97 protein-coding genes and 1 other RNA gene (2 of these 98 only partly in view) are annotated in these 115,343 nt (G+C 50.2%); 51 read left to right on the forward strand and 47 right to left on the reverse strand.

Annotated elements, in window-relative coordinates; genetic code table 11:
- The 6 genes from parE to ACJJJB_RS17090 form a co-directional block, all read right to left on the reverse strand.
- Nucleotides 1–1,072 carry the 5' portion of a DNA topoisomerase IV subunit B gene (gene parE / locus ACJJJB_RS17065; protein WP_445365218.1) on the reverse strand. 815 nt of this gene lie to the left of the window's left edge, so the window shows 1,072 of its 1,887 coding nt (coding positions 1–1,072); its start codon is at nt 1,070–1,072; its stop codon lies beyond the left edge, outside the window.
- Between the two features lie 11 nt (nt 1,073–1,083).
- Complete coding sequence (locus ACJJJB_RS17070; RefSeq protein ID WP_026305199.1) at nt 1,084–1,707, reverse strand: YqiA/YcfP family alpha/beta fold hydrolase; 624 nt, start codon at nt 1,705–1,707, stop codon at nt 1,084–1,086.
- Nucleotides 1,708–1,783: 76 nt separating this feature from the next.
- Nucleotides 1,784–2,461: a hypothetical protein gene (locus tag ACJJJB_RS17075; RefSeq protein WP_020414309.1), complete on the reverse strand. Its 678-nt coding sequence runs from the start codon at nt 2,459–2,461 to the stop codon at nt 1,784–1,786.
- 298 nt (nt 2,462–2,759) lie between these two features.
- Nucleotides 2,760–3,584, reverse strand: a complete 825-nt coding sequence (gene cpdA, locus ACJJJB_RS17080; protein ID WP_245556712.1) for a 3',5'-cyclic-AMP phosphodiesterase — start codon at nt 3,582–3,584, stop codon at nt 2,760–2,762.
- A gap of 41 nt (nt 3,585–3,625) precedes the next feature.
- Nucleotides 3,626–4,147, reverse strand: a complete 522-nt coding sequence (locus tag ACJJJB_RS17085; RefSeq protein ID WP_020414307.1) for a DUF1249 domain-containing protein — start codon at nt 4,145–4,147, stop codon at nt 3,626–3,628.
- A gap of 87 nt (nt 4,148–4,234) precedes the next feature.
- Entirely contained in the window at nt 4,235–4,897 is a 663-nt protein-coding gene (locus ACJJJB_RS17090) for an NUDIX domain-containing protein (RefSeq protein ID WP_020414306.1), read from the reverse strand.
- A 157-nt stretch (nt 4,898–5,054) separates the two neighbouring features.
- Between ACJJJB_RS17090 and ACJJJB_RS17095 the strand changes: the two genes are divergently transcribed.
- Nucleotides 5,055–6,095, forward strand: coding sequence for a glycosyltransferase family protein (locus ACJJJB_RS17095; protein WP_444946048.1), 1,041 nt, complete (start codon nt 5,055–5,057; stop codon nt 6,093–6,095).
- A gap of 39 nt (nt 6,096–6,134) precedes the next feature.
- Nucleotides 6,135–7,190 (forward strand): glycosyltransferase, encoded by a 1,056-nt coding sequence (locus ACJJJB_RS17100; RefSeq protein WP_353375556.1) that lies wholly within the window; start codon nt 6,135–6,137, stop codon nt 7,188–7,190.
- A 64-nt stretch (nt 7,191–7,254) separates the two neighbouring features.
- Here ACJJJB_RS17100 and ACJJJB_RS17105 read toward each other — a convergent pair whose 3' ends face one another.
- The 4 genes from ACJJJB_RS17105 to ACJJJB_RS17120 are packed head-to-tail and all read right to left on the reverse strand — an operon-like array spanning nt 7,255 to nt 11,542.
- Nucleotides 7,255–7,806 carry a DUF4136 domain-containing protein gene (locus ACJJJB_RS17105; RefSeq protein ID WP_444902540.1) on the reverse strand — a complete coding sequence of 184 codons (552 nt, stop codon included), beginning with the start codon at nt 7,804–7,806 and terminating at the stop codon, nt 7,255–7,257.
- 22 nt (nt 7,807–7,828) lie between these two features.
- Nucleotides 7,829–10,216, reverse strand: a complete 2,388-nt coding sequence (locus ACJJJB_RS17110) for a PqiB family protein (RefSeq protein WP_444946047.1) — start codon at nt 10,214–10,216, stop codon at nt 7,829–7,831.
- Entirely contained in the window at nt 10,209–10,895 is a 687-nt protein-coding gene (locus tag ACJJJB_RS17115) for a paraquat-inducible protein A (RefSeq protein ID WP_445365219.1), read from the reverse strand. The genes ACJJJB_RS17110 and ACJJJB_RS17115 overlap by 8 nt, the downstream gene beginning before the upstream one ends.
- Nucleotides 10,892–11,542, reverse strand: coding sequence for a paraquat-inducible protein A (locus tag ACJJJB_RS17120; protein WP_020414300.1), 651 nt, complete (start codon nt 11,540–11,542; stop codon nt 10,892–10,894). Before ACJJJB_RS17120 ends, ACJJJB_RS17115 begins: the two co-directional genes overlap by 4 nt.
- A 356-nt stretch (nt 11,543–11,898) precedes the next feature.
- Between ACJJJB_RS17120 and ACJJJB_RS17125 the strand changes: the two genes are divergently transcribed.
- The gene (locus ACJJJB_RS17125; protein ID WP_020414299.1) at nt 11,899–13,398 is read left to right on the forward strand and encodes a TolC family outer membrane protein; all 1,500 of its coding nucleotides are present in this window, start codon (nt 11,899–11,901) and stop codon (nt 13,396–13,398) included.
- A 44-nt stretch (nt 13,399–13,442) separates the two neighbouring features.
- Here ACJJJB_RS17125 and waaA read toward each other — a convergent pair whose 3' ends face one another.
- Together waaA and ACJJJB_RS17135 are read right to left on the reverse strand one after the other, a co-directional pair.
- Nucleotides 13,443–14,741 (reverse strand): lipid IV(A) 3-deoxy-D-manno-octulosonic acid transferase, encoded by a 1,299-nt coding sequence (gene waaA / locus ACJJJB_RS17130; protein WP_445365220.1) that lies wholly within the window; start codon nt 14,739–14,741, stop codon nt 13,443–13,445.
- A 103-nt stretch (nt 14,742–14,844) separates the two neighbouring features.
- Entirely contained in the window at nt 14,845–15,765 is a 921-nt protein-coding gene (locus ACJJJB_RS17135) for a glycosyltransferase family 2 protein (RefSeq protein ID WP_444946045.1), read from the reverse strand.
- Nucleotides 15,766–15,954: 189 nt separating this feature from the next.
- On the opposite strand from ACJJJB_RS17135, the gene ACJJJB_RS17140 reads away from it, so the two are divergent.
- The gene (locus ACJJJB_RS17140) at nt 15,955–17,073 is read left to right on the forward strand and encodes a glycosyltransferase family 4 protein (RefSeq protein WP_445365221.1); all 1,119 of its coding nucleotides are present in this window, start codon (nt 15,955–15,957) and stop codon (nt 17,071–17,073) included.
- Between the two features lie 4 nt (nt 17,074–17,077).
- Nucleotides 17,078–17,743 carry a YrbL family protein gene (locus ACJJJB_RS17145; protein ID WP_282952269.1) on the forward strand — a complete coding sequence of 222 codons (666 nt, stop codon included), beginning with the start codon at nt 17,078–17,080 and terminating at the stop codon, nt 17,741–17,743.
- Here ACJJJB_RS17145 and ACJJJB_RS17150 read toward each other — a convergent pair.
- Complete coding sequence (locus ACJJJB_RS17150; RefSeq protein WP_445365222.1) at nt 17,740–18,630, reverse strand: ELM1/GtrOC1 family putative glycosyltransferase; 891 nt, start codon at nt 18,628–18,630, stop codon at nt 17,740–17,742. The two genes, ACJJJB_RS17145 and ACJJJB_RS17150, sit on opposite strands and share 4 nt — an antisense overlap.
- Before the next feature lie 294 nt (nt 18,631–18,924).
- Here ACJJJB_RS17150 and ACJJJB_RS17155 point away from each other — a divergent pair, with 294 nt between their 5' ends.
- Nucleotides 18,925–20,265: an O-antigen ligase family protein gene (locus ACJJJB_RS17155; protein ID WP_445365223.1), complete on the forward strand. Its 1,341-nt coding sequence runs from the start codon at nt 18,925–18,927 to the stop codon at nt 20,263–20,265.
- Nucleotides 20,265–21,608, forward strand: a complete 1,344-nt coding sequence (locus tag ACJJJB_RS17160; protein ID WP_353375549.1) for a UDP-glucose dehydrogenase family protein — start codon at nt 20,265–20,267, stop codon at nt 21,606–21,608. Before ACJJJB_RS17155 ends, ACJJJB_RS17160 begins: the two co-directional genes overlap by 1 nt.
- 79 nt (nt 21,609–21,687) lie before the next feature.
- Here ACJJJB_RS17160 and ACJJJB_RS17165 read toward each other — a convergent pair whose 3' ends face one another.
- The 3 genes from ACJJJB_RS17165 to tfpB form a co-directional block, all read right to left on the reverse strand.
- Complete coding sequence (locus tag ACJJJB_RS17165) at nt 21,688–22,641, reverse strand: branched-chain amino acid transaminase (RefSeq protein WP_020414291.1); 954 nt, start codon at nt 22,639–22,641, stop codon at nt 21,688–21,690.
- Nucleotides 22,642–22,700: 59 nt separating this feature from the next.
- Nucleotides 22,701–25,544 (reverse strand): bifunctional [glutamate--ammonia ligase]-adenylyl-L-tyrosine phosphorylase/[glutamate--ammonia-ligase] adenylyltransferase, encoded by a 2,844-nt coding sequence (gene glnE / locus ACJJJB_RS17170; protein ID WP_445365224.1) that lies wholly within the window; start codon nt 25,542–25,544, stop codon nt 22,701–22,703.
- Nucleotides 25,545–25,694: 150 nt separating this feature from the next.
- Nucleotides 25,695–27,470 carry a type IV pilus assembly ATPase TfpB gene (gene tfpB, locus ACJJJB_RS17175; protein ID WP_353375546.1) on the reverse strand — a complete coding sequence of 592 codons (1,776 nt, stop codon included), beginning with the start codon at nt 27,468–27,470 and terminating at the stop codon, nt 25,695–25,697.
- 148 nt (nt 27,471–27,618) lie between these two features.
- On the opposite strand from tfpB, the gene ACJJJB_RS17180 reads away from it, so the two are divergent.
- From ACJJJB_RS17180 to ilvD, 7 genes are all read left to right on the forward strand, one after another.
- Nucleotides 27,619–28,296: a TIGR00153 family protein gene (locus tag ACJJJB_RS17180; RefSeq protein WP_020414288.1), complete on the forward strand. Its 678-nt coding sequence runs from the start codon at nt 27,619–27,621 to the stop codon at nt 28,294–28,296.
- Between the two features lie 10 nt (nt 28,297–28,306).
- Nucleotides 28,307–29,581, forward strand: coding sequence for an inorganic phosphate transporter (locus ACJJJB_RS17185; RefSeq protein ID WP_020414287.1), 1,275 nt, complete (start codon nt 28,307–28,309; stop codon nt 29,579–29,581).
- Between the two features lie 181 nt (nt 29,582–29,762).
- Entirely contained in the window at nt 29,763–31,463 is a 1,701-nt protein-coding gene (locus ACJJJB_RS17190; protein WP_445365225.1) for a thiamine pyrophosphate-binding protein, read from the forward strand.
- 182 nt (nt 31,464–31,645) lie between these two features.
- Nucleotides 31,646–32,524: a DMT family transporter gene (locus ACJJJB_RS17195; RefSeq protein ID WP_020414285.1), complete on the forward strand. Its 879-nt coding sequence runs from the start codon at nt 31,646–31,648 to the stop codon at nt 32,522–32,524.
- The gene (argE, locus tag ACJJJB_RS17200; protein ID WP_444946039.1) at nt 32,502–33,665 is read left to right on the forward strand and encodes an acetylornithine deacetylase; all 1,164 of its coding nucleotides are present in this window, start codon (nt 32,502–32,504) and stop codon (nt 33,663–33,665) included. The genes ACJJJB_RS17195 and argE overlap by 23 nt, the downstream gene beginning before the upstream one ends.
- A gap of 115 nt (nt 33,666–33,780) precedes the next feature.
- The gene (gene argA, locus ACJJJB_RS17205) at nt 33,781–35,103 is read left to right on the forward strand and encodes an amino-acid N-acetyltransferase (RefSeq protein WP_020414283.1); all 1,323 of its coding nucleotides are present in this window, start codon (nt 33,781–33,783) and stop codon (nt 35,101–35,103) included.
- A 126-nt stretch (nt 35,104–35,229) separates the two neighbouring features.
- Complete coding sequence (ilvD, locus tag ACJJJB_RS17210; RefSeq protein WP_445365226.1) at nt 35,230–37,065, forward strand: dihydroxy-acid dehydratase; 1,836 nt, start codon at nt 35,230–35,232, stop codon at nt 37,063–37,065.
- 48 nt (nt 37,066–37,113) lie between these two features.
- On the opposite strand, the gene ACJJJB_RS17215 is transcribed toward ilvD, so the two are convergent.
- The 10 genes from ACJJJB_RS17215 to lgt form a co-directional block, all read right to left on the reverse strand.
- Complete coding sequence (locus tag ACJJJB_RS17215) at nt 37,114–37,764, reverse strand: energy transducer TonB (protein ID WP_020414281.1); 651 nt, start codon at nt 37,762–37,764, stop codon at nt 37,114–37,116.
- Nucleotides 37,765–37,985: 221 nt separating this feature from the next.
- Nucleotides 37,986–39,338, reverse strand: coding sequence for a tetratricopeptide repeat protein (locus ACJJJB_RS17220; RefSeq protein ID WP_353375543.1), 1,353 nt, complete (start codon nt 39,336–39,338; stop codon nt 37,986–37,988).
- Nucleotides 39,339–39,349: 11 nt separating this feature from the next.
- Complete coding sequence (locus tag ACJJJB_RS17225) at nt 39,350–39,967, reverse strand: energy transducer TonB (RefSeq protein WP_282952259.1); 618 nt, start codon at nt 39,965–39,967, stop codon at nt 39,350–39,352.
- Between the two features lie 5 nt (nt 39,968–39,972).
- On the reverse strand, nt 39,973–40,371 hold the full coding sequence (locus ACJJJB_RS17230; protein WP_445365227.1) for an ExbD/TolR family protein: 399 nt from the start codon (nt 40,369–40,371) through the stop codon (nt 39,973–39,975).
- Between the two features lie 115 nt (nt 40,372–40,486).
- On the reverse strand, nt 40,487–41,014 hold the full coding sequence (locus tag ACJJJB_RS17235; RefSeq protein WP_282952257.1) for a MotA/TolQ/ExbB proton channel family protein: 528 nt from the start codon (nt 41,012–41,014) through the stop codon (nt 40,487–40,489).
- Between the two features lie 14 nt (nt 41,015–41,028).
- Nucleotides 41,029–42,399 carry a MotA/TolQ/ExbB proton channel family protein gene (locus ACJJJB_RS17240; RefSeq protein WP_282952256.1) on the reverse strand — a complete coding sequence of 457 codons (1,371 nt, stop codon included), beginning with the start codon at nt 42,397–42,399 and terminating at the stop codon, nt 41,029–41,031.
- Nucleotides 42,396–43,178 carry a DUF3450 domain-containing protein gene (locus ACJJJB_RS17245; RefSeq protein WP_020414275.1) on the reverse strand — a complete coding sequence of 261 codons (783 nt, stop codon included), beginning with the start codon at nt 43,176–43,178 and terminating at the stop codon, nt 42,396–42,398. Before ACJJJB_RS17245 ends, ACJJJB_RS17240 begins: the two co-directional genes overlap by 4 nt.
- 287 nt (nt 43,179–43,465) lie before the next feature.
- Nucleotides 43,466–43,975, reverse strand: a complete 510-nt coding sequence (locus ACJJJB_RS17250) for a dihydrofolate reductase (RefSeq protein ID WP_444946037.1) — start codon at nt 43,973–43,975, stop codon at nt 43,466–43,468.
- Between the two features lie 10 nt (nt 43,976–43,985).
- Entirely contained in the window at nt 43,986–44,819 is an 834-nt protein-coding gene (locus tag ACJJJB_RS17255; protein ID WP_444902532.1) for a thymidylate synthase, read from the reverse strand.
- A 6-nt stretch (nt 44,820–44,825) separates the two neighbouring features.
- Nucleotides 44,826–45,677 (reverse strand): prolipoprotein diacylglyceryl transferase, encoded by an 852-nt coding sequence (gene lgt / locus ACJJJB_RS17260; RefSeq protein WP_444946036.1) that lies wholly within the window; start codon nt 45,675–45,677, stop codon nt 44,826–44,828.
- A gap of 17 nt (nt 45,678–45,694) precedes the next feature.
- On the opposite strand from lgt, the gene ACJJJB_RS17265 reads away from it, so the two are divergent.
- From ACJJJB_RS17265 to mepK, 5 genes are all read left to right on the forward strand, one after another.
- The gene (locus ACJJJB_RS17265) at nt 45,695–46,609 is read left to right on the forward strand and encodes an NRDE family protein (protein ID WP_445365228.1); all 915 of its coding nucleotides are present in this window, start codon (nt 45,695–45,697) and stop codon (nt 46,607–46,609) included.
- A 426-nt stretch (nt 46,610–47,035) separates the two neighbouring features.
- Nucleotides 47,036–49,003, forward strand: coding sequence for a L,D-transpeptidase family protein (locus ACJJJB_RS17270; protein WP_282952253.1), 1,968 nt, complete (start codon nt 47,036–47,038; stop codon nt 49,001–49,003).
- A 179-nt stretch (nt 49,004–49,182) separates the two neighbouring features.
- Nucleotides 49,183–50,439 carry a L,D-transpeptidase family protein gene (locus tag ACJJJB_RS17275; protein ID WP_445365229.1) on the forward strand — a complete coding sequence of 419 codons (1,257 nt, stop codon included), beginning with the start codon at nt 49,183–49,185 and terminating at the stop codon, nt 50,437–50,439.
- A gap of 27 nt (nt 50,440–50,466) precedes the next feature.
- A complete protein-coding gene (locus tag ACJJJB_RS17280; protein WP_020414268.1) occupies nt 50,467–51,645 on the forward strand; it encodes a L,D-transpeptidase family protein in 1,179 nt (392 codons plus the stop codon).
- Nucleotides 51,646–52,714: 1,069 nt separating this feature from the next.
- Nucleotides 52,715–53,248, forward strand: a complete 534-nt coding sequence (gene mepK, locus ACJJJB_RS17285; protein ID WP_020414267.1) for a peptidoglycan L,D-endopeptidase MepK — start codon at nt 52,715–52,717, stop codon at nt 53,246–53,248.
- A 56-nt stretch (nt 53,249–53,304) separates the two neighbouring features.
- Here mepK and ACJJJB_RS17290 read toward each other — a convergent pair whose 3' ends face one another.
- Nucleotides 53,305–54,483, reverse strand: coding sequence for an imelysin family protein (locus ACJJJB_RS17290; RefSeq protein WP_245556710.1), 1,179 nt, complete (start codon nt 54,481–54,483; stop codon nt 53,305–53,307).
- Between the two features lie 47 nt (nt 54,484–54,530).
- Nucleotides 54,531–55,196 carry a histidinol-phosphatase gene (locus ACJJJB_RS17295; RefSeq protein ID WP_020414265.1) on the reverse strand — a complete coding sequence of 222 codons (666 nt, stop codon included), beginning with the start codon at nt 55,194–55,196 and terminating at the stop codon, nt 54,531–54,533.
- 168 nt (nt 55,197–55,364) lie between these two features.
- On the opposite strand from ACJJJB_RS17295, the gene ACJJJB_RS17300 reads away from it, so the two are divergent.
- Nucleotides 55,365–56,042: an RNA pyrophosphohydrolase gene (locus ACJJJB_RS17300; RefSeq protein WP_020414264.1), complete on the forward strand. Its 678-nt coding sequence runs from the start codon at nt 55,365–55,367 to the stop codon at nt 56,040–56,042.
- A gap of 95 nt (nt 56,043–56,137) precedes the next feature.
- A complete protein-coding gene (gene ptsP, locus ACJJJB_RS17305) occupies nt 56,138–58,405 on the forward strand; it encodes a phosphoenolpyruvate--protein phosphotransferase (RefSeq protein WP_026305190.1) in 2,268 nt (755 codons plus the stop codon).
- 70 nt (nt 58,406–58,475) lie between these two features.
- On the opposite strand, the gene gcvH is transcribed toward ptsP, so the two are convergent.
- The 8 genes from gcvH to ACJJJB_RS17345 form a co-directional block, all read right to left on the reverse strand.
- On the reverse strand, nt 58,476–58,862 hold the full coding sequence (gene gcvH, locus ACJJJB_RS17310; protein WP_020414262.1) for a glycine cleavage system protein GcvH: 387 nt from the start codon (nt 58,860–58,862) through the stop codon (nt 58,476–58,478).
- A 66-nt stretch (nt 58,863–58,928) separates the two neighbouring features.
- A complete protein-coding gene (gene gcvT / locus ACJJJB_RS17315) occupies nt 58,929–60,017 on the reverse strand; it encodes a glycine cleavage system aminomethyltransferase GcvT (protein WP_282952249.1) in 1,089 nt (362 codons plus the stop codon).
- A 203-nt stretch (nt 60,018–60,220) separates the two neighbouring features.
- Nucleotides 60,221–61,336, reverse strand: a complete 1,116-nt coding sequence (locus ACJJJB_RS17320) for a CNNM domain-containing protein (RefSeq protein WP_444902530.1) — start codon at nt 61,334–61,336, stop codon at nt 60,221–60,223.
- Nucleotides 61,337–61,509: 173 nt separating this feature from the next.
- Nucleotides 61,510–62,472 (reverse strand): rhomboid family intramembrane serine protease, encoded by a 963-nt coding sequence (locus ACJJJB_RS17325; protein WP_051089523.1) that lies wholly within the window; start codon nt 62,470–62,472, stop codon nt 61,510–61,512.
- Between the two features lie 107 nt (nt 62,473–62,579).
- Entirely contained in the window at nt 62,580–63,815 is a 1,236-nt protein-coding gene (locus tag ACJJJB_RS17330; protein WP_020414258.1) for a UbiH/UbiF/VisC/COQ6 family ubiquinone biosynthesis hydroxylase, read from the reverse strand.
- Between the two features lie 41 nt (nt 63,816–63,856).
- Nucleotides 63,857–65,098 (reverse strand): FAD-dependent monooxygenase, encoded by a 1,242-nt coding sequence (locus ACJJJB_RS17335; RefSeq protein WP_444946029.1) that lies wholly within the window; start codon nt 65,096–65,098, stop codon nt 63,857–63,859.
- A 68-nt stretch (nt 65,099–65,166) separates the two neighbouring features.
- The gene (locus tag ACJJJB_RS17340) at nt 65,167–66,516 is read right to left on the reverse strand and encodes an aminopeptidase P N-terminal domain-containing protein (RefSeq protein ID WP_282952245.1); all 1,350 of its coding nucleotides are present in this window, start codon (nt 66,514–66,516) and stop codon (nt 65,167–65,169) included.
- Nucleotides 66,516–67,202 (reverse strand): UPF0149 family protein, encoded by a 687-nt coding sequence (locus ACJJJB_RS17345; protein WP_020414255.1) that lies wholly within the window; start codon nt 67,200–67,202, stop codon nt 66,516–66,518. The genes ACJJJB_RS17340 and ACJJJB_RS17345 overlap by 1 nt, the downstream gene beginning before the upstream one ends.
- A 74-nt stretch (nt 67,203–67,276) precedes the next feature.
- On the opposite strand from ACJJJB_RS17345, the gene ACJJJB_RS17350 reads away from it, so the two are divergent.
- From ACJJJB_RS17350 to ACJJJB_RS17365, 4 genes are all read left to right on the forward strand, one after another.
- Nucleotides 67,277–67,480, forward strand: a complete 204-nt coding sequence (locus ACJJJB_RS17350; protein WP_445365230.1) for a TIGR02449 family protein — start codon at nt 67,277–67,279, stop codon at nt 67,478–67,480.
- Entirely contained in the window at nt 67,480–67,818 is a 339-nt protein-coding gene (locus tag ACJJJB_RS17355) for a cell division protein ZapA (RefSeq protein ID WP_020414253.1), read from the forward strand. The genes ACJJJB_RS17350 and ACJJJB_RS17355 overlap by 1 nt, the downstream gene beginning before the upstream one ends.
- Nucleotides 67,819–67,903: 85 nt before the next feature.
- A non-coding RNA gene (gene ssrS / locus ACJJJB_RS17360) (6S RNA) lies at nt 67,904–68,084 on the forward strand.
- A gap of 27 nt (nt 68,085–68,111) precedes the next feature.
- Nucleotides 68,112–68,690 carry a 5-formyltetrahydrofolate cyclo-ligase gene (locus tag ACJJJB_RS17365; RefSeq protein ID WP_020414252.1) on the forward strand — a complete coding sequence of 193 codons (579 nt, stop codon included), beginning with the start codon at nt 68,112–68,114 and terminating at the stop codon, nt 68,688–68,690.
- An 87-nt stretch (nt 68,691–68,777) separates the two neighbouring features.
- On the opposite strand, the gene ACJJJB_RS17370 is transcribed toward ACJJJB_RS17365, so the two are convergent.
- A complete protein-coding gene (locus ACJJJB_RS17370) occupies nt 68,778–68,915 on the reverse strand; it encodes a hypothetical protein (RefSeq protein ID WP_157533578.1) in 138 nt (45 codons plus the stop codon).
- Between the two features lie 245 nt (nt 68,916–69,160).
- Complete coding sequence (ilvA, locus tag ACJJJB_RS17375) at nt 69,161–70,675, reverse strand: threonine ammonia-lyase, biosynthetic (RefSeq protein ID WP_445365231.1); 1,515 nt, start codon at nt 70,673–70,675, stop codon at nt 69,161–69,163.
- A 215-nt stretch (nt 70,676–70,890) separates the two neighbouring features.
- Here ilvA and rpiA point away from each other — a divergent pair, with 215 nt between their 5' ends.
- The 3 genes from rpiA (at nt 70,891) to ACJJJB_RS17390 (ending at nt 72,807) form a co-directional block, all read left to right on the forward strand.
- Nucleotides 70,891–71,562, forward strand: coding sequence for a ribose-5-phosphate isomerase RpiA (gene rpiA / locus ACJJJB_RS17380; RefSeq protein ID WP_020414249.1), 672 nt, complete (start codon nt 70,891–70,893; stop codon nt 71,560–71,562).
- A 15-nt stretch (nt 71,563–71,577) separates the two neighbouring features.
- Nucleotides 71,578–72,207: a transglycosylase SLT domain-containing protein gene (locus ACJJJB_RS17385; protein WP_445365232.1), complete on the forward strand. Its 630-nt coding sequence runs from the start codon at nt 71,578–71,580 to the stop codon at nt 72,205–72,207.
- A gap of 204 nt (nt 72,208–72,411) precedes the next feature.
- Nucleotides 72,412–72,807, forward strand: coding sequence for a DUF4168 domain-containing protein (locus ACJJJB_RS17390; RefSeq protein ID WP_020414247.1), 396 nt, complete (start codon nt 72,412–72,414; stop codon nt 72,805–72,807).
- Between the two features lie 32 nt (nt 72,808–72,839).
- Here ACJJJB_RS17390 and ACJJJB_RS17395 read toward each other — a convergent pair whose 3' ends face one another.
- On the reverse strand, nt 72,840–73,157 hold the full coding sequence (locus ACJJJB_RS17395; RefSeq protein WP_020414246.1) for a helix-turn-helix domain-containing protein: 318 nt from the start codon (nt 73,155–73,157) through the stop codon (nt 72,840–72,842).
- 398 nt (nt 73,158–73,555) lie between these two features.
- Between ACJJJB_RS17395 and ACJJJB_RS17400 the strand changes: the two genes are divergently transcribed.
- Nucleotides 73,556–74,590, forward strand: a complete 1,035-nt coding sequence (locus ACJJJB_RS17400; RefSeq protein WP_245556709.1) for an AraC family transcriptional regulator — start codon at nt 73,556–73,558, stop codon at nt 74,588–74,590.
- A gap of 130 nt (nt 74,591–74,720) precedes the next feature.
- Here ACJJJB_RS17400 and ACJJJB_RS17405 read toward each other — a convergent pair whose 3' ends face one another.
- Nucleotides 74,721–75,965, reverse strand: coding sequence for an OmpA family protein (locus ACJJJB_RS17405; RefSeq protein WP_444902524.1), 1,245 nt, complete (start codon nt 75,963–75,965; stop codon nt 74,721–74,723).
- Between the two features lie 384 nt (nt 75,966–76,349).
- Between ACJJJB_RS17405 and ACJJJB_RS17410 the strand changes: the two genes are divergently transcribed.
- The 5 genes from ACJJJB_RS17410 (at nt 76,350) to ACJJJB_RS17430 (ending at nt 83,341) form a co-directional block, all read left to right on the forward strand.
- Nucleotides 76,350–77,561, forward strand: coding sequence for an acetyl-CoA C-acetyltransferase (locus ACJJJB_RS17410; protein ID WP_445365233.1), 1,212 nt, complete (start codon nt 76,350–76,352; stop codon nt 77,559–77,561).
- A 13-nt stretch (nt 77,562–77,574) separates the two neighbouring features.
- On the forward strand, nt 77,575–79,731 hold the full coding sequence (locus ACJJJB_RS17415) for a 3-hydroxyacyl-CoA dehydrogenase NAD-binding domain-containing protein (RefSeq protein WP_353375532.1): 2,157 nt from the start codon (nt 77,575–77,577) through the stop codon (nt 79,729–79,731).
- Nucleotides 79,732–79,913: 182 nt separating this feature from the next.
- Entirely contained in the window at nt 79,914–81,062 is a 1,149-nt protein-coding gene (locus tag ACJJJB_RS17420; RefSeq protein WP_020414241.1) for an acyl-CoA dehydrogenase family protein, read from the forward strand.
- Between the two features lie 143 nt (nt 81,063–81,205).
- Complete coding sequence (locus ACJJJB_RS17425; protein WP_353375531.1) at nt 81,206–82,399, forward strand: CaiB/BaiF CoA transferase family protein; 1,194 nt, start codon at nt 81,206–81,208, stop codon at nt 82,397–82,399.
- Between the two features lie 315 nt (nt 82,400–82,714).
- Nucleotides 82,715–83,341 (forward strand): hypothetical protein, encoded by a 627-nt coding sequence (locus tag ACJJJB_RS17430; RefSeq protein ID WP_020414239.1) that lies wholly within the window; start codon nt 82,715–82,717, stop codon nt 83,339–83,341.
- A 70-nt stretch (nt 83,342–83,411) separates the two neighbouring features.
- Here the strand turns inward: ACJJJB_RS17430 and ACJJJB_RS17435 are convergent, their stop codons facing one another.
- Nucleotides 83,412–83,957: a carboxymuconolactone decarboxylase family protein gene (locus ACJJJB_RS17435; protein ID WP_020414238.1), complete on the reverse strand. Its 546-nt coding sequence runs from the start codon at nt 83,955–83,957 to the stop codon at nt 83,412–83,414.
- A gap of 725 nt (nt 83,958–84,682) precedes the next feature.
- On the opposite strand from ACJJJB_RS17435, the gene ACJJJB_RS17440 reads away from it, so the two are divergent.
- From ACJJJB_RS17440 to ACJJJB_RS17465, 6 genes are all read left to right on the forward strand, one after another.
- A complete protein-coding gene (locus ACJJJB_RS17440) occupies nt 84,683–85,012 on the forward strand; it encodes an ATP-binding cassette domain-containing protein (protein WP_445365234.1) in 330 nt (109 codons plus the stop codon).
- Nucleotides 85,013–85,056: 44 nt separating this feature from the next.
- A complete protein-coding gene (locus ACJJJB_RS17445) occupies nt 85,057–85,320 on the forward strand; it encodes a hypothetical protein (protein WP_282952239.1) in 264 nt (87 codons plus the stop codon).
- A 118-nt stretch (nt 85,321–85,438) separates the two neighbouring features.
- Nucleotides 85,439–85,906: an ATP-binding cassette domain-containing protein gene (locus ACJJJB_RS17450; protein ID WP_444902519.1), complete on the forward strand. Its 468-nt coding sequence runs from the start codon at nt 85,439–85,441 to the stop codon at nt 85,904–85,906.
- A gap of 93 nt (nt 85,907–85,999) precedes the next feature.
- Nucleotides 86,000–87,517, forward strand: a complete 1,518-nt coding sequence (locus tag ACJJJB_RS17455; protein ID WP_445366290.1) for a cryptochrome/photolyase family protein — start codon at nt 86,000–86,002, stop codon at nt 87,515–87,517.
- Nucleotides 87,518–87,902: 385 nt separating this feature from the next.
- On the forward strand, nt 87,903–89,216 hold the full coding sequence (locus ACJJJB_RS17460) for a hypothetical protein (protein WP_020414236.1): 1,314 nt from the start codon (nt 87,903–87,905) through the stop codon (nt 89,214–89,216).
- A gap of 11 nt (nt 89,217–89,227) precedes the next feature.
- Nucleotides 89,228–90,292 carry a hypothetical protein gene (locus tag ACJJJB_RS17465; RefSeq protein WP_445365235.1) on the forward strand — a complete coding sequence of 355 codons (1,065 nt, stop codon included), beginning with the start codon at nt 89,228–89,230 and terminating at the stop codon, nt 90,290–90,292.
- A gap of 971 nt (nt 90,293–91,263) precedes the next feature.
- Here the strand turns inward: ACJJJB_RS17465 and ACJJJB_RS17470 are convergent.
- A complete protein-coding gene (locus tag ACJJJB_RS17470; RefSeq protein WP_020414234.1) occupies nt 91,264–91,680 on the reverse strand; it encodes a VOC family protein in 417 nt (138 codons plus the stop codon).
- 873 nt (nt 91,681–92,553) lie between these two features.
- On the opposite strand from ACJJJB_RS17470, the gene ACJJJB_RS17475 reads away from it, so the two are divergent.
- From ACJJJB_RS17475 to ACJJJB_RS17510, 8 genes are all read left to right on the forward strand, one after another.
- Nucleotides 92,554–93,339, forward strand: coding sequence for an outer membrane protein OmpK (locus tag ACJJJB_RS17475; protein WP_020414233.1), 786 nt, complete (start codon nt 92,554–92,556; stop codon nt 93,337–93,339).
- Nucleotide 93,340: 1 nt separating this feature from the next.
- Nucleotides 93,341–94,690 (forward strand): NCS2 family permease, encoded by a 1,350-nt coding sequence (locus ACJJJB_RS17480; protein WP_020414232.1) that lies wholly within the window; start codon nt 93,341–93,343, stop codon nt 94,688–94,690.
- A gap of 11 nt (nt 94,691–94,701) precedes the next feature.
- A complete protein-coding gene (locus ACJJJB_RS17485) occupies nt 94,702–95,265 on the forward strand; it encodes a phosphoribosyltransferase (protein WP_020414231.1) in 564 nt (187 codons plus the stop codon).
- Between the two features lie 234 nt (nt 95,266–95,499).
- Nucleotides 95,500–96,840: an omega-aminotransferase AptA gene (aptA, locus tag ACJJJB_RS17490; protein WP_020414230.1), complete on the forward strand. Its 1,341-nt coding sequence runs from the start codon at nt 95,500–95,502 to the stop codon at nt 96,838–96,840.
- A gap of 223 nt (nt 96,841–97,063) precedes the next feature.
- Nucleotides 97,064–99,748 (forward strand): aminopeptidase N, encoded by a 2,685-nt coding sequence (gene pepN, locus ACJJJB_RS17495; protein WP_445365236.1) that lies wholly within the window; start codon nt 97,064–97,066, stop codon nt 99,746–99,748.
- Between the two features lie 155 nt (nt 99,749–99,903).
- Nucleotides 99,904–100,365, forward strand: coding sequence for a GNAT family N-acetyltransferase (locus ACJJJB_RS17500; protein ID WP_444946019.1), 462 nt, complete (start codon nt 99,904–99,906; stop codon nt 100,363–100,365).
- Nucleotides 100,366–100,414: 49 nt separating this feature from the next.
- Nucleotides 100,415–101,443: a Kelch repeat-containing protein gene (locus ACJJJB_RS17505; RefSeq protein ID WP_444946018.1), complete on the forward strand. Its 1,029-nt coding sequence runs from the start codon at nt 100,415–100,417 to the stop codon at nt 101,441–101,443.
- A 33-nt stretch (nt 101,444–101,476) separates the two neighbouring features.
- Nucleotides 101,477–101,851, forward strand: coding sequence for a RidA family protein (locus ACJJJB_RS17510; protein ID WP_020414226.1), 375 nt, complete (start codon nt 101,477–101,479; stop codon nt 101,849–101,851).
- A gap of 27 nt (nt 101,852–101,878) precedes the next feature.
- Here ACJJJB_RS17510 and ACJJJB_RS17515 read toward each other — a convergent pair whose 3' ends face one another.
- Entirely contained in the window at nt 101,879–104,074 is a 2,196-nt protein-coding gene (locus ACJJJB_RS17515; protein ID WP_444946017.1) for a transporter substrate-binding domain-containing protein, read from the reverse strand.
- 234 nt (nt 104,075–104,308) lie between these two features.
- Nucleotides 104,309–105,811: a hypothetical protein gene (locus tag ACJJJB_RS17520; RefSeq protein ID WP_445365237.1), complete on the reverse strand. Its 1,503-nt coding sequence runs from the start codon at nt 105,809–105,811 to the stop codon at nt 104,309–104,311.
- 327 nt (nt 105,812–106,138) lie between these two features.
- Here ACJJJB_RS17520 and ACJJJB_RS17525 point away from each other — a divergent pair, with 327 nt between their 5' ends.
- Nucleotides 106,139–107,689, forward strand: a complete 1,551-nt coding sequence (locus ACJJJB_RS17525) for a CocE/NonD family hydrolase (RefSeq protein ID WP_020414223.1) — start codon at nt 106,139–106,141, stop codon at nt 107,687–107,689.
- A 137-nt stretch (nt 107,690–107,826) separates the two neighbouring features.
- Nucleotides 107,827–110,559, forward strand: coding sequence for a M1 family metallopeptidase (locus ACJJJB_RS17530; RefSeq protein ID WP_445365238.1), 2,733 nt, complete (start codon nt 107,827–107,829; stop codon nt 110,557–110,559).
- Nucleotides 110,560–110,663: 104 nt separating this feature from the next.
- Here ACJJJB_RS17530 and ACJJJB_RS17535 read toward each other — a convergent pair whose 3' ends face one another.
- The 3 genes from ACJJJB_RS17535 to ACJJJB_RS17545 form a co-directional block, all read right to left on the reverse strand.
- Nucleotides 110,664–111,245 carry an HdeD family acid-resistance protein gene (locus ACJJJB_RS17535; RefSeq protein WP_020414221.1) on the reverse strand — a complete coding sequence of 194 codons (582 nt, stop codon included), beginning with the start codon at nt 111,243–111,245 and terminating at the stop codon, nt 110,664–110,666.
- 427 nt (nt 111,246–111,672) lie between these two features.
- A complete protein-coding gene (gene aptA, locus ACJJJB_RS17540) occupies nt 111,673–112,986 on the reverse strand; it encodes an omega-aminotransferase AptA (protein WP_020414220.1) in 1,314 nt (437 codons plus the stop codon).
- Nucleotides 112,987–113,116: 130 nt separating this feature from the next.
- Complete coding sequence (locus ACJJJB_RS17545; protein WP_020414219.1) at nt 113,117–114,562, reverse strand: NAD-dependent succinate-semialdehyde dehydrogenase; 1,446 nt, start codon at nt 114,560–114,562, stop codon at nt 113,117–113,119.
- Between the two features lie 204 nt (nt 114,563–114,766).
- On the opposite strand from ACJJJB_RS17545, the gene ACJJJB_RS17550 reads away from it, so the two are divergent.
- Nucleotides 114,767–115,343: the 5' portion of a LysR family transcriptional regulator gene (locus ACJJJB_RS17550; RefSeq protein ID WP_020414218.1), read on the forward strand. It continues 344 nt past the right edge of the window; 577 of the gene's 921 nt are visible here — the first part of the coding sequence; its start codon is at nt 114,767–114,769; its stop codon lies off the right edge, out of view.

Consider the following 115,343-nt stretch of genomic DNA (forward strand, 5'->3'; position numbering starts at 1 on the left):
TCAACCATAGGCTAAAGGCATCCTTAGCCACACCGGAGATAAACGCAGTAGCTTCGCGAGAGGACAGCCGCTCTTTGGTCTGACCTGAAAACTGAGGGTCAGCCAGCTTGGCAGAAAGTACGTAGGAACATTGGCCCCAAATATCCTCAGGACCCAACTTAATACCGCGAGGTAACAAGTTGCGGATTTCACAATACTCCCGCATGGCATCCAGTAAACCTGCTCGCAGCCCATTCACATGAGTGCCACCCTGAGCGGTGGGAATCAGGTTTACATAGGACTCTGCAGTAATTTCTCCACCTTCAGGTAACCACTGTACTGCCCAGTCAGCAGCTTCTGTAGATGCAGTAAAACTACCGACAAAAGGTTCTGCAGGCAGAATTTCCCATCCTTGGTTAGCCGCAGCAAGATAATCTTTTAGTCCATCTTCGTAGTACCATTCGTCCGACTCCCCGTCCTGCTCATTGATAAAGGTAACGGTGAGCCCAGGACAGAGCACAGCTTTGGCACGTAGCAGGTGGCGTAGGCGCACCACGGAAAATTTTGCGGAATCAAAATATTGCGGGTCTGGCAAAAAACGAACGCTGGTTCCGGTAGTACGCTTGGGGCAGTCACCGACCACTTCAAGATCAGAGGCTTTTTCTCCATCCTTGAAACCGATTCGATGTACTTTACCATCCCGCTGGATAGTCACTTCAAGCACCTTCGACAGGGCGTTGACCACGGACACACCCACACCATGCAAACCGCCAGAAAACTGGTAGTTTTTATTGGAAAACTTACCTCCAGCATGCAAGGTGGACAAAATTACTTCAACACCTGGACGCCCCTGCTCGGGGTGAATATCCACGGGCATGCCACGCCCGTTATCACTAACAGAGATCGATTGGTCTTTGTGTAAGACGATTTCGATTTTATTGGCATGACCTGCGAGGGCTTCATCGACACTATTATCGATGACTTCTTGGGCCAAGTGGTTGGGGCGGGTAGTATCTGTATACATACCGGGGCGTTTGCGCACCGGATCCAACCCTGTGAGAACCTCAATATCTTCGGCGGAATAATTGGCCATAATTTAATTAATTACTGCTGATTAAATAAAAATTCAACTATAGGATCGCAATATCGTGCGAACCCCTGAAAGCTGTGATCACCACCGTCTTCGATAGTTTGACGCTGGCCCCGATAAAAGTCCTCTGCATCACGGTAATCGAGTGTTTCATCACCTCGCTGGGCTAAAAGCCAATAGCGACTGCTCAAAGGGCTGGGCAGCTCAGCTTCCAAATGCTCCAAAGTATCTACGTCCCCCCTACCAAGGCGATAGTCTCGCTGTTCACCACTATAAGGCCGTAATACCTGCCCAATATAGGCGGGCATAAAGCGGGACGGTCGTACTGCAGGGTTGATAAGTGCTGCTGGCAGGTTAAAGCGCTCTCCCAGATAGGTGCACCAAAACCCTCCCATAGAACTTCCCACCAACCCAATAGGGCCACAATCAGCAGACTTCAGGAAACCCTTTAATAAGCTAACCAGGGATTGCTGTGCAATTGCCGGATAAGGAGAGATTTGTGGCGCACAGAAAATAATGCTCGGATGATCAGCACCGAGCTGTTCGCGCATCAACTGACACTTAAAAGATTGCGGGGACGATAGAAAGCCGTGCAAGTAAATCAGCAGCGGCCTTCCCTTGGAGTCTTGTGTTTGCATAGGCGGGGATTATAGCGCCCTTGAGAGCCTGTGGGAGCGTAAGCTCCATACCTACCCGCCGAATATTTCACATTATCTACAGTAGAGCCTTATCGAGGCTGGCAAAGGCCCGGCGCATATCTACACGCATATCAGACCAAAAAGTTACGCTTGTAAAGCGCTCAAGCCGCCCCCCCGGCCCGTTCGTACCAAAGTTTTCTCCAATATCCCGCCGGTCGCGAAAGCGCATCACCGCATTGCCATCGCGGTCGTAGAGAGTTCCTACCAGTACACCATAGGCACTCTGTTCAGTGTACACACGCCACGCCCAGGGTGAGGGGTCCAATGGAGCAGCCACTGAAAATTTTTCCAGTGACATTGCCAGGGTGTAATCGGCCTCTGACTGCTCAGAAACCAGCACACCATTGCGCGCACTAAGAAACTTATCCGAGAAAGTTTGTGCCAACAGGTTATTAAGGCGCTGCAGATCCCGTTGGTCCAGCTCATAGTCCTTCTCGCGATAATTACTGCGTGGCAAAGTGGAAAAACGCTTGCTGTATTCAATTTGTACAGGGCCGACATAAACCTTGGCGCCACTGAGATCCAAAGCAAAAGCTGCTGATACCTCATCCAAATGGCTGGGACGAGGCTCCAAACCATCCTGCTGTACCTGAACAGAGCTACCTTCAGCAGATGTAACCTGTATTGGTTGCTGGGTACAGGCTGTAACTATTAATGCTGTACCCAACATTGAGCTAAGTAATAATTTTTGCATTTCTAAACTCCTGACTTCCCGATGTTATCAACCCGGCGAATGGAGCTCGAACACAGCGATCAATTACCACACTTTTTAGGCTGCTCATTGCAGCGTCACACTTTTATAGCTCTGATTTTCGCCGATCAATCCCTATACCAATGATTGGACTTGCGCCCAATCCAGGGAATTTCATTGTACGGCGACCGGGGAGGAAAGATAGTAGTTAGTTCGTTAAGAATGGTTTTGTACTATTCAACAATCAAGAGACAGAAGACAGGCAACCCGCTACAGCTAATTGGTACCGGGTTGATGCAAATCAATAACCTGAAGAGGCAAGATCCACATAATATTTAGAGATGGCCACGCGCTCCACGCCAGTGGTGTAGGTGCCATCATTGTGCAGCTCAAACCAACGATAGCCAGGCATTTCGTCATCTACCGCGAAAGGGCCGCTGCCAGGGGTGAACTGTACCGAAGTAGACGGCGTTGCGTGCAAGCCGATCTGTCCTCGGTTGCTGTCAAATTGCTGGTGTACATGGCCCCACACCAAGGCTTTAACTTGAGGTGCTTGATCCACCATCTGTAAAAGTTGGTCACGCCCCGCACGAAGCATATGGCCATCAATCCATTTACTGCCCACAGGAACAGGCTGGTGGTGCATCATAATCATCACCGGATGCTCTCGAGTTTCCCATAGTAGCAGTTGAAGGCGTTCCAGTTGTGCCTCACCCAGTCCACCACATATCTGGCCCTCCACACTGGTATCCAGCAGTAATAATCGCCAATTACCCAGTGCGATCAAATCCGTGCTCCGATTGGGAGCCAACTGCCGCATACGTGCACTCACATCATGATTGCCGGGAAGCCAGTACCAGGGAATAGGAATGGTGCGAATTTTTTGCAAAAAGCGACAATAGGAGGCCTCCGAGCCGTTCGCACTGATATCACCGGTGGCAACCAGGGCTTGAGCACGGGGTTGTTTGGCGATAACTGTCGCCAAAACCTCGTCGAGTGTGTGGCCGGTATCCAGACCCAGCAATTGATAATCGGGCCTGCTGCCGATATGTGGATCTGTGATCTGGATCAAACGGTGCGATGTCGCCCCAGGGGGAGACTTCGACTTATTGTGTTCGCGAATCACTTGCTCACCTTGTGTTCACATCCATGTGCTCTACTGCAGAATCAAAATCTCCGGCCATCCAGCACCAGATCAAATTCTGCGCGACCATTTGCGAGACAGTACTCAAGCCATTCGCCGAGATAACGGTTCGCCTGAGGTCTCTCATCTGCGCGTTGCATACGGGGATTCGGGTAAGCGGTATCAACTCCTTTACCACCCACCGGCCCGCGACCATTGGCTGTGATTACCTCCGCCATGCACGCATCGTGATAAAGACGCACAGTTAAGTCCGGGGGTTCCAGCCAGCGGCACTTACTGAGGCTTACCTCCGCGCTCAGGGACACTTCCGTCGTGTACCTAGATCGCGCCTTCACTCCCAGTATCAGAGTGCCTCCGGGCAATTGATAGCGCCACAACTCCCTCTCTGAAAGCTGTGGCAGCAATTTGATCAGACGCAGGTAGTTTGCATCGCAGTCGGCATGATATGACGGCAGATCGACTCTATACACTGCACTTTCATTGCCATTTGGCGACAATTGTTGCCGTTTGCGCTGTCGCGCCTGTGCCTCGCCCAGTACAGCCATTATCAACACTCCGATTCTATTGCCGCCGTGACTCAGATCTCAGTTTGCCCTTACAGCAGGTAACAGAGTGCAAGGCATAATGACCGGTCAGGCAGTTAACGTCATCTTTACTAGTTTTTCCCGGTTTAACTCCAGCCATTGCATGCAAATGATAGTGGGTGCATTATCGATAGGGTTCTCCCCTGGAGCATAGTCCCCACCCAAAGTCCTAAGAATCAGATCCCGGGTAAACACCCTTAGGTGTATATCTTCATTCTCATCTTCCAGGCCAAAGTACCCCTCTGCAGAACTCAAGTCCACTAGCCCACAGTAAAGGTGTAATCGCTCTGAACTGCCCCCTACACTGGGCATATAGCTGTGGATAAAGTGCAATTCCTGCACTTTCAAACCGGCCTCTTCCTGCACCTCGCGTTGGGCCACATCCCGCAGATCTTCTCCCTCCTCAACCATTCCGGCGACCACCTCCAGACACCAGGGCCCAGCTGAACGCTCTAGAGCACCCGCGCGAAACTGTTCAGTTAATGCTACAAGGTCCCGTTCTGGATCATAAAGTAGTACTCCGACAGCAGGCCCACGGACAAACACCTCGCGTTGAAATGTGCTGCTCCAACCGCCGCGGAATAGCCGGTGGCGTAGCCTCAAGCGCAACATGGTGAAAAATCCCTTGAACACTGTTTCCTTGGAAAGGATTTCCACAGAATCCGCAGAAAACTCAGGATACAAATCGTTTTGACTACTTTTTCTTGGCATTGTTCGCCTTCCTCTTTGCGATACAGGTCTTTCGCACTCTGGGTAGTACAGGGCTATATGGACCCGAGCCAGCTGTTATACTCTGCGCCCACCGTAACAGCCTCTGAACCAAGCGGCCATACGAATTATCTCCCTGGATTTTAGAGAGTGCGCCACTATGAGAGTGCTCAATATCGCCTATCAGCAACTGCGTCGCTACGGCAAGACACGGGTCAGCTGGGCGCAGAAATTGACTTTTGGCCTGATCAAAAATGATCACAACACCCAAGTATTCAGCGATCGGGATGTAGCCGCATTTGAGGCCCCGTTTGGCATCCGCGACCTGGGTGTGAGCAAAGCCAACCGCCGTTTGTTAGAAACCGTAGAAGCATTTGAACCGGACTTGGTGATCGCAGGCCATTGCGACATGATCGGTAACGATACCCTGAGGGAAATTAAAAAGCAGCAGCCCAACTGCATGATTGCGCACTGTAATAATGACCCTCTGTTTGTCCCCAGTAATGTGGAGCGAATTAAATACCGCGCGGAAATCGCCGATGCAGTTTTCGTGTCCACTGGGCGCCGCGAACTGAAAATTTTTGAAGGCTTCGGCGCTCGGGTTTACCACATGCCAAACCCAGTAGAGACATCGATCGAAAACCTTAATAATGCTGAGCGCACAGATCTGCCCATCGACTTATTGTTTTGCAGTAACAGCAACAATTTTACCAAGCGCCTGCAGATGGTTAAGAACCTCAAGGATGCCTTGGGGGACTCATTGAATTTTAAAACCTATGGCAGTTTTGGTGAGCCGCCGGTCTGGGGAAGAGATTACGATCGTGCACTCTCCCAAACTAAAATGGGGCTGAACTTTAATCGTCAGGATACCCACTACTGGTATTCATCCGCACGCATGGCACAACTTGCCGGTAACGGCATACTGCAGTTCACCAGTGACAAATTGCACTTTGATGAGTTACTACCGCCAGAGAGCATCGTTTATTTTTCAGAAGAGCAAGATCTACTGGAAAAAATCCGAGAGTTTCAAAATGATGATGCCAAACGCCGTGCCTGGGCAGCAAAGGCCCGGGAATTTTTCCATACGGAAATGAACTCCAAGCTCTATGCGCAGTATATTGTCGAAGCCACAAGCTTGCAGCCATTTAGCCATGACTATGCCTGGGCACGCGATATCAACCTGGATGGCACCCTGAATTAACGGCACTGCCAAACCAATCACACTTAATATGTTGGATTTATGAGTAACAAGCCAATTCGAGTGGCACAAGTCCTCGCCGGCGCCGAACACGGTGGTGCGGAAAATTTTTTTGTACGCCTGGTAAGTGGATTAAACCCAAGAGGGGAAATTAACGAGAAGGCATTTATTCGTAACCACGACCATCGCGTACAGGCACTGCGTAACAATGGCGTTGAAACTGAAGGCTTCAAGTTTGGTGGCAAGCTGGATTTTCTCGGCCGCAGAATTTACCGGGAGGCCTTGGGCAACTGGCAGCCCGATATTGTGATGACCTGGATGGGGCGCGCCACGATTATCACCCCCAATTCAAAAAACTACTTACTGGTTAGTCGCCTAGGGCACTACTACAATCTTAAGTACTACCGCCATGCAGATTACTGGATTGGTATCAGTAAAGGCATCTGCCAGCATATGATTGATGGCGGTATCCCCAAAGACCGCATTTTTCATATCCCCAACTTTGCCGACGAGACTCCTGTAGAACCTCTACCACGCAACAGTTTTAATACTCCGGAAGACAAACCCCTGATTCTCGCTGCCGGACGTCTGCATATCAATAAAGGGTTCGATGTTCTGCTGCACTCCCTGGCACAGATTCCCAATGCGACACTGTGGCTAGCAGGTGCTGGGCCAGAGGAGGCCAAATTAAAGGCCCTGTGTCACAGGCTTGGCCTGGATCAGCGGGTACGCTTTCTGGGCTGGCGCAACGATGTCACCACCCTGATGCGCACTGCCGATCTATTTGTGTGCCCATCACGCCACGAGGGATTGGGCTCGATCGTAATGGAGTCCTGGGCGCACCGCTGCCCAATAGTAGCAACCAACTCCCAGGGGCCGGGTGAGGTAATTACTGACGGTAAGAGCGGCCTAATCACTCCGATCGATGATGCAGACGCACTAGCTAAAGCCATTAAATCAGTACTGGACAACCCTGAGTTGCGCCAGAGCCTGATTGAAAATGCGTCGGAGGTCTATGCAAATGGCTATTCGAAAAAGTTTATCGTGGACTCCTATATTGAGCTCTACGATAAACTAATGCACCGAGGGCGCCCTTAATGAACAAAAAAAGCCACCAATTTATGGTGGCTTTTTTCACATCAGGCCAAAATTTTGGCACCTACTACTGATAAGCCTCCGGTAAATCCTTCAATAAGGCGCTCACACCCCGGACAATGAGACGCTGGCGCTGCTCAATGCTATCTGGGCGAGTCAGTAGTTCACTGGCACTTCCACCCCAAATAATTTCCCCCCCTGGGCGACCAATCCCCACACTCATAATCACCAGAGGGGCATCAGTAAGCGGCGGTAACTCTACAACCTCTTGGGGCGCATTACTGTCAAACTGTTTATCCCAACTGGGGTCCCTAGTATCCCCGGAAAAAAACTCATCAACAACGGCAACCTGGTAGTCGACCACCATGTCGGCTTCCTGGTCCTGCCCCACCTGACGATAACCTCTTTGCTGCAACTGCGCCGCGACTGTGCCACGCATTTCTTCATCCAACTCCACCAATTGCGCCGGCGCATCGGGCGCATCCCCGAGCGGCGTTACTCCCCATTTGTAGGTGGAAAAAGCCACCGGCTGGGCTCCTGTATTTACTCGCTCCACCTGCATCTCCTGGCATCCTGCCATTAATAGCAATGTCACCAGACCCGTCATTATGTAACGCATAAATACTCCTTAACTTTCATACTTATTTAACCGGTTCAGAAAAATCATAGAGTTCTATTTTGGGACTCCACTTATACCATTCAGGTTCAGCTTTTGGGTACAAAGGATAGTGACTGCCGCTCTCCACCTCGAAACCCATGAAGGGCGCTTCCGGCGTCGCAAAGGCAACCCCCCCTTTTATCAAGGCTTGAGCGGATTCTGTATTGACATTAAGACCGCTCCTCAAACCAAAATTCACCTCTACACCACTGGCATTCCAAAACACAGTGTGCTCACGCACTAATGGCTGATACTGCGGCTCGATATGCACATAGATGTAAACTCGGTCAGCCAATTCTCCCAGGGAAAAACCTGTAACCTCACCCACCTGGACCTGCCGGTAATAAACGGGGCTCCCAGCTACCAGAGAGCCGCGCCTCGCGGCATCCAGTATCACAGCTAACCCCGGTCGGCTCATGGTATCGGCAAGATCCTCTTTAGGCGCTTGCAGCTCTGCATAAAACTCCGTTTGCATGGGCCCCAGGCCCGGCTCTAAAGCCAAATAGCGCCCGGTTATCAATGTATCCAGGTGGGCAACTTTACTTATGCCTATCTGTGGCGACACCACCCAAATACGTGTGCCTGCACGGGCAAAGCTTGCACCACGGTGATAAAGCTTGGCACGGGCATGGACCTCTCCGAGGCCTGCGCCAAGACGTAACCGAGTAATTTCCCCAATTTGCACACCTTTATAGCGCAGAGGGGCCCCAACTTTCAGCCCTTCCGCACTGGGAAGGTTGATTCGTATTTCAATCCCTTCTTCAAGTGCATCCTCACGACTGCTGTACAGAGGAAATTGATCACCATTTTGCACTGGTGCTGATTTCGCACGATCCTCACGCCGGATGCCAAAAGCAACGCCCCCACGCAACAATGACATCAAGGAGTCCGCCTGTACTTCAATCCCCTCACTAAGACTGGCACTGGCGCGCAGACCGCTGACATTCCAAAAACGAGTACCCTGGTGTACCAAGTGCGCATAGCGCGGCTCAATTACCACGTACACCTCAACCCCCTCACCATCTCTACGCAGCTCCATTCCCTGCACCTTACCCACTTCGATACGCCGGAAGTACACAGGAGCTCCTCGTTGAAGTGAACCTGGGTTGCGTGTGGTGAGACGCAGGTGTAAACCGGGTACGCGGGGATCTCTTGGCGGTGCCGAGGCACGTGCCGTAAAAATACGCTGGGATCGGTTTCCCCGGCGAAGATCTACTTCGATGCGATTGCCCTGAATCAGCTTGTTAAGGCCGCCAGTAAAGTCAAATGTGGGGGGGGCTAGCCAGAAACGAGTATTTTCACTGAGGAGGTCATCAGTTACTGGGTCCATCAACACTTTAACTTCTATGCCATCCATACGCTTGTTAGCTTTTGCCCTGCTGACTTCACCTACTTGAATCCCCTGGTAATACACTTTGGTGCTGCCAGGCGTAACATCTACACCGCGATCAAAATTTAAAGTGACAGAAATCCCTGCATCTGCAGCAGCAAAATTTTTATATAATTTAAATTCTGTGCCATTTACGGCTAAGGGGGATTGACGCTGAGATTCCGGGGTATAAAAGCTGACACCGCCGGCAAACAAGGCGGCAAGAGATTCCAAATTAATGCTAATTCCGCTGATGCCACCTTCAATTGAAATACCTGAACTGTTCCAAAAACGGCTGCCCCGGTGAATTAGATAGGCATATTCACGACGAATAAACAGCTCGATACTGACTTCATTACCATCCTCTTCAAGGCTGTAATCCGCTACCTGGCCCACCCTTAACTGGCGGTAATAAACAGGAGAGCCACGGCTCAATGAGCCCAAGCGGCGGGATTTGAGCACCACGCGCAGGCCATCTCCGCGAATAAATGCCGGGGGCTGGTCCAACGCAACAAACTCGCGCTTGCGTTTGCCGCTGCCAGATTCAACTGCAATATAGTTACCTGATAGTAATGTCTCTAAACCACTGATACCTGTGATGGAAAGCTCCGGTTTCACTACCCAGAATTCAGTCCCTTCAACTAGCAGATACTCTGCACTGCGATTGAGGCTGACCTCCGCCAACACTCCATCAGCACCATTTAACTCCTTAGCATTGGGTACCAGGCGTACATCCTGCACAAGGCCGATATCTACACCAGAATACTTCACGACGGTCTTCCCCTTCACCAAGCCATCGCCAGAGTGAAACAGGATGCTCGCCTTTACATCTCCCTCGGCCACGTCCTGGTATAGCAGCCAAACTGCTATCAGTCCCGCCACCAAAGGCAGAATCCAAACCAACGGTAATCCCTTACTCGCACGCACCACCCCCCGCTGGGCCCCACCGTTTAAACGTGCCCCTTCAACACCATTATTTTCAGGGGGCAAATTATCAGCCATTTTCTGCGGCACCCCGATGTGCCGTCTCCGGTGCTACATCCTTACTGTATAAGTCACCATCATAAGCATCCCAAATAAGTCGGGGATCAAAAGAACGTGCAGCCAACATAGTAACGATTACCACAGAGGCGAAAGCGGTGCTGCCAGGACCCGCCACCACCTGAGCAATAAATCCCATATCGACTAATGCCACCAAAATGGAAATCATAAAAAGATCCAGAAGAGACCATCGCCCAATACCGGCAACTACCCGATAGATTTTCATTGCCTGGGAAGGTACAAACGTTAAGCGCAGTTGCATCTGAACCAGCAATAAAGCCAAGCCCAACAACTTCATTACTGGCACAGCAATACTTGCCACAAAGACAATAAGCGCAATTCCCCACATCCCGCTGTTATATAGCTGCATAACGCCACTAATTATGGTGGTTGGGTCGCCGGCACCAAGGTAAACCACCGTCATAATCGGGAGAATATTTGCTGGTAACAATAATAGGGCCCCGGTAATTGTTAGTGCCCAGGTAAGCATCAAACTCCCCAAAATACGCCTGTGCACCCGTCCACCACAGCGAGGGCATCGGCAGTGCCCACCCGCAATTGGCAAAATAATTAATTGATGGCAGCTGAGACAGCTTGTCAGGCCCTCATGAATCCCTTTGCGAGGGAATTTCGAACTCATGTCAGTTTCTCCCGCTGAGCACGCCGAAGTGCCAGCCGGTGCCAAATGGCATTCTGGTCAAAACTGAGTGAAGAGAGATTCGCAACCAGCATCATGGCGCCAAAGCAATACAGCCCCGGTTCCACATCCATTTTTCCCAGATCCCTTAATTTAATCAGCGCTACAAGAATGCCGAGCATATATACATCCAGCATCCCCCACTCTTTGATATGTTGGTACCAGCGCACCGCAATAGAAACCCAGCGATCCAGCAGCCCCAAAAAACTGCCGCAACAAACAAATAACAGCAGCAGAAATTTTCCCAAAGGAGCCAGCACACTGCAGAATAAGACCAGTGACGCCAACCAGATATAGCCAGCTTTAAATAATGAATAAACACCATTCATCAGGGTATTCTCGGCACCAAAAGAGAATAACGAGAATTTAAGGAGCGGGAGACTCGCTGAGGGAATAAATAGCAGTAGCCCAGTCAAGCTTAAGGCAATGGTGTAGTAGACGCTGTGATTGGCATTGCGATGCAGAGTGCAACCACAGCGCGGGCAAGTCAGCTTTTGACCGGGCGGTGCCAACCCGCCAGTCAGCAATAGATCGCACTCATGGCAAGCATGCTGCCAACGTATCTGTTTATCATCACGCAGCTGTTCCATGTGCGAGAGGTCCTTGCCTTATCCTGCACAATTTTTGCCGCATCCAAATGCTTCGATGGCGCGTCTATTGCAATATAGGGCCATTGCCCTATTCAATGCTGCCCTGACATTGCCAGGCAGTTACCGGTAAACGCACATTCGCGTCGGTTTAACGAAGATATACCAAAAAGCCGAAAGCGTCGCCTCGACGCTCAGGCTGGCCGCGGGTACACTCTCGCGACTGCTGATTGGGGAGACTGGCAGCACAACCTAACTTTGCGAGCCAAAGGAATCCACCGAGTACCCAGAACTCGAGTGCCGCTCCAGATACTTTTTAGAAGCTTGAAGACCGCACCCGCCACAGGAAGTTGAAACAGATGAAAAGAAGTAACCGCACAGAGCCGCGAGGCCGCCAGTTGCGTCCACTGAAGAAACTACTCGCCGCCGCCCTACTCGGATTCGGTGCCATGCAGGCCCAGGCCGACACCCTGTGGGATATTTATACTCAGGCGCTAGATAACGATCAGCAACTTGCCGCCGATCGAGCCACCTACCATGCAGGTATCGAGGCAAAGAACCAGCTGCGAGCACCGCTATTGCCGCAGGTAAATGCCAGATTCGAGGCCTCCAGAGTCCATGAATTTAACATCTCAAACGGGGCACAAATTCTTGAAGATGGCCCCGTTGATGGTGATCTAGTTGACTTTAACCGAAGATCAACCGGGACCTATCAAAATAGGGTGTACAATGCCACACTGACCCAAGCAATTTTTGACGCCCCTGCTTGGTTTGATTACCAACGGGGTAAAAGATTAACCAAAGTTGCTACTGCAGAATTTAGTGCCAATCAGCAAGAAATGATGCTTCGAGTCGCCACAGCCTATTTCGATGTACTACGCGCCTATGACATCCTGGAATCCGCAGTGGCCGAGGAGAAAGCCCTAGCCAAGCAGTTGGAGCAAACTCAGCAGCGATTCGAAGTAGGCCTAACCGCAATTACTGATGTGTATGATTCCCAGGCGGCCTTCGACAGCTCTGTAGCCCGCCGCTTAACCGCTCAAGACGAGCTGCTCAGTAACTTCGATGCCCTATCAATCCTCACCGGTAGCTATCACGATGAGGTTGCTCCTCTCGTAGATACCTTCCAAGTCGCACCTCCGGTGCCGGCTGAACGTGCAGACTGGGTCGACTTCGCTTTGGCCAATAACTTCGACTTGAAAGCTGCACGACTGAATGCCGAGGCGGCCCGCTACAATGCCCGTTCTGCCGCCAGTGAGCACCTGCCCACTCTTACCGGCTCCCTCTCCTATAACAAGCTCACCTCAAACGGTACTGAACGTGTGAGATTCAGAGACGAGACTCGCCAATCAGATACTGAGTTTCCCAGGGACTTGGACGACCGTGATTCTGTAGCCGCAGTCACACTGAATATACCGATTTATACTGGTGGCCTTTTGAGCGCCAATCGACGTGAAGCGCGTAACTTATCCTTTCAAGCACAAGACCTGCGCAACCTGGCTGAACGCAATACTATCCAAAACACCCGCACCCTACATCGTGCAGTGGTAACAGATGTATCCCGTGTGGCAGCCCGACAACAGGCTGTGGTCTCCGCAAAGAGTGCATTGGATGCCACTCAAGCCGGCTACGAGGTGGGTACGCGCAATATCGTAGATGTGCTTTTAGCGCAAAACACCCTTTATTCAAATCAAACCGAATATGCCAACGCCCTCTACGACTACATCATCAACACCTTAAGCCTTAAGCAGGTAGCGGGTCTCCTTTCACCACAGGATCTACAAGAATTGGATGTTATGTTGAACCCGGCCAACAATGTTCACCGTGTAGCGGAAGCCGGCCCAAGCGGTTCCAAGTAGCTAACTCGACTCCAAAGAAATGTGAGCAGCTCCAAGAGAGCCGCTCACACTTTTCCTGAACTCGGCATCAGCCTGTCTATCTCTTCCAGCAGGCGCTGCAAAGCCCCACTATTTTGCTTCGCTACTGCCCTAGCTCGTTGACCTAAGACCTGTCGCTCCTTATCGTTCAGTAACCACTGCTTTATCTGATTACTCAGTGATACAGCATCCGCCGCAATTGCCAATCCGCCAGCATTCTTTAAAAGATCAGCCACGGTCGCGAAGTTATGCATGTATGGCCCGGAGATAGTCGGTATCCCCCAGGCCGCCGGCTCAATCATATTGTGCCCTCCCACAGGGACCAGGCTCCCCCCCACAAAAGCCACATCACAGGCACCATAGAAACGCAGTAGCTCACCCATGGTATCCCCTAAAAGAACCTGATCATCCGCTTTTGGAGCACCACCACTACTGCGCCTTGAAACCTGAAAGCCTCGCTCCTGACATAAACGGGCAACATCATCAAAACGCTGAGGGTGACGCGGTACCAAGACTAAAAGCAGATCTGAAAAGTCCTTAATCAGGGTAGAGAACGCATCCAGTATGATCTCATCCTCGCCGGCATGGGTGCTGGCTGCCAGCCAAACCTTACGATTTAAAGAGCCGCGCCATTGGTGGGATAGCGCCTGCGCTTCGCTGATGAGGCTCAGGTCAATATCCAGGTCAAACTTAATATTGCCGCTGGCCACTACTTTCTCTCGAGGCAGGCCCAGAGAAACAAAACGTTCAGCGTCTACTGGGTACTGGGCAACAACTTTATCCAAATTGCCCAACATTGAGCGGGTAAACCCAATAAATCGCCCATAACCCCGGGCAGATTTCTCACTCAAACGTGCATTGGCAAGCAATGCAGGGATCGCCCTCTTTCGACATAAACGCAGAAGGTTTGGCCACAATTCGGTCTCTACAATCACCAACATAGTGGGGTTGAGAGCTTCCAGAAATGGATTGAGGAACTCGGGTAAGTCATAAGGTAGGTAATAATGGAGCAGGCGGCCGCCCAAAATCGGGCTTAAGGACTTTGTAACCCGCTCGGAGCCTGTAGGGGTACTCGTTGTAACCAGCCAATGCCAATCAGGATAGCGAGCTGCTAATTGAGCAATAACGGGGATCGCAGCGAGGGTCTCCCCCACAGATACGGAGTGAACCCATATTAATGGAGCTTGACTATAGCGTTTTGGCACCCGTCCCAGCCGCTCCTCGAAACGCTGACGATAAGCTGGCTGGCTACGGCCGCGCCACCATAACCGAAAAAAAATAAATGGAATGGCTAAGCGAAAAAGCCAGTTGTAAAGGGTCTGCATATATCCAGCTGTCACCAGTTGGCAATTATTTGGAATCCGAGCCGAAGCTCCAGCCAGCTATCTTACAGGCAGAGAGTACAACTTGAACTTTTTATGTGACTTACTAGCAGTCCACAACCCGGTAAAAATCTGAGCGAGCCCCAAACACTCCACAGGCCATGCCTACAGAACGACATAGGCGCAACCAAGGCCGGGAACCCAGGCGGAGCCCTCCAAAAACCAAGCCAAACAAGCAGAGAACCCCTGCAACCATAAGTTGGAATATCGCTGAAAGTAAAATTCCTAGCCGACTGCGCCCAGATTGCAACTTTTGCTTTGCAAGCGTGATACCTGCTGAATATTTGCGACGGGAAAGCCAGCGTAAGTTCGCGCGGCTTATTGGTACAGGTTCGAATACTTTTGCTTCAGCGCAATGAATGATGTCTCCACCCTTGGTATGCAGCTCAGAAAAGAACAACACATCCTCACCACCTCCAAAGGGATCCCGCTCATCAAAGGACAAGCTAAACTCACGAATTATTTTCATTGGAATCAGGACATTATTGGTGGCACAGTAGGTGAGGTGATCACCTGTTTGCCTCTTCCTTCGAGAGAAATATCTTGAGTAATAAGCCGGCACTGAGTCTGGCAATTCCCGTATCACACTACCATTTACTACCGTGTTGCCACCAAGCTCTTGAGCAAATCGAAACAACTTGACCAGCCAGTCTCGAGCCACCCATTCATCATCATCAATAAAAATAAGGTAATCCGCATTTTTGCCCTGTGCCTCTTGAATACAGCGATTGCGAGCAATGGGAATTCCACGGCGTTCTTCAAGGACGTAAAGAATTGGGAGGGACGAATCTGTTGCGAAGGACTCCACTACCGCCTTCCCCCCCTGCTCCTCAGGGTCATTATCCACTACTGTCACACTTACATCTGCATCTGCAGGTAAATCAAGCTCGGCAAGACTTTGCAAAGCAACGCGAAGTTGCTCCGGCCTTTTGCAGGTGCAGATACAAATGTCTAGCAGTGGTCGCAATTTAAACTCCACAAACAACCAAATATTAAATCAGGGCGTTAGCAATAGCAGCGCAGCCTATACCCCTCTATTTGGCATGTCTATAATATTTGACTTTTAGTAAGCCTGTAGTCAGCTCATCAACTTATTGCCCGTTGAGCTAGACAGTCTGAGTAATACCTAGTACACACTTATGTCGTGAAACAATCCATGAAAGTAATGCAACTGCTTCCCGCTTTAAACTCCGGGGGAGTCGAGCGGGGTACGCTCGACTTGGCAAGAATGCTCATTCAAGCCGGCCACACATCTATCGTTGTATCTTCTGGGGGCACCATGGTTCCAAAATTGGAATCCGAAGGGTCCAGGCATTTTACACTGCCTATCCACAAAAAGTCCCTAAGTAGTTTGCTACAGGTTAGACCGTTAAGACAACTTATCGAATGGGAAGCTCCAGATATATTGCATGTTCGATCCAGGGTCCCCGCCTGGCTCACTTTCTTGGCTTGGAGAAAACTAGATATCCAGTCGCGGCCACGCCTAATTAGCACCGCCCACGGCCTGTATTCAATTAATCGCTACAGTGCCATTATGGCCCGGAGCGAGCAGGTAATCGCAATATCCGAGTGCGTGAACGATTACTTACATGATAATTACCAAGCCTATCTACAACGTCCCCCAGAAGTGATCTATCGCGGAGTTGATACCGAGGAATTCAATCCCAACATCTCGGTTCCAGCTGACTGGAAAGCGAACATTGAGAAGGAATATCCAAATCTAGCAAATAAGCAATGGCTTCTCTTGCCCGGCAGGCTGACTCGCTGGAAAGGTCATGAGGATTTTATTGAGCTAATCCAGCGTTTGATCAGTAAGCATCATGATATTCATGGGATCATTCTCGGTGGGGCTGAGGCTAACAAGAGCCACTATGAAAAGGAACTGAAACAAAAAGTAAGAGAGAAAGGAATAGAGGGGCACCTTACCTTTGTCGGCCATCGTAGTGATATTCGTTATTGGTATAAGGAATCTCGTCTCGTGTACAACCTATCCAAACGACCTGAGCCATTTGGACGTACCGTGATAGAATCTGCAGCTATGGGAACACCCGTAATTGGATACAACATCGGTGGTCCCGCAGAGTCTCTGCGTGTTTGCTTTCCACAAGGGTTGGTAGAGCAAAACGATGCTGAAGCACTTTATAATCGCTCACGGGAATTGCTAAAAGGCCCAAAACAAAAAGCCTCCCTTTCTGAAGACTTTACCCTCAAGCGCCAAGCAGAACATACCATCGAAGTCTATGAAACCATGATCAAAAAGTCGCCCGGAGCCTGATATAGTGATTGATTTAGGCTACAGTAAGCCTTTTGCCAGTGGTGGGAACCGCTTTTGCTACCGCCACCCAGAGAAACCTCTGCTCTGCATAAAGGTTATGCGCCCAGGGCGCACCGCAGAATTGCTCGGACGAGCACCATGGTACAAAAAGTGGCGCGGTGAAGATGATTTTGATGATAATTTGCGTGAACAAGAAGGCTATTCGCAAAAAGCTATCCAGCAAAATAAAGAAGGCCTCTGGCAACATTTACCTCGCTGGTACGGGATACAACAAACCAGTCTGGGCCCCGGTGCAGTAACAGACCTTATCCTGGAGAGCGAGGGCAACCCAGCCCCTACCTTGCGCCAATATCTGAATAAGCATGGCCTAAACAGTGAAATAAGATCTGCCCTTGAACGCTTTGCAGCATGGCTCTTGGAGTATGGTGTACTGACCAAGAACCTGATTGCACACAATCTAGTTGTACGCAGGGAAAATGAAAAATTAGAAATTTATATTATTGATGGCTTGGGTTGTGCATCTTTTTTGCCCTTGCCTCAAATTTCTGACTTCTTCGCCAAACGCTACATTCAGCGGCGAATCCGGCGCATGTGGCTTCGAGTTGAGTGGGAGATTTCAGATAAGAAAACTCCCTGGAGGAAGTTTGAGTCTCAAGGCCTCAAACACTAGCGAAATGGCAAGTCGCAGCGGCGGAGTAAAGCCTGGGCACATAGGAGATATTGATCCAAAGGCTCTCGTCGCTTTTGTTTTGCCACCTCAGCTACTTGGTCACTAATAATTCCCTGGTCTACCAACCTTTGCACCGCAGCCCTGACTTTATTGGATCGTGCTCGACTTGGCACACGTATAACACCCACCTGGGCACTGCTCTGTAAAGATTCAAACAGCATAGAGATACTGTCTTCACTAACCCAAATTTGCTCAGCCGCCGCCATCTCTTCTTGTAACCACATGGGGGAGCAGGTACGCCAATCCACCATCTGGACATTGTCTACCAATAGTGAAGTAATCGTGCTCTCAGGAGTTCTGCGGCTATTGGACAACTGCCATTTAAGAGGTTGTTGAAGTAACTGATCCACTTGGTGATGAATAGAACTGTCATCCCATAAATAGTGACTACTTGGTCCCCCCAGTAATATTAGCCCCCGCCCAGATTTTTTAGACCCTTGTGGCAAAGGGCCTGTCAGTGCACCCTGACTGAGAATCACATTATCTAAAGGAGGCGGGCGGTCGTGCTCTGGCACTATCGAAAAGTCAAACCAGCGAAATGGCAACTGTGGGAGGTTAATAGCTACTGCACGCCCCCCAAAACGGTGACGTGCAGCTAACATAGGCAAACGACTTCGGCGGCCAGTTCCAATAAGAAAATCCGGCTTAGGGAGCTTGGGAATCTCACCGGCAGTTCCGAAAAGGATATTAGAGGCCGTAATGGAAGTGGAGATATCAAAGCTCCTAACCTGGCCCACGAAACTACTTCGCAACCCAGTGATCAATGCCGCACTTTGCTTTTCGTGTGCGCGGTTACCATCTAGAAAGCACCATATTGTCAGTTGCAAAAGAAATCCTTGATATGCAAACAGAGGCCAATTATTAAACAAGTCATCAACTTACTGGCGCCAATTGCTAAAATCTTGTAGATGCTTTTACAGGGGCCGCCACTGTTGAACCCTCACCTCTTCCAGTATAACCTTCCAGCCGGTTGTGCGGATGCTTAGAACCCTGCACATCTAAAACTTATCAATGCACTAAATATATTACCTATTTCGAAGATTGTATCCATCTTAAGCTCCCCAGAGTATTGCTATAGCATTTACCGTTGGCAACCCATGGGCAGCTTCAGCAAGCCTTGTTTGCCTAAAGCAGAAACATTATCAACTACACACTTAGTTATGTCAGAAACTGGAAGTAACTCCAATCCACTCCCTCCAGCACGTTACCGAAGGCAAGATTCCAGGTGGGTCTCTATACCGCTCCGCATAGTTTACTTGGGGCTATTCCTTCTGCTTTGCGGTTTTTACCTGACTCCCAAGGTCTCGGGCGTACAAACAAGCTTCTATTTAACTTTACTGCCAGCGACACTTTTTCTGCTGCCTTGGAGAAAAGACTATTCGTTCATATTTTCATGGCAATTTGTTGCTTTTTGCAGCCTTCCTTTGATATTGGCACTATCCACTTTTTGGGCCGACGGTGCGAATGCTGATGTCGTGCGAGAGGCAACATACTACTGGAAGCTGGTACTCTATTTAGCGGCTTTTTACTGTGCGATATATCTATTATTAGAACAATATGGAGATAAAATTTTACGAAACCTATTACTTGCAATAATTGTAGTGGGATTAGTTTCCGGGATCGCCTCATTAATTGCATATGGTATTGATGGTGGGTTTCAGAAATTTTACCGTATAGGTGGAATATCTTTAGAAGGGAATATTGATAAAACCGGCATGCTATTTGGCTTCCACGCGTTGTTCTGCTGCTATGGAATCAGGCACTCCTCTCTATTTTGGCGCTGGCTATCTTGGACTGGATTAGTGATTTCCTGCACCTATATTTTTCTTTCACAGACCAAAATTCCGATAATAATGGCAGGGGTTGCTATTCTACTCTCAGCAACTCTAACTCCTTCGCGTATATTCAAAATACTTGTGGCACTGGTACTTTTTACTGCTATACCCTTTGCCTACTTTATTATGTTTGGTGACTTGCCGCTATTCCATCGAAGCGTCGCCTATTCAGCTCGCCTGGAACTATGGGGCAAAACTTTCGAAGAATTTATGCTCTCCCCTATCGTTGGCTCAGGGCTGGTTCACAAGCAATTTATCACGCTAAATTATGTACTGCCTCATCCACATAACTACCTCTTGGATGTGGCTCGCTTTACAGGCCTACTCGGCATCGCAGCTTGTGCCTGGCAGGGGCTAGGCGTGCTTTACACTGTCGCAACCAAGAAAAACCTACTTAGTTGGGTTCCAGGCTTATATGTTGCCTGGTTCCTGTTCGGTACTTTAGCGATGCTAATTTACGCCCAACAACCTTTGGTCAAACCTAACTACATCTGGTTCTTCTATTGGGCTCCTCTCGCAATCCTTTTGGCCCGCAGTTATCTTGAGCAAGGTAAACTCAGGCCCTCGGGCTCTGCTTACCAGCAGATCTACCAGAAACAAACTCCTCCAAATATTGAGTCAAACTGATGAATGTCACCGTTTTCGGCACCGGTTACGTAGGTCTGGTGCAAGCTGCTGTACTGGCTGAGGCCGGCAATAAAGTAGTCTGTATTGATATTGATAATGACAAAGTCGAGCGTCTGAAACAGGGGCATATCCCTATTTTCGAGCCAGGCCTTGAACCGATGGTGAAAAGTGGGATCAACACCGGCAATTTGTCATTCTCGACCAATGCCGCTTATGGTGTTGAACATGGAGAGCTTATTTTTATTGCGGTCGGCACGCCACCAGATGAGGATGGCTCCGCCGATCTTAGACACGTCCTTACCGTTGCAAAGACTATTGCGCAACATATGGACAGCAAAAAATTTATTATCACAAAGTCAACGGTGCCCGTAGGTACTGCCGACAAAGTCCGCGCGACAGTCGAACAGCAGCTAGCTGGCCGCAATAGACCCGATTTAACATTTGATATTATTTCAAATCCGGAGTTTCTCAAGGAAGGATCTGCTGTCTCAGATTGCATGCGCCCTGATCGCATCATAATAGGCACCTCTGAGGCCGAATCGGAGCAAAAACTCCGCCATCTATACGCGCCATTTAATCGCAACCACGAGAAGATTCTCGTTATGGATGTTAAAAGCGCAGAGCTGACCAAGTATGCGGCTAACTGTATGCTCGCTACCAAAATCAGCTTTATGAATGAGATGGCAAATATTGCCGATAAAGTTGGTGCTGATATCGAGGCCGTGCGCAAAGGTATCGGCTCTGACCCACGGGTTGGCTATCACTTTATTTATGCTGGCATCGGTTATGGCGGCTCTTGTTTCCCAAAAGATGTCAAAGCCCTGATTTCTTCTGCACAGCAATTAGGCTTGTCGGCGGACATCCTCTCTGCAGTCGAATCACGCAACGAACAGCAGAAACACTATCTAGCCGAGAAAATTGTGGGACATTTTAAGGGGAACCTGAAAGGGAAAACCTTTGCGCTCTGGGGCCTTTCTTTTAAACCCAACACTGACGACATGCGAGAGGCACCGAGCCGTATCCTACTAGAACGCTTGTGGGAGCAGGGTGCACGGGTTCAGGCTTTCGATCCAGAAGCCATAGAAGAGTGTCGCCGTATCTATGGAAATCGAGCAGACCTAAAACTCTGTGCATCAAAAAATGAGGCACTGCATAACGCCAATGCCCTGATTATCGCTACAGAGTGGCAACAGTTCAAAAGCATCGATACAGATGAACTGAAAGCAACTTTGGTTTCTCCAGTCATTTTCGATGGCCGCAATCAGTATGAGCCAAGCGAAATGCAGGAAGATGGATTTGATTACTATTGTGTGGGAAGGCCTGATACCAATGCAGCCCCATAATAAATAATATAATTACAAGTTTGATGAGTAATAAAAAACCCAGTTTTCACCGGGTTTTTTATTATCTCTGACCAGCATCTTAAGCAATTCGAATATTTACTTCAGGTGCATCAGTGACATCGCTCAACCACCCCCGATGAGCGGCGCTACGTCCCTGAACCACATCGAAATAGAGACTCTGTAAGCGGCCGGTGATTGGCCCGCGCCGACCACTGCCAATTGAACGCCCATCTAGAGAGCTGATCGGCAGTACTTCAGCCGCAGTGCCCGTAAAGAAGGCTTCATCGGCAATATATACTTCGTCCCGGGTAATCCGCTTCTCCACCACCCTGTATCCGCATTCCCTGGCGAGTTCAATTACAGTATCGCGGGTAATTCCATCCAGGCAGGAGGTAAGCTCCGGCGTATAGATGATACCTTCGCTAACGATGAAAAAGTTCTCTCCACTCCCCTCTGCCACATAGCCTTCTGGGTCTAATAGGAGCGCCTCATCACAACCGTTGCGCACAGCCTCCTGTAGAGCCAGCATAGAGTTGATGTAATTGCCATTGGCCTTGGCTTTACACATGCTGATATTGACATGATGGCGGGTATAGGAGGAGGTATTCACCTTGATACCTTGTTCCAAGGCCTCCGGGCTCATATAACTGGGCCATTCCCACGAAGCTACAATGACATGGGTTTTGAGACCCTCAGCACGTAACCCCATTCCCTCGGATCCGAAAAACACCATGGGCCTCAGATAGGCCTGATGCAGGTTATTCTCCCTCACTACCAAACGCTGAGCTTCATTCAGCTCATCAACATCGAATGGCATTGGGATATTCATAATTTTTGCAGAGCGAAATAGTCGGCGGGTATGGTCCAGCAAGCGAAAAATACTGGCGCCTCGGTCAGTTTCATAAGCCCGTACCCCCTCGAACACTCCCATCCCGTAGTGCAGGGTATGGGTCAGTACATGAACGCGTGCATCGCGCCAGGGGACCAGCTCACCGTCAAACCAGATAACGCCGTCGCGGTCGGCAAAAGACATGGGAAACTCCTACAAATCCTGAAAAACAGTTTAATCGGGCAGCAGGAGGTAGCCGGCCTTTAACCGAGCAATTGCTGCCAGTTTGTTTGAACGGTCTTTCTTTCCGCTGTGAATCGGTCATCGCTCACAATCCCTGGCCGTTGTTGTAGTGCCAGGCGATGACCCTCAGATCGGTAGGCTTTGTAGGCGTCGATCAGATGTCCAGCTTGTTTGGCTGGCATCAGGCCCGCGTCAATCAGACTTTCGAGAATGCGAATATTATCGGTATAACGCACTATCGAGGGCGCAGTTTGCGCCCAGGCCAGAGCAGCATATTGAACCAAAAACTCAATATCGACAACACCGCCCGCTCCGTGTTTCAGGTCGAACTTTTGATCATTGCTCTTATCGAGATGGGAGCGCATTTTATTTCGCATTGCGATCACTTCCTCGCGCAATTTCTGCTCATTTCTGTGCTCGCAAAGCAATCTCAAACGAAGCTCCTGGAAATCCTCACACAGGCGGCTGCTACCCGTCACCGGCCGGGCGCGCACAATTGCCTGGTGCTCCCAGGTCCAGGCACTCTCACGCTGGTACTTGTCAAATGCCGCCATAGAAGTGACCAGTAGCCCTGAATTACCAGAGGGCCTCAGGCGAGTGTCCACTTCATAGAGTGGTCCGCTCAATGTGCGCGTTTGCAGAATATGGATCAGGCGCTGCGCCAGACGGGTATAAAAACGCTGGTTATCAATGCTGGTATCCCCGCTAGTATTGAGCTGGGGGTCTGCATCATGCACAAACACAATATCCAGATCAGATCCATGGGCCAACTCGAGACCGCCAAGTTTACCGTAGGCGATAATGGCAAAACGCATATCCTCTACGGTAGCGCCTGCAGGCAAGCCGTATTTGTCCACCATCTGCGCCCAGGCCAGATGCAAAGATTGCTGTAGAATTGCCTCAGCAAGCCAAGTGAGGGAGTCGCTCACTCTCATCAGCGGCAGAGCCCCACTTACCTCCTGGGCAGCAATACGCAGGCTTTGACTCTGCTTGAAGTAACGCAACGCTTCCATCTGTTGCTCCAAATCAGCAGGATCAACGCGCAATAGTTCTCGACGCAGCTCATCTGCAATATCCTCCGCTGTAGCCGGCGCTAACAGGCGACGTGAATCCAGTAATTCATCCAGAAGTATCGGGTGGCGTGCGAGCTGCTCTGCAATTCGCGGGCTGGCACTACAAAGCCGCACTAGCTGGCTCAGTACCGGTGGGTTTTCATTGATCAAAACCAGGTAGGCGCTGCGGCGCAGTACTGAGCGCACTAGGGGCAGTACTCTAGCAAGCACTAGCAGCGGCTGCTCCTGTAAACTGGCTGCCGCCAATAGCAGAGGCATAAACTGGTCCAGGCGCTCCCGGGATGAAGCAGGCAATGCGATCACCATTGGTGAGTTGGATAGCTCCCGCAACAGATTCAGGGCCTCCCCAGCAGGGACAAAGCCAGCATCCGCCAAGCTCTGCAGGTTGATCTCCTCACTTCCCGGCTCATTACAGCTGCCCCAAAGCCCCTGCCATTCCTCCGCTACACGCGGCTCAGCGATCTCCTCCGGAGGCGCGATTACAGTATCGAATTCACTTTCGACTACATTGCGCACCGATGCCAACTCCCCGAAGAGTTGTCCCCAGTCATCTCGCCCCAGGGCATAAGCAAGCCGCTGACGTTCCTTATCATCTTGGGGTAATGCTTGAGTTTGCTGGTCTCGATAAGCTTGTAGCGCGTGCTCAACCCGGCGCAGTAACAGATAACAGTTTGCCAATTCAGAGGCTACACCGGGCTCTACATGCCCATCACTTTCCAATAGTGGTAGGAGCTTCAACAGGTTGCGTTCACGCAGTGCCGGTTGGCGGCCACCGCGAATTAACTGGAACGCCTGGGCGATAAATTCGACTTCGCGAATACCACCTCGACCGAGCTTGATATTGTCTGTTAGGCCTTTTGCACGCACCTGGCGTTGAATCAAAGCCTTCATCTCCCGCAGCGCATCGATCGCACTGAAATCGATATAGCGACGATAAGTAAACGGGCGCAGCAGCTCCATCAAATCTGCCGCAACTTCCTTATTACCGGCCACAGGACGCGCCTTGACCATGGCATAGCGCTCCCATTCGCGTCCCTGGGTCTGGTAGTAGTCCTCCAGTGCAGCAAAATGGCTCACAAGCGGGCCACTGTCTCCATAGGGGCGCAAACGCATATCCACACGAAACACAAAGCCTTCGGCATTAATAGCATCCAATGATTTGATTAGTCGCTGTCCCAAACGCTGAAAAAACTTCTGGTTTTCCACGCACCGTTCGCCATCTGTGTGGCCGGGTTCGGGATAGGCAAAGATCAGGTCTATATCTGAGGATAGATTCAGCTCTCGCGCACCCAGCTTGCCCATACCGAGCACTACCATAGATTGCGCACGCCCTTCTCTATCCCGCGGCTCGCCGTAGCGCTTTACCAGCTGGGAATGGTGCCATCGCAGCGCCGTATCAATACAAAGCTCCGCCAACTCACTCAGGCGCAGGCAAGTCCGTGGAATATCCCACTGGTCGGCAAAATCGCGGAATATCACCTCCGCGGTAGCGCGATTGCGCAGAAACCTCAGTGCGCTGTCGAGGCTCTCATCACTATTGAAGTCTGGCAGTGCAAGCCCAAGATCCTCGGCTTTTAACAGCTCAACCAAGAACTGAGGTTGCCGGCAGCAATGACGGTGAAAAAACTCAGAACCAATAAAGCTTCTTGCCAATCCCGGCTCTAGGGCCCGCTCTTCTGTAAGCCTCTCCACCTCATCACTAAAAGCAGTGCCCGCCTGTTCGCACCAATCACTCCACAATGAATCCAGCTGGTGTTTGAGTGACTCGGGGCAATTGGCGTGGTCGAACATGGGGTATCAATCCTTAGAGCAGCTATGAGGCTGGTGTGCCTGTTCATTTTTTCCTAGGCCGAATTCAATTTTGAAGCCAGCAGCTTAGAACAGCTAGCTTCTTAATACCTCCACCTGTTCTTCACCAGCTAGGCAATCCAGCTCCAAACTTTAAAACGCAATGTCTGGCGGCGGAGCTACACGCAACACTTCCGCAACGGTAGTCAGGCCGGCTGCCACTTTTTTGGCACCTGAGAGACGCAAGCTACTCATACCCTCTCGCATTGCCTGACGACGCAGCTGCTGCAGATCGCAATCAGGGGTAACCTGTGCTTGGACAGGCTCACTGAACGGCAATATTTCGTAAATGCCTTGACGTCCCAAATAACCGGTATTACGACACTCCAGGCAACCTATCGGTGCATATACCTTTTCCGGGAGCGGAGCCTTCCATGGGCGCACCAGGGATTGCCAATCGGCCTCTGCTATCTTATCCGCACGCTTGCATGACGGGCACAGGGTGCGAACCAGTCGCTGCGCCATTACCCCGAGGATGGTCGATTTAAGTAGGTAGTGAGGTAACCCCAGGTCAAGCAATCGAGTGACCGCCGTAGGGGCATCGTTGGTATGTAAGGTGGAGATCACCAAGTGCCCGGTAAGCGCCGCCTGTACCGCCATCTGCGCTGTCTCAAGATCCCGGATCTCCCCCACCATAATGATATCCGGGTCCTGGCGCATCAGGGTCCGAATACCTGCGGCAAAATCGAAACCGATAGAGTGGTGCACCTGGGTTTGGTTGAAGCTCTCTTCAACCATTTCAATCGGATCTTCCACCGTGGAGACATTCACCGCGCTGGTAGCCAACTGTTTGAGGCCTGTATACAGAGTGGTGGTCTTTCCCGACCCCGTAGGCCCTGTTACCAGTACAATGCCGTTGGGACGCGACAACATTTTTTGCCAGCGGGACAAATCTTCACCACCCAAGCCCAGGTCACTGTAGGAGCGCGCCAGCACTTCGGGGTCGAAAATTCGCATCACCAGTTTTTCACCAAAGGCTGTAGGCAACGTAGAGAGGCGCAGCTCCACTTCACTGCCATCGGGCCGCTTGGTCTTGATACGTCCATCCTGGGGCTTTCGCTTCTCAGCCACGTTCATTCGCCCGAGAATTTTCAGGCGACTGGTCACAGCAGCATTCACCTGATCTGGCAGCTCGTGAATAGGGTGCAGCACACCATCGATACGGAAACGGATTCGCCCCACTTCCCGCCTTGGCTCGATATGGATATCACTGGCGCGCTGGTCGAAGGCATGTTGCAGCAGCCAGTCGACAATATTGACGATATGTTGATCGTTGGCCTCGGGATCCTTTAGGTTGCCGAGCTCCAGCAACTGCTCAAAATTGTTCGCAGTAGATGTACCTTGCAGGCCGCTGGCCCCAGAAATGGAGTTGGCAAGAGAGTAGAACTCCACGCAATAGCGCTTAATATCTGCGGGGTCCGCCACCACTCTCCGTACCATACGGCCACTGGTGTGCTCCAACTGCTCTTCCCAGCCCCTAGCGAAAGGCTGTGCAGTTGCAACCAAGAGTTCTTCTGCTCCCGCTTCAACACATAAGATCTGATGGCGCTTGGCAAACTGGAAGCTCATCACCTCGGTCACCGCACTGACATTCACTTTAAGCGAGTCAATATGATAGAGGGCATGAGAGGAAATATCTGCTAACCAGGCACTGAGAACTTCGCTGTTCAATAGGGCTCCGGGGGCTTTCCGGTTGGCGAGGTCGCAGCTTGCGATGTAGCTGAGAGGGTGCATTTGTGCCTGCTCAGCAGTACGCGGAGTACCTACAATCCGGTTAGCATCCTGCCTGCTCACATAGCCCTGACCGACAAGGTCATCCAGCAGCCCATGTAAGTCCAGCAGCCTGTCCGCGGCTTTGCTCTCTGCCATTGGTAAACCCCCTTTATTCTCATATGGCGACGCCGCATTGTAGCCCCATCCTCAGGGTACAACAGTGCATCGTTAACGCACTATTACCGAAGTTGCTCCGATTGGGGTACCATGCCGCCGTTTCGCACCCTGAGCAATGGAGCTAACCATGGCCCTGTCGAATATTGCCAATCTGTTTGGCCGCTCTCCAATCAAGCCGATTGAGAAGCATATGGCTACGGCCCACGAGGCTTCAGCCGATCTGATTCCGTTTTTTGACGCACTGATCAAAGGTGATCTGGAAGAGGCGGAAAAAATTCAACTGCGCATCTCTGCCACAGAAAACCGCGCAGATGACATCAAAAGAGATCTGCGCCTGCACCTGCCGGACAGCCTGTTTATGCCGGTCTCCAGATCCGATCTGCTGGAGCTGTTGCACGCGCAAGATGAGGTTGCCAACACCGCGCAGGATATCGCCGGGCTGGCAGTGGGCAGGAAAATGCAAATCCCACAAAGCCTGCAGCCGCTCATGGCCACTTTTGTTGAAAGTGCTGTGGCGACCTCATCCCAGGCACTGCGCGCCATTAACGAACTGGATGAGCTGCTGGAAAGTGGTTTCGCCGGCCGTGAGGTCACCATCGCAAAGCGCATGACTGAAGAGCTGGACGAGCTGGAGCGCAAGTCAGACAAGCTGGAAATTGAAATTCGCGCTGCGCTTTTCGCCATAGAAAAAGACTTACCGCCGGTGGATGTAATGTTCCTCTACCGCGTTATTGAATGGATCGGCGAACTAGCCGACCGCGCCCACAGCGTGGGCAACCGATTGCAGTTGTTGTTGGCACGTTAGGGGGTTCAGCGTGGAAATTATTAGTCAATACGGCCATATTCTGTTGATTTTGGCCTGTGTCGCAGGCTTCTTTATGGCCTGGGGCGTTGGTGCAAATGATGTCGCCAACGCCATGGGTACATCTGTGGGCTCGCGCGCACTGACTATCAAGCAGGCGATCATTATCGCCATGATTTTCGAGTTTGCCGGTGCTTACCTAGCTGGCGGAGAGGTAACTGCCACCATTCGCAAGGGTATTATTGACTCGGAAATCTTTGCCTCGCAGCCAGAGTTGCTGGTTTACGGCATGCTATCTGCCCTTCTCGCCGCCGGCACCTGGTTACTAGTGGCGAGCATCCTCGGCTGGCCAGTATCGACTACCCACTCAATCGTTGGTGCAATTGTCGGCTTTTCTGCAGTTGGCATCTCTGCCGACGCTGTGGCCTGGGGTAAAGTTGGCAGTATTGTAGCCAGCTGGGTGGTTTCTCCTCTGCTAGCTGGCACTATCTCCTTCCTGTTATTCCGCAGCGTTCAGCGGCTGATTCTCGATACCGAAGATCCATTCAATAACGCTAAGCGTTATATTCCCTTCTACATGTTCGCTGTAGGCTGGATGATCGCGATGGTGACCCTGACCAAGGGCCTGAAACATGTCTTGAAAGATGCCAATATCCAGCTGACATTCGTGCAGGATGCAGGCATCGCAGCCATTGCCGGTCTTATTGTGGCGGGTATCGGTATTGCCATGCTCAAGCGCGTGAAGCGCGACCCCTCCGCAGAATCCGAGAATCGCTTTGCCAATGTGGAGCGAGTCTTCGCGATTCTGATGATCTTCACTGCCTGTGCCATGGCTTTTGCCCACGGCTCTAACGACGTGGCCAATGCAGTAGGCCCACTCGCAGCGGTTGTAAACACTATCCAGAGCGGTGCGGTAACCGCCAAAGCCACTATGCCCTCCTGGATTCTGCTCCTTGGTGGCCTGGGAATTGTTGTGGGTCTTGCCACTTACGGCTTTAAGGTAATGGCCACTATTGGCAAGAAAATTACCGAGCTGACTCCGAGCCGCGGTTTTGCCGCCGAGCTGGGGGCTGCCGCCACCGTCGTTCTGGCCTCGGGAACTGGACTGCCAATTTCCACGACCCATACCCTGGTTGGCGCAGTTCTCGGTGTTGGCCTGGCACGCGGTATTGGCGCCCTGAATCTGCGTATGATCACAACCATTGCAGCTTCTTGGGTAGTAACTTTGCCCGCAGGTGCCGGTATTGCAATCCTGTTCTTCTACTTGTTTAAAGGTATATTTGGCTGATAAGCCAGTCTTAGGCTTTGAGAAAAGTCGATTAGAGGGAGGCCCCAAAAGCCTCCCTTTTTTATTGCCTCTAATTCGCCAGCTACCTGTTTGAGCTACGCTGTTGCAACGCAGGGCGAGATAGCCTGCCCTTTTATCAGCCGGGAATTCCAGCCTCTCCAAGCAATTGGCCTCCACTGCAATGAAGACTACTAACACATGCCAATGGACTGTCGGAACCTACCTCGCGCAGAGGTTAAAAGATGCGGGAGTCCGGCATTATTTTGCTCTACCTGGCGACTATAACCTGGTACTGCTGGACCAGCTATTGATGCACAGAGACTTACAGATGATCAGCTGTTGCAATGAGCTAAATGCTGGCTATGCCGCCGATGGCTATGCACGTGCCACTGGTGGGCCATCAGCGGCGGTGGTCACATTCTCCGTTGGTGGATTGAGCATGATTAATGCCGTTGCAGGAGCCTATGCCGAGGACCTACCGCTAATCGCTATCTCTGGTGGGCCAAATACCAATTCTGAAGCTGAGTGGGAATACTTGCATCACACATTGGGCAAGGTCGACTATAGCTATCAGCGAGAGATGTATTCCCGCATAACCGCAGAAACCGTGATCATCCACCACCCCTCACTGGCACCCGCCGCTATCGATCGCGCAATTGATACGGCAATGTTGCGCCGCAAACCGGTATACATTGAGATCGCCGCAAATGTCGCCAACGCTCCAACTTCCGCACCCATACCCCGCGGTTTTGCCAGGCGCGCTACCAGCGATCCCGATTCCCTCAACGCTGCAACCAAGCATGTTGCCGAATTCCTTAATGCCGCTGAGAGACCGGTACTGATCGCCGGAAGTAAAATCCGTGCAGCCAATGCCCGCATCGCCCTTCGCGATTTGGCCCAAAGCTGTAGTTACGGCATCGCCACCATGCCCGATGCTAAGGGCATAGTGTCTGAGGCACACGAGAACTTTATGGGGATCTATTGGGGGCCAGTGAGTACGCCAGGTTGTAGTGAGATAATTGATACCTCCGATGCGCTATTGTTCGCAGGACCACAATTCACTGACTACACAACTACCGGACACCAACTGGGTTTTGAAAAAAGCCGGGCAATCTTCTGCCACCCGGCCTCAATACAACTCGGGGAGACCTGTTACAGCAATGTGCACATGAACGACCTGCTTGAAGCTCTTGTAGGACAACTCAAACCCAACGATGGTGCACTCAAGGCCTACCGAAGAGTCAGCAGTCCAAAACACATTCCTCAGCCAGGCAAAGCCAAGACTCCACTATCTATCCGGCAACTGTTTACACGAATACAGAAACTGCTCGACCGTAAAAGCACTTTGCTGGTGGAAACAGGGGACTCATGGTTTAACGGTATGGAGCTATCCCTGCCTGAAGGTGCACAATTTGAAATCCAGATGCAATACGGGAGTATTGGATGGTCAGTAGGGGCGACTCTTGGTTACGCACTGGGGAAGGACAAAGGCCGCCTTATTTCCTGTATTGGCGACGGTTCTTTCCAGCTGACTGCACAAGAAATTTCCACCATGATCCGCTATCAGGTCGACCCGATTATTTTCCTGATCAACAACGGTGGCTATACCATTGAAGTGGAAATCCATGATGGCCCTTACAATAAGATTAAAAACTGGAACTACGCCCAATTAGTTGAAGTATTTAGTGCGGGAGAAGGTGATGCCTGGGGCTGTAAAGTCAGTACCGAGGGGGAACTGGATAAAGCTATTAAGGAGGCTAAAAGCCGTAAAGAGCTCTGCCTGATAGAAGTGATCATCGACCGCAACGATTGCAATGTGAATCTGCTGCGCTGGGGGAACCAGGTTGCGCGTAATAACGGCCGTGCAAACCGAAGCATGTAAAAAAACCAGGTAAAATGAGAACTACGTTCAGCTCTCAAGTAAGAGTATTAGTCGCCCAGCCTTAGCCTCTATTTAGAAAATCTAAGTGCTCTATAGCACTGCTTCCAATTGGCTAGCACGCCGGTAATACTACTTTTCCTGAACATAATAAAGTCCATTACTTAAAAGCTTACGTCTTATCCATGCCACTGCTACTCTTTGTCACCTTCCTTTGGGCCCTTTCCTTCAGTTTGATCGGGGTTTACCTGGCCGGCCAGGTGGATAGCTACTTTTCCGCAATGAGCCGGGTATTACTCGCCTCCCTGCTATTTTTGCCCATGTTGCGGTGGCGTCGCTCAGGCACTCGCATTGCCTTAACCCTTATGACTATTGGTGGTGTACAGCTTGGGCTGATGTATTTGTTTTATTACCAGTCATTCCTACTTCTGAGCGTCCCGGAAGTCCTGTTGTTTACCATATTTACTCCTCTGTATATTGCCCTTTTATACGACCTACTCAAGAAACGAGTCTCTTTATGGAATCTGGCAATCGCACTATTAGCAGTTTCCGGGGCAGCTATTATTCGCTGGGATAAACCGAACGGCGACTACTGGAATGGATTCGCCATGGTCCAAGGGGCAAATCTATGCTTTGCACTGGGCCAAGTAGCCTACAAGCAGTTCATGCAGCACCGACAGCCACTTGAGCCCAGGCAAACTTTCGGCTGGTTTTTCCTGGGTGCCAGCTTAGTTACCGTGACAGCCTGGACACTATTGGGTGAAGCCAAATATCCGCAAAACGAAATTCAGTGGGGTGTACTAATCTGGCTAGGGCTGGCCGCATCAGGGCTTGGCTACTTTCTTTGGAACAAAGGCGCTACCCAGGTTTCCGCCACAACTTTGGCAGCTATGAATAACGCCTTGATTCCCGCGGGCTTATTGGTAAACCTGTTAATCTGGAATCGAGAAGCCGATATCACAAAACTGGCAGTGGGAGGTGGTGTAATTACCGCAGCCGTAATAATTAGCGAATGGCGCAACAGGAAAAGGGAGATCCACTATGGCGAGTACCGCAGTACCTAACCTCAAGGAGCAACTGCGCCAGCTTGTTGGCACCCCGAGTATCAGTGCCACAGATCCAGCGCTCGATATGGGGAACCGACCGGTGGTGGAACTATTGGCAACCTGGCTGGAAGCCCTCAATTTTAAAGTGGAATTGTTGCCCCTGAAAGGCAACCCTCTCAAGGCCAACATGATCGCCACTTTGGGCGGCAGCTCCGATGGCAATGGCGGACTGATTTTATCCGGACATACCGATACAGTGCCTTATGATGAGGGCCGATGGCAGTCCGATCCTTTCAAGCTGATAGAGCGAGACAATCGCCTATACGGCCTCGGTAGTAGCGATATGAAAGGGTTCTTCCCCCTTGCCATTGAGGCGGCCAAGTCCTTCTTAAATAAGCCTCTGCGCCAACCCCTTACGATTCTTGCAACGGCCGACGAAGAGACCTCAATGGCTGGGGCACAGGCATTGGTCGAAGCAGGGAAACCCCACGGGCGCTTTGCGATAGTAGGTGAACCCACCGGCTTGCGCCCTATACGCATGCACAAAGGGATAATGATGGAGGCAGTGCGAATCACCGGCCAGTCCGGTCACTCTTCCAATCCCAGCCTTGGCGCCAATGCCTTGGAAGCCATGCACTCAGTAATTGGAGAGCTGATGTCTTTGCGAGCCGAATGGCAGCAAAAATACAATAACCCGGGCTTTGCCGTACCTGTCCCAACCTTGAACTTGGGCTGCATCCATGGCGGCGACAACCCTAATAGAATATGCGGCTCTACTGAATTGCAATTCGATGTGCGCCCACTACCAGGCATGCATCTGACAGACCTGCGCGCTGAACTGCAAAAACGTCTAGCCAGCTGTATCGACAACGACAGAATTCGCCTGGAAGTGATTTCCCTATTTCCAGGTGCACAACCTTTCGAGCAAGAGCAGAATTCTGAGCTGGTGCAGACTGCAGAAAAACTCTGTGGCCATACCGCCGGAAGCGTCGCCTTCGCTACAGAGGCTCCCTACTTGAAGAGCATGGGCATTGACACTATTGTGCTGGGTCCAGGTGATATTGACGTAGCCCATCAGCCAGATGAATACCTTGGGCTAGAGCGTATCAATCCCATGGTGGATATATTACGCAAACTGATAGCCCGCTTCTGCCTATAAGCACAGCACCCTAACTCGGCATACAGCAGGAGTCTGGGCACTTCGCCTGGAGTAGATAAAACCTCCAATACTTGTCTTTAAGCTGGCAAGTACCTCAGTAAACGGAAAGGCATTAGTGAGCGACGATAGCGCCTCCCTCAACTGGTTCCGCCATGCGGCACCCTATATTAACGATCTTCGCGGTCGCACCCTGGTGATTGGAGTCCCTGGTGACGCCCTGGAACACACCAATTTCCGTAATTTAGTGCATGACCTAGCGCTACTCGCCAGCCTCGGCGTGCGCTTGGTAGTCGTTCATGGCGCCCGCGCCCAAGTGAACCGGGCCCTTGCTGAGAGCGGCATAGAGAGCCGCTTTCACGACAATAACCGGGTCACCAATCGAGAGAGCCTGGAGATAATTAAAGCTGCGGTGGGTAGATTGCGATTTGATATCGAAGCCGCATTTTCACAGGGTCTACCTGACTCCCCTATGGCCCGCTCAGCTTTGAAAGTGATTTCCGGTAACCTGGTTACCGCACGGCCCTGCGGAGTGCTTGATGGTGTCGACTTGGGCTGGACAGGTACCGTTCGGAGAATGGAAGTCAATACCATTGAGCAAGCCTTAGACCAGGGTGCGCTGGTATTGCTCTCTCCACTGGGCACTTCGCTGACAGGGGAACTGTTCAATATCAACTACCTCGACCTGGCAGCGGAGGCAGCGCGGGTATTACGAGCAGAGAAGCTGGTACTGTTCCGCGAACCTGCCCAGTTAATCTTGGACGGTAACCCGGTTCACGAACTCAGTATTGTACAGGCTGAACAAGTTTCTGCTCGAGTACGAAGCAAAGCTCTAGGGTGTGCCATACGCGCCTGTAATTCCGGGATCGCTCGTACCCATTTGCTCAGCTACTGTCAGAATGGCGCTCTTATCCAGGAGCTGTTTCGCCGCGAGGGTGCCGGTACCATGATCTACCGGGATAGCTATGAAGTGGTGCGCCGTGCGCGTATCACCGATGTTGGTGGCATTCTCGGCCTTATTCGCCCGCTGGAGAAGCAGGGTGTCCTGGTACGTCGCTCTCGGGAAAAGCTCGAAGCAGAGATTGAGCATTTCACTCTGGTAGAAGTCGATGGGACCCCGGTGGCTTGTGCTGCTCTCTACCCGATCAGAGATGACAGCGGGATCACATCAGCAGCGGAAATTGCCTGTGTGGCCAGCCATCCCGAATTCCGCGGCGGTGGCCGTGGCGCCAAGTTGATGCGACACCTGGAGCGTCAGGCCCGCACCCTAAATGTCGATGAGCTCTATGTGCTCACCACGCAGACCGAGCATTGGTTTATTGAGCAGGGGTTTAAGCAAGTGGCGATCAAGGACCTGCCCACATCTCGCAAGTCTCTCTACAATATTCAGCGCAATTCGCGGATTCTGCGTAAACGCATCACTGCCAGCCCTCCTGCATAAACCGCTCCATCCGAAATTTTCATCCTAGTAAGTCGCGCAACTTGATCAAGTTGCGCGAAAATATCCCAGATATCGGATTTTTTTGATAAGCTGACGCTCTAATTTACACAGCCGGATGCTTGTACCATGCCCAGATATCGTTCCCGTACCTCCACCGCCGGACGCAACATGGCCGGCGCCCGGGCACTGTGGCGAGCCACAGGAATGACCGACGCCGATTTCCACAAGCCGATTATCGCCATCGCCAACTCTTTCACCCAGTTTGTGCCGGGCCACGTACACCTGAAGGATATGGGACAACTGGTGGCAAGGGAGATAGAGCGAGCCGGTGGTGTCGCCAAGGAATTCAATACCATCGCCGTAGATGATGGCATTGCCATGGGCCACGACGGCATGCTCTACAGCCTGCCCAGCCGTGAGATTATCGCCGATTCAGTAGAATACATGGTCAACGCACACTGTGCTGATGCCCTGGTATGTATATCCAACTGTGACAAGATCACTCCGGGAATGCTGATGGCCGCTCTACGTCTGAATATCCCGGTTATTTTTGTATCCGGCGGACCAATGGAGGCCGGTAAAACCAAGCTGGCCGATCATAAACTGGATCTTGTCGATGCGATGGTGATCGCTGCTACGGATACAGCAACTGATGAAGAGGTTGCAGAGTACGAGCGCTCCGCCTGCCCTACCTGCGGCTCATGCTCCGGCATGTTCACCGCAAATTCTATGAACTGTCTGACTGAGGCACTGGGCCTCTCACTGCCAGGCAATGGCACCCTGTTGGCCACCCATGCGGACCGCAAAGAGTTGTTCCTGCGCGCAGGACGAGAAATTGTTTCGCTAACGAAGCGTTACTACGAAGAAAATGACGAGAGCGCCCTGCCTCGCAATATCGCCAACCGCAGTGCTTTCATGAATGCCATGGCTCTCGATATCGCCATGGGTGGCTCGACCAACACGATATTACATCTACTCGCCGCTGCCCAGGAGGGCGATATCGACTTCAACTTACAGGATATCGATCGACTCTCCCGCGAGGTACCGCAACTGTGCAAAGTCGCGCCTAACACAGAGAAGTACCATGTTGAGGACGTCCACCGAGCCGGTGGGGTAATGGCGATTCTCGGCGAATTGGAATCTGCTGGGTTAATTGATGCCTCCCTGCCCACAGCCTACGGTGGCTCATTAGCGGATGCACTAAAGCAATGGGATATCTCTCGCACCGATAAGCAATCGGTGCGTGACTTCTACCGGGCTGGTCCCGCAGGAATTCCCACACAGACCGCATTTAGCCAGGCCTGCCGCTGGCCAACTCTTGATGTCGATCGCCAGCAAGGCTGTATTCGCTCAGCCGAGCACGCTTATTCTGCTGAGGGCGGGCTGGCAGTTTTATTCGGCAACCTGGCCCCTAATGGCTGCGTAGTGAAAACTTCCGGCGTAGACGAGGCGCTTTGGCATTTTGAAGGCCCAGCTCATGTGGTTGAGAGCCAAGAGGAGGCGGTTTCGCATATTCTCAAGGGCAAAGTTCACAAAGGTGAAGCCGTGATAGTGCGCTATGAGGGCCCCAAAGGCGGCCCCGGTATGCAGGAGATGCTCTACCCCACCAGCTACCTGAAATCCAAGGGATTAGGGGAACACTGTGCATTAATTACTGATGGTCGCTTCTCAGGCGGAACTTCCGGCCTCTCTATCGGGCATGTATCACCAGAAGCAGCTTCTGGTGGCACTATCGCCTTAGTGCGAAATGGAGATCCAATACATATTGATATTCCCGCCCGAAAAATAGAGGTCGCGATTAGTGATAAGGAGCTCGAGAAACGCCGCCAGGATATGGTCAGCCTCGGCCCACAAGCCTGGAAACCGGGTGAATCTCGCCCCCGCAAGGTAAGTAAAGCTCTTAAAGCGTATGCGTTACTCGCCACCAGTGCCGATCGGGGCGCGGTGCGAGAAATTGATTGACTAAAAACATGAAGTAAAAAGGCCCTCTTTGAGGGCCGTTTTTTTATTTCATTGCGCCAACTTATAAGTAATACGATTACGCACACCATAGCGCTCTACAGGCTGACCGTCTTCCATTTGCGGCTGGTATTTAAATCGCTCAGCCGCTGCCAGTGCCGAGCGATTGAATACATTGGTAGGGTTCCCAGCGCTGTCGAATCCCCCAACTACCTGGGCATCACGCACCGCTCCGGTTTTGGTTATCGTAAACTCCACAACTACGTAACCCTCCATGCCTCTGCGCATAGCCACACTAGGGTAACGCGGTGCGGGCTTATAAACAGGGAGAGGTTCTCTCGATACAATAACCGGGTTACCCCCAGTTTCAGCAACCGGCGGAGCAACCGTTGGTATGGTATCTATAATCTCTACGTCTCTGATCACCTCAGTGCGCTGAATTGGTGGCGGAATATCCTGAGGGCTGGGCGGTGCCTGGTACTCTTTAACCGTTACCACCTTTTTCTCAGTGATATCTATTGGTTGAATCGTCGGTAACGGCTTAGCCACCGGCTCCACAAAATTAGTGGAAATCAACTGGCTCATTAAAAAAATCAACCCGAGAGTTATCAGGGCAGCATAGGCCAAACCTTTGGCATAGCCAGAAAGCTGATAGGTAAGTAGAAATTCAGGGCTGGAAATTGGCGGGCAAGCTCTATCCATAACACCTCTCCTATTATTGTTAGGGTGCAAAAACGGCATCTGGAGTGCCGAAATGGAAAAAGCTGATCAGCTGACTCTAATCATTAGTCAATTCACGAAAAAATGCAAATAGTCCATTAATACAGGTTATTTAGCCTGGGCAATTGAGAGAACTCTAGAAAAGAAAAAAGGCCATACATTTCTGTATGGCCTCCTAAAAAAAGGTAAATAATTGAAGGAAATTAAATCGCTAACTGCTCTTCACGCTTTTTCTCACCCTCAACGTAAGCGATCCACTGCTGCGCAGACTTTTTAGAACGCTCATCTTTTGAAGCTTTCTTGAGACTTACCAAAGCTGCGTCATAACGTTTCAGGTTAGCATTAGCCATACCCATCACGATGTGAAGCTGATCGACACGCTTAATTTTGCCTTTTGCAAAAGCCTTCTTGCCCATCGAAATGGCTTTCTCATTCTGATCCAGATCCAAATAGATACCGGCCAAACGTGAGTAAATTTCCCCTTTGTCTGACAAGCTAGCTGCAGCCTCCAGCTGAGGGATTGCTTTTTGCAGCTCCTGAGCCATCTGGTAAGCCTGGGCTAAAGTCTCCAGGTTCTTAGCTGTTCGAGGGATCTTCTTCTCTTTAATACCTCTGGCAATAACCTTGGCACCTTTATAAGGCATTTCATGCCCCATAAAGAGATAGCCCATGTTCAGTAAATCCCGATCTTTCTCCAAAGCACCAGCAATATAAGCTGCTTCCATCATATGAAGCTGGTCTTTGTCACGCTTAAGCTCACCGTACATAGCTGCAAGAGTTTTGTAGTACACCGGCTTCGGGTAATACTGCACTAATTTTTCCAGAACACCCGCTACTTTTTTGTAGTCGTTGCGCTCGAAATACACAAACTGCTGCAACCCGTACCAGCCTTCCTTCGGTACCTTGCCCTCTTTCTCATACATGGATACCGCTACGTTGATATCCTTCAGTGCCTTAGCTTGGTCACCAACTTGGTTATAAGCCTGAGCGCGCAATGCATAAGAATCTGCAGTAATACGATCAGAAACCTTGAACCACTGGTTCAAGTAATTGATCGCCTGCTTATAGTCTTCGGTTACGAAATAAAGTTGGGCCAAGGTAAACAAAGTGCCCACTTCAAGTGCTACTGGCAGGTTTTTTTCACCCTGACTCAGCACTTTCTTGAAGTAAGGAATAGCCTCTTTGTAGCGCTCGGTACTGTAGTAAACCACACCAAAGAAATTGTACATCTGTGCTATTTCATAGCCATTGTACCGTTTCTTGCTCGCATCCATTTCCTTCAGCGCAGCAAGAGCACCCGCCCAATCCTCTGCATCTGCAGCTTCCTGGGCCTTTTCCAGTTTTTTATACGCCGCTTCGCGCATTGCCGGAACTTTACGGGTCTTTTCTTTACTAGGCTTTTTTTGCTCTTGTGCCTGTGCCGAGGCGAAAGATGCGGAAACACCCGCTGCTTCAAGCACGGTAACACTGACTGCTGGTGCCAAGACCAGGGGCAGCGCTACTGAGGTGCGCAGAGCGAGCTTGGACAAACTTTTGCTAATGCTTGTCAACTTCATAGTGCTTCCCCTTAGTTTTTGGCCATATTAAAGCTGATCTTAGTCCTTACATTGGGAACTTCGGTCGGCTTGCCATCGACTACCCGCGGCTTGTACTTGTATTTCAGTGCAGACTTAAGCGCAGCTCTGTTGAAAACAGAAGTAGGCTTACCATCTAGCGTGAAAGCTTCAATTACGATGGGGTCACGTACAGAGCCGTTTGTGGTCACCGTATATTCCACAATCACATACCCTTCCATTCCGCGCTGCAGGGCGCGTCGAGGGTACTGAGGCTGCACCTTAACAATTGGCAGATAATCCCCCTCACCAAAGCTGAAGCCCGACAACTTGACGCCGCCACCTGCTCTAGGGGCAGCAACACTGATACTGGTATCAATATTCGGGTCTTCAAACTCAGGCTCTGGCATCTCCGGCGGAGGCGTTTCTGGCTCCTCCGGTTTCACCGGTTTGGTCGTATCGTACTGTGTTTCGATCTTCTGCTCAGGCATCACCACATCGGCAACTTTGAATTGCTCCTTTTCCTCTGGAGCCTTCATGTTTGCCTGAATCAGCTGATGCATGGTGAAGATGAGGCCGAAGGTGGTGGCTACCGCCAACGTACCTGCCCCAAGAAGTCTTACCGGATTCATAGCTGTTAACTCTTTTCTGTCGCGACCGAAACTTTCTTGATGCCAATTTTCCTGGCAGCTTCCGCAATCAGGGCAATCTTCTCAATACTCGCTTCCTTATCGGGCTGAATTACCAACCACCCTTTTGGGTTTTCCGAGTAGAGGCGCTCCAGGACAATTCTCACCTGGCGCTCATCAACCTTATCTTTGGCAATCCAGATCTCATCACTGTCGTTGATCGCTACCAGAATAGAGGCGGCCTTGAGTTCAGCGGTTGTCGCATCCGGCTTCACAACATCAGCACCCGGTTCTTTAATAAAAGTCGCGGTGACGATAAAGAAGATCAGCATGATGAACACCACATCCAGCATGGGCGTGAGGTCAATAGCACCCGCTTCTTCTGCCGTATTTTGTCTTTTGCTCATAGCAACTCTCTTAGCGAACTTTCCCGCGAGGGGCTCCAAGGGAGCACCCTCGGTGAAAATATCTGGTTGGCTAAACCTTCACAGCAAATAAGCTCACCTATTCGCTTATGTGTGCTTAGTGGTCCATCGTCAGATGGTCTTCCAGCAGCTGAGTCTCACGCTCTGCTTTCCGGGCAAGGTAAGTGTTGGCAAATACACCTGAGAGGGCCGCAACCATTCCCGCCATTGTCGGGATAGTTGCCATGGATACACCACTGGCCATCTGCTTGGCGTCACCACCACCAGTAATCGCGAGAACATCGAACACATTGATCATGCCCCAGACCGTACCCAGCAGCCCGAACAAGGGCGCAAGGGCAACACAAGCCTGGATCATATCCATATTGTCCTGAATTTTCTCGGATACCCGGGAGATCATCGCGTAGCGGATCTGGTGGGCCCCCCAGGATTTGCGCTCACCGCGTCCCTCCCATTGGTCAACCACACCTTGAACATCAACCTTCAACGCTTTGTTGAAGTAAAAGACCCGCTCAAAAATCAGCGTCCACATAAAGAAGGTCAGGCCGGCGATCAGGAACAGTACTGGCCCGCCCGACGCCATAAAGGCGTTGACGGCGGCCCATGCGTCGATTAATGCGTGCATGTTGCCGCCTCCTCTTATTTACGCTCGGCGTTTTCCGCCACGATACCGGCACTCTGCTCTTCCAGAATATGCAGAATACGCTTGGCGCGGCCGTTAACGATGGTGTGCATCAATACAGTCGGGATAGCAACACACAGACCGAGAACGGTGGTAATCAATGCAGAAGAGATACCACCAGCCATAGCTTTAGGATCACCAGCACCGAAGATAGTAATCGCCTGGAAGGTAATGATCATACCGGTAACGGTACCCAGCAGACCCAGCAGCGGAGCTACCATTGCAATAATCTTCAACAGGTTGAGACCGGATTCAATTGCTGGGCGCTCTTTCAGAACGGCTTCTTCCATCTTCAGCTCTAGAGTCTCGCCGTCGACACCTTTGTTTTCTTCAGCTACTGCCAGTACACGGCCCAGTGGGTTATTCGTATTAGGGGTAGCTGAACGCAACTGAGCACTTACCTTGGCACTAACACCGGTCAGAACAATCAGGCGGAAAATGGCCAGCAGCATCGCAAATACACCAACTGCAGTGATGATATAACCTACGATGTCACCCTGGTGCCAACGCTCAACAATATCCGGGCTGTTGATCATGGCTTTCAGGTAGGAACCACCGGTAGGACCAGTCGGGTCAACACCAAATGCACTGAAGCCAGCTGTGGAGGCCTGCAGGCTTTCTGCCATACCCTGGAACTTGGCATCCGGCTGACGGATCAACTCAGCCATTTTGTAGGCTTTATTCATCTCCAGGTACTTGCCGTTGGAAACCAGGTTGAAGTTACCAACACGCACAACTTCCTGCTGAGCCTGTTCTCCGCTAGGCTTGATCACAGTTGCGTTGAACTTAACAACCTTGCCAGACTCCACGGTCTCACGCTGAATCTCAAACCACAGGCGTTCGATCTCTTCGATAGTGGGCAGCTGAGTAGCGCTGTTCATCTTTGCCAGCAGGCCATCAATAAACTCGGTACGGCCAGGATACTGGGCAGATACCAGAGAAGAGCCAACATTCGCTCTCAGGTCTGCTGCAGTAGAGGACATATGGCCGAATAGCTCTTTCAGGGAGCCCAGACGCTCGTCCAGCTGCTGGCGCTTCTGGTCAACAGCAACTTCCTGTTCCTGGTATTTCTTTTCCAGCTCGGCAGAGCGCTTTTCTTCCGCCGTGCGAGTGTCTTTGGCCTTGTTCAGCAGAGATTGCTGATTAGCTTTCTGGCGACGGAAATCAGCTTCACGCTGTTTGTGCTCTTTGGATTCAGCAATTTTGGATTGTTGAACCATTTTCAGCAGATCGTCGAGGGAAGCTGCTTTCTCTTGGGCAACAGCAGAGAAGCTGATCAGGCCAGCCGCTGCTGCAACTAATACGCGTTTGGCAATAGAGGATTTCATTGCGCTGCCTCCGGAGCCGGGATCGGCATGGTCATGATGTCGATAGTGGCCTGCTTCTTGGCGATCTTCAGGCCATTCATGAGGGCGCGGCGATATTCGCCAGCATCGATTTCAACCCAGGCTTTCTGGCCTTTATCGTAGGCAAGAGAGATCTCGGAATCGGTAGTCTGAGCCAGCAGAGCGATACGGCCGATCTGCAGCACGTTTACTTCGCGCTCCTGGCCATTTACGTTCAGGGAATCACCGTAAGTGTCAATCTTACGCGCGTACTCCGCTTCGAAGTTGTACAGCTCCAATACCTGACGGAATTTCTCCGCAACAGTAATATCGGAACGGTCCATATTGTTCTTTACACCTTCGAGGTTTGCCATGCGCTCGTCCAGTTTGAACGGGGCATCCAATTCGATGAACTGCTCCAGACCTTCCAGCATGCGCAGGATCAGCGGCTGGATTTGACGTTCAATGACAGTAACGTTGGCAATAGATGCATCCAGCTCATTGATAACCTGGAGCTGGTTGGCCAGCTGCTTTTCCAGCTGACGGTTGTATACGCGCAGACCATCGATTTCTTTATTGACCACCTTGAAGTCCTGCAGCAGGCTGCTAGTTTCTTCGGCAATCTTGTCGATGCGCTTTTGCGATGCCTGGGCCGCAGTGGTTTTCTGCTGGCCGACGGCGAGTACGTTATCGAGAGTATCCGCAGTGGCTACGCTGCCGTAGAGCGCGCCGGCAGACAGCGCAGTGGTCAGCGCCACAGCCATGAATCGCTTGGTTTTCATTAGACCCCCCAGTGGGTTCAATATTTCACAACATGGTCGCGATGAGTTAGCTGCCACAACGCGGTGTCCTTTTGTTTTAAAAACATTGGTTAGAAGACAGCTAAGAGCCGCACATTGTAAACAGCCGATTTGATTATTCAAATGCCGATTGTCAGCATCGGCCCGCATGGGTAGCAAGGTAACAACCGGGTAACAAAACCGGGTCACTTGCACACATTGGCGGCGGTGTTCCTTGTGTAGGCTGTCGCAGAATTTAACAGATTGATCAACTTTTAATCAAATTGTTTTTATTTAAATCTGTCGTACTGAACTAATGCGTAGTTGTACTCATTCTTGTCTGAAGCAGGGTAACACTCCCGCACCACTTCGACCCATGAGTCGTCAATCTCTGGGAAGAAGGCGTCCCCTTCCACATCGGCATCCACCTCGGTGATATAGAGTCGCGCTGCCATTGGTAGGGCCTGGCGGTAGACCTGCGCCCCACCGATCACCATCAATTCAGCCGCACCTGCCAGTGAGGCCCGCTCACCGGCAAGGTCCAGGGCGGACTCCAGAGAGTCCACCACTTCGACACCTTCAGCTGCCCAATCACGATTGCGGGTGATCACGATATTGACGCGACCCGGTAGAGGTCGGCCGATAGACTCATAGGTTTTGCGCCCCATCACTACAGGTTTGCCCATAGTCGTGCGCTTAAAGAACTGCAGATCACCTGAAATACGCCAGGGGAGCTCATTGTTTTTACCGATAGCACCATTGCGCGCTATAGCCGCAATCAGGGCGATAGATGTATCCATACCTCTCCCCTTAAACCGCGACCGGTGCCGGTATATGCGGATGAGCCTCATAGTTTTGCAGCTCGAAATCTTCAAAGCGGAAGGCGAACAGATCTTCCACATCGGGGTTTAGTTGCATCTTTGGTAGCGGCAGAGGCTCACGCTGCAATTGCAGCTCAACCTGCTCCAGGTGATTGGAGTAGAGATGAGCATCACCAAAAGTATGAATGAACTCGCCCGGCTTAAGGCCACAAACCTGTGCCAACATCAGGGTTAGCAGGCTGTAGGAAGCAATATTAAAGGGGACTCCGAGGAAGATATCCGCGCTGCGCTGATACAGCTGGCAGGACAACTTACCCTCAGCCACGTAAAACTGAAACAGCGCGTGGCAGGGAGCGAGCGCCATACGCCCCTCACGGGCATTATCTGCCGGGGAAATCCCCTCATCGGGAAGATCTGCCGGGTTCCAGGCACTGACAATCAGGCGCCGGGAATCGGGACGGGTTTTTAATTGGTGTACCAGCTGTTCAATCTGGTCGATTTGGCGGCCATCCGGTGTCGGCCAGGAGCGCCACTGATGGCCGTATACCGGACCCAGGTCACCATCTTCTGCGGCCCACTCATCCCAGATTCTTACCCTATTTTCCTGCAGGTAACGGATATTGGTATCCCCCCGCAAGAACCAAAGGAGTTCGTGGATGATCGAGCGTAAATGGCACTTTTTCGTGGTAATTAGCGGAAACCCCTCCGCGAGGTCACAGCGCATCTGATACCCAAAAACGCTTAAGGTGCCGGTGCCTGTACGGTCACCTTTTTCCGTGCCGTGATCGCGCACATGGCGCATTAGATCGAGGTACTGCTTCATCTATTGCTATGCTCCGCCATTAACTTGGGAACGCGTCCGCTTATTGCCATTTTTACCAACACGCCCCTCTGGTAGAGGCTGGGTTCGGTAACTCCACACCAGCAGAGCGATACCGGCCAAAATCATCGGCAGGCTCAGAAGCTGGCCACGGGTCATCCAGCCAAAAAGATCGAAACCGATATGACCATCCGGTTCCCGCACAAATTCCACGAGGAAGCGGAATATGCCGTAAAGCAGAACAAACATACCGCCTACGGCAAGGCGTGGACGCGGTTTACTGGAAAACCACCAGAGCACAGCAAAGAGCACAAGCCCTTCAAGAAATGCCTGGTAAAGCTGGGAGGGGTGCCTGGACAGCAGCTCAGGATCGCGGGGAAATACCATGCCCCAGGGGCCTTCAGTCGGCCGGCCCCAGAGTTCCTGGCCGATAAAGTTGCCCATCCGGCCCAGTCCCAAGCCAATAGGCACCAAGGGAGCCACAAAGTCGATTAGCACGGGGAAGGTTGTACCAATTTTACGGGCGTATAGAACGGTAGCCAGCATCACTCCCACCAGGCCTCCGTGGAAGCTCATACCGCCCTCCCACACTTTAAGCAGCGAAAGCGGATTCTCAATCAATTGCGGCAGGTTGTAGAAGAACATATAACCGAGTCGCCCGCCAACAACTACGCCTATTGCACAGTAAAGAATTAAGTCTTCGACTTCTGATTTAATTACCGGAGACCATGGTTTGGTGCTGCGACGCAGTGCCAACCACCAGGCTGCGATAAAGCCGAACAGGTACATCAAGCCATACCAGTGCACTTTTAATGGGCCAATAGCGATGGCCACCGGGTCTATTTCAGGGTAAGTCAGCATGGGGGAATCGAGATTGTTTGTTAAGCGCGTATTATGGTCGCAAAGCGCCCCGTAGCGAAAGGGGCGCGCCCTTCCCCACCGCCCAGGAAGCCGCTATGTGCCTACTACTGTTTGCCTATCGCTGCCACCCCGAGTACCCACTCCTGTTGATCGCCAATCGAGATGAATTCTACGCTCGTCCTACCGCCCCAGCAGCGCAGTGGAACACGGGAAGCTTGGTAGCCGGGCGGGATTTGGAAGCTGGCGGCACCTGGGCAGGCATATCCCCCGGCCGTGTCGCCGCAGTCACTAATATCCGCGAACCCGGCACACCCGAACCTGACAATGCGTTTTCCAGAGGGGAAATTCCGGTTAATTTTTTGACTGGCATGAGTACACCAGAGCAATTTGCCAGGACCCTTCAAGGGCCTCGCTACCGCGGCTTTAATGCGCTGCTATTTGACCTGAGAGCAGAACACCCCCTCACCTGTGCCGGCAATCGCCACACTCCATTTTTATTTACGGCAGGGGTTCACGGAATTTCCAACGGAGCACCAGATGCCCCCTGGCCCAAGGTCGAAAAGGGAAAGGCCGGTTTAGAACGGATTGTACAAAATATCAAGGGCCCAATTTCCGGCCATAATTTCGTAGAGCCAGCCCTCAGCTTGCTTCAAGACAGACAAAGAGCTGCGGACGCAAACCTTCCCAAAACGGGTGTTGGCCTTTCCCTTGAACGAGCCCTGTCGTCAATATTCGTACAGATAAACCATAGGGAAAAACTTCTGCCAGCCGGCACCAAAACAGATAACTTGACTGGAGGTTACGGTACTCGCGCCAGCACCGTAGTCGCTTTTAATCGAAATGGCGCCAGCCAGTTATGGGAACAGACCTTTGAAAATGGTGAGCCGCAGGGACCCTTGCGTCACTTTTGCCTCGCTCCTCCAGAGCCATAAAAACCCCATGAAAAACTGTGACTTAGCCCACTTTTCACATTTGATTAGCCGTATCTAATCGTACAAGCACCCACCCACTAATGGAATTATTTCCGCCAAAAAGAATAAATGTGCATGGTTGATACAGCTAGATTGTCGCTTTTTTCTTTCACACTTAATCTAAGAAGAAGCAAACGCCAAGCAAATTCCTCATTTGTTGCCATACTTACTTTCACAGACTGAAATTGGTTGATATTCGCGCAAGTGCGGCGCCAATTGTGGTCTAAATAAGAGGATGTCGCGCGGGACGCATGACAAGTGCGAGTCAACGCTGAACACCAAAATGTTTCTGGATGGGCTCGCCACAGGTTGGGAAGGTATGAACGATCTGGCGCCCGGTATTATCCGCAAGACAACCCCGGGCCCCTGCAGTATCGCTGAGGTACCATGTCTTATTTCAACCCTGAGCTCCGCAAACGAAAATCCATTCTGCCCCTACTAACCCTGGGCACTCTTTGTGTCTCTATTCTCTATTATGCCTTTGCCGCGAACCAAGAAACGGTGCCGGTATTGCCTGAAAACGCCGTACGACCTCACTTGGTTCACTGGCTGGAAGAAAACCCTGACGCTTGGCCAGCCCAGGATCCTATATTCAACCCTGCCGCGGTGCGCAGAATTTACCAGCGCACGGATTACCGTCTACTGTGGTTCGATAACTACAACCTGAGTGAAAGCGCCAACGATCTGTTGAAGCAACTCACAGCAGCCAGCTCAGGCAATCCCAGCAGCATGGTGGATTACCGCTACCATCTCGGTTATTTCGACCGCACTTTGAGAGACACCCCCCAGCGACTGCAGATGGCCGCAGTTCTCGATATCCTGCTCACCGACGCGTTTGTCTCCTATGCCCAGGACACCCAACTGGACCGGCTAAGCCCCAAGAGTCGACCACGTCGCGGTATCACTCCTGTGTTCCGTGATGACCAGGGATTTCGCATGGTTGCTCTGATACAACCCAGCCAGCGAGAGACCAATGAACATCGTGGGCGCAAACATTTTCGCGGCTACAACCGAGCGCGCATTATCGGCAGCACCCCACGCAGCCGCCATTACTCACGCGATTACGAAACTGACCGCGATCGCAATTATTCCAGCTCATCAAGCGCCAATCGCAGCTACAACCGCTCACGACACAGCTCTTACCGAGATAACAATGTAAATGGCTCTGGAGCCGGGAGTAATGGCAGCCGCGTATATTACAATCAAGGCCGTAATGCCAATGGTCGGGGAAGCGAGGCGGTCCCGCGCACGGAAAATAGCGAGGGGCCCTACTTCGAGGAGAATAAACCCTACGGTAGTGATGCATATGCCTTGAGAAATGAGCTTGAACGGCTGCGCAAAATCTCTGCTAGCGGGCGCTGGCGTCCCATTCCTCCAGGACCTGTTATGACTATGGGAGCACGCCACCCCCATGTGAGCCACCTGCGGGATATGCTCTCCCTATACGGTGACTATTCCAGTCGCTACAGTTATGGGGGCGTCGACCCCAACCGATTCGACCGCGGACTGCACGAGGCAGTGCTGCGTTTCCAAAAGCGCCATGGCCTTAAACCCGATGGAATTGTGGGCCGCGGCACGCGCAAACGGCTCAACCTCTCCCCTACTGCTCGGGCAAAAATTGTTGAGATGAATATTCTCCGCAGGGAGGAGTTGCCGGCCAATCTTGGGGAGCGCTTTATCCAGGTCAACATTCCCGCTTACCGTCTCCAATACGTGGAGAACAACCAGGTAAAGCTGGCCATGAATGTAGTTGTGGGTAAGAAAAAACATGCAACGCCTGAAATTACTACGAGGGTTAGTAAAGTAGTGTTCAATCCCACCTGGACTGTACCACGCAGTATCCTGGTGAATGAGATCCTGCCCAAAGCGCGCAAGAACCCCACCGGCATGGAAAACATGGGCTATCGGGTGGTTAGTGGTAGAGGGGAGTATCTACCGCTCACATCCCAGAATCTCTCGGCGGCAGGTGCGGGTTCCTACCTGATGCGCCAGATGGGTGGGGAGGAGAATATGCTCGGCCGGGTGAAATTTGAAATCCCCAATAAACACGATGTCTATCTGCACGATACGCGCGCGCGCAAATTATTCTCGCTGACCGACCGGGACTATAGCCACGGCTGTATCCGGTTGGAGAAGCCACGCCACTTGGCTGAGGCGTTATTGCGTCCACAGGGCGAATGGGATCATTGGCGTATAGACAAGCTAACCGTCGGCGAGGAAACCACCGAAGTAGACCTGAGGCAACTGGTCAAGGTGTATATCACTTATTGGACCGCCTGGGTGGATGGCCAGGGCAGGCTGAACTTCCGCCCTGATATCTACGACAAGGACGGACTCAGTGATAACCAGTTCTAAGTTATCGGGGCGGCCCCAGGGCCGCCCTTAGCCTCGTGAAAGTAATACCTATATACCTTTTCCTGTGAGTACCAGCAGCATCCATTCCCCATAATTATTTAGAGTTTCACGGTCACAAGTTACCACTGTGAGCAGAGTGATCATTTCCGGTGATCCTTCTTTGCTTACAGGGGTGACTTATGGGTGTTGGCTTTTTCCCTTCTCGTTTGCGTGTTGCACGAAAACCGATGTGGTGCGGTTGCGCAATAATATTGGCTGTTGCACTGGGCTTTGAGCAGTCGATAGCAGTCGCCGCGCCAGGAAACGCCAAAAAAGATGATTCGATTGAGGGCGTTTCTGGCAGTGATCCTTTTTCCCCTTACGGCCGTCAATATGCCTTGCTAAGCGAGGAGCTGGCGCGCTACAGCGCCTTAGCGGAGGGGGAACAGTGGAAGCCCCTATCTAAAGGGCAACCTATAACTCCCGGAAGCCGCAGCCCTAGGGTCGCGCAGCTCCGCAGCCTGTTGATGCTGTATGGCGATTACCGGCCAGAAGACTTTGCTGAAACTACCGAAAAAGGCAGCCTGGAAGCTGATGTCTACGATAAGCCCCTGCAGCAGGCAGTACGCCGGTTTCAAAGACGCCACGGCCTGAAAGCCGATGGACTTGTGGACGAACGCACTCGCAGTCGTCTCAATACCAATCCTGCCAAACTGGCACAAATCCTGAGCGCCAATCTTCAGCGCTGGGAACAACTGCCCAAAGACCTGGGGCCACGCTATATCGTTGTTAATATCCCGGAATTCAGCCTCCGCCTGATCGACGGTGATCGAGAGCAGTTTCGTATGAAAGTGGTAGTGGGCAAACCGAAGCACATGACTCCACTGATCGCCACGCGTATGACCCGCCTGGAATTCAATCCAGTGTGGCGTGTGCCGCCGAGTATCGCGCTGAAAGAACTTTTGCCAAAAGGCAGCTCGGCCCTGAGCGCCAAGGGCTACCGGCTGGTCAACCACCGCGGCAGGGCTGTTCCCTTTACCAGAGGTAATGTCGCTGGCGTTCGCCGAGGAAAAGTAACGCTGCAGCAAAAAGGTGGACCGGGCAATGCACTGGGACGGGTCAAGTTTGTTATACCCAATCGCCAGGCAATTTTCCTGCACGATACAAACAGCAAGCACCTTTTCAAAAAAAACCAACGCGCTTTCAGTCATGGCTGCATTCGTCTGGAAAAACCGCTGAAGTTTGCCCGCATGATGCTGGCTCAACAAAATCGCTGGAATAGGGCGCGCATAGACCGGGCACTGATGAGTAGCCGCACCCATGGCGTACAACTGAAAAATCCTCTTCCGGTCTATATCGCCTATTGGACTGCCTGGGTGGATGAGCATGGACAGCTACAGTTCCGACCGGATATTTACCAACGTGATAAAGCCGGTGCGGGGACAAACCGTGGTTAAGCACAAGTATCACCACGGGAGTTATTTATGGTCAAGATTCCCCGCCATCTAGGCCTAGCAGCCTTACTCAGTTTGGCTATCGCCTCTGCGACGCCAATACACATTGCCATGGCAACTAAGGAATCTGTGGCTCTAAACCCAGTCAATATCAGTAATCAACTGCGCTCTGAAGCCAACCATTATCGGGAGATTGCCAAACGCTGGCGGCCTATTAATGAAGGGGGCCCTCTTCAGGCAGGGGATAAAGACTTACGCGTGCTGCAATTGCGCAAATTGCTTGAACTATATGGAGACTATCGCGGGCAACCGGGACCTGCGTCAGCCCCTCAGAAGGATCACTTGCGCTTCGACAGCGCCCTACAGTCAGCCCTTGAAAATTTTCAGCGCCGCCACGGACTTCCCGCCACCGGGGTTGCCGATAATGAAACTCTCTCCGCCCTGTCAGTTTCCCCCGTTGAGCGAGCTAGGCAAATGACCCTGAATGCGGATCGCTGGGACCAACTATCCCTTCCCGAGGATGGCCGCTATATATTGGTCAATATTCCCAGCTACCGATTGCAGTTGGTCGAGAATGGTCAGGTTAAGCTGGACATGAAAACAGTGGTTGGCAAAAGTAGCACCCGTACGCCGAACATGCACAGCCGTATTACCAGTGTCGTCTTCAATCCCACCTGGACAGTGCCGCGAAGCATTCTGATTACCGAACTCCTCCCCAAGGCGCGGCACAACCCCGCCGCCATGCACCGTCGTGGCTACCGAGTAGTTCAATATCGTAGCGGAGCCACATCACCAATTACCGATGAAAGCCTCGCCCGTGCAGCCGGTGGCCACGCCACCTTGCGTCAGGTGAGCGGTCCTGACAACACCCTCGGCAAAGTAAAATTTGTTATTCCCAATAAGCAGGCAATCTTTCTACACGATACTCAGGCCCAGAGCCTATTTTCAGAACAACAGCGAGCATTCAGCCACGGGTGTGTACGGCTCCAGCAGCCGGAAGAGTTAGCTTACTCACTTCTTGAGTCTCAGGGATGGGACAGAACTCGCGTTGCCCAGGCCACAACCGGCAGTGAGGTCCTCAATGTTCCGATCAAGCCCGCCCCACGGCTTTTTATTGTCTATATGACAGCCTGGATAGATACCCATGGGCGCCCACAGTTCCGTCAGGATATTTATCACCGCGATAAACATCAGGCCCCTCTGAACTAGCTCCACAAGTGAGTCCGATTTTTGACAACCTGAAAATGATCTACGCTTTAAAACCTAAAAAAATAGTGAAATAAACGCGAACAAAATTTTAGTTATCTGGGCTAAACGTTTTTGTAATGAAAGAAGCACAGCGCTTTTACGGTATCTTTAGGAAAAATCTCAATTCTTAAAAAATCAGATTCAAAAGCCCCATAGCGCTAAGATATGGAATTGAACAACTTGATTTTCTTTCTGGTTGTTTAGCTAAAGGCTCTATTTCGACTAAAAAGTCCAACACACATTGAATACTGATAGAGTTACAATTCTCAAAACTGTAAAAACGGCTGCAGCCTACGGTAGTTTTTAAGTACTGAAAAAAGAAGGTCGCAAAGGCAACTTTAGCCACAAACCCCAGCTAAGATTTATAGCAATGGGTAACCGAGATCGCAGAATTCTATAGCTTTGCAAGAATTAAAAAAGGAGTACTGTGGCCAACATTCTTATTTAATAAAAATATGAAGCATCCTGCAGAACTTTTACTTACACCAATCAGGCGCACTCTTATCCACAACCATCACATCGAGATAAGGTATCTATCTGAAGGATATGTAGGAATCATACCCTCAATGTTGTATATACATGTACATACATTCAAAGGGGAAGGGGTAATAGATAGAGGTGGACTTTCTCCCATGCTACATAGGGCTTTCTAACAACCTACCAGCAGCACTCTTCGTATATTTGAATAGCTCTCAAAAGAGTAGGTAATAGACCTCTCACCGTGTCCGAGCCCCACTTTTCTATCACTTTCCCAGCCCTATGGAACCTAACAGTCGCAGAAAAATGTTTTTTTAACGTTGGCAACAAAATGACAACGCTGTCTCATTGCTAACAGGTATCCTTGAGTTATTTCTGGAAAATTCCCACCCGCCGGTAGCATAAGAGAAAAAATTTACCAGCATAGCGGTATGATTATTTCCGAATTAGCAGCTGCAAATTTGTAACAACTGGTTATTTTTTGTACATTTTCCGCCGTACCCGGATGCGCTATCCGACGCGCTCCGAAGAGAATTAACGACGAGGCGGAATTATGAAGAATCCATCCAGACGTCGATTCCTGGCAGTGACCTGCGCAACTGCGGCGGCGGTCAGCGCCGGACCGACTTTCGCTAAAGTAGGTAGCTCCCGCACCCTGAAGATGCGCAACCTGCACACAGGGGAGAAGCTGGAGGCCGCCTACTGGGCTAACGGAGACTACAGCAGTAATGGCTTGAAACAATTCAACAAATTGCTGCGCGACCACCGAGCCAACGAAGTGACTCGAATGGACCCGAAACTGTTGGATATCGTGTATAAGCTGAAGGAAAAGTTCAATTACACAGGTACCATCGAGATTATCTCGGGATACCGATCGGCCAAGACCAACGCCAAGTTGCGTGCTGCAGGCCGCGGAGTTGCCAAGCGCAGTTACCATACTCGTGGTATGGCCCTGGATATCCGCATGCCGGGCGTCCCACTGTCAAAACTGCGACAGGCGGCACTGGCTCTAAAAGCAGGCGGTGTTGGCTACTATCCGAAAAGTAACTTCGTCCATGTAGATACTGGCCCTGTACGTCGCTGGTAAGACTGAGAAAGTACTCCAAATCAAAAACCCCGGCCATTGCCGGGGTTTTATTTTGATCAGTTCCCTATCGTAGGCAGGGATACCGGCATAACATCCTTTTCCGATAACGGAACCTGGGTTGTTCCTGCCATCAAACCCGCCATACGTTCAAGCAGTTTACGCGCCTGCACCAATTGCCCCGGCTCAGCCAGCTCAAACGGATCCTCCATCTTCAGCAACAAGGCCTCAAAATCCGAAAAAGTCTCTTCCAGTGCACTGACCTGATGACGGTCAAGCAATACTTCCGCCATGCCGCCACCACCGGTAGGTATCCAGTTGGACTGTAAAGTCGCCATGATGCCCAACAGAGCCTGCTTAGAATCCGCAGCCCGACCACTTTCCACGTCACTCTCTGATCCCTCGGGAAGGCGCCGTAATACTTGTTCATCAATTACCTGAGTATGCGCAGCACGAATTTGCTGTAGCCGTGCTACAGGCCCCAGAGACAGATACTCACGCGACAAATTATTGGCTGAAGTCGGCCAACGGCGCGCGAGACCGGCCATATCCTCTTCCATACCCTTGGCAATCAGCCGGGTCAGTTCGCGGCGACGATTCACCGCCAGCGCCTCAGGTTTCTCACCGTTACTATCGGGGATAAAGTCCTCTGCAGTGCGCTCTCCAGTGGGCCCCCAAAGCATGACTTCCAAGGCATGAAACCCCGTACTGGCTTCCTCATGGGCGGTAAGCCTGTGTTGCTTACGTAAATTAGCCAGGGTCAGCTCGATTGCAGTGTCATTGACAATGCCGCTGTCTGAATACCCTGGCACCGTATCCAGGTAGCCAGCCTGGGCTGGCCAACTGTCCAATGCCAGCATCAACTTGCGCCCCTGGCTACGCAAGTCCACCGGGGAAAACGCCAACTGTATATAGGGAAGGGTTGCCGCAAACTCCCGGTGTGCATCCAGCCAGGAGAGCCTGGCCTCTTCAAGCTGGTCCTCACTGGGATTTGCCAGTAGAGCTTTAACTGCGCGCTGTAAAGTTTCCACTGATGCATGCGTGTGGAGTACCTGGGCCTGTCCCGCCTGCCAAATTGCCAGAGAAAGGTCTGAGGCCGCCTGTTCACTGATCTGTTGCGGCGCCACATCCCGAAGAGTCTTGGGCGGTTCCACGGGCTCCTTCTCACATCCCAATGTGAGCGCCAAGCCACCGAGCAAGAGCACCACAACCAGATACCGAATGCTATGTCCGTTCACTCAATTCCTCATTATTCCCATCACCGCAAAGATCTTGGCTACGCAATTCAGCGGCTCTCCCGCAAGCTGATAACTGGCCAACCGCGCGCTTCTGCCTCTACACGCAGGCGCGCGTCGGGATCTACAGCCACCGGGTGCTCCACTTCGGCCAATAGGGGCAGGTCATTAATGGAATCGCTATAAAACCATTTCTCCCTGCTTTCAAACTCTGGGTTATGCGCCAGCCATTGGCGCAGGCGCAGCACCTTGCCGGCCTGGTAACAGGGCTCTCCGACAACCCGCCCAGTAAACCGGCCCTCTAATTCTTCGGGCTCTGTAGCCAACAACGTGTCTACTCCCAGACGCGCGGCAATGGGCTCTACCACAAAACGATTAGTGGCTGTGATAATCATAATGTGATGCCCTTTGCGGCGATGTTCGCCGATCAACTCCTGCGCCGCAGGCAACCACAACTCACTGACCACTTCCTGCATAAATTCGCTCTGCAGGTTTTCCAGTTGACCGCGTGAAATCTGCGACAATGGTTCCAAAGCGAATTCCAGATAGGCAAAAATATCCAGATCACCACGTTGATAATCCTGGTAGAAGCGGTCATTGGTGGAGCGATAGCGCTCACTATCCACATGCTCCCGATCCACAAGGAACTCGCCCCAGGCGTGATCACTGTCTCCACCGATCAATGTATTATCGAGATCAAATATTGCCAGATGCACCGCCAGCTCCCCCGTAAACTATAGATTCCCAAAGGGTATTTCACCGCCATGGTTAGGCCACCATCAACGTAGCGGCAGTCAATTTTACCTCGCACTTGCCCGTATCACACGGACTACGTCACTGAATTGCTGTAAACCCACCTCTGTGGAACAATGCGGGACAAGTAAGTGCTGCGCACGGCAACACACAACAGTATTGAGGACGGTATTTTGGGCGACGGCAAGCCGGCACAAGCCGGGCGAAGAAACCGCCGTAGGCCCGCCAAACAGTCAAATCGCACCGATAACCCCGCAGCCAACAACCGCAACCGGGGCCAGGGTAGCGAAAACAGCAGCAATATAGATACCGAGGGTTTCCGCCCCAATGTCGGTATCATTGTGCTGAATGTCCGCGGTCAGGCACTGTGGGCTAGGCGGGTAGGTGGCAAGGACGCCTGGCAATTTCCCCAGGGAGGTATAAACCCAGGCGAAACCCCAGAACAGGCGCTATATAGGGAACTGTACGAGGAAATTGGCCTTACTCGCGATCAAGTCAGTCTGATTGCCTGTACTCGTGGCTGGCTGAGATATCGCCTGCCTCAGCGACTGATTCGTCGACGCTCTGAGCCACTGTGTATAGGGCAAAAACAAAAGTGGTTTTTGCTGAAGCTGGAAGCGCAGGAGTCCTCTATCAGCTTCGATAATGGCTACAAACCTGAATTCGACCACTGGCGCTGGGTGAATTATTGGCATCCACTGAGTAAAGTAGTCACTTTCAAGCGCGAGGTTTACCGTCGTGCTTTGACCGAGCTGGCCCCCCAACAGCTTCAGCTGGAAAGACGCTGGCTGCGCGACAAGGGTGAGTGACCCGAAACCTGCTCCTGGTGCGGCTCCGCACCTCCTCTGGCCCCAGGTTAGCCCTGGGCCTATAAATTTCTCCGTTGATTGGCGAGGACAGGCCATTGCTCGGATCTTTACGTAGTATCGTTCAAGAAGTAAACACCGCCAGAGACCTTCCTGCGGTGCTCGAAATTATTGTTCGACGTGTGCGTGAAGTGATGCATACCCGAGTCTGCTCCGTATACCTTCGTGACAAACAATCCGGAAATTATGTCCTGATGGCCACCGATGGCCTGCTCCCAAGTGCCGTGGGTCAAGTGCACTTGGCGCCTGGCGAGGGCCTTGTGGGCAACGTGGTTACCCGCGAAGAGCCCATTAACCTGGAAAAGGCCGAAGCTCACCCCGCCTTCCAGTATTTTCCCTCCACTGGCGAGGAGCGCTTTAGCGCTTTTCTGGGCACGCCGATTATTCACCACCGCACCGTACTTGGTGTTTTGGTTGTCCAGCAGGAGGAACAGCGCCGTTTCGATGAGGGTGAGGAAGCCTTCCTGGTCACGCTGTCCGCTCAATTGGCCGGGGTTATAGCGCATGCGGAGGCCACCGGTATGCTGGCCACCATCCGTAGGCAGCGCCAGGAAACCCATTTCTCCGGTATTGCCGCCTCACCTGGCATTGCCATCGGTCGTGCACATATTGTCACCCCCCAGGCCAACCTGGCCACCGTGCCCTATTCCCTGTGCTTGGATATTGAGGACGAACTCGCCTTATTCCAGCAAGCACTCAGCACTGCCAGGGAAGAAATCCGCGAAGTAGGAGAAAGGCTCAAAGGAGACCTGAACCGCGAGGAGCGTGCGCTGTTCGACGCCTATATCAGTATGCTGGACGATAACTCTCTCGCCGTTGAAGTCTGCGACCGTATCCAACAGCAATTGAGTGCCCCCAGGGCCTGGGCCGAGGTCATGCTCGAACATGTAAGGCGCTTTGAAGCCATGTCCGATTCTTATTTTCGCGACAGGGCAGCCGATGTTCGCGACCTGGGCTCCAGGGTTCTCTCACATCTGCATCAACGCCAGCAGAGCGAGCGAGACTACCCGGATAACACCATTCTCGTGGGAGAGGAGTTAACAGCGGCTGTATTGGCTGAGGTCCCACGGGAAAAGTTAATCGGCGCCGTCTCTGTAAAGGGCTCCTCCAATAGCCACGTAGCTATCATTGCCCGGGCCATGGGTCTGCCTGCCATTATGGGGGTGCAGGATCTCCCCTATGAGACTATCGATGGTGTCGATATGGTTGTGGACGGCTATCGGGGCGACCTACATATCCATCCCGGCGCGGAACTGAAGCGCCGCTATGACGATATTGTGGAGGAGGAACACCAGCTTGCCCGTAGCCTCGACCATATGGCCGGGCTACCAGCGGAAACAGCTGATGGCCACCGGGTTTGCCTGCTAGTTAATACCGGGCTAATGGCCGATGTAGTGCGCTCCCTGGAACGAGGTGCGGAAGGCGTGGGCCTATTTCGGACTGAAGTACCTTTCCTGCTGCGCGACCGCTTCCCCTCTGAGGAAGAGCAGCGGGAAATCTACCGGGAACAGCTGGAGGCCTTCGCGCCCATGCCGGTCACCATGCGAACCCTGGATGTCGGTGGCGATAAGGCGCTGGCCTACTTCCCTATCGAAGAAACTAACCCCTTCCTCGGCTGGCGCGGTATCCGCGTTACCCTGGACCATCCGGAAATATTCCTGGCGCAGGTGCGCGCCATGATGAAAGCCAGCTTAGGGCTCAACAACCTGCGTATCATGTTACCAATGATCAGCGGGCTCAATGAACTGGAAGCGGCGCGCAGGTTAATAGAACGCGCCTACGGAGAGCTGCTGGAAGAAGGGTATGAGATTGAAATGCCGCCGGTTGGTGTCATGGTGGAAGTGCCTTCAGCCATTTACCAGATTCGCGAGCTGGCCGAGCGCGCCGACTTTATCTCAGTAGGTAGTAACGACCTGACCCAGTATCTGTTAGCGGTAGACCGCAACAACACACGTGTAGCCAATATCTATCACGCCCTCCATCCCGCGGTGCTTCGCGCGCTACAGGAAATCGTCACCATTGCACATGCAGAGGGCACCAAGGTGAGCATCTGTGGAGAGCTGGCCGGCGAACCCGGGGGGGCGCTGCTGTTAGTGGCAATGGGCTATGACAGACTATCGATGAATGCCACCAATTTGCCAAGGGTAAAGGCTACCTTGCGCGCTGTGCGCCAGGCAGATACCGAGCTGCTTCTACACCAGGTGCTCAAAATGGATTGCGCTGACGAGATTGAACAAACCGTGAGCGCCTTTTTGCAGAGGATCGGCCTCAAAAATATTCTGCGCCCAGCAAGTGCACGGCATTAAGTCCGATACTCTTCAAACAAAAAAGCCGCTGCATTTGGCAGCGGCTTTTTTGTTTGAGAGCAGGAAGTAATTACTCCGCTGACTCCTCGCGATACGCCTCGGCATCCAACATATTGTCCAGCTCACTCACGTCACTGGGCTTGATACGGAAGAACCAGCCATCATCGTAAGGGGAAGAATTCACGGTTTCCGGAGAGTCTTCCAGAGCCTCGTTCACCGCGACAACCTCACCGGAAACGGGGGAGTAAATATCGCTGGCAGCTTTCACCGACTCGACCACACCAGCCTCATCTCCTGCAGCCAGGGTGCTGCCAACTTCGGGGGTTTCAACGTATACCACGTCGCCCAGAGCATCCTGAGCGTGATCGCTGATGCCGATAGTTACGGTGCCATCCTCTTCCAGGCGCGCCCACTCGTGGCTGGAGAGGTATTTCAGTTCATTGCGGATTTCGCTCATGCTGTTATCCCTTGATTAAGCATCTGAATTTATTGTCTTGCCAACGCGTACACCTGCGGGCGACGCTTAAATAACCGATTTGCCATTGCGCACGAAACAGGGCTTCACCACCCTGACTGGCTGCAGCTTTTTGCGGATTTCCACCTCAGCGGTATCGCCAACACTGACCGGTACCCGCGCCATGGCAATGGAGTAACCCAGGGTCGGCGAGAAGGTCCCGCTGGTAATGATACCGCGCTCTTCTGTACCGTCTACCACCACCTGTTGGCCCGCCCGCAGTACACCGCGCTCCTCCAGGACCAGACCAACCAGCTTGTGCTTAACGCCCTGCGCTTTTTCTTCTTCCAAGACTGCACGGCCAATAAAGTTGCGTCCCTCCGGCTCCCAGGCGACGGTCCAAGCCATATTGGCCACCAGTGGGGAAGTCTCTTCATCCATTTCGTGGCCGTAGAGGTTCATACCGGCTTCCAGACGCAGAGTATCGCGAGCACCCAAACCACAAGGCGCTACGCCAGCATCGGCGAGAGCGCGCCAGAAGCCGCTGGCGTCCTCACCCGAGAGCATGATTTCCAGGCCATCTTCACCGGTATAACCGGTGCGCGCCACAAACCAATCACCACGGGCCACACTTTCAAATACTTTCAACGCATCGATTGCCGCAGTCCAGTCGATACCCAGGACTTCCTTGGTTTTAGCGATTGCATTGGGACCTTGGATAGCGATCATTGCAAGATGAGGACGCTCTGTGAGAGTCACATCAAAAGATTCTGCCTGCTTGTTCATCCAGGCTAAGTCTTTGTCGCGGGTCGCGCAGTTCACCACCACTCGATAACCAGGATCACGCAGGTAGACGATCAAGTCGTCGATTACACCGCCTTGGTCATTGAGCATACCAGTGTAGAGAGCCTTGCCAGGCTTGCCGTCTAGCTTGGCCACATCATTGGCCAGCAAATAACGCAGGTAGTCGCGAGCAGCGGGCCCATCGACATCTACTACGGTCATGTGGGAGACATCGAACATCCCCGCATCGGTGCGCACCTTATTATGCTCATCCAGCTGGGAGCCGTAGTGTAGCGGCATGTCCCATCCACCGAAGTCCACTATTTTGCCACCCATGGCGACATGTGTGTCATACAAAGGCGTTCTGTTTCCCATCTTAATTCTCAGTCCGTCAGGTTCCGAAGCGGCGTATTCTAGCGGCTTGAGTACAAACCTTGCCAGCAGGCTATCCGCGGCGACATTTATGGTCAGCAAGCTTAGCAGCCGCCGGGACTAAAACCTGCGCAGAATGCCGGAGGCCGTCAAAGATTCCGCTGGTGCCACCGGTAGTAAAAAAAGTGGCATGAAGAGCGGATAGATTAGTCCCGCGGACGCTCACTCTCCTTATTGCTTTCTTCTGGTTTTTTCTCTTCTTGAGCCGATTCGTCCACCTTTAGACCATATTTTTTGGAGCGCCAACGCCACAGCCGCTTAGCCAACTCCTGGCGATCAGGGGTTTTATCAGCCTCATCGACAATCTCTTCACCGAGCAAGGTCTCAAGAAGATCCTCAAGGGTAATCAATCCCTCAAGGCCACCATACTCATCCAGCACTGCGCTGATCTGCACCCGACGAGATAGCATTTTCTGGAAGGCCTGATAGATCGTGGCAGTTTCCGGCAGCATCAGCATCTCACGGCGGAAATCCTCCAACTTACGCTCGCGCTCTCCCTTGGCATAAGCAAGTAAAAGCTCCTGTTTAAGTACAAAACCTACAACGCAATCTGGATCGCGATTTTCATAAACAGGGATACGCGAGAAGCGCCCTTTTTCAACTTCCTCATAAGCCTCAGCCAATGTTGCATCCTGGGGCAGGGAAAAAACCACGGTGCGTGGAGTCATCACCTCTCGTACCGAGTGATCCCGCAGGGTAAAAAAGAGATTGCGTAAAATATTGGACTCACGCTGTTCCAGCTGGCCCTCAGCCTCACCAATCTCGGCCATAATCGCAAATTCATCGCGGCTAAAGCCGGTCAGGGTCGGCCCATGGGAGAGACCGCGGGTTAACATTTCAGACATTTTGACAAACGGATAGAGCAGCCAAACCAGCCCCCGCAACCCGTAAGCAGTAAATGGTGCCAGTTGACGCCAATAAACCGCTCCCAGGGTTTTGGGGATAATCTCAGAAAAAACCAGAATTAACAGTGTCAGGATCGCAGAGGCAATTCCCAGGTATTGATTGCCAAAAACCGCCGCTGCCTGGGCTCCAGCCCCGGCAGCACCGGCGGTATGAGCGATAGTATTCAGGGTAAGAATTGCGGCCAGGGGCGCATTGATATCCCCCTTGAGTTTACGTAGCAGAGGGCCGGCCTTATGTCCCTCGCGCTCCAATAGTCGCACGTAGGGCGTTGTTACACTGAGAATGACGGACTCGGCTATAGAGCACAAAAATGAGAAACCGAGAGCGATAAATACATAAGTAATTAAGAGAAGCATATATCCCTGGTTACAGAAAAACTGGAATTGAATTTTTGCGTACTGCCAACGACACAACAAGCCTGTAACAAGCTAAAAAAGCAAAAATATTACCAAATGGGCCAATAACAGCCGGACAAGGCCCCACTTATCAAAACAGGAACAACAAACGCAAGTGCACCTTAGGGAGCGGTTCAGCCTGGAATAAACTTCCGCCCCCCGCCCACAACGCAATACACTAAAGCAACGACTAAGCCGCTAACGAAGCCCCCTATATGTGCTGCGTTTGCAACCCCGACTCCGGTGAAAAATGTCACAACCCCCAAAGCGCATAAAACCAGCCAAGCCAAAGCCACGGTGATAATACCTACGGGAATATCACGCCATGCTGGCTGAAAACGCTGCACTACCAAAGCAAACCCTACAAGGCCATACACCACTCCAGACATACCACCAAAAAGAACCCTCGGCTCCCACAAATACTGGGAAAGATTGGAGGCGATAGCCCCGATAAGTACCAGCAACGTATACATGAGGCTGCCACCCCGGGCTTCCAATGGCCGACCTAATATCCAAATACCCAAAGCATTGAACAAAGCATGGGGCAGGGAAAAGTGCACAATAGCTGGTGTCAACAACCGCCACCACTGCCCATTTTGTAGATGCCAGGCAAGAGAGGAATCTGAGAGAGGATTGCCTGTTTGATCCGGGTAGATCAGCAAAGCACTGGAAAAATTATTCGCTTGCAGAAACCAGCCAACAAAACATAGTGCAATCAACAAGAGGCTGACTGGTGTCTTATCCAGGGGAAAACTTGGTAACACTGAGACTTGGTTATGTGCCTGTTCAGACGATACATTTTTTTTAGGTTGATGCGCTGATTCCGTCTCGGGATCATTCGCTTCAACTGCCGAATCAGGCGCACCATTTGGCTGAGCAGCTTGTAACTGGACCCTGTCGAGGTCAACTTCACCAGCATCCCAGCGCTGCAGCAGGGGTTTAAGTACTTCTGCTAGGTTGCCATCAAAGGTCATTATCTGCTGCCGGTTTTTCTCCTCAACGATTCGCAACGGCAGTTGATAACGTTGAATAAAATGCGCCAGTGCACAGAGATCCTTCGAAAGAGGAAAGGAATAAATAACTAACCACTGGCTCAATTCGGTAAACCCTTCTAATTGGATTGCCTGACATCACTCATTCCAACGGGCCCTTTTGCACTTACCGGCGCTATATTTTAACGGCAATTACAAGGGGCAAGCTCTCACTACACCGCCATGGCCCGCAGAATGATACGCTTTTTTAACATGGGGCTGGCGTCCACCATACTCAAGCCAGTATTGCGCAGCCAGCGCCAGTGCAAATCGCCAGCACCAAACAGAGATTTAAACGCACTCATGGCTTTTAAGGTTGCAGCATTATCCCCGCGGCGACGACGTTCGTAACGCGCCAACACCGAGGCGTGTGCAGGTTCCAGCCCGCGGGACAAGGCACGGTCTACTTCATCGGTGAGAACACGCACATCCTGGAACCCAAGATTCACGCCCTGTCCAGCCAGAGGATGGATACTATGGGCCGCGTCCCCAACCAGCACGGCACCGGGGCCATGATAGCGCTCCGCATGGCGAGCACGCAGAGGAAAAGAAAAGCGCTCACTCACTGATTCGACTTTACCGAGCCGACTTTCGAAAGCTTTTTCCAGATTCAGAGCGAAGGCCTGGTCATCCAACATCAGCAGCTCCCGAGCGAGTGGGTCATCCGCCGACCAGACAACGGCACAGTGATTGTCATCCCCGAGTCCAGCTAGAGGCAGGAATGCCAGGGGGCCACTCTGCAGGAAACGCTGCCAAGCGGTATGGCGATGAGGCTTTTCGCAGCGAGCGACACATACCAGGGCTGCCTGATGATAATCCGTATCCTGGCAGCGAATTCGGAGCAGGTCTCGCACTTTAGAACGAGCGCCATCGGCCCCAATCAGCAGGCGGGTGCGCACTATCTCGGCCCGCTCACGCAACTCTTCTATGTCATTAAGCTGCTCACCACGCGGCTGTAAGTGCCAAAGCCCACAGTCTCGCCACCAACTTTCCAAACGAAAGCCATTGACCAGCTCCACATTCGGCAGTGCCTCAAGCCGGGCCCTCAAAGCAGCAACAATCACATTGTTTTCAACAATATGGCCGAGATTTGGTAATTGCACATCGCGGCTGTTAAACCTTACTGAACCGGTGCCGTCGGCATCCCAGACTCGCATTTCCACATATGGGCAGGCGCGGCGCGCAGAAATCTCCGCCCAGGCACCAACCTCCTCAAGTAACTCCCGTGAAGCTTGAGTTAAAGCCACCACCCGAGGCTCATAATTTTGGGAGGGTTCCGGCACAGTCCCCTCGGAGGCCTCCAGCAGGGCAAGACGCATATCCGGGTGGCGCACCGCCAACAGTGCGGCCTGGGCCATCCCCACCATACCTGCGCCAACAATGGCAAAGTCCAAACGGTGTCTATTCATATTCAAGCCAATTCCGCTGTTGCACCCTCACAAGGGCACCGTTAAAGCCCAAATCCTGCCGCCTGGCTGACAAACTCCGCTCTCAGCGGCGGTACCAGTGTAAGGCCGAGCAAACCCATTTGGCGCACAACTTGCTGAAAGGGGTTCTCTGATGTGAATAGTGACGGTATTTGGTCACTAAACCCAACAGTCAACTGCTGGTCAAAACTGCGACATCGACCATAGGCCCGCAGGCGATCCAATTCTGCTTTTGAACCCTGCGCAGGTTGATCGCCCGCTAAAGTCTGTGCCAGGGCATAGCAGTCGCGCAGAGTCAGGTTAAACCCCTGCCCGGCTACCGGGTGCAGGAAGTGCGCGCAATTACCAACCAAAACCAGGTTGCGGCGCCATTGCTCCCGCGCTAAGGACAGACTGAGCGGGTACCCCTGTAGGGCTCCAGCCCGCTCAAAACGGCCCGCACGCCAGCCAAAATTTTCTTGCAGACGCAGCAGGCGCTCCTCCTCCGACAGCGTAAAGAGGGCCACCGCCTCATTCTCTGGGCAAGCCCACACCAGTGCAGCGCGATGTCGTCCCTGTCGTTGCTGCAAAGGCAATAACGCCATAGGCCCCAAAGCGGTAAAACGCTCAAAAGCGACGCCACCATGGTCCCGCTGTAGACCAACAGTAGTGACCAGGGCCCTCTGTTGGTACTTTACCGTATCAATTTCTATACCCAACTGCCGACATAGGGGCGATTCCACTCCATCGGCAATAACCAGTAACCTGGTGGTCAATTTATATTGAAAGCCCTGCTCAGCGGCACTCCAATTCAGGTGTGCCCCTGCGGAATCCATTCGAACCCGGCTGACCCTTGCGGGAGCCAACAATTGCACCGCTGTATCCGCCAAAGCGCGATGCAGGATCGGCCCAAGCGCAGCATTCTCAATCACAGCACCGAGCATGCCCTGGAAGCTTGCTTGCTGCTGTGTATGGGTGGACAGAGATGCGCCAAAAGAGTGGCCACGGTCACTCACTTGGATACGCTGGATGGGCGCACAATATTCACGTAAGGCGGACCACAAACCCAGCTGTTGGAATAACTGTAAGCTGCCAGCGGCGATAGCTGTGGCGCGGGTGTCAAAGCTGGGCAACTGGACACTGGCAGAGGCATCAGGTAGCGCTCTCTGTTCCAGCAGTGCAACACTCAGCTGAGGGCAAAAATGTGCCAGCATAAGCGCCAGACTGGCACCGGCCATACCCCCACCAACGATAGCCACATCAAATTGTTGACCTGCCTCAGTCATAAAACTCCCCCAGGCTCTCTATCCATCAATGTAAAGGGCCCGTAAGCCGCAAACTCTTAGTGCTATTTTTAGCGGGTCAGTAAATCCCGCCCATGACGCATTGCATATTCGATCTCTTCTACAGACTTTGGCGCTGCGGCGGATAGGACTTCCACCCCTTCGCCAGTTAGGGCCACGTCATCTTCAATGCGAATACCAATTCCCCGAAACTCTGTTGCAACGCTCTTGTCGTTCAAGGGCACATAAATACCCGGCTCGATGGTCATCACCATGCCGGGCTCCAACTGGCGCCAGGCGCCATGTACCCGGTAGTCTCCGACATCGTGTACATCCATTCCCAACCAGTGGCCTACCCGGTGCATATAAAAGCGCTGGTAAGCACCTGCTTCAATCAAACTCACTAAGTCGCCTTGCAACAGCCCCAGATCTACCAACCCCTGAGTAATTACCTCAACGCTAGCTATATGAGGCTCATCCCAATGGTTGCCGGCCTGTACCCGCTCGATGGCAGCCAGCTGCGCGGACAAAACAATTTCATACAGTGCTTTTTGTGCGCCATTAAAACGGCCATTCACCGGATAAGTTCTCGTGATATCCGCCACGTAACCGCGGTACTCACAGCCAGCATCCACTAACACCAGATCGCCATCACTCATCTTTGCCTGGTTGCTGCAATAATGCATAACCAAGGCATTGCGACCACTGCCGACAATGGTTGGGTAGGCCGTCTCTCTTGCACCAGCATCGACAAAGGAATGCAGCAAGGTCGCCTCCAGTTGATATTCATAGAGGCCTGGCTGGCAGCGTGCCATGGCTCGGCGGTGTGCTGTAGCACTGATTTCTGCCGCTTGCGCCATCAGACGCAGTTCCTGCGCGCTCTTAATCAAGCGCAACTCACGCAATTGGTAATCCAAGTCCACCATCTCCGGGGCACCCTTGCTGCCTGGAGCCTCGGTAATATTTTGCAAATAGCTGCGAATACGCCGGTCGAGGTGGGCATAGCGTCCCATGGGAAAATAAATACGTTCACGCCCTTCCAGCAGCCCAGGCAAAATGTCATCGAGATCACCTATCGGAAAAGCATCAGATAAACCAAGCCGCTGCACAGCCTGTTCCGGGCCAAGCCGCGGCCCATCCCACATTTCCTTTTCCGCATCGCACTCACGACAAAACAACAGGGTTTCGCCCTGGGTGCGTCCCGGCACCAGAACCAACAGGGCTTCAGGCTCTTCAAACCCACTCAGGTAGAGAAAATCACTGTCCTGGCGGAAGGGGAAGAAAGTATCGCGGGATCGCAGTTGTTCACCAGCCGAAGAGACAATCGCCAAGCTGTCTGGCGCCAGTTCAGCCATCAGGCGGGCGCGACGACGGATATACTCCGTCTTGCTGATTACCGCTTTTTTTCCGCTATTGGACATTAGTGTACAGTTGGACCGCTATCGGATTGCTTGCCGCGCACTTCGGTGAAGATATTGAGTACCGCGACGCGCACGTACTCCTGTAATTCCAGCAGCTGTTGTTCGTTCTCCTCACTCTCCTCTACATGATCGGCATCTACTTGTGAAATTGCACCAATGTCCTTCAGAGCTTCATCGCTGGTGGGAAGCAGCTTCCCCTTGGCACTACCAATACCGAAACCGTGTAAAAAACCTTCGCACCAATGCCCTAGCGCCAGAGTACGCGCGACAATATCGTCATCGTCACAGAGCACCAGTCGGAAAGAAAAGTCGGTATCACTGAGCTGCTTTTGGCTCTCTTTCGCTAATTGCAGAAAATCCTTGTTTAAATCCGCCGGCACAGCCTCCAAATCGAGAAGTTCCGCCAGTTCATGCTGCCAGCGTTTTTTGTCCGGCTCCGCACCTGCAGCCAATATGCCACAGATAAAGCCGTGCAGTTCACTGGGATCCGCCTGGCCGCCGGCCGAGAGAATAGCATTAGCAAGAAGCTCAAATCGGTTGGTTTCTGATGTCATAGTTACCGTGCAATTTTTCTTGATCGGGATATATTCGATGCGTGCAATAGCAGCAGCATGGAAAAGAACTTGTGTTTTCAGGACAATTTTGTGATTGCCCGCGCAGGTGGAGCGATTGACCCACCTTTTCACCGGCAATATAGTAGCGGAATCCCTCGCAGTCTGTCGTGTTGCGAACCCAGACGTCGACCCCAAACGCAGGAAATATGGATAAGCTGCAAGCGTTAGAAAGCACTGTGGATTCACTGATCGCCCGCTGCCAACAGCTGGCCGAAGACAATCGTGAACTGCGCCGGCAGGAAGCCGACTGGCTACACGAGCGCCAGCGCCTGATAAAAAATAATGAGGCCGCCCGCTCGCGGGTCGAAGCTATGATTAATCGTCTTAAAGGGCTAACGCAAGATTCCTGATGTCTGACTCCGTACCAACATCTGAAACAGTCACCGTATCTATTCTGGGCAAAGAGTACCGTGTGGCCTGTGCAGACCACGAGCGCGCAGGCCTGCAGGCTTCCGCGCACCTTCTGCACGAGCGCATGGCGCGTATCCGCTCAACGGGTACCGTTATTGGCATTGAGCGTATCGCCGTTATGGCCGCACTGAATATTGCTCACGAATTGATCCAGGCCAAAGCGGAATTGAGTAGTATTCCTCTCCAAGAGGAAATGATCGACCGCCTAAAGGACAAAGTACAAAATGCGTTAGGTGAGATAGACCCGGAGCAGGAAACCCAGTCACCGCAAGGATAAAGGTATACGCCGTCCTAATTACAGGCACAACAATTTCCTTTAAATTTCCAGTTAACACCCCCCCCTGCCCAAGTTATAATTAACCTATACCCTGGGGTGTTGGCCAGCAGACTATGTCCTTGAGCCGATAATCTTACCCCGGTGGTTTCCAGCGGGTGCTGGTGCGCAGGTCCGCCATGCAGCGGAAAGCCTTATGTACTCCGGATCCCACCACCTTGAACCTTACGGTTCAAGGCTCCGTCTACAGCCGCACACTCGGGGTTCCTATTTCATCTCCAGTCATTCCCCTACTAATGAGTGAAAATAAAACGCAACTGCGCCAACGTATGCGTGCGGGACGGCGGGGGCTCAGTGCTTATCAGCAGCGTTTGCATGGTCGTGCAGCAATTACCTTATTGAGCCGAATACCACAGATAAAACGCGCCCGCCATATCGGTATGTTTTGGCCTATGGATGGTGAACTGGATGTTCGTCATTTGTTACGGCGTTATCCCAATAAGTATTTTTACTTGCCGGTACTGCCTGTAGAGCCACATCCGCACCTCGGCTTTAGGCGCTGGGCTGGCGAACCATTGTCATTCCGAAATCGCTTTAATATTCCCGAGCCAGTACGCAGCCCCAGTCGAGCACCGAATTTATTGGATTTGGTTCTGGTACCGTTGGTGGCCTTTGACCCCAGCGGCGCCCGCCTGGGTATGGGTGCAGGCTTTTACGACCGAACTTTCGAACACAAACTACTGCTGCCGGGTACCGGGCCACAGCTGATTGGCGCTGCCCACCAACTGCAATGCGTGGAGCAATTGCCGACGGATAATTGGGATATACCTTTGGATATGGTGGTGACAGAAAAGCGTATCTATCGCTGCCGTTAATGTTGGAGTTAAAACAAAAAAGGCCGAACACTTTAAGTATTCGGCCTTTTTTGCTGTTTCGTGGGCAGAGCGCCCCCCGGCATCAGCCTAACGGGTAACCACTCCCTGTTGCAGAGCAGCCGGTGGCTCAGATTCCGAGGCAAATACCTCGGTCAAACCACTGGTGCTCAGCAGAACGCCCGCGACAAAGACAACCACAGCGATTGTCAGCGCATCGGCTTTCATTGGGACCATCCTGTACAATCAATTTTTTTGTTATATGCGTTTCGCCTCGCATATGACCTGAGCCATAGCAAAAGTTCCACGATCAAAGAAGATACTGAAGAATCGGCGTGATAGTAACTGTTTATTGGATAATTTATGCGTTTTTTGTCGCATTTTTACGCAAAGGGGTTCGACAAAGCAGAAATTACAGTCTACACCCCAATAACTTCTGAGACGCTTAACCCAATTAAAGGTTTCTCTTCACCTCAGCTACCCAAGAAAAAGCGGTAAGCTGGATTTTCCGTTTCATCCCAAAAGGGATATTGCAGCTGCTCAAGTAAATCCAAAAGTTCTGTGCGAGCCTCGGGCTCGACTTGCAACCCAACCAATACCCGCCCATACGCAGCACCATGGTTACGATAGTGGAACAAGGTAATATTCCAGCGGCCGGCCAAGTGCTCGAGAAACTTCCGCAAGGCTCCGGGCCGCTCAGGAAATTCAAAGCGGTATACAACTTCATCGTGTAATCCAGGTACCCGCCCACCCACCAAGTGGCGAATATGTAACTTTGCCATCTCATTCTCGGTAAGGTCAGTTACCCGATAACCGCCCTCTTTAAGCTTGTCGACCATCTGGCGCCGATCGTTATCGGTAGCCACCTGCAGGCCAACAAAAATATGTGCCTCTTCATCTCCTGCATAGCGATAATTAAACTCGGTAATAGCCCTGTCACCTAAGTCACGACAAAATCTCAGGTAGCTGCCTGGGCTTTCGGGAATACGAACCGCAAGTACCGCCTCGCGCTTTTCGCCAGTTTCTGTGCGCTCGCTAATATAACGCAGCCGATCGAAGTTGATGTTGGCTCCGCTACAAACAGTGGCGAGAGCCGAATTGCGGCAATCAGTCTGTTCAATAAACCTCTTCAGCCCCGCCAACCCAACAGCCCCAGCCGGCTCGGCGATAGAACGGGTATCCTCAAAAATATCTTTAATCGCTGCACAGATCTCATCGGTACTCACGGTGATCACACCATCCACTGTTTCACTTAGAACTCGGAATGTCTCCTCACCAATTTGCGCTACGGCAACACCATCAGCAAACAACCCTACTTGGGGTAGACGCAAACGCTCTCCACTTTCCAGGGCAACTTTCAAGCATGCGGCATCTTCAGGCTCCACCGCATAAACCTTTGTTTCCGGCCTTACATACTTGATGTAGGTAGCCATGCCGGCAGCCAGCCCACCTCCACCCACGGGAATAAATACAGCTTCAAGGTTGCCAGAGAATTGGCGCAGCATCTCCATAGCCACAGTTCCCTGGCCAGCGATCACATCCGGGTCGTCATAGGGGTGTACAAAAACCAGGTCGTGTTCCTTCACTAGTTTCCTGGCACGCGCGGCAGCCTCATCAAAGGTATCCCCGTGTAATACCACTTCAGCTCCGCGCATTCTCACAGCATTAACTTTGATCAGAGGTGTGGTCTTCGGCATCACAATCGTTGCACGCACCCCCAACTGGGCTGCACCCAATGCCAATCCCTGAGCATGATTGCCAGCCGATGCCGTGATTACCCCACGAGCACGTTGCTCAGGGGGCAGTTGTAACAACTTGTTATAAGCACCGCGAATTTTGAAGGAAAATACTGGCTGCAGGTCTTCCCGCTTGAGCAGAATGCGGTTACCCAGGCGGTGGGATAGCTGGCGCATCGGTTCTAATGGCGTCTCGGTGGCGACATCGTAAATGCGCGCGTCTAAAATGCGCTTGATATAAGACTTGGGCATGATGTGTATCGGCTGCCGTTGCGATTAATTTCTATGCACGACTCAGGAAAGCCTAGTAGCGTAAGCACTGGCAAAACACTCCCAGCACGCGCAACACCGGCAGGCCAGTCTAAGTCTTGATCAGCACAATTGCCAACAATTTGGCCTTATTGCGCTTTTTTTTGTCGAAAGGTAAAAATAAAGCATAAATAATTGCACAGGAAACTATCCAGAGTATGACCCAGGATGAACTGAAGCAGGCCACTGCCCGCGCCGCTATAGACTATATCTCCCCTCGCCTGGAAGCTGACTCCATCGTCGGAGTGGGCACAGGCTCCACAGCCAATTTCTTTATCGACTATCTGGCGGAGATCAAAGGCAAGTTCGACGGTACTGTCGCCAGCTCAGAAGCCTCGGCACAAAGGCTAAAATCTCATGGAATTCCGGTCTATGAGCTGAATAGTGTAGATAGCATCCAATTTTATGTAGACGGTGCCGATGAAGCTAATCCGGCACTGGAACTAGTCAAGGGAGGCGGTGCCGCCCTAACTAGGGAGAAGATTGTCGCGGCTTGTTCCGATGAGTTTATCTGCATCGCCGATGAGAGTAAGTCTGTAAAGATCCTTGGAGACTTTCCACTGCCGGTGGAGGTGATTCCCATGGCGCGCTCCCTGGTAGCCCGAGAGCTGGTCAAGCTCGGCGGCGACCCGGTTTACCGCCAGGGGGTTATTACCGATAACGGCAATGCAATTCTCGATGTGTACAATCTAAAGATCGAACAACCTGTCGCACTGGAAGAAGCAATCAATAATATTACCGGTGTGGTTACCAATGGCATCTTTGCCAAGCGCCCAGCAGACTTGCTACTGCTCGGAACCAGCACCGGAGTCAAAACCATCACCGCCTAACTGTGCAGTAAATTTATGCAAGAAAATAATAAAAAAAATGGGATTCTGGTGGCGCTGCTTGGCGCCACTGTCCTGAGCGTGGGCTGCGCCACTAGCCCACCCAGTAACCCTGACAATATCTGTTCTATTTTCCGCGAGAAAAAAGGCTGGTATGACGACGCCAAGGCGGCAGAGGAGGAATGGGGCTCCCCGGTTGCAGTGATGATGGCAATCCTGCATCAGGAATCGCGCTTCGTACATGATGCGCGCCCACCGCGCAGCAAGATACTGGGCTTTATTCCCGGACCCCGCCCCTCAGATGCCTATGGTTATGCTCAAGCACTGAAAAGTACTTGGCGCGGATATCAACGTTCCACATTTAGTTATGGTGCGGACCGGGATGATTTTGGCGATGCCATAGACTTTGTCGGCTGGTATAACAACACGAGTGCGCGCCGCTGCCAAATCCAGTCCAGAGACAGTTATCACCTGTATCTGGCCTATCACGAAGGACACGGTGGTTTTAATCGACGCAGCTTTAAAAATAAGGCCTGGCTCAAGAAGGTGTCACATAAGGTCTCCGCGCGTGCCCAGCGCTATCAGCAACAACTTAATAGCTGCGAGCAATCCCTAAAGAGGCGCAAGAAATTCCTCGGTCTTTTTTAGGTCCAACCAGTCGAGATCAAAAATTCGCGCGAGTGGCGGGGAAAGGCGCCACGTCCGCGCCGAAACTGGCTACCCTGAAACTAATGTCCCATAGCTGAAAGCACTAAGCTCTCACCTAGTTCCGTACATAACGCCCATTGCCCTAACGTGACGCTGGGTGCTCCCTCTGAGAAGCAAAAGCGTCCACCGACTTTGGAGTGCCCAATGAAGCCCTTTGCCAAATTCCTAACCCTATTTGCCCTGCTGCTCACTGTCCCATTCGTCGCTGCACAACCCGCGTCCCCTCAGGCTAACGCCCCCAAAACCAGTGCCCCCAAGGTATCCTTCAGTGAACCTCAGCTCAAGCAGTTTGCCGACGCCTACCGTTCTATTGTCATGCTGAGTCGGGAATATGCCCCAAAACTTAAGGCTGCTGCTGATATCAAGGAAGCCGAGGCTCTTAATAAAGAGGCCCAAGGCAAAATGATTGCGGCAATCGAGAAAACAGGCTTATCCAAGAGCAAATACCAGGAAATAGCCAACAGCATTAAATCCAACCCGGCACTGTTGGAGAAAGTTAATAAGATACTGCAACAAACCCATACCAAGCCGCAACAATGAATACAGGCGGCACATCAACCTGATGTGCCGCACTAGTCATCCAGGGTGATTTCCAACACCTGGCAAATGGCCGGCAAATTACTTTTCACCCAGACTCGGTCAAAAGACCCCCAGTCTCGCAGCAGATAATAGCCATCGTTGTGGCGCACTCCCTCCTGGACGAATTCCACACGGGTTCCGTGACCAGGCAGCCCCTTGGCGATTATGTCCTGCACTGTGCGGCGCGGCCAACCAGTCACCTCTTCCAGGGCCGGATTATTCGGGCGGGGAATCTGCTCAATTAAGTATGCAATCAACATGCGCCGACAGATTGTCGGATTCAGCTGGCTCTCAACAGTTGCGGACGGCATTTGGCCACTCCCTCATTGGCATGTAGCTTAATTGTTAACCTCTATGACCTTGAGGTCTAGTGATTAGACGACCTCATCCTCTCCCGCCGCAGGCCTTTTTCCAAAGTAAGCGCTTCCAGCGAGCTACCCGATAAGCAATACAACGAAACGGGATAAAATTTTTCGTTTAAACCTAAATAATGAATAAAAACATGTAATTAGCAGCAGAGATTTCAATATTAGAAAAGTGCATCAGGCACATTTCGCGCCGTTCTATTGATCGATAGGGGTCACCTCCCTTATCACTTTGTTACTCCCACCGGCGATAAACCTGACTTTCTGACGCGCATTGCGCATAATCCATGCCTGCACTTGAGCGAAAATATGCAGCTTACAAAATAAAGTTGAGGGCTGAGAGAGTGGAAACTGAAAACCCCAAACTCCACGAGGACCCGGGTATACCTGCCACGGTCGTGCGCGCCCAACTGGTTGGTGCCCACAAAGCAGGATTGGACTGCTTGCAGATACTGCACGACAGCGGTATAGATCCCACCCTGCTTGAGGACCCTGATAACCGCATCAGCCGCGATCAGATGGCCAACCTGCTACGCAGGGAATGGGATCTGCTGAATGACGAATCGGGGGGCTTTCTGGCTCGTCCGTGGCTGCCTGGCACCTTCGCCATGATGGGACATGCCTGTATCAGCTGCCCAAACCTGCGTCGTGCCCTTCTGCGCTCCGGACGGTTTATCAGCATGGTCAGTGATGACCTACATATCAAATTGGTGGAGGATGGCGAGGAAGCTCGCTTGATTATCCATCACACTAATGACAAGAACCTGCCCAACCAGATTTTTGTCGAGTCTATCGCAGTTATATGGCTGCGCTTCTTTAGCTGGTTGATCGATCGCACCATTCTCCTTGAGCGCGTTTTACTGGCCTTCCCTCAGCCGGATTACAACGAAGATTACAGTGAAATGTTTCCCTGTCGGCATTATTTCAATCAAGCCGAGACCTGCTTGGTATTCAGTACTCGCTACCTGCAAATGCCACTGGTGCGCGATGAACAGCAACTGGCCGAATTCTTGTCCCGTGCTCCCGAGTGTCTTCTCACCCAATACAAATCTGACCACAGCTTCACCGGCCGCATTAGGCGTATGCTGCAACAACAAAACAGCATAGAAAACCTATCCCTCGACGATGTAGCCGCACGCTTGTATACATCCCCACAGACGCTTCGCCGAAGACTCAAGGAGGAGGGTAATAGCTGGCAGGATATCAAGGACTCAGTGCGCCGAGATATGGCTGTATACCAGTTAAAACAACAGGAGACTGCAGTAGCAGAAATTGCCGAGCGACTTGGCTTTTCCGAGCCCAGCGCCTTCAACCGCGCCTTTAAAAAGTGGACAGGCCTTGCCCCCGGCGCCTACCGGGAAAAATTCCGCAATGATTAAAGAAAATCCGAAAACTAAATTCTCTTTGGCTTAATGCAAAAATCAGAAAACTAATTGCCCCAAAATACAGCCCCACAAAATTAGCGGGGCTTTTTGCTCCTTTGATTTTCACGAGCTCTGTTATCAATTTTCAGTTGCTAAAAGTTACCACCCGCACGCTGATACGCTCATTGCTCATCTTTCTCTGTTCTCTCTTCTCTGCTTCATCCTCTGGGACCTCCTTGGCAGATCCCATACCGGTAGCAGTAATTCTGTTAGCCGCGATTCCCTTCTGCAAGAGTATCTCCCGCACTACATCTGCACGCTCCTGGGAAATCTCCTGTTCCTGGATTTCATTACCCTCACCCTTTACATGCCCCTCAATAGCAATGCTCAGGTTCGGGTTTTCCTGCATTATTTTTGCCAGAGCATTGATATCAGGTGCCGAAGGATCGAGAATCTTCGCAGTCCCCCCTTCAAATTGAACCCTGAGTGGAAACTCCCGGTCAGGCTCCCGGGCAAAACTCTTCAAATAGTCGCGCAGGTTGCTGGCAAAATCATCCGGTCCAAGTTCCGCCTGGGCATTGCTATCGGTTAATGGGGAGTCTCCAACGGGCTCAGAAGGCGATTCCATAAAAGCCTGCTCCTGAGAAGTCAAAGAGGGGCGATTCTCAGGCGCCTCCTCCCTTCCCTTATCCATGCACATATTCAGCGCATAAAGAGCCACCAATACAAGTAACAGCGGAAAAAACCAGCTGCTGAAACTTACTGGTTTACGCTTTTCACCATTACCATGCAGAGCTTCTGGGCGGGGTTCTTGTGGTTTGGCATGGCCGTGAGTAATCAGTGATGCACCCAATTGATCAAAGCTGGGAACATTTAGGGCTTTGAGCAATGCATCGGGGACTTTGCCCTGGAGAAATTCACGTTGGCCGATCAGGAAAGATGCCAAATCAGAAACATCCATTTTGTGCATCTTTACTTGGCCATTCAGTAAGGATGTAACAATTGGCAGGGCCAACTGGAGCAGGCGGCTGCCATCGCCACTAGGCAATGTCGATGAAGCCAGTTTTTTCACTTCTTCAGTACTGGTACCAAAAACCTTTTGCAACATTCCTGCGCCGGTTTGCAAAATGGCACCGAGTTTGTCTTTGTCAGAAAAACTTTCTGTTACCGTCGAGAGGTCCAGTGCTTCATTATCGGTAATCATATTGAATAAATATCCCATACCGGTTTTGCTGCTGGCTTTATTCAGCATACCGGCCAGGGAATACGCGATACCACTATCCAGTGCCGCTTGGCCTTTCTCTGCCGGAATATTGAGGGCCGAAGCCAGCGCACCAGTGCCCGAAGCACCCAACTGGCTCGCTGCTATTTCCAGTAGATTTTCTGCCATAGCCAAACCTCACTGCCAATATTCGCGCAATCTGCCAATGGCCTTCTCGGGTCCCAGTACGCGAAAAATTCAATATCATTCAAATATTTATTGCGTAATTACCAAGCCTTCGCCCCCAAATTGCACCCGTATTTTCTCTTTACGAAGCAAATTGATCCGCCAAAAAATTTTTGGTGAACAATAAAAAATAGAGCGCCTTATTTGAGTGTACGGCAGCCGAGTCACCGGGTTAGTTTGATTTGGAATAATGAATAAAAATTATCTTCACTCACTTGATAACCACAGCAGACATCTGCGTCACCGTCCCTGTCGTCTTTCATCATTGCACCTAATCTGCACGTAACTATGGTTATACCCACAATCAAAAATAAAGAGGCGAGAACCGTGCCCACAACAGAAGCCTATATTTACGATTCAATCCGCACTCCCCGCGGAAAGGGAAAATCCAGCGGAGCACTACACGAAGTCAAACCCATCACCCTGCTTTCCGGCTTACTGCGAGAATTACAGGGTCGCAACCAATTGGACACCGCCAAGGTCGATGACATCGTCATGGGTTGTGTCACAGCAACCGGCGATCAGGGTGCAGATATTGCTAAGGTGGCCGCTCTCGCCGCTCAATGGAACCAGGATATTGGTGGCGTCACCCTCAACCGCTTCTGTGCATCCGGTGCCGAAGCCGTCAATTTGGCAGCAGCCAAGGTACGCTCAGGTTGGGAGCACCTGGTCGTGGCCGGCGGAGTGGAATCCATGTCCAGAGTGCCAATGGGCAGTGACGGCGGCGCCTGGGCCCTGGACCCTCAAACCGCTATAGACACCAGTTTTGCTCCCCAGGGTATCGGCGCCGACCTGATTGCCACCCTCGGCGGTTTTTCCCGCGAGGATGTGGATAACTTTGCCCTCGAATCACAGCGCAAAGCTGCTGCAGCCTGGGAAAGAGGCGCCTTTGCCAAGTCAATCATTCCAGTACTAGATGAAAATGGCCTGCTAATCCTGGACAGAGACCAGCTTGTGCGGCCCGACACTTCCCTTGAGGGCCTGGCAAACCTAAACCCCTCCTTTGCCGGAATGGGGGACCTGTGCTTCGACAGCATTGCCATTTCCCGTTATCCACAAGTGGAGTCAATTCACCATGTACACACTGCCGGTAATTCCTCAGGGATCGTCGATGGCGCTGCTGCAATCCTGATTGGCAGCGAGCAGGCCGGTCGCGATCTGAGTCTGACACCGCGGGCGCGTATCATTTCCGCAGCTGTTGTTGGCAGCGAACCCACCATCATGCTGACGGGCCCTGCACCGGCCACACGAAAGGCCCTTAAGGCTGCAGGCCTAACCCCGCAGGATATAGACCTCTACGAAGTGAACGAAGCCTTCGCCTCAGTAGTGCTCCGTTTCCAGCACGAGTTGGATATCGATCCACAAAAGCTCAATGTGAATGGCGGCTCTATCGCTATGGGCCACCCACTGGGAGCCACCGGCGCCATGCTGATTGGCACTGTGTTGGACGAACTGGAACAGCGGCAGCAGCGTTACGGCCTTGTGACCTTGTGCGTGGGTGGTGGTATGGGCGTAGCAACCATAATTGAGCGGGTTTAAGGGGGACAAAAAAATGAAATCTATTCGCCTAGAAAAAGACAGCGACAACATTGTCCACCTGATTATGGACAATCCCAATGCGTCGGCCAATGTGATGGACAAAGACTTTACCGACTCTCTCCAAGCCGTAGTGGAACAACTGCAAAAACAGGACTACAAAGGCATCATTGTTCGTTCAGCTAAAAAAACTTTCTTTGCTGGTGGCGACCTTAAATCTCTCTACTCTGCTCAACGAGACGACGCCGAAGCATTTTTTGCCTCATGTGAATCGCTAAAAGCCAACCTGCGCTGGCTGGAAACCCAGGGCAAACCGGTTGTGGCTGCGATTAATGGTGCCGCACTGGGTGGCGGCTGGGAAATTGCCCTTAGCTGCCACCAGCGGATAGCCCTGGATGACGGAGCAGTTAAAATCGGCCTTCCCGAGGTCACGCTTGGCCTTCTTCCCGGTGGTGGTGGCTGTGTACGGATGCCCCGCTTATTGGGTATCCAAAATGCCCTGCCTTTCCTACTCGAGGGCAAGCAGGTGCGAGCAAAACAAGCCCTGGAAGCCGGTCTGCTTCACCAGACAGCCAGCGACGCAGATGACTTGTTAAATAAAGCGCGTGCTTTTATCCAGGCCAGCAGCGATACCCAGGTTTTACAGCCCTGGGATAAGCCCGATTACCGCATGCCTGGCGGGGATGCCAAGAACCCCAAAAATGCCCAGCTGCTAATGATCGCCCCAGCCATGCTGGAAAAGAAAACTCGTGGATGTCTACCTGCTCCCGAGGCAATCCTCGCTACCGTAGTCGAGGGCGCACAGGTAGATTTTGAAACGGCAACACGCATCGAGTCACGTCACTTTGTCGAACTCACATGCGGGCAGGTGGCGAAAAATATGATTGGCACATTCTGGTTTGCTCTCAATGAGCTGAAGGCCGGTGCCTCCCTACCTCAGGACACTCGCAAACTGGAGACTCAGCCTATACAAAAAATTGGGATCTTGGGCGCCGGCATGATGGGCTCTGCAATAGCTTATGCCTGCGCCAGTAAAGGGGTCGAGGTAGTCCTAAAAGATGTCTCTATGGAGGCCGCCCTAAAGGGTAAAAGCTATGCGGAGAACTCTCTGCAAAAGCGCCTGCAGCGCGGTCGTACCGATGAAGTGCGTATGCAATCCATCCTGTCCCGTATCCTCCCCACCGACAACGCGTCTGATCTAACCGGCTGCGAACTGGTAATTGAAGCAGTCTTTGAGGATCGCGAACTAAAAGCCAAAGTCACCCGCGAAGCGGAGGCAGAGTTAAGTAACGACGCTGTCTTCGCATCCAATACGTCAACCTTGCCCATTACTGGGCTTGCGAAAGCGTCAGCACGTCCAAAAAACTTTATTGGCATGCACTTTTTCTCCCCCGCCGACAAAATGCCTCTGGTGGAAATTATCTGCGGAGAGGAAACCGGTGAGGAAACTCTGGCCCAAGCCTTTGCTTTCGTATTGCAAATAGGCAAAACCCCTATTGTAGTTAATGACAGCCGTGGCTTTTTTACTTCAAGGGTATTCGGCTGCTTTACCAATGAAGGGATTGGCATGCTCAGCGAGGGCGTAAACCCCGCCACTATTGAGAACGCTGCTTCCCTAGCAGGATTCCCGGTAGGTCCCTTGGCAGTTAGCGATGAGGTTTCCTTAACACTAATGGGAAAAATTCGTCAGCAAACTATCAACGATTTACAAAAAGAAGGGAAAACAGCTCCTACTCATCCAGCCGACGCCGCGATAGACCATATGTTGGAACTAGGCCGTGCCGGTAAAGCTGCGGGTGGCGGGTTTTACTCCTACCCAGAAGGCGGCAAAAAACACTTATGGGCAGGACTACATCAGGAGTTCCCGCTCTCTAATCAACCGCCAATAGAAGATATCAAAGAGCGCCTGCTATTTATCATGGCGCTAGAAACCTTGCGCTGCTATGAAGAGAAAGTACTGCGCAGTGTGCGAGATGCAAATATCGGCTCCATTTTTGGTATTGGCTTCCCACCCTGGACAGGTGGATCCCTGCAATATATCAATCAGTATGGCGTTGCTAAGTTTGCCCAGCGTGCGCAGCAGCTTGCGGAAGCTTATGGAGAAAGATTTTCTCCTCCGGCAGTATTGATAGAACTGGCAGAATCCAGGGAAAGCCTGAAAGACAAAGAGTAATTCCAGAAGCAGTATTTACGTACCTTTCAAACCCGTGGCCCGCAAGGTGCCGCGGGGTCAGTATTTCTGCAACAATACCTTTCTCACACAAAACCAATACAAATGAGACTATTTTTATACTGATCTAAGCACTTACTATTATCCGAAGTTCCAGATAATAACGAATAAAGATGGAGTAACTGATGATACCGAGAACTGTTTACAACGAAGAACATGAGCAATTTCGCGATACAGTGCGTAAGTTCCTCGAAAATGAAGCCATCCCCTACCATGGCCAGTGGGAAAAAGATGGGCAAGTCGATCGTGCTTTATGGAATAAAGCTGGAGAGATGGGGTTCTTATGCCCGCAAATTCCAGAGGCTTATGGCGGCTTGGAACTGGACTACGGTTACAACTCCATTCTCGATGAAGAAGTTGCCCGCGCCGGATTGTCAGGTATTGGCTGGGGACTTCATTCGAATATAGCCGTGCCTTATATCATCAAATATGGTACAGAAGAGCAGAAGAAAAGATTGCTGCCCAAGTGCATTAGCGGTGAGATAGTTACCGCAATTGCCATGACTGAACCCGGCGCAGGCTCAGACTTGCAGGGAGTGAAAACCACAGCCATCAAACAGGACGATCACTACCTGCTCAATGGCTCTAAAACATTTATTACCAACGGCCAGCATGCTGACCTCGTCATAGTAGTTGCTAAAACTGATCCCAGTGAAGGGGCCTCTGGAGTTAGCCTACTATTAGTGGATGCAGACTCTCCAGGGTTCAAGAGGGGCACCAACCTGGAAAAAATTGGTATGAAAGCCCAGGATACCTCCGAGCTATTTTTTGATGATGTAAAGGTACCGGTAGAAAATTTGTTGGGAGCCGAGGGCCAGGGATTTATCTACCTAATGCAGGAATTACCTCAAGAGCGCCTCAGCGTGGCCATCTTTGCAATGGCCAATGCTGAAGCCGCCCTGCAGTGGACTCTCGACTATGTGCGAGAGCGCAAAGCTTTTGGAAAACCTATCTCGGCTTTCCAGAATACACAATTTAAATTAGCTGAACTCGACAGTGAACTCACTGCACTGCGTGTTTTTGTAGACCGCTGTTTGGAGCTACATTATGAGAAAAGGCTCGATGTCGCTACCGCCGCCAAAGCAAAATTACTCAGTACTGATTTTCAGTGTAAATTACTTGATGAATGTGTTCAGTTACATGGCGGTTTCGGCTATATGTGGGAGTACCCCATTGCCCGTGCCTGGGCGGATGCTCGTGTCCAGCGTATTTATGCAGGTACCAATGAGATCATGAAACTGATTATTTCACGCGAACTCCTTCGCGATACCTGATCACCAGTAGCGGATTAGCTGCCTGCTTATCGGCTAGTCCTCTCACAGTACAATGCACTATCGCTAATAACTTCTGATCTCGAACTACCACGAGACCAGATTATTCACATAATCATATAAAGATAAAACAGGCTTGCGATGCTATGAAAGATCAGAATGCCCCCCTGCAAGGCCTCAAGATACTTGATTTCTCCACCCTTTTACCGGGTCCCTATGCCACTATGTTATTGGCCGATATGGGGGCTGATGTTTTACGGGTCGAGTCCCCAACGCGTCCAGATATGTTGCGCAGCTTCCCACCCATGGTTGATACTAAGCATCCCCTTTCAGCGGCGCACGCTACAATCAATCGTAATAAAAAATCCCTGGCACTTGATCTAAAAAAACCGGAAGCAAGGGAGGTTATTCGCCGTTTACTTGGGAAATACGATATTGTCATTGAGCAATTTCGACCCGGTGTTATGGATAGGCTTGGATTTGGATATGAGTCCCTTCAAATCATCCGCCCAGATATCATTTATTGCTCAATCACCGGATACGGGCAAACAGGCCCACTGAAACAGCGCGCCGGTCACGATATCAATTACCTGGCTCGCTGCGGCCTAGCCAGCTATTCAGGCAGGAGTAAAAGCGGCCCCAGCCTAAGTGGTATGCAAATTGCCGATATTGCTGGTGGTTCGCACCACGCGGTAATGGCGATTCTGGCCGCTGTATATAAGCGTCAGCAAACCAATAGCGGGACATATATTGATATCAGCATGACCGACTGCGCATTTGCCCTAAATGCCATTAGCGGAGCTAATGCCCTGACTGAAAGTTGTGATCCGAAGCTGGAAATGGAACTTCTTAATGGTGGTAGCTTCTATGATTATTATCAAACTGCGGATGATCGTCACCTGGCCGTGGGTAGCCTGGAACCGCAATTTGCTGAGGCATTTTTTGTAGGCATAGGTCATCCAGAGTGGGAAGACCGTATATTTGATGAAACTCAAAAAAATCAACTTAAACAAGATATTGCCAACATTATTATCCAGCGTGAGCTTATAGAATGGATACGTGTTTTTGAAAAAAGCGACGCCTGTGTAGAACCCGTGCTCAGCTTCAATGAAGCCGCTGAAAGTTCTCTAATGCAAGAACGCAAAATGCTAAGTGTGGCATTAACAGCTAACGGAAATAGGGTCAAGCAAATAAATACCCCTTTTCATTTTGGCAATGAAAAAAGTCAACAACATATAGCAGGCGCAGATCTTGGTGAGCACAGCGAAGGTATATTATTGTCTTTGGGATTCACCCAGGACGAAGTAAAGCAAATCTGTGCTCAAAGCACTTCTTGCTAAAGACTCAGGAATAACTGGTCGTCTTTAGCAGTTCTCAATATGGACAAGCTATGACTCATAGAAATAAAGGGCTTACAGGCTAGCTAGTGCAAACTAGCTCTTAATCATCATTTTATGAAAGGAAGTACAAGTTATTAACTATTTTCAGTGTCGATTTGTTAATCAGCTCAACAATCACTGGATCTAAGAATCAGGCTCACAAAAAACAGATTCTTCCGATCACACCTAATACTGCGCTCTACCCTCTCAATTGTATTTATGGTACTGCTTGGGCATAATTTAACGTGATAAAAATAACCCTAGGATTCGAGATTTATGACAAATCCTTTCTGGCGATTTATCGCCGCCCGGAGGGCGATTTTTCGCAAGTCCTCCTACCTTCGCGTTACCGGTTGGCTTGAATCATTTAAGCGTGGCTACCCTTGTGATGTAGATGGCAATGCTCTTCCATGGATGAATTATCCTGTAATTCACTTTCTCAAAGAGCGCCTAAGTAAAGATATCAATGTATTTGAGTTTGGAAGTGGTTTTTCAACCCGATTTTATGCCGAGCGGGTATCTTCAATACAAAGTGTGGAAGACAATCCCAAGTGGTTTGAAACAATGGCTAAGCAATTACCAGATAATGCCAAAGTCATTTTGCAAGAGGCGGATGAAGATGGAGAGTATTGCCGGTCAATCAACAAATTTGAACAGAATTTCCAGCTTGTGGTAGTGGATGGACGTGACCGGGTAAACTGCTTTAAACAAAGCTTATCTCGCTTAACCGGTGACGGGGTCATATTGCTGGATGATTCATCCCGCAGTAAATATTCTCCAGCTATTGATCTTGGAAAATCTGCTGGATTTAAAGTTCTTCACTTTGAGGGGATTAAACCCACGACAACAGGTTTACACCGCACCAGTTTGTTTTATCGATCGGAAAATTGCCTGGGTCTATAATCAAGATCATTTAGCTCCGAAATAAAGTTAGTTACAACTTATCTACTCAGCCTAAAAAATAAGAAAACTATCAATGTCTCCCCATTTTAACTGGGGAGACAATGGATTTGAGAACTTCATCATTCTCAAACGGGACACCGGTTGAGTCAGAATACCTGGTCAGCATATTGAACCAACTTAACAGAAAGATTGCCCTGCAGGCCATGTCATAGGTTCCATAATGATCCACAAAGGCCTTCACTGAATCTTCAGACATTTTTGCGTTATTGGTTATTTCATCACAGGCCTTGCAAAGCACCTGATGCCAGGTTTCCAGAGGGCCTAAATCATCAGAAAGCACTATATCAACAATTTCTTGAGGGAGTGCAGCGGTCTTTCGATGAAAATTTATTTCATACTGAGAATCATTATCCTTACAAATACGATAAAGAATAATTTCCCGATCATCATCCGGCAAATAATCATCACTAAATAACGCAGAAACTACCGAATATATTTCGGGTGCAATTCCAGTCCTAGCTAGCATTAATGCGATATTGACAGGTGGTAAACCCTGCAATAACTCTTGAGTTTTATTGTCGAAGTCCTGTACTGAAGCCAACGGTATTCTGCTCATAAGGCGCTCCACAAATGACTACTTGGACAAATTAAAGAGTTTATTTTTATAATCCATCCCGAGCGACCATCGTATTGTAGGACCAACTGAAAATTAATCCCTTTTTCAAATAGTTACTCACATATAAATTATAAAATGACTGCAGCGGTAAAAATATCTTTTGTATAACCGGCAACTCACTACCAGGCTAACTGTTTAAGCCCGAAGAATAAGCAACAATGTATTCCCCTCTGGAAAAAAGTTCTTGAATCATCTTCGATGATTCATTAGGGTATATGGTTAAAATAAGTATCCACGTCCTGAATCTCCATATCTTATACTTCGATTGGAGCCATTTACGCCGATGAATTAAACCCGCACTCTATTGCGGTCCCTTTTAATCCTATGCAGGTGATTAATCCTATGCAGGTGGCGTAATTTCGACAAGAATATATCTTCCCTGAAAGTAGAAATACGCTGCCCAATTCGATCATCGGAGGGCATATGATAGCTATTTGTACTATTGAAAACCTTTCTCTAGCATTTGGAGATACATCTCTTTTCCAAAAAATGAATTTGGAATGACCTCCCGGTATGATCGGTCTAGTTGCGCCAATGGTTATGGTAAATCCACTTCTAAAAATACTCTGCGGGCAAACCTCAGCTGATAGCGATAGGGTATCCTGGATAAGGCCCTACCACATGGTACAATAACCTAATGATCATCCTGAATTAAAGATCGTCGATTGTCTCGAACAAGGAAAGCTGTACGATATTTTTTAAGGTTAGAACGGGGGCATAAATCAGAAAATGATCTGATATCTTTAGCAGACTATTGGCACCTACCTCTTACTTGGCAGTACCAGCTAGAAGAGGCAAATATTATTGCTCCATTAGATACTTCCTTAAAAAAATTGAGCGGTGGACAGAGAGCCAGATTACTCCTTTCCCATGCATTTTCACTTTCAAATAACTTCCTGCTTATAGATGAACCTAGCAATCACCTTGATGAGAATGGATGTAAATGGTTACGAGAAAAAATAATCAAGCATATAGGAGGAATATTAACAGCCTAAGATTTTATGGAGATGAATGCAGCACTTATATACAATAAAAAGAAGTGGAACAAACTGCTCTACTTCAAAAAGCAGAGGGTAATCGAAAAGCGTTAGACCAATTAAATAAAGTTAGACAGCAAAATATTAATAAATATGTCATTAGGCAACAGCAGGGTAAAAACAAAAGGAAACCTCAGAGTATGAGTCTTATGGATGCACAGAAAGATCGTGCAGAAAAAGGCCCTGGGAAATTAAAGCGTAATCTGGAGCAACGCCAATTACTGTTAGAAGCAAATCGAGATGGGATAAAAAACATCTACAATTGATTCACAAAGATTAAGACTACCGAAACTAACTCTCATTAATTGGAATTCTAGAAAGACGATACAATTACATATCGAAGATTTACAACTCCTTTATGGCTCTTATAAGAGGCCCATATCTTTGACTCCACGCAGAGAAGACCGTTGCAGGAGTTCCGGAATATATGGAAGCGGGAAATCTACATTATTAAAGGTCATCACTGGTCAGCTAAAAGCGCGAGGTGGTGTTTACAGAAATCATGATAGTTTTTGCTATTTAGATCAGGATTTCAGCATTCTCGACAAAGAATTATCCGCCTTAGACAATCTATCCAATTTCTATCCAGGTAAAAAGGAACCTGAATGGCGTACCATACTTGGAAGCCTGCAAATAAGAAGAAATACGCCTCTGCGCCCCCTGAAGTGCCTAAGTGGAGGTGAGCAACTCAAAGTGGCGTTAATTGCAGCTACACGAGGCATTACCACCACGCTACTACTGGATGAACCGGATAATCACTTGCATCTGGCGTTCCCGCCAGCTATTAACAGATGCCATTGCAGAGTTTCCTGGCACGATTTTATTGGTCTCACACGATTTAAATTTTATTGATGCTATAGGTATCGACAGTCAACTTATACTGGACTAAGAGAAACCCCATTAATTACCCAGCAAAAGAGAACACTAACTTTGAATACGCTTCGCTTGATCCTTGGGGACCAGCTGAATTATAAACACTCATGGTACAGAGAAAAGAATCAGAAAATCATATACTTCATGGCCGAAATGCGCCAGGAGACAGACTACGCCGCTCACCATATTCAGAAGGTAGTCGCTTTTTTTGAAGCTATGCAGAATTTCGCTGAATGGCTAAAATCACGCAACAAAGAAATTTTATATTATCAATTACAAGATAGAGAGAATCAGCAAGATCTTTCTAAAAATATAAAACAGATAATAAAAAAATATGACATCAATAAATTTGAGTATCAATTACCAGATGAATATCGCCTTGATAAACAACTAGAGATTATATGTAAAGAAATACATATTGAATCTGAAACATATGATAGTGAACACTTTCTTACCAAAAGAACAGAGTTAGGTGATTTCTTTGATGGAAAAAAAACTCTTCTAATGGAGAATTTTTATCATCACATGCGCAGAAAGCATAATATTTTGATAAAAAACACAGGAGAACCTGAAGGGGGGAAATGGAATTATGATCAAAGTAATCGAAAGAAATGGAAAGGCGAGATTACAATTCCTAAACAATGCCAAATTAGAAAAGATGTAAAAAAAACACTGAGGAGAATAAATAAATCTGGAATTAAAACCATAGGAAGTATTGACCCAATAAATTTTCCATGGCCAAGTAATCGAATAGAAAGCCAAAAAATGCTTCGGCATTTTTGTAAATATTTATTACCTTATTTTGGCGATTATCAGGACGCAATGGACCCAAATGAAGTTTACTTGTTTCATAGCCGCTTGAGTTTTTCTCTCAACACCAAGATGTTAAGCCCTTCAGAAGTTATTGAGGCAGCAATTTCCCACTGGAGATCTAATAAAAAATCTATTCATATCAACCAAATAGAAGGGTTTGTTCGCCAAGTACTTGGGTGGCGGGAATATATGAGGGGAATCTATTGGAGAGAAATGCCTGATTACAGTAAGGAAAACAAACTAAATAACTCCAGTCCACTTCCTGCCTTCTACTGGGATGCGAACACGGATATGAACTGTCTTCATCAAACTATAAGCAACAGCCTTCAAAATGCTTATGCCCATCATATTCAACGCCTGATGATCACCGGTAACTTTGCGTTACTAACCCAAACAGATCCAAACCAGGTAGAAGCCTGGTATCTGGGAGTCTATATCGATGCTATTGAATGGGTGGAAATGCCGAATACTAGGGGGATGAGCCAGTATGCGGATGGAGGCCTATTAGCAACAAAGCCCTATGTAAGTAGCGGTTCTTATATTAATAAAATGAGCAATTACTGCAAAGATTGCCGATATAAGGTTAAGGAAAGAGTAGGAGATGATGCATGTCCGTTCAATAGCCTTTATTGGTACTTTCTACTTAAAAAAAAGAAATACCTTAATGGCAATCCAAGAATGGCAATGATGCTCAGCACATTGGATAAAATGACGAGTCAGGAGAAAAATGATATTCAGAAACAGGCAATTAGATTTCTAAGAAAGCTCTATTCTTAAGCAGGCTGTCACTTTAATTTAATTAGTACATTTAGATCAGTTAGTTCCCTATAAAAAATCTAATCGCCATACCTTATATGTGTGAAATGTATCACGATATCAACAATGACTTATTACATGTAATTACATTCCCACCACCTGTAACTTGTACGAGGATACTATTCATCCGCACTCTAAACTAATTCCACTCTGGCACTATTTTTTTATCCCGCATAGATACACAGAGAATTTTTTTTGCGTATGGGCGTCCAACCTGAATTTCAAATATTTTTGAATAGAGGCGTAAAATAACAAATACCTTTTTAGTATTTTTTTAGATAAATTTATGCAATCACTCTTTCTAAAATAGCTTTGAAAACACAATGACATTGATAAGGAATCATCGATGAGTACTCTTCCCGAATCTGCCAGCAGCATGGGACTACAACCATTTGGACAGTCGGGTACTGGCCGCTCAATTATGGCTAATGGTCAACTACATGGACTGTTAGAAGGGTACAAAGAGCTTAGCTCTATACCAAGCAGCGAGGGATATCATGCTCTAGCAATTACCAGCGCGGTTAATAGTCTTCGCGGTAGCGTGGCTCCAGTTAACTCTTTTCTTAAAGAGGGTAGTTCTACACGTCGCTGCGTTATAGGGGCAGGCTTTGAAATAGAATATGAGCTAAATAATTATTATGGTGGCCCACAAACTGATGTGGTAATTATAGATATTAGACTTACTGGAGATAAATCAGAAAGCAGAAACCGAGCTGCTTTGTGGAATGCAAATTTTTCATCTTCAGTTGATAGATGGATATCTAAAGATGCCCCTGAGTACATATTGGAAAAATCATCTAAAGTATCTGGATCAAAAGAATCTCCTTTTAAAATCGGAATCAACGGCTATAGCAGGGACTTGGATCACGCAATCAACATTTTGCCATCACATATAAGCCGTGGAGATACTAATAACCTAAATAAGTTGAAAGAAAATGGTTATCTTCTATTTTATGTACCACAAAAAGGTGCGCTTAAATCTGGATGGCGATGCGTAAGAAACTTAGGAAAAAGTATCACCAGGGAAGATCTAGAGGCTGCACGAATATTAGCCAACCACATGAAAGAAGCGCATGATAAAAATTATCATGTTGAGTGGACCAGCCATAGAGGGGGCTCTAAAGTTCTTACTGAGGCAATGAAGTTACTGGCTCAGAGACAAGTAGATCTTGCTGGAAAACAGAAGGTATTTCTTAGTGACCACACATCCAGCCAATATGCTGCGGATGTAGTTCGCCGTAAAATTGGCATGAATACAGATGATGCAACATGGAATAAATCTACACCGGGAATTGCCCAGTTAATAGGAGGCAAGAACCTTGGTACGGCAGATTTAGCCATATCTGCAAATACCCTTTTTAAACATACAGAGAAAGAGAATCGTCCAGGCCAGGCTGTTGATACTCTGCACCATGGGAGAAAACTATATAAAGCTGGTAAAAAAGCAGTGCTTACGGGTACCGGTGCATGGACGATAGTAACTACCCTATCGACCAAATTTGGAATATCCTTTACTATGGCACAAACTATAGTAGGCTTACTCGGCCTCAGTGCAGCACAAACAATTTTATCCAGTATACCGAGCCTTAATGAAGGCTATCATAAAAGTGCAGCCGAGCCTTCCAAACAATTGGCACAAAAGCTCTTTTCTAAAAAATAGGCATATAAAAAATGCTGTACAATAGAAGTAAATACCCTAAAGGGCCTGACTTTCAAAAGGCCAGGAAAATTCAAAAAGAACTGTCAGGCTGTAAAACCTCTTTTTTGGCACCTCCGCAATCTGACCCCTATTCCTCAATGGGAATCTGGGAGTCAGAACCTAATATCATTGACATCAATGACTTATCAAAATTCAAACCCCTAGAATGGAGGTTGAAATCTGGTGAGTTAAGGTATTTTTCTGAAGTACAAACTCTGTGTATTTATTCAAATAGATGGGGCTTCAATGGCTTACCCATTATTCAGGGACAGCGTGGAGATGTCAGTTTTTTTATAAATGTTAATTTAATAAAAGATTTACCCGTTAATGAAACTTTATTCCACAATAGAGTATTGGCCCAAGAAACATTCAGAATTTTTGATCTTACTTTTCTACAAAACTTACACAAAGGAAGAAAATCCACCCCTTTTGATCTGACTCCGTCTAGATGGCCATCTTTTTTAGGTCCTATCAACTTTCAATGGGTTAACCAGGGGGGCAGCGATTGGCTTTATTTCGAGAGCCAACCCCTAAAAGATGACTTGGAATTGATTAACTGGAGTACTCCCATTACAGAAAAGCACTTGCTTAGCTGTCAATTCTATATTAACAGATCTTCCACGAACGCTGGAAATGCTTATCGTATAAATCAAAGTGTACAAAGAGAAAATTACTTGAGACTGACACAAGAAATCATGAACACTTTTGAAATAGAGCTAACATCCAACCATAAACAGAAATACAAACGCACTCAGTCTCTTTTGGATGCTAATGAGAAACCCATCTTAACTTGCACCAGCAAACAAATTGATAATGCAAAGCATGTCCTTCAGAGTTGGAGTGACCTGGAGTTTATAGACAGTAAAAAAAATAGTGAAGATGATCACAAAGCGTCAATCGAAGAGGTTTCAAAATTTCTTGAGGATCGCATTCAACCAAAATTAATGCCAAATAGCTATCCAGCCGAAGAGGAAATACAGATATCCTCTCGAATACCCCCGAAAGAAATCCAAAAAATTTTAATTGGTGAAGAATAAAAGAATATAGATAAATATACCCAAAACAAGCTGATTGAATTACGACTACAGCTTTATAGTTTTTATATTTTATTTATACCACATAGTCAACACTGGGATAATCTATGACAATTACCATTAGCTATTCGCCACAATAGTAAACTTAAGATCACCGAGTGTCACCAAGAAATCCAACGGGACCAAGTTTCCTCAAGACAAGGGGAATTGAAAAAGATCTCTCCGGCTGCCGGCTAGCCTTTATGGACCCTCCAAGCCAAGATCCTTATTCTTCTATGGAGAAGAGGGGAAACTGAACCTGATTCGCAGAATATTTTTGACATTTCCAATTTTCGCTCAATTGAGAAGCCTATAAAGAATGGGAAACGAGAACTTTTCTCAGGAATTAATTTTTTGAGGTTATATTCAAATCGTTGGGGTTTTAATGGTTTACCACTGTCACTTTTAAAGTGTGGGTATTTTAATTTTATTATTGATGTTCATACAATGGATGACTTACCTATCAATAATAGTCTTTTTAACACTAAGATCTTGGTTGAAGAGACATACCGGTATTTCGACTTAGCTCAGCTGCAAGAATTACACTAAGGTATTAAAGAAAATCCATTTGATCTTACACAATATAAGTGGCCGTCTTACTTAACGCCATTAAATAGCCAGTGCATTCATCAAGGTGGAATAGATTAGTTTTATTTTGAAAGTCAGCCCCTTATTAGTGGATAAGATATATTAAGTTGGTTTACTGCTATAGATGAACGAATCAAACCCAGACCACTACCTTATAGTTATTCGCTAGACAACCTAATGAAGATCACTTCAAGGCTCCCTCTGAAGAAATACAAGTTGGCTATGAACTTGAGAAGTAGGAGAATGTATAAAGATTGGCAATCTGCCAGAAAGAGAATTTTTCAACCAGCCCGACAGTTAATCTTATCGAGCTGGTTTAGCTCTATACTTTGAGAGCAAGCTGAACTCTATTTAAACATCAGCTCCGGATTCACCATAGTCTTCATCTCCAAAACATTTCCGTTTGGATCTTCGATAAAGAAGGTTTCCTGCTCATATTCATTACCGACAAAACGGCGATAGGGCTTATCCAGATATTCGAGGCCGGCGGCCTCGATACGACCTTTTAAGGCTTGGAATTCATCATCTGGTAGATGAATGCCAAAGTGAGGCACTGCAACTTCGCCCATATCCACTTTGTGGCGCACATTCGGCAATTTTTCTTCGCTTTGGTGAAGGGTTAGTTCATTACCCCAAAAGTCGATATCTACCCAGCGCCCCTCTTCACTATTGCCAGTTTTACACCCCAGAACATCACAGTAAAACTTCTTTGCCGTCTCCAGATCTCCTGCAGGAATTGCAAGATGCAGACAATTGGATTTCATATAGCCTCCCACTACTGATCGCCCCTTACTACCTAACAAGTTGACACCATATAGTCATAAGCCAATGTCAAAATGATTAGATTACTTGAGCAACCGATATACACACTCGGAGCCAATTGACCCCATTTTTTTATTTATTTGACCAGGCGAAGTACAACGATAGCTACTTTCACCTGGGAGGATAATCAGAGCTTTCAACCACTCTTTACGTCTGCAAATACGCATCTATTTATAAGGAGTGGTAAGCGCAGAGACCACCTATGATCAAAAAATCACCGACAACTAAATCTAGGTCACAGCCAATAAGCAAGCTTTGAAAAATCCTCCTAAATGAGGGGTGCACTGTAACACAAGTGTTTCGAGGAATAACCGATAAAGTCTTCACTAAAGAACTCTAAGTCAATCTCCCCACCAATATTTATATTTCAAAAGGGCAGCCCCTAATTGATGGGAACTTCTATAGAATCTCGGCCAAAAATCCCTCCTCCTTCCTTTATGTAAAGAAACTATTCATAAGTGCACCAACTTGGTGCTTTTACTCTATAAACCTTTACAAATGAAACCAGCTGGTCAAGACCTGAATCAATCACCGCGAACCTAACTACCCTGGTAATCAGACCAACTCCTCACTAGACCTTTTTTCCACTCCTCGTATGTGAGAGCAGTAAAAGATAACTTTATTTTTCTATTACGGATTTCGTTGGTACAGATTTGCTTTCCCTCTGTTTTAAAGCCGCAAATGCTGCAAAAAAAATACTGGAAAACAGTCGGTAAATTCTGGTACATTCCGCGACTATTTTTTAACCAACTCCGCCGATTGGAATGTCGGCCGCCAGTGCGGTTTCCGCCTGTCGCCGTAACAGAGGTAATAGAATGAAACCAACCAAGCCCCTGCTACTAATGGCTACCGGCCTGTTGTCTGTAGCTGCCCAAGCTGAAATGACCTGGAGCGACAACAGTCTGAGCCTGCTGTATGGCCGCAACTATGAAGTGAACTACAGCCTTTCGACGGATGATTCCGAGCGTTCCGTAGTAACTTTTGAGCACGCCAGCGGCCATAGTTGGGGCGATCTATTTATCTTTGCCGACTACCTGGACTCAGAAGAAGGTTCCAATGAACTTTACGCTGAAATTTCACCCCGCCTAAGCCTGGGGAAGCTCAGTGGCCGTGAGCTGGCCTGGGGACCTGTGACCGACGTACTAGTAGCTTCCACCGTTGAACTGGGCAATATGGATGACCCGGACGGCCTCACTGCTACCGGCCCGCATTTCACCAATACCCTTGTAGGCCTTGGTTTCGATGTGGCAGTTCCAGGATTCTCCTTTGTGCAAGTGAATGCATATCGCCGCGACAACGACGACAAAGCCAGCAACGAACAGCTGACCCTCGTTTGGGCCATGCCGTTTAGCCTGGGTGATGCCAGCTTCGTGTATGACGGCTTTATTGATTGGACCAGTGCTTCTGAGGATGCACACCCCAGCATGAACTTTACTTCCCAGCTGAAGTGGGATGTAGGTGCCAATTGGGGCGAGCCTAAAGCCCTATATGCCGGTATCGAATATGTACATTGGAATGACAAGTTTGGAATCAAAGATGGTTCCTTCGGGGTTGATTCCAATGAGCGTAACGTAAACCTGTTAGTAAAGTACCACTTCTGATATGAAACCCACTGATATCCAAACATCGGCGACCACAGGGTCTGGCATCTCCCAGGCCCCTCTGCTGGAAAAGCTGTTTAAGCTGTCCGAGCGCCAAACGAATGTTCGTCGGGAAGTGATTGCCGGCGTTACCACATTCCTAACCATGGCTTACATCATTTTTGTAAACCCCAATATCCTGGCGGCTGCCGGCATGGATAAAGGCGCCGTATTTATGGCGACCTGTCTGGCCGCAGCGATTGGTTGCCTGATTATGGGACTTTACGCTAACTATCCAATTGCCCTGGCACCTGGAATGGGACTAAACGCCTTCTTCGCCTACGTAGTAGTCGGCGAGATGGGTTACAGCTGGCAGGTGGCCCTGGGTGCAGTGTTTATATCAGGGGTGGTATTCCTGCTACTCAGTATCTTTAAGTTGCGGGAATGGATTATTGACAGTATTCCTCTTTCCCTACGGCAGTCACTTGCCGCCGGCATTGGCCTGTTCCTGGCCATTATCGCTTTGAAAAGCGCAGGTATTGTTGTTGCGAGCCCGGCTACTCTGGTAACACTCGGGGATCTCAAATCTATTGAAGCCATGCTCGCAGCTCTGGGCTTCTTTATTATCGTGGCCCTCTCTTACCGCCGTATGCTCGGCTCCGTGATGATCGGTATTCTCGCCGTAACAATTATTGCGCTGGCAATCGGCAAGGTTGAGTTCACTGGCCTGGTATCCGCGCCGCCGAGCCTGGCACCCACCTACCTCGAACTGGATATTGCCGGTGCCTTCGAAGTTGGCATGATCAGCGTAATTTTCGCTTTCCTGTTTGTAGACTTGTTTGATACCGCAGGCACCCTTCTGAGTGTTTCTGACCGGGCCAAGCTGTTGGACAAAAACGGTAAGCTTCCGGGTATGGGCAAAGCCCTGATGGCCGACAGTTCCGCCTCTGTGGTCGGCTCTGTTTTAGGCTCCTCAACCACCACTTGTTATGTAGAGAGTACCGCTGGTATCACTGCTGGTGGACGCACCGGTCTAACCGCTGTGGTTTGTGCCGTACTGTTTTTGCTGGCAACCTTCTTCTCACCACTGATCGGCATGATTCCCGCTTATGCAACCGCCGGGGCTCTGCTGTACGTTGGTGTCCTGATGACTTCCGGCCTGTCTTCTATCGATTGGGATGACATCACTGAAGCCGCCCCAGCAGTGATTGCTGCGGTTATGATGCCGCTGTCTTTCTCTATCGCCCACGGTATTGCATTGGGCTTTATCGCCTACGCAGTCATTAAAACACTGAGTGGGCGCAGTAAAGACGTCAGTATCAGTGTCTACGTGTTAGCGGCACTCTTTGTTGCCAAGTTCGCCTTTTTCTGAGGGGTACATAGATGAAAAAGCACTTTATCAGCGCACAGCAACTCTTAACGGATTCCTACGCGCTTGCGGAACAGATCTATCAAAGCGGCTTTCGCCCCAATTATATTGTCGGTGTATGGCGTGGTGGCGCTCCGGTTGGTATCGCAGTACAGGAATTGCTGCACGTGATGGGTGTGGATGCAGACCATATCGCAATCCGGACTTCGTCCTACCTCGGCATCGGCGAGCGTGACAAGAAGGTTCGCGTTCATGGCTTAAACTATCTGATCAAGCGCCTTGAGTCACACGACTCCCTATTAATCGTGGACGATGTGCACGATTCTGGCCTGAGTATTGAGCAAACTATCGAAGATCTGCGTGCGGCCTGTAAAAAGAATACACCGGAAATTCGAATTGCCACACCTTACTACAAGCCTAAAAACAATAAGGCTAAACGTGTGCCAGACTACTTTATCCACAAAACTGAAGAGTGGCTGGTTTTCCCACATGAAATTGACGGCCTCTCCAGGGAAGAAATCCTGGAGAACAAACCAGAACTGGCGCCCTATGTAGACCGGATTGCCACCGCCGTTTAACCACGGCCAAGACCGGGGGCCGAGCCCCCGGATCTTTTACTTCCCTGCAACACCTGCCCCCCTAACCTCCCAGTAGTGCCTCCCAGCGGCAATCAAGCCCTACCCCACCACGCCCATACTCCAAACCTTTCTTAATAGCGCCCGCTTATGAAACTAAAGTTAGTTTCAGGCAATTTATTAAATAGAAAATTTGGTCCAGAATTAATTTAATAGAGCAGAAGTCGGAAAATAAAAATGAACGACAAACTCGCAGGGCTAACCCAGACACAACTCGATTCCCATTGGATGCCCTACACAGGCAACCGTCAATTTAAACGGGATCCCCGAATAATCATTGCTGCTGAGGGCTGTTACTTCACCAGTGCCGATGGTCGTCCAATCTTTGATGGGCTCTCGGGGCTTTGGACTTGTGGCGCTGGACACAATCGTCCAGAGATTACCGAGGCAATTAATCGCCAACTAAAAACTCTCGACTATGCCCCTGCATTTCAGTTTGGCCACCCTTTATCTTTTCAACTAGCTGAGCGAATCACCCAATTTATGCCTGTGGGCCTGAACCGTATTTTTTTTACTAATTCGGGCTCAGAATCAGCAGAAACTTCATTGAAAATTGCTCGCGCCTATTGGCGCAAAAGGGGCTTAGCGGCAAAAACCAAGCTTATCGGTCGGATAAAAGGCTATCACGGGGTTAATTTCGGTGGAATCAGCGTGGGTGGTATAGGTGCCAATCGGGCAATGTTTGGCCCCACACTCGATTCCGACCATTTGTCACATACCCTTTTGCCAGATAACCGCTTTTGCCGTGGACAGCCACAACAGGGATCACATTTAGCTGATGAGTTACTCGATTTAATTGCCCTGCACGATGCCAGCAATATAGCAGCGGTAATTGTTGAGCCTATGGCCGGCTCGGCCGGTGTACTTCCACCCCCTGAGGGCTATTTGCAACGCCTGCGCGATATCTGCAACGAACACCAGATATTGTTGATTTTTGATGAGGTTATCACCGCCTTTGGCAGAATGGGGACAGCCACTGGAGCCGAGTTTTTCGGGGTTGTGCCGGATATTCTGAATACCGCTAAACAGCTTACCAATGGCGCTTTTCCTATGGGTGCCGTCGCAGTACAGCAGGGTATATACGATACATTTATGGAAAAAGCGGGGCCAGACTATCAACTTGAATTACCCCATGGTTACACTTACTCAGGCCACCCTGTAGCCTGTGCCTCTGCGCTGGCAACTTTGAATATCCTCAAGCAGGAGGACCTGTTCAAACGGTCCGCCGAACTTGCTTATGAGCTTGAGAAGTATATTCACCAGCTCAAAGGACTCCCCCTGATCCATGATATCCGCAATTGCGGACTGGCCGCGGGCCTAACCATTCAACCTGCTCCTGGTGAGCCTCTACTGCACCCCTTTCGAATTGCGATGAAAATGTGGAGTAAGGGCTTCTATATCCGCTATGGAGGAGACACGATTCAACTGGGAATGCCTTTCATTTCCAGTAGCGAGGAAATCGATGGTTTAGTCAATGCCCTAGCAGAATCCATCCTCGAAGTAGCCAATGGCAAATAGCCCTTTCTCAACATTGACCTTATTCCTCATCAGCCTACCGCACAAGTCCGACACCTCAGCGCACAACCCTGGCTGCTGGAACTGTAATAACTACCCCCCTTGTACAATGACATTTGGCGCTCCCAAAAAAAATTTGGCCCTAGCTATATCACACATGCTGGAATGAGCGGAACACCTACTATTCGTAAAACAAAAGCAACAAAAAGTAAGACGTGAGAATACAATGATCAAAACCAGTAAGCTGATGCCGCCCAAGCTCACTGCTGCTCTGCTATGCACAGCTATACTGGCCGCCTGCGGCCAGGAATCCAGCACTTTACAAGCACAGAAGGAAACTACTTATGTGCCGGTACACAGGGCCAATATATCGGGCCTCTCTGAAGAATATGCCAAATTACGTAAACAACAGGTGGTCGAGGTTGATTACCGCTTGAGTGTCAACCTGGATGGTACTGGTGAAAGTTATTTTGGTACCGTACACGCTGATATCCAGTTCAAAAAAGCTTTACAGCAGCCTCTCACTATTGATTTTGCCGGTGGTAAAGTCGAATCGGTAAAAGTTGATGGCAAAGAAACTCCGTTCGAATATAACGGCCACTTCATTACCGTTCCCATATTGCACCTGCCAAATCGACAGCACGCAATTACAGTGAACTATCAACACCCCTATTCCAATAATGGCTCCGGACTACACCGCTTCGAAGATCCAAAAGATGGCAAAGTCTATATGTATACTGACTTTGAGCCCTATGATGCCAACCGGCTTTTCCCACACTTCGATCAACCAAATCTAAAAGCTCGTTACACTCTGGATGTTACTGCTCCAAAAGACTGGGTAGTTATCAGCGCGGAGAGGGAAAGTCGAGTAGAGGAGCAAGGAGAGCTGAAGCATTGGTTTTTCCCTCAGTCGCAAAAATTTTCCTCCTATATTTTTTCTCTTCATGCAGGCCCATACCATATCTGGGAAGATGATGCTGCCGGCATACCACTACGCCTGATGGCCCGCCAAAGCCTGGCAGAGTATGTTAAAACCGAAGATTGGTTTACTTTTACCAAGCAATCCTTTGAGTTCTTCCAGCCATATTTTGAAATAGATTACCCTTTCAAAAAATACGACCAGATCCTTGTTCCTGACTTTAACGCCGGTGCCATGGAAAACGTAGGTTCAGTTACTTTTAATGACGCCTATGTTTCACGCGGGGAAAAAACCCAGGCACAGCGTATGGGCCTGGCAAATGTCATTGCCCATGAGCTGGCTCACCAATGGTTTGGCAACCTAGTAACCATGAACTGGTGGGATGATCTATGGCTCAATGAGAGTTTCGCCACTTATATGGCTAACCTGGCCCTGGCGGAGAACAGTGAGTTTACCAATGCCTGGGAGAATTTTTATCTGGGTACCAAACAGTGGGCCTACCACTCGGATCAACGCCCCACCACCCACGCTATCCAGCTGCCCGTCAAGAATACTGATGAAGCCTTTGCCAACTTCGATGGTATTACCTACGGTAAAGGTGGCTCGGTGTTGAAGCAGCTACCCTACTATCTGGGAAAAGAGGAGTTCCGTAAAGGGGTCAGCAATTACCTGAAAGAGCTCTCCTACCAAAACTCAACACTTGACGACTTCATGGGGCATCTGGGAAAAGCCTCCGGGGTTAATTTAGATATCTGGCAACAGCAATGGCTTTACCAAGCTGGTCTCAATACCATCGAAGCCAGCTTTCAATGTGAAAATAACCAGATTAGTCATTTGACCCTCACTCAGACTGCACCGCAAGAGTATCCCACCTTACGAGAACAGCGTACGCAACTTGGCCTCTATCGTATGGATGGCGAAAATATGAAGCGCTTCGCCACCTTGCCAGTACTATATAGTAGTGCCAAAACTAATGTGGAAGATGCCAAAGGGCTGCCCTGCCCGCAAATTCTCTACCCCAATGAGGGGGACTGGGCTTTTGTGAAAGTAAATCTGGATTCGGTAACGCTGAAGAATATGGCTCAGCATATTAATGCTATCCAGCAGCCTTTTGCTCGTCTTATGATGTGGCAAAGTCTGTTTGATAGCACTTATGATACAAAACTTCCTTTAGATGAATATATCAGCTTTATTATCAGCAATGGCGCAGTGGAACAGGATATTAACGCCATCCGGCTCAATGCCCGCTATTTAAGTTTTGTCTACAGCTACCTTAACCAAATTCCGGTCGGAAAAGAGCGCCGCAACGAACTACAACAGGCGATCGAAGACTTTGTCTGGACACAACTTCAAAAAGCGGCCAGCAGTAGTGACCAGCAGAAAGTTTGGTTTGATACTTTTACCAATGTAGCCCACTCTAATGCAGCACTGGATAATGCCAAACAGTTGTTAATGGGGGAGCTCTCCGTTAAAGGTTTAAAACTAGATCCAGATATGCGCTGGGAACTAATAAGCTTGCAGAACCGTTATCTTTTTGCCGACTATGAAAAAGCCATTGCCCGAGAGTTGAAACAAGACAACTCTGACCGATCAAAGCTCAATGCTATAGCGGCTGAAGCCGTTAGGCCCTCACCGGCAGTTAAACAGAAATGGTTAGATAACTTGATCCTAAATAGAGATAAGTTCAAGTTGAGCGAACTTCGTACAGCCACTTCATCTCTGTTTACCTCAGAACAGATTGAGCTTTTCAACACTAATAGCGAGCGAATATTTTCAGCTTTAGATCAGATCAATAATGAAGATTCCTCAGAGTTAATTAGTATCTATGCATATATGCTCCCCCTTATGTGCTCGAAAGAAGGCGCCCAAAAACTTAGCGATACTCTGAAGGAAAAACAACAGCTCAAACCTACGCTGGTCAAGGCATTAAAAAATCATCGCTATACCAGCGAGCGTTGCATCAAAATGGGGCAGGCTTTAGTAAAACGGTAGCAAGGTTGACCCTAATCACACAACTTGCCAGCTAAAATTATTTTAAGGGCTCTCAGAGCCCTTTTTTATTCAATTGGATTATCGAACTGATATAAAATTAGTCCTCAGCTTATATCTAGCGGTACACTCCCTGAAAAAGGTAAAGGATTTCAGGTATGAAAATTTTTGTAGAAAAAGATAATCTTGTTGATGGAGCTATTGCTAAGCTCTTGAACTCTCACCTACAGGAAATGTATAGGCACTCCCCAGCTGAAAGTGTTCATGCATTGGACCCAAAAGCCTTGCAGGATTCAACCATTACCTTCTGGAGTGCACGTATTAATGGAACTCTGGCCGGATGTGGAGCCCTCAAGGAAATCGCACAATTCCAAGGGGAGTTAAAATCGATGAAAACTAGTCAGTCCTTCCTGCGTATTGGCGTTGCCAAGGCAGTACTGGAAGAAATACTTAAAGAAGCCAGGCTTCGGAACTATAAAGAAGTTAAGCTGGAAACCGGAAGCGGCGCAGCATTTGCACCCGCAGTGGCACTTTACCAGCGGTATGGTTTTGAGCCTTGTGCACCGTTTGCCAACTATAAAAGAGACCCACACAGCTTGTTTTTCTGTAAAAAATTATAAATACCATTATCTATTAATAATAATTATGCCTATTTCCAGAAGAGATTTTTTGAAATTCACAGGATTTTCACCTCTGGTGTTTGCTGGGATCAGTGTTAACAACTCGTTAGCAATTGAGAAATCAATTCCTTTTTTAAGTCAAATGCCCGGGCTGAAAACGCCTATACAAGAAATTTATCCCGCCGTCTTTAATAATGAAATCTATGTTGCCGGTGGCTTTATTCCGTCAACCACTCCCGCTTTTTTCGGCCTTTCTCCGTCAGAGGAGAACTACATTTTTTCCCCTAAACTGCAAAAATGGCGAACTGGACCATCACTTCCCGCTCCGAGGCACCACCTCGGCATGGCCAGCAACTCAAAATACCTATACGCTATTGGTGGATTCACTGGAAAAAAAGGGAACGCCTGGCAGCCCCAAAAGACTGTTTGGAGGCTATCCGAGGCAAAAGAGCAGTGGAGCTCTGCACCATCACTTCCAGTACCAATAGCGGAAAGTGTGCATGTCTCACTCTTGGAGAAAATCCATGTTATTGGTGGAAAGTCCCCCAATTCTGAATCCAAAAACCGAGACAGCAAAAAGCACTATCTATTAGTTGATAATAAACACTGGGAAACAGCGGCACCCCCAAGTATCAATAGGAACTCAGCAGCAGGTGCAGGTCTCAATAACAGAATTTATGTTGTGGGTGGTCGGCAGGTTGGCGACAGCACAAAAAAAGCTAAAAATCTTTCGTATTTTGAAGTTTATGACTCCAATCTTGACAAATGGGAAAAGATAAGGCCACTGCCACAAGCACTTGCTGGTCTTACTGCAACGCCACTTAACGGAAAAATCGTCGTTACCGGAGGGGAGGCATTTGGCCCTAATGGCAACTGGAAGACAGGTACGGTATCCAGTGCTATTTGGATCTATGATCCACTCAGCGATCAGTGGGGTAAAGAAGCGAAACTCAATGAAACACGTCATGGTCATGGCGCCGCTACTATAGGTAACAACCTCTATATTATTGGCGGCGCCGCCAAAGTAGGCCCACAGGATACACTTGGTTCCATGGTAAAATTGAGCTGGAGAGAATAACTGATTTTATCACTAGATCCCGAAGGAAGAACTATGTTAAGTAGAAGAGATTACCCTTTCCTACCAAAACCAAAAGGCCCAATGACTCATGCAGTCATTCATGAAAAGAGTCTTTATATCTCCGGCCTTACGGCCATGGGTACTGACGCTCAGGCTGAAGACTTAACTGAGCAAATACGAGAAATTCTCTCTCAATTAAAAAAAGTTCTGGATTATGAAGGGCTTACTAAGTCAGACCTAATTAAGCTTACAATTTTTATAAAAGAGATAGACAAATTAGGTATAATCCGAGAGGAGTTATTTTCTTTTTATGACAGTCACTATCCCGCCTGCTCATTGGTAGAGGTTTCCAATCTGGTGCATGCAGACCTTAAAATAGAAATTGAAGCGGTAGCGGCAATAGCATAAACCGTTCTGCGGGGAGGTCAGGGGCTGCTATTGTGTATCCATATAGTACTGGTTACGCTCAACACCTAGGTACCCAATATATCTGTCCCTGATTTCCCGCACATAATTTACCGGCTCCCTACCACGCACATAGCCAAATCGACTGCTTCGATAATACTCAGGTTGAGACAAAAGTAGCATGGCCTCCTCAACGTGCCCAAACCACTGGTTAGGGTCCAGTTCCAGCCTCTGGGCAAGATTTCTGGCATCTCTCACATGACCATGGCCCGCATTATAGGAAGCCAGGGTGAAATAGATTTTCTGGTCGAGAGGTAGGTTTTGCGGGAAGCGATCATCCAGCCAATCCAGGTAGGATACACCTGCTCGAATGCCATTTTCCGGATCATATAAATTACCAATACCCAGCTGGCGGGCTGTGCGAGGAAGTACCTGCATCAACCCCTGGGCCCCGGCAAATGAACGTGCCTGAGGATTAAATTGGCTTTCCTGATACATTTGCGCGACCACCATTCGCCAGTCGCGGTCAGTATTTTGAGTATATTTTTGCACTATAGGATCAAATGGCGATAATACATCCGTGCTGCGCAGGCGCTGTCCCTGATGCTTAAGGATACGCTTCTGTTCTTTAAAATACTTGTTATAGGTAACATTGAAAAACAGGTCACGATTATGTTTTTCTAAGAACGTATTCAAGTGCTCCAATAACACCGGTTGCTTAGCACGAACAGCCCAAGCGATATCGCGATCACCAGGAAGTTCGCCGACTACTCTAAAATCGTTACGATAAGTGCTTTCAATTGCCACGAGATGTGAATCGACAACAGTGTAGGGGAAAGCTCCGCTGGCCACAGAATCAATGAGAAATTCCGTTGTAACGCCTTCAATACGTTTTATCTGTAGTGGTAGCAGCTCCTGTGCATGCTGTTTTTGCAGTAATTTCACCAGGCTATCGTGATAACTGGTTTGCGGATTTACCGCCACTATCTGCCCGGCCAGCAACTCCTCCAGTGTCAAGTTGTTATTTTCACTTGCGCCTTGGGGACCGGCCACCAACAACTCCTTGACTGCCATAACTGGTCGGGAAAATACTAACCCCTGTTGACGCCGACCCTCGGTAATTGTGAGAGATGCTGCAATCATATCTCCCATTCCTGCCTGTAGCGCATCAGCTAGGTCCATATCCGGATCTGGCACTATCATGCTGAGACGCAGCTTATGATCACGGGCAAATTTCTTCAGTAAATCATAATCGAACCCCATTAATTCACCGCGCCAAATAAAGTAAGAGGCGGGATGATTACGAGTGAGCACTCTCAAGGTTCCACTCTCCAGGATCTCCTGCCAATCACGCAGAGCCTGCTCCCTCTTCTGGCTGGCCAATACCAATTCAGCCGTAAAAAATTCATTCAGTTCTCGACGGAGGGCCACAGAATCACGTCGCACCGCCCAGGCGATAGCTCGTTCAGAGTTGAGCTTGGAACTACTGGTCAGTTGTGGATAAGCTGGAAGAAACGCATTAACCTGGTTGCTGTCAATGACAGTCGCCTGATATCTCCCCTCGGCTACGGCGGTTAGCAGCTCTTCATGCTCTACCGGGCCATCCAGATAGGTAACTTTATAATTCTGCGCATCCTCGCTATGAATCAACGTCTCAGCAAAGGCGCTGCCACGCCTCACAGCAACCTGTAATGGCCTATTCGGCACGGGTTGTAACCCATTATCCCGCCGGGTTACCAATAACTCACTGACAAACTGCAGGGGGCGTGTAAAGGAAACCACAGCCTTTCGCTCCTGCGTTCGGGAAAAATTGCTGGCAATGACATCGCCACGACCTTCAATAAGTGCCGGAATCAGTTGCGCGAAGTTGTCCACATACACCCATTGAGGTTGAAGGCCCCGACTGTGGGCAAACTTTTCCGCTAACTCCCTCCATTCACTCATAGGTAGCCCAATACGCGGCAGCGAGCCCTCTTGGGGCCCCCTCGGCGCAAGCAGACGCAGGACGCCTCTCTCCTTCAAAGCAGGCATATCCCCCAGGTCTACATAGTTTTCAAAAACCGGAGCTTCTACCAGCTGTGTTTGCTGCTGATTTGGCGCAGGCTGTTGGGAAATTGCCAGATCAGTGTCGGCAGTGTCATCGACAGAGGCCTGTCGCTGCTCACAACCTAAAAGCAGAAATAGTGAGGTCAGTAAAAGGAAAATAAAAAGCAATCTTCTTTGCACAGTGCACCTTTTAGCTTTTATTAGGCATCGTACTACGCTTCCTGCGCGCTGCAGTTTGCGCTTCGCCATCTGGAGCGGCCGCTGTTAGGTAAATCGTACCAGCTTAGGGTGAAAGATCCCCCCAAAAAAAAGCCCGGCAAACTCAATTGCCGGGCAAATATACGTTGGCGAATGTAGGTTGTCTCTTACACGGAGTGACAAGCCCTCTCTTATTCGATGAGCCTCTTATTTTTATTAGATGGATTTAGGTTTGCCCTGTAGCTCCGCCAATCTCATTTTTATTTGTTTGTTCTCATCCTCATCAGGGAGTTCGAACATCAGCGGTTTTGCCACTTTCGCAAAGTACTCCGCATCTTTCTGTTGGTATAGCTCTTCAGCCAGCCACTGGGCAATATGCAGCTCACGAGGTGCACGAATATAGGCCTGCTCCAGCTTTTCCAAATACTCTTCCCGGGGGTAACCCAGCATTTCCATAGCCATTGCCAGGCCGAACCAATGGGAGGCATTTTCCGGTTCTTTGTCTACCAGGTATTTAAATTCCTCACGGGATTTTTTCAGACTGCGAAGGTCACGCGCATGGTTTGGAACCGTAGCCTGTTGGTTAACCGTCAACCACGCGTGCGCACTCAAGTACCAGGGCTGCTGGCGATCGCTGCGAGGCACGCTGGCGAGTAAGTGGCTGGCTTGGGGGAAATCCCCTATGCGCAGATCCGCACTGGCTTTAATAGCGGCCAGTTGGGTGCTGTAAATGCCCGCGTGGTACGCATAGGAAAGAAGGTCATCCAGGGCCTGCAGGTTGTAACCAGACTGGGCGATAAACCCGGCCAGGATATTCACGGATTCACGCTTGGGCAGACGTTTGACTTTAGGCTTGGCCTCTTTGAAGTGCGCGGGGATCTCACCACTAACCACTTCATATTCACCAGAATCGAACGCAGCAACATATGCTTTTTCAAGCTCTTTAACCGACATGCCCAGGGCCTTCTCCAGTGATTTCACCGGGTCAGCGCCGTCGTTATAGGCTTTGACGAACTGCTTAAATTCTTCCGACTTATCTCCCTCCATCATCAGCCAGTGGGACAAGAGCCAACCGCTGGCATACACATCGGCTTTCTCCTCGGCATCGGTGTTATAAACAGTTGCACGCAAGAGCCTATCCAGGGGCATCAGGCCTGCATACATCAAGGTTTGAGCGCGTTCCTGCGGGATTTCACCCAGCTCATAGCGGCCTTCCTTGGGGAAAGACATGGTTGCCATAAACTCGGCAAAGCCCTCGCTGTACCAATAGGGGAAATGGATGGTATTGCCGTTATAGGAAAGGAAGTGGGTGTACTCGTGGAAAAGGAATTCACGGGCCTTAAGTTGCTTCTTTATGCTGCGGCCATCCAGATTCACCAGGGCATAGCTACCTTCGGCGGAAGTATCGAACAGGCCGTTAGTCATTTCAGCTAGTTCAGCACCCACCAATCCAGCATAAGTATCCCTGTCCCCCGCCGCATAAATGGTGAGTTTTGGGGTATTTGGATCTACCTCCAGAAGCTCTGTAGCCACTGCGCGATAGCGTTCCAGGTCAGCGACCAGGGTCTTTACCGCTTTGGGATCACCATCGGTAATGACTCGAAAATTTTCACTATCCACTTCATACCAAATTTCCTCCCCCAGGTAGCGGGGAGCAGCATTGGCGGTCAGTACAAATCCGAAACAAAGTACTAAAAAAACAGCTGCGCGAGAAACCATAGTTCGGGCCACCAGTCGTTGTTAATGAAGCCCTCCATGGTCAAATAGTGAAGCCCATACACTACCGCTTTTAATTGATTAAAAAAAGAACAACTTGATCACAAAACATCACCTTTCATGTTTTTTTGTGACTTGCCGGACAGGGTATTCAGTAGTCAAGTTGCAGAAAAACTGGAGGGGATAACGACAAACTAAGAGACAAACGTCTCAATTTTGGCCCTTCTGGCATACAAATAGAGGACAAGCTTCTATATATTGCGCTGTTGACCATTTTCTAAAAAATGGTCAAAAAAATAATAATTAATCTGCTTTGATGAGAGAAACATAATGAAAACTGCACCACTACTGGCGCTGCTTGGCGGCGCCTTGATGTCAGCCCATGCCTGGTCGGCACCCGAATATATTTCCGATCTGGATATTACCTCTTTTGATGGAACTGTACTCGATGCCAATTTGTTTGTGCCTGAAACCCCAGCACCTGCAGAGGGCTACCCCACCGTCATCTTCACCAACAGCTGGGGCCTTGAGAAACGCCAATATCATTTCCAGGCCAAAGAGCTCGCAGAGAATGGCTATCTGGTATTGAGCTACTCCACTCGTGGCTTTGGCCACTCGGGCGGCCTGGTAGACGTAGCCGGGGAGAACAGTATTGCCGATGTTGGTGTTCTGATCGACTGGTTAGAATCCAATTATTCTGTAGGTAAGCTGGGAATGGCCGGTATTTCCTATGGAGGTGGCATTTCCCTGCTAAGCGCGGCACAAGACCCTCGGATTGATGCGGTAGCTGCCCTGTCCGGTTGGGCCGACGTAGTTGAAGCCCTCTACCCCAATGAGACCGTTAACCTGGTTTGGGGTAGCTTGCTTGTTACTACTGCTTTCGACAAAGAAGCTGAACTGGAACAGGTCTGGGATGACCTCCGAAGCGGTCAGAATTTGGAGCAGGTCATCGAGTTCGGTGCCAAACGTTCGGCTATCAGCTACATCGACCAATTGAACAAAAACGGCACTGCAGTACTGGTATCTAATAACTTTGCCGATTATCTGTTTAAGCCCAACAGCATGACTGACTTTTACTCCCTGCTTGAGGGCCCCAAAAAGCTGATGCTGAATCCTGGCACCCACGCCATTACCGAGACCCTCTCTGGCAACGATGGCCATATATGGTCCACCAGCTTCCGCTGGTTCGATCACCACCTGAAAGGCGAAGACAACGGCATCAACCGCGAGCCTAAAGTGGATATGACAGTCCGCATCAGTAATGAGCTGGAGCACTATGAAGACTATCCGGTAACCCAGGAGAGCACCACTTGGTATCTGCAACCACGCTTCACCATGTTTAACAGTGGCAGTATGGAGAGCGGCAAGTACGATGGCTGGAGCTGGAGTAATGAATTCCACGGGGGCTGGGATACCTTTGCTGGTACCGGTATCCCATTGATTTCCGATGCCCTCGAAGGTTTTGGTATCCCAGTGTACGCGCCAATGATGGCGATCAACGGTTACTATGCCATTGAGTACAAGTCACCAAGACAATCAGAAACCCTGCAAATCCGCGGTGCTCCTAAGCTGGAAATGTGGATTGAACCCAGTAAGGAAGAGGTTCAACTCAACGTACACCTCTACGATGTCAGCCTCTTTGGCCTTGGCCGCCTGATCACCCATGCACCAATTACAGTGCGTACCGACCAGCCCGGCAAGAAGCAAAAAATCGAAGTTGAGTTATTTACTACCAGCTATAACGTACCTGCCGGCCACCGTGTAGTTATGGCCATTGATACCCAGGGCCCTATCTATAAGAAACCGGAAGACACCAACTACACCATCACAGTGCCTTATAGCAGCAGTAAGGTTTCCAGCCTGACAGTTCCGCACCTGTAAGAAACCCTCCCGCAACAAGCCCGGCAGATCTCCCGGCCGGGCTTTTTTCTCGCTGTTGATCAAACCACTTCAGGACTAGGCGTATTTTTCGCCAAACCGTTACAATGGCCTCTTTTTAGGCAAAGTACCCTCTCCCTATGAACAAGAAGATACCACTTGCCCTGTTGGCCGCGACTTTACTGTCTGTAGCCGGCTGCAATCCAGAAGAAAAGGCCGCGCAAAAACCCGAACTGCAGACCAGCACCTCGGCTGTAACCTTGGACTTGAGTGATGCCCCAGAGGGCAAATTGCCACAGGGAGTGAGCCCCACCGCCTACCGGCTAGACCTCAACCTGGACCCTCGCCAGGATTCCTTTAGCGGCAGTGTCGCTATCGATATCCAGCTGGCCAAGGCTGCCAACCATATCTGGCTACATGGCAATAACCTCGGTGTAAGTGTGATTAAGGCACAGTTGACTGATGGGCGCGAAGTCGCAGCTCAATATCGCCAGGTACTAGACAGCGGTGTGGCCGCTATCGAATTTGCCGAACTGTTACCCGCCGGCGAGTTCACACTGCTTATTGACTACAGTGCCGACTTTGATCGCAACCTGGCGGGCTTGTTTAAGGTTGAGGAGCAGGGCAGCGCCTATGTCCTGGCCAAGTCCGAGTCGATCCAGGCGCGCAAGTACCTGCCTGGCTTTGACGAGCCAGGCCTCAAGGCTACCTTCTCTGTCAGCCTGACTGTACCTGAAGGCTATGCCGCTATTAGTAATGGGCCCGAGCTAAAACGTGAAGCCGCTGGTGAAGGCATGGAGAAGGTGACTTTTGCTGCTACGCCCCCCATGTCCACCTACTTGCTGTCTCTATCGGTAGGGCCCTTCGATATCGTCGAGCGCCCGGCCATACCACCGAGTAAATATCGCAAAGAGCCTATTCCACTACGTGGTTTTGCCCGCCAGGGCCGTGGTGGCGATATGAATTATATCCTCGATATCACCCCCGAAATGGTGGAAACCTTCGAGAACCAACTACAACGCCCTTACCCCTTCAAGAAACTCGACATCATCGCAGCACCCCAATGGCCCAGTGGTGCTACCGAGTTATCTGCCGCCATCACCTATCGCGAACAGCGCATCCTGGTAGGTGATAATCCCGCCCCTGGTGCCCGCCTGGCCCTGGTGGAGGTACATGCCCATGAAATCGCCCATATGTGGTTTGGCAACCAGGTAACTCCGCCCTGGTGGGACGACTTGTGGTTGAAAGAAGGGTTTGCCACCTGGGGAGAACCTTTGGTGCTGCGTATTATGGAGCCGGGAGGTGGCCACGACCTGAATGCCGCGACTTACGCCATTGGCGCTATGCAGTTGGATTCCCTGGCTAGTACTCGCGCTATTCGCGAACCGGTGACTGACAACAACAATATCCGTAACGCCTATGACTCCATCACCTATTCAAAGAGTCTCGGTGTGATCAATATGGTGGACAGCTATTTTGGAGCCGAGCGTTTTCGTCCAGCCCTGGGGCGCTACCTGGAAACCTTTAGTGATGGGGAAGCGGACTCGCCATCCTTCTACAAAGTTATTGGCGAAGAGACCAATACTCCAGAACTGACAGAGGCTTTCCGCAGTTTCGTTGAGCAAAAGGGTGTACCTCAGCTGGAGCTGTTGCTGGATTGCACAACTCCGTCCCAGGCAAAACTGCATGTAAGCCAAAGCCGCTACAAAGCCCTGGGCTCTCCCATTGAAGAGACCGGGCAAAAGTGGAACATCCCATTCTGCTTCAGCAGTGCCGGCAGTGAACAGCAATGCCAGATACTGACCCGCAAAGAAGAAACCCTGGATATTGCCGTCAATACCTGCCCGAGCTGGGTAATGCCGAACGCCCAGGGCAGCGGGTATTATCGCTGGAACTTGCCTGAAGCCCAGTGGCAGGCCCTGCTCGAACATTTTGCAGAATTCGCCCCCACCGAACAGCTGTCCATTATCGACAGCGCCTTTGCTGCCTTCGAGGCCGGAAAACTGCCAGCAGCTCAGTTACTTGAAGTTGTACGCCAATCTGCAAGAGTAGAAAAACGGCAGGTCATCACCTTGCCACTAAACTACCTGCGCAAGTATCGGGAGAGCTACTTGGGTGAAGTGCAGCACTCTGCATTCCTAAACTTTGCTCAAAACCTGTATTTACCGCTACTAAACAACAGTGCCAACAGCGCTGAACCCGATCAGCAAATGCTGCACAGTGAACTGCTCGGCTTTATGGCATTGGTCGCTGGCGATCCAGATACGCGCAAGCAGTTAGTGGATAAAGCCACTGCATTCACCGGTTACAAAACAACCCGCGACCCTGAAGCGCTGGACTCCGACCTCTATGGTCCTGCGTTGACCGTAGCCGTACAGGATGCTGGTGATGACTTTTTGTCGCACTTGATCAAAGTACGCGGCGTGTTGGATGATCCGCGCTTCGAGAATGCCAGCGCCAGTGCCATTGGCAGTAGTGACAGTCCCTCGCAATTAGAAGTCGTGCAAAAGTTGGCCCTCAGCGAAGAAATGGGACCCCGTGAAACCTTCACATTGATTCAGTACTCCCTGGCCCAACCTGAAGTACAAGAACAAAACTGGCAGTGGCTGCGCGATAACTTTGACAAGGTTGTGGATAAAATTCCGGCCCAAATTCGTCGCCGCACCCCGGCTTTTGCTGGCGTTTTCTGTGATGCAAAACGCTTGCAGGAATTACAGCAGTTGTTTGCTCAACACGGCGCTCTCACTCCCGGTTACCAACGCAGCCTGGCACAGACAGAAGAGCGTATACAGCTGTGTATGGCACTGGAGAAAAAAGGGCAGTCCTTGATGGAAGCTTTGCCGAGGTCAGTGGGCCTGGCCCAAAATATCTGATACAGCCGCGCTAATTTATTACAGTATTAAATATCCTCATAGCAGGGAAATTTTTGCTGCCAGTGCCGGGAGGGGATTACTCTCCCGGCTAACTTGCCCAAATTTCAGGATTCACCTTTATTGTGCTTACGTAGTCGGAATGCCAGCCAAATCATCGGCAGACCAAAAATAATTGCGTAGGCTCCTATCAACCACACCAGCGCCAAGGCGCCTGCCCCCGGACTCACCAGAATCGCAATACCGAAGATTACTGAAAGCACACCGATGGCAATCAGCAGCCACTCATTGTCAATTTCCTTGCGCAAGCGAATCGCACCGACAATCTCAAAAATTCCACGAACCAGGGCCCAGGCACCAATAAAAATTACCAGTACCAACGCTGTTATTTGTGGATACATAAAAGTCACTATCCCTGCTGCCAGGCTGATTAAACCGGAGACGATCAGCCACCATAGGGGGGTAGACTTGTGTCTCCCCATCACCGCCGCAACCAGCGAGAAAATCCCATCCAACAAAGCATAAATACCAAATAGGAAAACCAGGGTCAGCAGGGATAATCCCGGCCAGATGAAAGTTAGCACCCCGAAAATTACCGCAATTAACCCGCGCAATAACAGCAGCCACCAATTGGCCGAGAGGACCTGCAATATAGGCCCGGAGGGGAGAGAGGAAGTATCAGTGGACATAGAGCAGTCCCCGGGTAGAACATCTATTTTAATTTAAGCGCCACAGTCCATGGACTACCAGTTTTTCGGGAAAATCTCCGCAGAAAAACAGCAAAAAGATGCTAAAAAGCCAATTGCCTTCTCATAATCTGGAGACTTAAAGCATTGGGAAAACTACCCATTGGATAAGGGCTATAAGGAGGGAGGCGGCCCACGAGCGCGACCATGCAGTCGACTCTGCAAAGACTGAGATCGCGCCGCAGGCCGCTATTTCCAGTGTAGCCGTAACTGACAAATCAGGTTATTGACCAAACTGGATTAGAAGTCAGGTGTAAATAGCACAGGGAAACTCTCTCACTGCGGGGTTTATTTTTCTGCTAAGCAGAGGAAAGGCTTTGGGAAATGCAGTGAAAGTAGCCGGCAGCCCGAAGGCTGCCGGAAGAGTTGATCAGGACAGCTCGCCAATCACACCACGCAGTTTATCGACAATTGCATCAATCTCGTGCTTTTCGATAATGAGTGGTGGGGACATACACAGGGCATCACCAATACCTCGGGCCATCACTCCTGCCTCCCAGGCCATGCCAGATGCTTTGGCCCCGAATTTACCCTTCAGGTTTTCCGGCGCACGCAGTTCAATCGCACCAACCAAGCCGTAGTTGCGCACATCAATCACATTGTCCATATCCGCCAAGCTGTGCAAGGCATTTTCCCAATGCTGGCCGATCTCACCGGATGCACGAGTTAGCAGGCCTTCGCGCTCGTAGATATCCAGGGTTGCCATACCTGCAGCACAAGCTACTGGATGCGCGGAGTAGGTGTAGCCATGGAAGAATTCCACCATACCCTCAGCGGCCGCATCCATAATGGTGTTGTGGATATCGTCTTTCACAAAGACCGCACTCAAAGGCACTGCCGCATTGGTAATACCTTTGGCGGAGGTGATCATATCCGGGGTCACGCCGAATTCGATGGAGCCAAACGCGGAGCCGGTACGGCCCCAACCGGAAATTACCTCATCAAAAATCAGCAACAGGTCATGCTGATCACAAATCTCACGCAAACGCTGCAGGTAACCTTTCGGAGGTAGCACCACACCGCCAGCACCGGCAAACGGCTCGACGATTACCGCAGCGATTTGATCTGCACCGTGGAAGGCCACCAGGCGCTCCAGGTCTTCCGCCAGTTCCACACCATGCTCAGGAAGACCACGGCTGAAAGCATTGCGCTCAATGTCCAGGGTATGGCGCATATGATTGGCTTTAACCGGCTGACCAAAGCTCTGGTAATTCGGAGCGATACCACCTACAGAGATACCACCGAAGTTCACCCCGTGGTAACCCTTTTCGCGGCCGATAAACATGGTGCGGGTGCCTTTGCCTCGTGCGCGCTGGTATTGCAGGGCAATTTTCAATGCAGTCTCTACCGCTTCGGAACCGGAATTGCCGAAAAATACATGGTTGAGGCCGTCTGGAGTATGCTTCACCAAGCGCTCGGAGTACTCAAAGCCCAGCTCGTGACCGAAATTAAAAATAGAGCTGTAATCCAGAGTTTTTGCCTGCTGGTATATTGCCTCAGCAATTTCAGTACGACCGTGACCGGCATTGCTGCACCAGAGGCCAGCGGTTGCATCAATAATCTGGCGTCCACCCTTTTCGGTGAGATAAATACCCTCAGCGCGCTCCACGATCCGCGGTGCGGATTTAAAGGTGCGATTGGGGGTAAAAGGCATCCAGAAAGCGTTGGTTTGCATCTCAGACATAAACTGTATCTCCGCAAGTTCCCTGAAATTTCAATGTATTCGGATTTGGGAGCCATTGGCTCCCGCTAATCTCTCAAGGCGCTTGTGCAATTTCAGACAAGCGCGTGGCATAACCGTTCGGACCTGTGGGTCAAGCACCGAAGCAGCAGTATTTGGTCTCGTAGAATTCGGCCATACCCTCAACTCCCCCCTCGCGACCAATACCGGACTCCTTGGTGCCGCCAAAAGGTGCGACCGTAGTGGAGAAAACCCCGGTGTTGCAGGCAATCATGCCGTATTCAAGTGCCTCGACCACTCGGTTAGCGCGACGAATATTCTCACTCATTACATAAGCGGCCAGGCCATAGGGAGTATCATTAGCACGGCGAACTACATCATCTTCCTCGGTAAACTTCTGCACTGCCGCAATCGGTCCAAAATTTTCTTCCTGAGCAATACGCATATCGTCAGTAACACTGGTGATCAGGGTCGGGGCAAAATAGTTCTCACCATTTGGCAGCTGCTCTCCGCCAATTTCGATCTTGGCGCCAGCCGCTACCGCATCCTGCACCAGGCCCTGAACGCGATCTACCGCACGGCGGAAGATCATCGGGCCCATATTCACCCCCTCTTCTGTGCCGTGGCCAATCTGCATTGCAGCCACTTCAGCACGCAGTTTTTCTACGAACTCATCGTGCACAGATTCGTGCACATAGATACGATTGGTGGCTACACACACTTGGCCGGCATTGCGGAACTTGGTCGCTACACAGGCCTTCACTGCGGTATCGATATCTGCATCATCGAAAACGATAAAGGGGGCATTTCCACCCAGCTCCATGGACATCTTCTTCACCGTGCTGGCGCACTGGGCCATCAGCAGCTTGCCGACAGCAGTGGAACCAGTGAAAGTGAATTTGGCCACACGGGGATCCTGGGTCAGTACTCTGCCGATGCCCGGCGCATCAGTGCCAGTCACAACATTGATAGTGCCCTTGGGCAGGCCAGCCTCTTCTGCCAGCCGACAAAGAGCCAGTGCGGAAAGCGGGGTCTCGAGAGCGGGTTTGATCACCACGGTACAGCCAGCTGCCAGCGCAGGCGCCGCTTTGCGGGTAATCATCGCGTTGGGGAAGTTCCACGGTGTAATGCAGGTTACAACACCCACTGGCTGGCGGATGGTGCTCAGACGCATCGCCGGGTTGTGGGTAGGAATCGTCTGGCCGTAAGCGCGGCGGCACTCCTCCGCAAACCACTCGATAAAAGAAGCGCCGTAGAGAATTTCACCCTTGGCTTCCGCCAGGGGCTTGCCCTGCTCCAAAGTGAGGATACGCGCCAAATCATCGCTGTTATCCATAATTAGCTGATACCAGCGCTTGAGGATGGCGGCACGTTCGCCGGCGGTGCGGCGGCTCCACTCTGGGAAAGCCGCGTTAGCTGCGGCTACCGCTGCCTCTGCATCTGCCGCTGAACCATCGGCTACTTTGCCCAACAACTCGCCATTGGCCGGATCACGCACCTCTGCGGTGCCCTCAGCATCCCGCCACTCTCCATCGATATAGTTCTGAAACTTCAACAGGTCTGGATTCGCCAGTTTCACCGGAAACTCCTGATAATTGCGTGTTATTAATAGTATTGCGGCGATTTTGGCCGCAGCTAGGGGGGGAGAATAGTAGTATTTTTGCAACTAAAATTTATATTTATCAAACTTTATCTCAAAGCAGCTAAGGCCTTTCCCCTTACAGCTGCCTAGCAATGCTAAGTTACGGCAAAAATTCGTGGAAAACACGGGAGAATTCGGCAAATGAGCAAGGCAAAAAGTGCTCTGGGTGGTCGCCTCAGCGATATGGATCTCCGTCTGCTGAGAGTCTTTCGAGAAGTAGTGCGCGCCGGCGGTCTGGCACCGGCAGAAGTAGCGCTCAACATCGGGCGCTCCACCATCAGTGTTCATATCTCTGACCTGGAGACCCGTCTGGGTATGCAACTATGCCTCCGCTCTCGCGGGCGTGCCGATTTCAAACTGACACCAGAGGGAGAAACCCTCTTTCAGGCAATTTTGGAACTGGATGGGCATCTGGATGCCTTTAGAAGCCAGGTTAACGCTATTCAGTCCCAGCTTACCGGTACTCTACGCCTAGTGATGCCGGATGACGTATTGGAAATCCCCCAGCTAGACCTGCCCGCAACCATTGCTCGCCTGAGAGAACAGGCCCCCCAGTTACACCTGGAGGTCCAACTGGCCGCACCCCAGGAGCTGGAGTTGGAAATCCTCGCCGGCCGCGCCGATGTTGGCATCAACCCGCTGCATTCACACAGGCCGGGTTTAGACTACCAACCTCTATTCCAACATCAATCCACCCTTTACTGTGGCGCCAATCACC

It is taken from the genome of Microbulbifer variabilis, from assembly GCF_052468405.1.

What these genes read in the sequence shown, in the direction of transcription:
- ACJJJB_RS17075 (WP_020414309.1), bottom strand. Translation starts at nt 2,461, where the DNA reads ATGCAAAAATTATTACTTAGCTCAATGTTGGGTACAGCATTAATAGTT.
- ACJJJB_RS17405 (WP_444902524.1), bottom strand. Translation starts at nt 75,965, where the DNA reads ATGGCAGAAAATCTACTGGAAATAGCAGCGAGCCAGTTGGGTGCTTCG.
- ACJJJB_RS17385 (WP_445365232.1), top strand. Translation starts at nt 71,578, where the DNA reads ATGCAAGAAAATAATAAAAAAAATGGGATTCTGGTGGCGCTGCTTGGC.
- ACJJJB_RS17120 (WP_020414300.1), bottom strand. Translation starts at nt 11,542, where the DNA reads ATGGAACAGCTGCGTGATGATAAACAGATACGTTGGCAGCATGCTTGC.
- ACJJJB_RS17165 (WP_020414291.1), bottom strand. Translation starts at nt 22,641, where the DNA reads ATGTCTTTTGCCGACCGCGACGGCGTTATCTGGTTTGACGGTGAGCTG.
- ACJJJB_RS17100 (WP_353375556.1), top strand. Translation starts at nt 6,135, where the DNA reads ATGAGTAACAAGCCAATTCGAGTGGCACAAGTCCTCGCCGGCGCCGAA.
- ACJJJB_RS17240 (WP_282952256.1), bottom strand. Translation starts at nt 42,399, where the DNA reads ATGAAATCCTCTATTGCCAAACGCGTATTAGTTGCAGCAGCGGCTGGC.
- ACJJJB_RS17160 (WP_353375549.1), top strand. Translation starts at nt 20,265, where the DNA reads ATGAATGTCACCGTTTTCGGCACCGGTTACGTAGGTCTGGTGCAAGCT.
- ACJJJB_RS17530 (WP_445365238.1), top strand. Translation starts at nt 107,827, where the DNA reads ATGAACAAGAAGATACCACTTGCCCTGTTGGCCGCGACTTTACTGTCT.
- ACJJJB_RS17195 (WP_020414285.1), top strand. Translation starts at nt 31,646, where the DNA reads ATGCCACTGCTACTCTTTGTCACCTTCCTTTGGGCCCTTTCCTTCAGT.
- ACJJJB_RS17355 (WP_020414253.1), top strand. Translation starts at nt 67,480, where the DNA reads ATGTCTGACTCCGTACCAACATCTGAAACAGTCACCGTATCTATTCTG.
- ACJJJB_RS17245 (WP_020414275.1), bottom strand. Translation starts at nt 43,178, where the DNA reads ATGAAAACCAAGCGATTCATGGCTGTGGCGCTGACCACTGCGCTGTCT.
- ilvD (WP_445365226.1), top strand. Translation starts at nt 35,230, where the DNA reads ATGCCCAGATATCGTTCCCGTACCTCCACCGCCGGACGCAACATGGCC.
- ACJJJB_RS17520 (WP_445365237.1), bottom strand. Translation starts at nt 105,811, where the DNA reads ATGGTTTCTCGCGCAGCTGTTTTTTTAGTACTTTGTTTCGGATTTGTA.
- ACJJJB_RS17500 (WP_444946019.1), top strand. Translation starts at nt 99,904, where the DNA reads ATGAAAATTTTTGTAGAAAAAGATAATCTTGTTGATGGAGCTATTGCT.
- lgt (WP_444946036.1), bottom strand. Translation starts at nt 45,677, where the DNA reads ATGCTGACTTACCCTGAAATAGACCCGGTGGCCATCGCTATTGGCCCA.
- ACJJJB_RS17475 (WP_020414233.1), top strand. Translation starts at nt 92,554, where the DNA reads ATGAAACCAACCAAGCCCCTGCTACTAATGGCTACCGGCCTGTTGTCT.
- ACJJJB_RS17095 (WP_444946048.1), top strand. Translation starts at nt 5,055, where the DNA reads ATGAGAGTGCTCAATATCGCCTATCAGCAACTGCGTCGCTACGGCAAG.
- argE (WP_444946039.1), top strand. Translation starts at nt 32,502, where the DNA reads ATGGCGAGTACCGCAGTACCTAACCTCAAGGAGCAACTGCGCCAGCTT.
- ACJJJB_RS17230 (WP_445365227.1), bottom strand. Translation starts at nt 40,371, where the DNA reads ATGAGCAAAAGACAAAATACGGCAGAAGAAGCGGGTGCTATTGACCTC.
- ACJJJB_RS17070 (WP_026305199.1), bottom strand. Translation starts at nt 1,707, where the DNA reads ATGCAAACACAAGACTCCAAGGGAAGGCCGCTGCTGATTTACTTGCAC.
- ACJJJB_RS17340 (WP_282952245.1), bottom strand. Translation starts at nt 66,516, where the DNA reads ATGTCCAATAGCGGAAAAAAAGCGGTAATCAGCAAGACGGAGTATATC.
- ACJJJB_RS17215 (WP_020414281.1), bottom strand. Translation starts at nt 37,764, where the DNA reads ATGGATAGAGCTTGCCCGCCAATTTCCAGCCCTGAATTTCTACTTACC.
- ilvA (WP_445365231.1), bottom strand. Translation starts at nt 70,675, where the DNA reads ATGCCCAAGTCTTATATCAAGCGCATTTTAGACGCGCGCATTTACGAT.
- gcvH (WP_020414262.1), bottom strand. Translation starts at nt 58,862, where the DNA reads ATGAGCGAAATCCGCAATGAACTGAAATACCTCTCCAGCCACGAGTGG.
- ACJJJB_RS17330 (WP_020414258.1), bottom strand. Translation starts at nt 63,815, where the DNA reads ATGAATAGACACCGTTTGGACTTTGCCATTGTTGGCGCAGGTATGGTG.
- ACJJJB_RS17320 (WP_444902530.1), bottom strand. Translation starts at nt 61,336, where the DNA reads ATGCTTCTCTTAATTACTTATGTATTTATCGCTCTCGGTTTCTCATTT.
- aptA (WP_020414220.1), bottom strand. Translation starts at nt 112,986, where the DNA reads ATGTCTGAGATGCAAACCAACGCTTTCTGGATGCCTTTTACCCCCAAT.
- ACJJJB_RS17510 (WP_020414226.1), top strand. Translation starts at nt 101,477, where the DNA reads ATGTTAAGTAGAAGAGATTACCCTTTCCTACCAAAACCAAAAGGCCCA.
- waaA (WP_445365220.1), bottom strand. Translation starts at nt 14,741, where the DNA reads ATGCAGACCCTTTACAACTGGCTTTTTCGCTTAGCCATTCCATTTATT.
- rpiA (WP_020414249.1), top strand. Translation starts at nt 70,891, where the DNA reads ATGACCCAGGATGAACTGAAGCAGGCCACTGCCCGCGCCGCTATAGAC.
- ACJJJB_RS17255 (WP_444902532.1), bottom strand. Translation starts at nt 44,819, where the DNA reads ATGAAGCAGTACCTCGATCTAATGCGCCATGTGCGCGATCACGGCACG.
- ACJJJB_RS17365 (WP_020414252.1), top strand. Translation starts at nt 68,112, where the DNA reads ATGAGTGAAAATAAAACGCAACTGCGCCAACGTATGCGTGCGGGACGG.
- ACJJJB_RS17250 (WP_444946037.1), bottom strand. Translation starts at nt 43,975, where the DNA reads ATGGATACATCTATCGCCCTGATTGCGGCTATAGCGCGCAATGGTGCT.
- glnE (WP_445365224.1), bottom strand. Translation starts at nt 25,544, where the DNA reads ATGTTCGACCACGCCAATTGCCCCGAGTCACTCAAACACCAGCTGGAT.
- tfpB (WP_353375546.1), bottom strand. Translation starts at nt 27,470, where the DNA reads ATGGCAGAGAGCAAAGCCGCGGACAGGCTGCTGGACTTACATGGGCTG.
- aptA (WP_020414230.1), top strand. Translation starts at nt 95,500, where the DNA reads ATGAACGACAAACTCGCAGGGCTAACCCAGACACAACTCGATTCCCAT.
- ACJJJB_RS17090 (WP_020414306.1), bottom strand. Translation starts at nt 4,897, where the DNA reads ATGCCAAGAAAAAGTAGTCAAAACGATTTGTATCCTGAGTTTTCTGCG.
- ACJJJB_RS17460 (WP_020414236.1), top strand. Translation starts at nt 87,903, where the DNA reads ATGAGTACTCTTCCCGAATCTGCCAGCAGCATGGGACTACAACCATTT.
- ACJJJB_RS17105 (WP_444902540.1), bottom strand. Translation starts at nt 7,806, where the DNA reads ATGCGTTACATAATGACGGGTCTGGTGACATTGCTATTAATGGCAGGA.
- ACJJJB_RS17085 (WP_020414307.1), bottom strand. Translation starts at nt 4,147, where the DNA reads ATGGCTGTACTGGGCGAGGCACAGGCGCGACAGCGCAAACGGCAACAA.
- ACJJJB_RS17220 (WP_353375543.1), bottom strand. Translation starts at nt 39,338, where the DNA reads ATGAAGTTGACAAGCATTAGCAAAAGTTTGTCCAAGCTCGCTCTGCGC.
- ACJJJB_RS17390 (WP_020414247.1), top strand. Translation starts at nt 72,412, where the DNA reads ATGAAGCCCTTTGCCAAATTCCTAACCCTATTTGCCCTGCTGCTCACT.
- ACJJJB_RS17280 (WP_020414268.1), top strand. Translation starts at nt 50,467, where the DNA reads ATGGTCAAGATTCCCCGCCATCTAGGCCTAGCAGCCTTACTCAGTTTG.
- ACJJJB_RS17425 (WP_353375531.1), top strand. Translation starts at nt 81,206, where the DNA reads ATGAAAGATCAGAATGCCCCCCTGCAAGGCCTCAAGATACTTGATTTC.
- ACJJJB_RS17415 (WP_353375532.1), top strand. Translation starts at nt 77,575, where the DNA reads ATGAAATCTATTCGCCTAGAAAAAGACAGCGACAACATTGTCCACCTG.
- ACJJJB_RS17370 (WP_157533578.1), bottom strand. Translation starts at nt 68,915, where the DNA reads ATGAAAGCCGATGCGCTGACAATCGCTGTGGTTGTCTTTGTCGCGGGC.
- ACJJJB_RS17470 (WP_020414234.1), bottom strand. Translation starts at nt 91,680, where the DNA reads ATGAAATCCAATTGTCTGCATCTTGCAATTCCTGCAGGAGATCTGGAG.
- ACJJJB_RS17430 (WP_020414239.1), top strand. Translation starts at nt 82,715, where the DNA reads ATGACAAATCCTTTCTGGCGATTTATCGCCGCCCGGAGGGCGATTTTT.
- ACJJJB_RS17395 (WP_020414246.1), bottom strand. Translation starts at nt 73,157, where the DNA reads ATGCCGTCCGCAACTGTTGAGAGCCAGCTGAATCCGACAATCTGTCGG.
- ACJJJB_RS17235 (WP_282952257.1), bottom strand. Translation starts at nt 41,014, where the DNA reads ATGCACGCATTAATCGACGCATGGGCCGCCGTCAACGCCTTTATGGCG.
- gcvT (WP_282952249.1), bottom strand. Translation starts at nt 60,017, where the DNA reads ATGGGAAACAGAACGCCTTTGTATGACACACATGTCGCCATGGGTGGC.
- ACJJJB_RS17525 (WP_020414223.1), top strand. Translation starts at nt 106,139, where the DNA reads ATGAAAACTGCACCACTACTGGCGCTGCTTGGCGGCGCCTTGATGTCA.
- ACJJJB_RS17180 (WP_020414288.1), top strand. Translation starts at nt 27,619, where the DNA reads ATGGCCCTGTCGAATATTGCCAATCTGTTTGGCCGCTCTCCAATCAAG.
- ACJJJB_RS17465 (WP_445365235.1), top strand. Translation starts at nt 89,228, where the DNA reads ATGCTGTACAATAGAAGTAAATACCCTAAAGGGCCTGACTTTCAAAAG.
- ACJJJB_RS17275 (WP_445365229.1), top strand. Translation starts at nt 49,183, where the DNA reads ATGGGTGTTGGCTTTTTCCCTTCTCGTTTGCGTGTTGCACGAAAACCG.
- ACJJJB_RS17480 (WP_020414232.1), top strand. Translation starts at nt 93,341, where the DNA reads ATGAAACCCACTGATATCCAAACATCGGCGACCACAGGGTCTGGCATC.
- ACJJJB_RS17125 (WP_020414299.1), top strand. Translation starts at nt 11,899, where the DNA reads ATGAAAAGAAGTAACCGCACAGAGCCGCGAGGCCGCCAGTTGCGTCCA.
- ACJJJB_RS17535 (WP_020414221.1), bottom strand. Translation starts at nt 111,245, where the DNA reads ATGTCCACTGATACTTCCTCTCTCCCCTCCGGGCCTATATTGCAGGTC.
- ACJJJB_RS17420 (WP_020414241.1), top strand. Translation starts at nt 79,914, where the DNA reads ATGATACCGAGAACTGTTTACAACGAAGAACATGAGCAATTTCGCGAT.
- pepN (WP_445365236.1), top strand. Translation starts at nt 97,064, where the DNA reads ATGATCAAAACCAGTAAGCTGATGCCGCCCAAGCTCACTGCTGCTCTG.
- ACJJJB_RS17270 (WP_282952253.1), top strand. Translation starts at nt 47,036, where the DNA reads ATGTCTTATTTCAACCCTGAGCTCCGCAAACGAAAATCCATTCTGCCC.
- ACJJJB_RS17110 (WP_444946047.1), bottom strand. Translation starts at nt 10,216, where the DNA reads ATGGCTGATAATTTGCCCCCTGAAAATAATGGTGTTGAAGGGGCACGT.
- ACJJJB_RS17485 (WP_020414231.1), top strand. Translation starts at nt 94,702, where the DNA reads ATGAAAAAGCACTTTATCAGCGCACAGCAACTCTTAACGGATTCCTAC.
- ACJJJB_RS17190 (WP_445365225.1), top strand. Translation starts at nt 29,763, where the DNA reads ATGAAGACTACTAACACATGCCAATGGACTGTCGGAACCTACCTCGCG.
- ACJJJB_RS17225 (WP_282952259.1), bottom strand. Translation starts at nt 39,967, where the DNA reads ATGAATCCGGTAAGACTTCTTGGGGCAGGTACGTTGGCGGTAGCCACC.
- ACJJJB_RS17350 (WP_445365230.1), top strand. Translation starts at nt 67,277, where the DNA reads ATGGATAAGCTGCAAGCGTTAGAAAGCACTGTGGATTCACTGATCGCC.
- mepK (WP_020414267.1), top strand. Translation starts at nt 52,715, where the DNA reads ATGAAGAATCCATCCAGACGTCGATTCCTGGCAGTGACCTGCGCAACT.
- ACJJJB_RS17140 (WP_445365221.1), top strand. Translation starts at nt 15,955, where the DNA reads ATGAAAGTAATGCAACTGCTTCCCGCTTTAAACTCCGGGGGAGTCGAG.
- ACJJJB_RS17435 (WP_020414238.1), bottom strand. Translation starts at nt 83,957, where the DNA reads ATGAGCAGAATACCGTTGGCTTCAGTACAGGACTTCGACAATAAAACT.
- ACJJJB_RS17115 (WP_445365219.1), bottom strand. Translation starts at nt 10,895, where the DNA reads ATGAGTTCGAAATTCCCTCGCAAAGGGATTCATGAGGGCCTGACAAGC.
- ACJJJB_RS17335 (WP_444946029.1), bottom strand. Translation starts at nt 65,098, where the DNA reads ATGACTGAGGCAGGTCAACAATTTGATGTGGCTATCGTTGGTGGGGGT.